The 106,096-nt window shown below is 47.8% G+C and carries 87 protein-coding genes, 5 tRNA genes and 1 pseudogene; 54 read left to right on the top strand and 39 right to left on the bottom strand.

From position 1 onward, the window contains the following. The 5 genes from rsxC to HHX48_RS05585 all read right to left on the bottom strand — a co-directional run. Positions 1 to 2,432 (bottom strand): electron transport complex subunit RsxC (gene rsxC, locus HHX48_RS05605; RefSeq protein ID WP_223858072.1); only part of this gene is annotated, 2,432 nt, incomplete at its 3' end. 2 nt (positions 2,433 to 2,434) lie between these two features. Continuing rightward, positions 2,435 to 3,004: an electron transport complex subunit RsxB gene (gene rsxB, locus HHX48_RS05600; RefSeq protein WP_191023035.1), complete on the bottom strand. Its 570-nt coding sequence runs from the start codon at positions 3,002 to 3,004 to the stop codon at positions 2,435 to 2,437. Further along, a complete protein-coding gene (gene rsxA / locus HHX48_RS05595) occupies positions 3,004 to 3,585 on the bottom strand; it encodes an electron transport complex subunit RsxA (protein WP_191023033.1) in 582 nt (193 codons plus the stop codon). Before rsxA ends, rsxB begins: the two co-directional genes overlap by 1 nt. A gap of 240 nt (positions 3,586 to 3,825) precedes the next feature. Beyond that, positions 3,826 to 3,902, bottom strand: a tRNA-Asn gene (locus tag HHX48_RS05590). Between the two features lie 26 nt (positions 3,903 to 3,928). Continuing rightward, a tRNA-Asn gene (locus HHX48_RS05585) sits at positions 3,929 to 4,005 on the bottom strand. Between the two features lie 1,090 nt (positions 4,006 to 5,095). On the opposite strand from HHX48_RS05585, the gene HHX48_RS05580 reads away from it, so the two are divergent. From HHX48_RS05580 to HHX48_RS05570, 3 genes are all read left to right on the top strand, one after another. Beyond that, entirely contained in the window at positions 5,096 to 6,403 is a 1,308-nt protein-coding gene (locus tag HHX48_RS05580) for an MATE family efflux transporter (RefSeq protein WP_191023673.1), read from the top strand. Beyond that, positions 6,400 to 8,415, top strand: a complete 2,016-nt coding sequence (gene uvrB / locus HHX48_RS05575) for an excinuclease ABC subunit UvrB (RefSeq protein ID WP_191023031.1) — start codon at positions 6,400 to 6,402, stop codon at positions 8,413 to 8,415. Before HHX48_RS05580 ends, uvrB begins: the two co-directional genes overlap by 4 nt. Positions 8,416 to 8,582: 167 nt before the next feature. Further along, positions 8,583 to 9,518 carry a LysR family transcriptional regulator gene (locus tag HHX48_RS05570; RefSeq protein WP_191023029.1) on the top strand — a complete coding sequence of 312 codons (936 nt, stop codon included), beginning with the start codon at positions 8,583 to 8,585 and terminating at the stop codon, positions 9,516 to 9,518. 55 nt (positions 9,519 to 9,573) lie between these two features. On the opposite strand, the gene queC is transcribed toward HHX48_RS05570, so the two are convergent. Further along, positions 9,574 to 10,239 (bottom strand): 7-cyano-7-deazaguanine synthase QueC, encoded by a 666-nt coding sequence (gene queC / locus HHX48_RS05565; protein ID WP_191023027.1) that lies wholly within the window; start codon positions 10,237 to 10,239, stop codon positions 9,574 to 9,576. Between the two features lie 118 nt (positions 10,240 to 10,357). Between queC and queE the strand changes: the two genes are divergently transcribed. From queE to HHX48_RS05550, 3 genes are all read left to right on the top strand, one after another. Further along, the gene (gene queE / locus HHX48_RS05560; RefSeq protein ID WP_191023024.1) at positions 10,358 to 11,005 is read left to right on the top strand and encodes a 7-carboxy-7-deazaguanine synthase QueE; all 648 of its coding nucleotides are present in this window, start codon (positions 10,358 to 10,360) and stop codon (positions 11,003 to 11,005) included. Positions 11,006 to 11,033: 28 nt separating this feature from the next. Continuing rightward, on the top strand, positions 11,034 to 11,927 hold the full coding sequence (locus HHX48_RS05555; RefSeq protein ID WP_397541063.1) for an amino acid ABC transporter substrate-binding protein: 894 nt from the start codon (positions 11,034 to 11,036) through the stop codon (positions 11,925 to 11,927). Between the two features lie 132 nt (positions 11,928 to 12,059). Then, positions 12,060 to 13,670, top strand: coding sequence for a GAF domain-containing hybrid sensor histidine kinase/response regulator (locus HHX48_RS05550; RefSeq protein WP_191023022.1), 1,611 nt, complete (start codon positions 12,060 to 12,062; stop codon positions 13,668 to 13,670). A 25-nt stretch (positions 13,671 to 13,695) separates the two neighbouring features. On the opposite strand, the gene HHX48_RS05545 is transcribed toward HHX48_RS05550, so the two are convergent. The 5 genes from HHX48_RS05545 to HHX48_RS05525 all read right to left on the bottom strand — a co-directional run bounded on the left by HHX48_RS05545 (position 13,696) and on the right by HHX48_RS05525 (position 21,678). Continuing rightward, a complete protein-coding gene (locus HHX48_RS05545) occupies positions 13,696 to 14,877 on the bottom strand; it encodes a M56 family metallopeptidase (protein WP_191023020.1) in 1,182 nt (393 codons plus the stop codon). Further along, the gene (locus HHX48_RS05540) at positions 14,870 to 15,259 is read right to left on the bottom strand and encodes a BlaI/MecI/CopY family transcriptional regulator (protein ID WP_191023018.1); all 390 of its coding nucleotides are present in this window, start codon (positions 15,257 to 15,259) and stop codon (positions 14,870 to 14,872) included. Before HHX48_RS05540 ends, HHX48_RS05545 begins: the two co-directional genes overlap by 8 nt. Before the next feature lie 183 nt (positions 15,260 to 15,442). Continuing rightward, positions 15,443 to 17,815 (bottom strand): hypothetical protein, encoded by a 2,373-nt coding sequence (locus HHX48_RS05535; protein ID WP_191023016.1) that lies wholly within the window; start codon positions 17,813 to 17,815, stop codon positions 15,443 to 15,445. 278 nt (positions 17,816 to 18,093) lie between these two features. Further along, a complete protein-coding gene (gene asnB / locus HHX48_RS05530) occupies positions 18,094 to 19,761 on the bottom strand; it encodes an asparagine synthase B (protein ID WP_191023014.1) in 1,668 nt (555 codons plus the stop codon). Positions 19,762 to 20,010: 249 nt separating this feature from the next. Then, positions 20,011 to 21,678, bottom strand: coding sequence for a M28 family metallopeptidase (locus tag HHX48_RS05525; protein ID WP_191023012.1), 1,668 nt, complete (start codon positions 21,676 to 21,678; stop codon positions 20,011 to 20,013). Between the two features lie 70 nt (positions 21,679 to 21,748). Here HHX48_RS05525 and HHX48_RS05520 point away from each other — a divergent pair, with 70 nt between their 5' ends. Further along, positions 21,749 to 22,612: a DUF3025 domain-containing protein gene (locus HHX48_RS05520; RefSeq protein ID WP_191023010.1), complete on the top strand. Its 864-nt coding sequence runs from the start codon at positions 21,749 to 21,751 to the stop codon at positions 22,610 to 22,612. Here the strand turns inward: HHX48_RS05520 and HHX48_RS05515 are convergent. Beyond that, a complete protein-coding gene (locus tag HHX48_RS05515; RefSeq protein WP_191023008.1) occupies positions 22,598 to 23,302 on the bottom strand; it encodes a Yip1 family protein in 705 nt (234 codons plus the stop codon). The two genes, HHX48_RS05520 and HHX48_RS05515, sit on opposite strands and share 15 nt — an antisense overlap. Before the next feature lie 165 nt (positions 23,303 to 23,467). On the opposite strand from HHX48_RS05515, the gene HHX48_RS05510 reads away from it, so the two are divergent. Next, positions 23,468 to 24,244, top strand: a complete 777-nt coding sequence (locus HHX48_RS05510; protein ID WP_191023006.1) for an ABC transporter ATP-binding protein — start codon at positions 23,468 to 23,470, stop codon at positions 24,242 to 24,244. 4 nt (positions 24,245 to 24,248) lie between these two features. After that, entirely contained in the window at positions 24,249 to 25,442 is a 1,194-nt protein-coding gene (locus tag HHX48_RS05505; RefSeq protein ID WP_191023004.1) for an ABC transporter permease, read from the top strand. Positions 25,443 to 25,478: 36 nt separating this feature from the next. Here the strand turns inward: HHX48_RS05505 and HHX48_RS05500 are convergent, their stop codons facing one another. The 15 genes and pseudogenes from HHX48_RS05500 to HHX48_RS05425 all read right to left on the bottom strand — a co-directional run bounded on the left by HHX48_RS05500 (position 25,479) and on the right by HHX48_RS05425 (position 43,287). Further along, positions 25,479 to 27,203 carry an SLC13 family permease gene (locus tag HHX48_RS05500; RefSeq protein ID WP_191023002.1) on the bottom strand — a complete coding sequence of 575 codons (1,725 nt, stop codon included), beginning with the start codon at positions 27,201 to 27,203 and terminating at the stop codon, positions 25,479 to 25,481. Between the two features lie 18 nt (positions 27,204 to 27,221). Next, complete coding sequence (gene cysN / locus HHX48_RS05495) at positions 27,222 to 28,637, bottom strand: sulfate adenylyltransferase subunit CysN (RefSeq protein WP_191023000.1); 1,416 nt, start codon at positions 28,635 to 28,637, stop codon at positions 27,222 to 27,224. A gap of 1 nt (position 28,638) precedes the next feature. Beyond that, positions 28,639 to 29,427 carry a 3'(2'),5'-bisphosphate nucleotidase CysQ gene (cysQ, locus tag HHX48_RS05490; protein ID WP_191022997.1) on the bottom strand — a complete coding sequence of 263 codons (789 nt, stop codon included), beginning with the start codon at positions 29,425 to 29,427 and terminating at the stop codon, positions 28,639 to 28,641. Positions 29,428 to 29,429: 2 nt separating this feature from the next. After that, positions 29,430 to 30,023 (bottom strand): adenylyl-sulfate kinase, encoded by a 594-nt coding sequence (cysC, locus tag HHX48_RS05485; protein WP_191022995.1) that lies wholly within the window; start codon positions 30,021 to 30,023, stop codon positions 29,430 to 29,432. 1 nt (position 30,024) lies between these two features. Beyond that, the gene (cysD, locus tag HHX48_RS05480) at positions 30,025 to 30,939 is read right to left on the bottom strand and encodes a sulfate adenylyltransferase subunit CysD (protein WP_191022993.1); all 915 of its coding nucleotides are present in this window, start codon (positions 30,937 to 30,939) and stop codon (positions 30,025 to 30,027) included. Between the two features lie 269 nt (positions 30,940 to 31,208). Further along, entirely contained in the window at positions 31,209 to 32,717 is a 1,509-nt protein-coding gene (putP, locus tag HHX48_RS05475) for a sodium/proline symporter PutP (RefSeq protein WP_191022991.1), read from the bottom strand. Between the two features lie 137 nt (positions 32,718 to 32,854). Further along, a pseudogene (locus tag HHX48_RS18680) lies at positions 32,855 to 33,562 on the bottom strand (DUF3379 family protein). Beyond that, the gene (locus HHX48_RS05460; RefSeq protein ID WP_263406916.1) at positions 33,555 to 34,067 is read right to left on the bottom strand and encodes a sigma-70 family RNA polymerase sigma factor; all 513 of its coding nucleotides are present in this window, start codon (positions 34,065 to 34,067) and stop codon (positions 33,555 to 33,557) included. Before HHX48_RS05460 ends, HHX48_RS18680 begins: the two are co-directional and overlap by 8 nt. A 219-nt stretch (positions 34,068 to 34,286) precedes the next feature. Continuing rightward, positions 34,287 to 36,149 (bottom strand): DUF885 domain-containing protein, encoded by a 1,863-nt coding sequence (locus HHX48_RS05455; RefSeq protein WP_191022983.1) that lies wholly within the window; start codon positions 36,147 to 36,149, stop codon positions 34,287 to 34,289. A 29-nt stretch (positions 36,150 to 36,178) separates the two neighbouring features. Continuing rightward, positions 36,179 to 37,903: a BatD family protein gene (locus HHX48_RS05450; RefSeq protein WP_191022981.1), complete on the bottom strand. Its 1,725-nt coding sequence runs from the start codon at positions 37,901 to 37,903 to the stop codon at positions 36,179 to 36,181. Continuing rightward, complete coding sequence (locus HHX48_RS05445) at positions 37,903 to 39,858, bottom strand: VWA domain-containing protein (protein WP_191022979.1); 1,956 nt, start codon at positions 39,856 to 39,858, stop codon at positions 37,903 to 37,905. The genes HHX48_RS05450 and HHX48_RS05445 overlap by 1 nt, the downstream gene beginning before the upstream one ends. Next, entirely contained in the window at positions 39,855 to 40,868 is a 1,014-nt protein-coding gene (locus HHX48_RS05440; protein WP_191022978.1) for a vWA domain-containing protein, read from the bottom strand. Before HHX48_RS05440 ends, HHX48_RS05445 begins: the two co-directional genes overlap by 4 nt. After that, a complete protein-coding gene (locus HHX48_RS05435) occupies positions 40,861 to 41,376 on the bottom strand; it encodes a DUF4381 domain-containing protein (RefSeq protein WP_191022976.1) in 516 nt (171 codons plus the stop codon). Before HHX48_RS05435 ends, HHX48_RS05440 begins: the two co-directional genes overlap by 8 nt. 6 nt (positions 41,377 to 41,382) lie before the next feature. Further along, entirely contained in the window at positions 41,383 to 42,324 is a 942-nt protein-coding gene (locus tag HHX48_RS05430; protein ID WP_191022974.1) for a DUF58 domain-containing protein, read from the bottom strand. Between the two features lie 6 nt (positions 42,325 to 42,330). Then, complete coding sequence (locus tag HHX48_RS05425; protein WP_191022972.1) at positions 42,331 to 43,287, bottom strand: AAA family ATPase; 957 nt, start codon at positions 43,285 to 43,287, stop codon at positions 42,331 to 42,333. 327 nt (positions 43,288 to 43,614) lie between these two features. Here HHX48_RS05425 and fadI point away from each other — a divergent pair, with 327 nt between their 5' ends. The 3 genes from fadI to HHX48_RS05410 all read left to right on the top strand — a co-directional run bounded on the left by fadI (position 43,615) and on the right by HHX48_RS05410 (position 47,513). Then, positions 43,615 to 44,925 (top strand): acetyl-CoA C-acyltransferase FadI, encoded by a 1,311-nt coding sequence (gene fadI, locus HHX48_RS05420; protein ID WP_191022970.1) that lies wholly within the window; start codon positions 43,615 to 43,617, stop codon positions 44,923 to 44,925. Beyond that, entirely contained in the window at positions 44,925 to 47,084 is a 2,160-nt protein-coding gene (fadJ, locus tag HHX48_RS05415; RefSeq protein ID WP_191022968.1) for a fatty acid oxidation complex subunit alpha FadJ, read from the top strand. The genes fadI and fadJ overlap by 1 nt, the downstream gene beginning before the upstream one ends. Before the next feature lie 213 nt (positions 47,085 to 47,297). Continuing rightward, a complete protein-coding gene (locus tag HHX48_RS05410) occupies positions 47,298 to 47,513 on the top strand; it encodes a hypothetical protein (protein ID WP_191022966.1) in 216 nt (71 codons plus the stop codon). Positions 47,514 to 47,558: 45 nt separating this feature from the next. Here the strand turns inward: HHX48_RS05410 and HHX48_RS05405 are convergent, their stop codons facing one another. From HHX48_RS05405 to HHX48_RS05395, 3 genes are all read right to left on the bottom strand, one after another. Beyond that, entirely contained in the window at positions 47,559 to 47,723 is a 165-nt protein-coding gene (locus HHX48_RS05405; protein ID WP_191022964.1) for a hypothetical protein, read from the bottom strand. A 247-nt stretch (positions 47,724 to 47,970) separates the two neighbouring features. Continuing rightward, positions 47,971 to 52,452, bottom strand: coding sequence for an EAL domain-containing protein (locus HHX48_RS05400; RefSeq protein WP_191022962.1), 4,482 nt, complete (start codon positions 52,450 to 52,452; stop codon positions 47,971 to 47,973). Positions 52,453 to 52,649: 197 nt separating this feature from the next. Beyond that, a complete protein-coding gene (locus HHX48_RS05395; RefSeq protein ID WP_223858070.1) occupies positions 52,650 to 55,391 on the bottom strand; it encodes an insulinase family protein in 2,742 nt (913 codons plus the stop codon). A gap of 180 nt (positions 55,392 to 55,571) precedes the next feature. Between HHX48_RS05395 and sixA the strand changes: the two genes are divergently transcribed. Next, positions 55,572 to 56,081 (top strand): phosphohistidine phosphatase SixA, encoded by a 510-nt coding sequence (gene sixA / locus HHX48_RS05390; protein ID WP_191022960.1) that lies wholly within the window; start codon positions 55,572 to 55,574, stop codon positions 56,079 to 56,081. Positions 56,082 to 56,247: 166 nt separating this feature from the next. Then, positions 56,248 to 56,427 carry a hypothetical protein gene (locus HHX48_RS05385; protein WP_191022958.1) on the top strand — a complete coding sequence of 60 codons (180 nt, stop codon included), beginning with the start codon at positions 56,248 to 56,250 and terminating at the stop codon, positions 56,425 to 56,427. Positions 56,428 to 56,439: 12 nt separating this feature from the next. Here HHX48_RS05385 and HHX48_RS05380 read toward each other — a convergent pair whose 3' ends face one another. Together HHX48_RS05380 and HHX48_RS05375 are read right to left on the bottom strand one after the other, a co-directional pair. Beyond that, a complete protein-coding gene (locus HHX48_RS05380) occupies positions 56,440 to 57,735 on the bottom strand; it encodes an HlyC/CorC family transporter (RefSeq protein ID WP_191022956.1) in 1,296 nt (431 codons plus the stop codon). A gap of 104 nt (positions 57,736 to 57,839) precedes the next feature. Continuing rightward, positions 57,840 to 58,634 (bottom strand): cytochrome C assembly family protein, encoded by a 795-nt coding sequence (locus HHX48_RS05375; RefSeq protein ID WP_191022953.1) that lies wholly within the window; start codon positions 58,632 to 58,634, stop codon positions 57,840 to 57,842. Between the two features lie 237 nt (positions 58,635 to 58,871). Between HHX48_RS05375 and ffh the strand changes: the two genes are divergently transcribed. The 5 genes from ffh (at position 58,872) to HHX48_RS05350 (ending at position 66,762) form a co-directional block, all read left to right on the top strand. Further along, positions 58,872 to 60,263, top strand: a complete 1,392-nt coding sequence (gene ffh / locus HHX48_RS05370) for a signal recognition particle protein (RefSeq protein WP_191022951.1) — start codon at positions 58,872 to 58,874, stop codon at positions 60,261 to 60,263. Positions 60,264 to 60,506: 243 nt separating this feature from the next. Then, the gene (locus tag HHX48_RS05365) at positions 60,507 to 64,193 is read left to right on the top strand and encodes an ATP-binding protein (RefSeq protein WP_191022949.1); all 3,687 of its coding nucleotides are present in this window, start codon (positions 60,507 to 60,509) and stop codon (positions 64,191 to 64,193) included. After that, positions 64,190 to 64,825: a condensin complex protein MksE gene (locus HHX48_RS05360; protein ID WP_191022947.1), complete on the top strand. Its 636-nt coding sequence runs from the start codon at positions 64,190 to 64,192 to the stop codon at positions 64,823 to 64,825. The genes HHX48_RS05365 and HHX48_RS05360 overlap by 4 nt, the downstream gene beginning before the upstream one ends. Then, complete coding sequence (locus HHX48_RS05355) at positions 64,822 to 66,042, top strand: phosphoenolpyruvate carboxylase (RefSeq protein ID WP_191022945.1); 1,221 nt, start codon at positions 64,822 to 64,824, stop codon at positions 66,040 to 66,042. Before HHX48_RS05360 ends, HHX48_RS05355 begins: the two co-directional genes overlap by 4 nt. Before the next feature lie 309 nt (positions 66,043 to 66,351). Next, positions 66,352 to 66,762: a TerB family tellurite resistance protein gene (locus HHX48_RS05350; protein ID WP_191022943.1), complete on the top strand. Its 411-nt coding sequence runs from the start codon at positions 66,352 to 66,354 to the stop codon at positions 66,760 to 66,762. A gap of 74 nt (positions 66,763 to 66,836) precedes the next feature. Here HHX48_RS05350 and HHX48_RS05345 read toward each other — a convergent pair whose 3' ends face one another. From HHX48_RS05345 to HHX48_RS05335, 3 genes are all read right to left on the bottom strand, one after another. Beyond that, on the bottom strand, positions 66,837 to 69,944 hold the full coding sequence (locus HHX48_RS05345) for an efflux RND transporter permease subunit (protein WP_191022941.1): 3,108 nt from the start codon (positions 69,942 to 69,944) through the stop codon (positions 66,837 to 66,839). Continuing rightward, positions 69,944 to 70,948 carry an efflux RND transporter periplasmic adaptor subunit gene (locus HHX48_RS05340; RefSeq protein ID WP_223858140.1) on the bottom strand — a complete coding sequence of 335 codons (1,005 nt, stop codon included), beginning with the start codon at positions 70,946 to 70,948 and terminating at the stop codon, positions 69,944 to 69,946. Before HHX48_RS05340 ends, HHX48_RS05345 begins: the two co-directional genes overlap by 1 nt. Positions 70,949 to 71,129: 181 nt before the next feature. Then, a complete protein-coding gene (locus HHX48_RS05335; RefSeq protein ID WP_191022937.1) occupies positions 71,130 to 72,881 on the bottom strand; it encodes an ABC transporter transmembrane domain-containing protein in 1,752 nt (583 codons plus the stop codon). Positions 72,882 to 73,131: 250 nt separating this feature from the next. Between HHX48_RS05335 and rpsP the strand changes: the two genes are divergently transcribed. The 12 genes from rpsP (at position 73,132) to HHX48_RS05275 (ending at position 82,912) form a co-directional block, all read left to right on the top strand. Continuing rightward, positions 73,132 to 73,383: a 30S ribosomal protein S16 gene (gene rpsP, locus HHX48_RS05330; RefSeq protein WP_191022935.1), complete on the top strand. Its 252-nt coding sequence runs from the start codon at positions 73,132 to 73,134 to the stop codon at positions 73,381 to 73,383. Between the two features lie 22 nt (positions 73,384 to 73,405). After that, a complete protein-coding gene (gene rimM, locus HHX48_RS05325; RefSeq protein ID WP_191022933.1) occupies positions 73,406 to 73,927 on the top strand; it encodes a ribosome maturation factor RimM in 522 nt (173 codons plus the stop codon). 45 nt (positions 73,928 to 73,972) lie between these two features. Then, entirely contained in the window at positions 73,973 to 74,689 is a 717-nt protein-coding gene (trmD, locus tag HHX48_RS05320; RefSeq protein ID WP_223858138.1) for a tRNA (guanosine(37)-N1)-methyltransferase TrmD, read from the top strand. An 18-nt stretch (positions 74,690 to 74,707) separates the two neighbouring features. Further along, the gene (gene rplS / locus HHX48_RS05315; protein ID WP_139757951.1) at positions 74,708 to 75,067 is read left to right on the top strand and encodes a 50S ribosomal protein L19; all 360 of its coding nucleotides are present in this window, start codon (positions 74,708 to 74,710) and stop codon (positions 75,065 to 75,067) included. Between the two features lie 78 nt (positions 75,068 to 75,145). Then, positions 75,146 to 75,655: a maltose acetyltransferase domain-containing protein gene (locus tag HHX48_RS05310; RefSeq protein ID WP_191022929.1), complete on the top strand. Its 510-nt coding sequence runs from the start codon at positions 75,146 to 75,148 to the stop codon at positions 75,653 to 75,655. A 182-nt stretch (positions 75,656 to 75,837) separates the two neighbouring features. After that, positions 75,838 to 76,929 carry a 3-deoxy-7-phosphoheptulonate synthase gene (locus HHX48_RS05305; RefSeq protein ID WP_191023667.1) on the top strand — a complete coding sequence of 364 codons (1,092 nt, stop codon included), beginning with the start codon at positions 75,838 to 75,840 and terminating at the stop codon, positions 76,927 to 76,929. 20 nt (positions 76,930 to 76,949) lie between these two features. Further along, a complete protein-coding gene (tyrA, locus tag HHX48_RS05300) occupies positions 76,950 to 78,083 on the top strand; it encodes a bifunctional chorismate mutase/prephenate dehydrogenase (RefSeq protein ID WP_191022927.1) in 1,134 nt (377 codons plus the stop codon). A 179-nt stretch (positions 78,084 to 78,262) separates the two neighbouring features. Beyond that, positions 78,263 to 79,573, top strand: a complete 1,311-nt coding sequence (locus tag HHX48_RS05295; RefSeq protein WP_191022924.1) for a pepsin-like aspartic protease — start codon at positions 78,263 to 78,265, stop codon at positions 79,571 to 79,573. Beyond that, a complete protein-coding gene (locus HHX48_RS05290; RefSeq protein WP_191022922.1) occupies positions 79,570 to 80,361 on the top strand; it encodes an SAM-dependent methyltransferase in 792 nt (263 codons plus the stop codon). The genes HHX48_RS05295 and HHX48_RS05290 overlap by 4 nt, the downstream gene beginning before the upstream one ends. After that, positions 80,361 to 80,873, top strand: coding sequence for a GNAT family N-acetyltransferase (locus tag HHX48_RS05285; RefSeq protein WP_191022920.1), 513 nt, complete (start codon positions 80,361 to 80,363; stop codon positions 80,871 to 80,873). The genes HHX48_RS05290 and HHX48_RS05285 overlap by 1 nt, the downstream gene beginning before the upstream one ends. An 84-nt stretch (positions 80,874 to 80,957) precedes the next feature. Continuing rightward, positions 80,958 to 81,158, top strand: a complete 201-nt coding sequence (locus tag HHX48_RS05280) for a hypothetical protein (protein WP_191022917.1) — start codon at positions 80,958 to 80,960, stop codon at positions 81,156 to 81,158. 2 nt (positions 81,159 to 81,160) lie between these two features. Continuing rightward, positions 81,161 to 82,912, top strand: coding sequence for a GGDEF domain-containing protein (locus HHX48_RS05275; protein ID WP_191022915.1), 1,752 nt, complete (start codon positions 81,161 to 81,163; stop codon positions 82,910 to 82,912). 11 nt (positions 82,913 to 82,923) lie between these two features. Here the strand turns inward: HHX48_RS05275 and pheA are convergent, their stop codons facing one another. The 3 genes from pheA to yciH form a co-directional block, all read right to left on the bottom strand. Beyond that, the gene (gene pheA, locus HHX48_RS05270; RefSeq protein ID WP_191022913.1) at positions 82,924 to 84,105 is read right to left on the bottom strand and encodes a prephenate dehydratase; all 1,182 of its coding nucleotides are present in this window, start codon (positions 84,103 to 84,105) and stop codon (positions 82,924 to 82,926) included. A gap of 248 nt (positions 84,106 to 84,353) precedes the next feature. After that, the gene (locus HHX48_RS05265; RefSeq protein ID WP_191023665.1) at positions 84,354 to 85,154 is read right to left on the bottom strand and encodes a response regulator; all 801 of its coding nucleotides are present in this window, start codon (positions 85,152 to 85,154) and stop codon (positions 84,354 to 84,356) included. A 59-nt stretch (positions 85,155 to 85,213) separates the two neighbouring features. Continuing rightward, entirely contained in the window at positions 85,214 to 85,540 is a 327-nt protein-coding gene (gene yciH / locus HHX48_RS05260; RefSeq protein ID WP_191022911.1) for a stress response translation initiation inhibitor YciH, read from the bottom strand. 144 nt (positions 85,541 to 85,684) lie between these two features. Between yciH and HHX48_RS05255 the strand changes: the two genes are divergently transcribed. The 8 genes from HHX48_RS05255 to HHX48_RS05220 all read left to right on the top strand — a co-directional run bounded on the left by HHX48_RS05255 (position 85,685) and on the right by HHX48_RS05220 (position 94,223). Continuing rightward, on the top strand, positions 85,685 to 85,990 hold the full coding sequence (locus HHX48_RS05255) for an STAS domain-containing protein (protein WP_191022910.1): 306 nt from the start codon (positions 85,685 to 85,687) through the stop codon (positions 85,988 to 85,990). A 6-nt stretch (positions 85,991 to 85,996) separates the two neighbouring features. Further along, on the top strand, positions 85,997 to 87,655 hold the full coding sequence (locus HHX48_RS05250) for a fused response regulator/phosphatase (RefSeq protein WP_191022908.1): 1,659 nt from the start codon (positions 85,997 to 85,999) through the stop codon (positions 87,653 to 87,655). A gap of 69 nt (positions 87,656 to 87,724) precedes the next feature. Next, a complete protein-coding gene (locus tag HHX48_RS05245) occupies positions 87,725 to 88,165 on the top strand; it encodes a tellurite resistance TerB family protein (protein ID WP_191022906.1) in 441 nt (146 codons plus the stop codon). Between the two features lie 56 nt (positions 88,166 to 88,221). Continuing rightward, complete coding sequence (locus HHX48_RS05240) at positions 88,222 to 90,315, top strand: putative bifunctional diguanylate cyclase/phosphodiesterase (RefSeq protein WP_191022904.1); 2,094 nt, start codon at positions 88,222 to 88,224, stop codon at positions 90,313 to 90,315. Between the two features lie 208 nt (positions 90,316 to 90,523). Next, positions 90,524 to 90,787 carry an EF-hand domain-containing protein gene (locus HHX48_RS05235; RefSeq protein WP_139756818.1) on the top strand — a complete coding sequence of 88 codons (264 nt, stop codon included), beginning with the start codon at positions 90,524 to 90,526 and terminating at the stop codon, positions 90,785 to 90,787. Positions 90,788 to 90,886: 99 nt separating this feature from the next. Further along, positions 90,887 to 92,284, top strand: a complete 1,398-nt coding sequence (locus HHX48_RS05230) for a sensor histidine kinase (RefSeq protein WP_191022902.1) — start codon at positions 90,887 to 90,889, stop codon at positions 92,282 to 92,284. Continuing rightward, the gene (locus tag HHX48_RS05225) at positions 92,284 to 92,874 is read left to right on the top strand and encodes a hypothetical protein (RefSeq protein ID WP_191022900.1); all 591 of its coding nucleotides are present in this window, start codon (positions 92,284 to 92,286) and stop codon (positions 92,872 to 92,874) included. The genes HHX48_RS05230 and HHX48_RS05225 overlap by 1 nt, the downstream gene beginning before the upstream one ends. Continuing rightward, the gene (locus HHX48_RS05220) at positions 92,871 to 94,223 is read left to right on the top strand and encodes a sigma 54-interacting transcriptional regulator (protein WP_191022898.1); all 1,353 of its coding nucleotides are present in this window, start codon (positions 92,871 to 92,873) and stop codon (positions 94,221 to 94,223) included. The genes HHX48_RS05225 and HHX48_RS05220 overlap by 4 nt, the downstream gene beginning before the upstream one ends. Here the strand turns inward: HHX48_RS05220 and HHX48_RS05215 are convergent. Then, positions 94,215 to 95,108, bottom strand: coding sequence for a DUF72 domain-containing protein (locus tag HHX48_RS05215; protein ID WP_191022896.1), 894 nt, complete (start codon positions 95,106 to 95,108; stop codon positions 94,215 to 94,217). The genes HHX48_RS05220 and HHX48_RS05215 overlap by 9 nt on opposite strands. A 166-nt stretch (positions 95,109 to 95,274) precedes the next feature. On the opposite strand from HHX48_RS05215, the gene aspS reads away from it, so the two are divergent. The 15 genes from aspS (at position 95,275) to HHX48_RS05140 (ending at position 105,731) form a co-directional block, all read left to right on the top strand. Beyond that, a complete protein-coding gene (aspS, locus tag HHX48_RS05210) occupies positions 95,275 to 97,038 on the top strand; it encodes an aspartate--tRNA ligase (RefSeq protein WP_191022894.1) in 1,764 nt (587 codons plus the stop codon). Next, positions 97,039 to 97,479 (top strand): dihydroneopterin triphosphate diphosphatase, encoded by a 441-nt coding sequence (gene nudB, locus HHX48_RS05205; protein ID WP_191022891.1) that lies wholly within the window; start codon positions 97,039 to 97,041, stop codon positions 97,477 to 97,479. Then, on the top strand, positions 97,479 to 97,997 hold the full coding sequence (gene ruvC / locus HHX48_RS05200) for a crossover junction endodeoxyribonuclease RuvC (protein ID WP_191022889.1): 519 nt from the start codon (positions 97,479 to 97,481) through the stop codon (positions 97,995 to 97,997). The genes nudB and ruvC overlap by 1 nt, the downstream gene beginning before the upstream one ends. Before the next feature lie 12 nt (positions 97,998 to 98,009). After that, positions 98,010 to 98,630 carry a Holliday junction branch migration protein RuvA gene (ruvA, locus tag HHX48_RS05195; protein ID WP_191022888.1) on the top strand — a complete coding sequence of 207 codons (621 nt, stop codon included), beginning with the start codon at positions 98,010 to 98,012 and terminating at the stop codon, positions 98,628 to 98,630. A gap of 13 nt (positions 98,631 to 98,643) precedes the next feature. Continuing rightward, positions 98,644 to 99,654, top strand: a complete 1,011-nt coding sequence (gene ruvB, locus HHX48_RS05190; RefSeq protein ID WP_191022886.1) for a Holliday junction branch migration DNA helicase RuvB — start codon at positions 98,644 to 98,646, stop codon at positions 99,652 to 99,654. Positions 99,655 to 100,032: 378 nt separating this feature from the next. Continuing rightward, positions 100,033 to 100,431, top strand: coding sequence for a tol-pal system-associated acyl-CoA thioesterase (gene ybgC / locus HHX48_RS05185; protein WP_191022884.1), 399 nt, complete (start codon positions 100,033 to 100,035; stop codon positions 100,429 to 100,431). Then, a complete protein-coding gene (gene tolQ, locus HHX48_RS05180; RefSeq protein WP_191022882.1) occupies positions 100,421 to 101,110 on the top strand; it encodes a protein TolQ in 690 nt (229 codons plus the stop codon). The genes ybgC and tolQ overlap by 11 nt, the downstream gene beginning before the upstream one ends. A 27-nt stretch (positions 101,111 to 101,137) precedes the next feature. Next, positions 101,138 to 101,560, top strand: coding sequence for a protein TolR (tolR, locus tag HHX48_RS05175; RefSeq protein WP_191022880.1), 423 nt, complete (start codon positions 101,138 to 101,140; stop codon positions 101,558 to 101,560). Between the two features lie 4 nt (positions 101,561 to 101,564). Further along, on the top strand, positions 101,565 to 102,392 hold the full coding sequence (tolA, locus tag HHX48_RS05170) for a cell envelope integrity protein TolA (RefSeq protein WP_191022878.1): 828 nt from the start codon (positions 101,565 to 101,567) through the stop codon (positions 102,390 to 102,392). Positions 102,393 to 102,406: 14 nt separating this feature from the next. Beyond that, positions 102,407 to 103,723, top strand: coding sequence for a Tol-Pal system beta propeller repeat protein TolB (gene tolB / locus HHX48_RS05165; protein WP_191023663.1), 1,317 nt, complete (start codon positions 102,407 to 102,409; stop codon positions 103,721 to 103,723). A 42-nt stretch (positions 103,724 to 103,765) separates the two neighbouring features. After that, positions 103,766 to 104,332 (top strand): peptidoglycan-associated lipoprotein Pal, encoded by a 567-nt coding sequence (gene pal, locus HHX48_RS05160; RefSeq protein ID WP_191022876.1) that lies wholly within the window; start codon positions 103,766 to 103,768, stop codon positions 104,330 to 104,332. Beyond that, positions 104,332 to 105,141 carry a tol-pal system protein YbgF gene (ybgF, locus tag HHX48_RS05155; protein WP_191022874.1) on the top strand — a complete coding sequence of 270 codons (810 nt, stop codon included), beginning with the start codon at positions 104,332 to 104,334 and terminating at the stop codon, positions 105,139 to 105,141. The genes pal and ybgF overlap by 1 nt, the downstream gene beginning before the upstream one ends. Positions 105,142 to 105,413: 272 nt before the next feature. Further along, positions 105,414 to 105,489, top strand: a tRNA-Lys gene (locus HHX48_RS05150). Positions 105,490 to 105,527: 38 nt separating this feature from the next. Then, a tRNA-Lys gene (locus HHX48_RS05145) sits at positions 105,528 to 105,603 on the top strand. 52 nt (positions 105,604 to 105,655) lie between these two features. Then, positions 105,656 to 105,731 (top strand) — tRNA-Lys (locus tag HHX48_RS05140). The last annotated feature ends 365 nt before the right edge of the window (positions 105,732 to 106,096 follow it).

The raw sequence follows: 106,096 nt of genomic DNA, 5'->3' as shown, positions 1-106,096 counted from the left end.
GTATCTACACTATCAGGCTCTGAGGGCTGCGAGTCCTGTGGCGGTGTGTCTGTAGATGTTGTATCGGTCTGGCTCTGGGCATCGGGATTGTCGCGCTGGGCTTTTTTTGCTTTGGCGCGCGCTACCGCAGCGGCAATGCGCTGTTGCTTTTCAGTCTTGGCATTCTCTGTACCCTCTGCAGTCTCAGTATTCACTGAGGTATCTACACTATCAGGCTCTGAGGGCTGCGAGTCCTGTGGCGGTGTGTCTGTAGATGTTGTATCGGTCTGGCTCTGAGCATCGGGATTGTCGCGCTGGGCTTTTTTTGCTTTGGCGCGCGCTACCGCAGCGGCAATGCGCTGTTGCTTCTCAGTCTTGGCATTCTCTGTACCCTCTGCAGTCTCAGTATTCACTGAACTATCTTCACTATCAGGCTCTGAGGGCTGGGAGTCCTGTGACGGTGTGTCTGTAGATGTTGCATCGGTCTGGCCTTGGGCATCAGAATTGTCGCGCCGGGCTTTCTTGGCTTTAGCGCGTGCTACCGCAGCGGCAATGCGTTTTTGTTTTTCGCTTTCAGCAGTTTCAGACTCAGATGGTTGTACATCCTGTGACGATGTTTCTGTCATCTGAGACTCAGAACTATGTGCCTCAGAATTACCACGCTGTGCTTTTTTGGCTTTAGCACGCGCGACAGCTGCGGCCACGCGTTTTTGCTTTTCTGTTTTCTCAGGCTCGCTAATCACGTCATCAGTTGCTGGCATTGACGCCTGTTGAATGTGTTCTGCATCAGTCTGTTGAGGGGCTTGCTCAGCTTTTTTAGCTTTTGCTCGGGCTATCGCAGCAGCAACCTTTGCTTGTTTGTCTGATTGCGGTGGAGCGTCATCAGGCGCTGTAGTAACGCTTTCAGCGCGTTTAGACTTGGCCCTTGCCAGTGCCGCAGCAACTTTGTCTTTAGGCGCACCAGCAGACGCGGTTTTTGCTCTGGCCTCTTTGGCGCGTTTGTGTTTTTCCTCGCGCTCTATCTTTTCACGTTCAAGGCGCGCTTTACGCGCCTCAAAACGTTCTTTGGCTTTCTCTGCCCGGGCTTTTTCATCTCGCTGTTGCCGGATAGCAGATTTAGCCTGTCGGTAGTAATGTACTAGCGGTATTTCACTGGGACATACGTAGGCACATGCTCCGCATTCGATACAATCAAAAAGATTGTACTCTTGTGCCTTCTCGTATTCCTGGGCCTTGGCATGCCAGAATAATTGCTGAGGTAACAATGTAGCAGGGCAGGCGTCAGCACAGGCGCTGCATCTTATACACGCTCGCTCATGGGTATCATCAACCAGCTCGCCGTTACCGGGTATCAGCAGACAGTTAGTAATCTTAACCACAGGCACATCAGCATCGTTGAGAGTGAACCCCATCATAGGCCCTCCCATTACCACTTGCGGATCTTTCTGTTTGCCACTGTTATAGTGCGCAACGCCTAACAGATGATTAACCGGCGTGCCGATTAACGCCCACACATTCCCCGGCTTTTCCACGGCCTCACCGGTCAGGGTAACAACCCGCTCGATAAGTGGTTTACCATGAAATATGGCATCGGCAATCGCATAGCAGGTACCCACGTTAAACATGAGCACGCCGATATCTGCCGGCAAGCCGTCCCGGGGGACCTCGCGGCCGGTGAGTACCTGTATAAGCTGTTTTTCACCTCCAGCAGGGTACTTAGTCGGCACAGAGACAACCTGGATAGCCGGGTTGTCCTTACAGGCGATTTTCATCGCCTCCAGCGCCTCTGGTTTATTGTCTTCTATCGCCACGATAATAAGCTGTGGCCTGACCAGGTGAGACAGCACATCAGCGCCTTGTCTGATCTGCCAGGCGTGCTCACGCATCAGACGGTCGTCGGCAGTAATATAAGGCTCGCATTCGACGCCATTGATGACGATAAACTCAATTTTCTTAGTACCGCTCGCCTTAATATGGGTTGGAAAGCCAGCTCCGCCCATACCTGAGATGCCAGCATCACACAGTGCTTCAATCACTGAGGCGGGTTCTCTGGACGCGTAGTCTGACAACGGCGAAAGTGTTGTCCAGGCTTCCTCTCCATCAGGTTGTATAACGATTGCTTGCTCGCGCAGGCCGCTGGGATGTGCCGTAATGTGCTGACCAATATCTGTCACCGTCCCTGAGGTTGGCGCATGTACCGGAATGGCAAAAGGATGGGAGCTGCTGGTCAGGGCCTGCCCCTTTTTCACGCTATCGCCTACACTGACGGCAAGGCGTCCCTCTGTACCAACATGTTGTCGGACAGGGATAATTAACTTTTCAGGCAGCGGTACGCGTCTGATTGCCTCTTGATTCGAAATGGATTTTTTATCCTGAGGATGCACGCCGCCCGGAAAATCATAAAGATCTCCCGCTGTTAACTTATTCACGATTTGTTCAAAACTGGTGCTCATCACTATGACACCACCTTCACCGGTATATCGCCTTTTGGCGTTTTATCAAAATCCCATGTCCATGAAGTGGTAGTGGGAGATACCGGGACCATATCAATACAATCGACAGGGCAGGGGTCGACACACAAATCACACCCGGTACATTCTTCGGTAATCACAGTGTGCATATGTTTTGCCGCGCCGAGAATTGCATCCACCGGACATGCCTGAATACATTTTGTGCAGCCGATACATTCATCTTCACGAATAAACGCAACTTTTTTCTCGTCTTCTTCACCGTGGGCAGCGTCCAGTGGTTTGGGCTCAACCCCCATAAGATCTGCCAGCTTTTTGATGGTTGATTCACCACCTGGAGGACATTTGTTAATTTCATCCCCATTCGCGATAGCCTCTGCATAAGGCCGACATCCGGGATAACCGCACTGACCACATTGCGTCTGAGGTAAAATCTCATCGATTTGGTCAACCAGAGGATCGCCTTCCACTTTAAATTTCACGCTGGCATAACCCAATACCAGCCCGAAAATTAACGCCAGCAATCCAATGGCTATGAGTGCAACCGTCATACTCATTACAATTTCACCAATCCGCTAAAGCCCATAAATGCCAGCGACATCAACCCTGCGGTGACCATCGCGATAGATGCACCCTTAAATGGTGTAGGTACATCCGCTGCTGCGAGTCGTTCCCGCATGGCGGCGAAGAGGATAAGCACCAGAGAGAAGCCTACCGCCGCGCCAAATCCGTAGACAAGGCTTTGCATAAAGTTATGCTGTTCTGTCAGATTGAGCAGCGCCACACCAAGTACAGCACAGTTAGTGGTAATTAAGGGAAGAAAAATACCCAGTAAACGGTAAAGGGTAGGGCTGGTTTTGTGCACCACCATTTCAGTGAATTGCACTACAACTGCGATCACGAGGATAAAAGCAAGAGTACGCAAATAGCCGATACCCAACGGCTGCAAAATATAGGTTTCTACCAGATAGCTTGATACAGACGCCAGCGTGAGCACAAACGTGGTCGCCATGGACATACCGATGGCGGTTTCAAGTTTACTTGAGACGCCCATAAACGGGCACAAACCAAGAAACTTCACCAATACGAAGTTATTGACCAGTACTGTTCCAACAAGTAGCAAAAGAAAATCGGTCATGTTGCTAACTGATGCTCCACGCAGTTCAAAGGGGGCGTTTGAATTCGCCAGACATCTGACAGAGGATTAGCCTCAAATTATGAGTGCCTATTATCGCTGTTTGTAGAGCGATTAACAACTTGATAAGACTAAGGTTATTTAATCTGTCAGCAGATAATAGAAAATTGTATGTAAATGAGACAGTAACGCTGAATTTGAAAAAGATTTTTTGCGGAAGAAGGCATTGAAATATAAAGAGACTGGCTCCCCCTCCCCGACTCGAACGGGGGACCTGCGGATTAACAGTCCGTCGCTCTAACCAACTGAGCTAAGGGGGAGCAGATACTCTTTATCATTGAAAAGTTGGCTCCCCCTCCCCGACTCGAACGGGGGACCTGCGGATTAACAGTCCGTCGCTCTAACCAACTGAGCTAAGGGGGACCTGCTTTTCAACGGGAGCGAATATTAAAGACCATCCGTGTCGCTGTCAACAAACTTAGTGCGATTTTTTTCTAACTGTTCAAAAAGTGTCTTTTTTGCCTGTTTTAGCTCGATTTTGCATCAAATAATCAAAAGTACCGTTTAAACTCTAATCAGACGCTATAACCTACTCGTAAAGCAGCTTTTTTTTATTTTACAGACAGGGACAGATTAAGGACAAGTTGGCTTATAACTAAAAAAGAGGAAACGTTAATAAAATACTATTAAATAAATCTTTTTAACTGTTAATACATACAGTGTGTCGCAAAACTGTAACCTAATTCTACTGTTTAAAAGGTTAGTCATCACTTACACGTTATTTCTCAGGGATGCCAAAAATCCGCGTGATTACTGGCTTTAGCTTAGTTATCCACTAAAACTGTGGATAACTATGTTGATAGTGCGCCTGAACTCTCCGATTACTGGTGATCCAGTTGACGGACCAAAAGCGTTCAGGTTGAGATCTTCTTAGAGAAATATCGAATAATCAGTAGGTTAAAATCTTACAATTGATCTTAATGTAGATCAGTTGAAGATCCATTAGACATCATAGTGCTTGTGTGTTATTTCAACGCCAGCGCTGGATAACTACCCACAATTACAGCGCTATAAGCCTTTGATTACACTTTTTTAACACGCGCGGTTCACAATTTAACGTATCGATGGAAATGAATTACCGCCAATGTTGCGATTTCAAAGCTACAAAAAAAGTGTTATCTAACTGAAACACTGCGTAAGTACGATAAATAGTGACATCATTACAAGGCGTTTTGTCCTTTATTGTCTGTTTTTATCGTGTTCATTCGCCATTGCGCTGTTACTTCATAAATTTAATTGTTCACATTCAGATACAGACTTTTTTCTTATCTGCTTTCAGCGGCAGTGAAAAATAGTCTCATTATCGAATAAGACTTTTAATACATTGATGACTGCTGTGTAATAGTCACCTTTGAGCTTACATAGGAAAGTCGTGAAGAAAATCACCAAAACACGAAACGAGAATCTTACCGAGGGAGAGGTCGGCAAAACACTGCGTCGAATGACGGTGCCTATGATTCTGGGTATGGTAATGATGATGAGTTTCGGGCTGGTGGATACCTTTTTCGTCAGTTTGCTTGGCACTGAGCAACTCGCGGCAATTAGTTTTACCTTTCCGGTTACGTTCACTGTTATCAGCCTTAATATAGGGCTGGGGATAGGGACATCGGCTATTATTGGCAAACTGTTAGGCGCAGGCGCGAAGAAAGAAGCCAAACTACATGCTACCGGTTCATTGATGCTATCTGTAATACTGGTAAGCGTCCTGGCCGCAATCGGTTATGTGCTGATCGATCCTATTTTCCAGCTGCTTAATGCCAGTGACAACTTATTGCCTTATATAAGGGATTATATGAGTGTGTGGTACTTGTCCAGCGTGTTTTTAAGTTTACCGATGGTGGGTAATAGTGTGCTGCGCGCCTGTGGCGATACAAGAACACCCAGTATTATCATGGCGTCGGGCGGTGCGCTCAACGCTGCCATGGATCCTATCTTTATATTTGGTTTTGGCCCGGTCCCGGCTATGGGAATCCAGGGCGCGGCAGTTGCGACTTTCGTTGCCTGGTTATTTGGTGCCGCCTGGATCATCTGGCTGTTAGCAGTGCGGCGCGAATTGATGGTGCCACGGCTGCTTACCCTCACTGAATTCATAAAAAGCGCCCGTGATGTACTGAAAATAGGTTTACCGGCAGCCGGTGCCAATATGCTCACTCCGATTGCCGGCGCGGTTATGACAGGCCTGGTTGCTACCTACGGGGCTGAAGCGGTGGCAGCATGGGGCGTCGGTAATCGCCTCGAATCAATAGCCAGTATTATCATTTTGTCCTTATCAATGACGCTGCCGCCCCTTATCAGTCAGAATGTGGGAGCCAATCTCCACGATCGTGTTGAGGCGGCTTACAAGATTACGCTTAAGTTCATATTAGTCTGGCAGCTTATTGTTTATATCTTACTGTGGTTATTGTCTGACTGGATAGCGGGAATATTCGCCAATGAAAAGGAGGTCGCACAATTAATTACGCTGTTCCTGGCTATCGTTCCGCTGGGATACGGCATGCAGGGCGTTGTAATACTGACGAGCTCTTCCTTTAATGCGATGCACATGCCAATGACTGCGCTGGTACTAAGTATCATCCGTCTGTTTGTGTTGTTCGTACCAGTGTCATACGCAGGTAGCCTGTTGTTCAACATTCCCGGATTATTTTGGGGGAATGTCGTGGCCAACATCTTAATGGCTGTTGTTTCATTTATTTCGTTTAAACGCGCACTGATAAGGCAGAAGGCCCGGTCAGTCGCCAGTGAGGAAGAAGTGACTTTATGAGCCGAGGGTTCGAACTGGTTTCTCAATATCAGCCAGCTGGGGATCAACCCAAAGCGATTGATGCATTAATCGACGGGTTGGAAAGTGGGCTCGCTGCTCAAACGCTGTTGGGAGTAACAGGGTCTGGTAAAACATTTACTATGGCCAACGTTATCAAGTCGGTACAGCGACCCACGCTGATTCTTGCACATAACAAGACGCTTGCCGCCCAATTATATGGTGAGATGAAAGAATTTTTCCCCAATAACGCCGTCGAATATTTTGTCTCTTACTATGATTATTATCAGCCGGAAGCGTACGTTCCCAGCACAGATACCTTTATCGAGAAAGATTCATCGATTAACGATCATATAGAGCAGATGCGGTTGTCCGCGACAAAGGCGCTGATGGAGCGACGGGATGTTGTGATTGTAGCCAGTGTTTCTGCTATTTATGGCCTTGGTGATCCGGAATCTTACATGAAGATGCTGCTGCATTTGCGACAGGGCGACACCATGGATCAACGCGATATCCTGCGGCGTTTAGCTGAGTTGCAGTACAGCCGAAACGATCTGGCGTTTGAGCGGGGTAATTTTCGTGTCAGAGGCGATGTAATTGATATATTCCCTGCTGACTCTGAAAAACAAGCTGTTAGAGTGGAATTGTTTGACGAGGAAATTGATAAGATCAGTCTCTTTGATCCTCTCACCGGTGCGGTAGAAAAAAGTGTGGTACGAGCCACTGTTTTTCCAAAAACGCATTACGTCACGCCCCGCGAAAAAATTCTGGATGCTATAGAGCGAATAAAAGAAGAGCTTAAAGAGCGCAAGGAGCAACTGAAGTCGGTCAGCAAACTGCTGGAAGAGCAACGGATATCTCAACGCACGCAATTCGACATAGAAATGATGCTCGAACTGGGTTATTGCTCCGGCATTGAAAACTACTCCCGTTACCTGTCAGGACGTGCTCCCGGCGAACCCCCTCCAACGTTGCTGGATTACTTTCCGGCTGACGGACTTATGTTTATCGATGAGTCACATGTAACCGTGTCGCAGGTGGGCGCCATGTATAAAGGCGATCGTTCGCGTAAGGAGACGCTGGTAGAATATGGTTTCCGCCTTCCATCGGCGCTGGATAACCGTCCGCTGAAATTTGATGAATTTGAGCAAATTTCGCCCCAAACCATTTATGTCTCGGCAACACCGGGTAAATACGAGCTTGAAAAATGTGACGGAGATATCGTTGAGCAGGTTGTCAGACCGACCGGCTTGCTGGATCCGGAGATAGAGGTTCGCCCGGTTGCCACCCAGGTCGACGATGTGCTGTCTGAGATTCATAAACGCGTGAAAGTGGATGAGCGCGTGCTTATCACGACACTCACCAAGCGCATGGCTGAAGATTTGAGTGAGTATCTCAACGAGCATGGCGTGAAAGTCAGATATCTGCACTCTGATATAGATACGGTCGAACGCATGGAAATAATCCGTGATTTGCGATTAGGAAAGTTTGACGTGCTGGTGGGCATTAACCTGCTGCGTGAAGGACTGGATATGCCGGAAGTGTCGCTGGTTGCCATTCTTGATGCAGATAAAGAAGGTTTCCTGCGCGCGGAGCGCTCGTTGATACAGACCATCGGCCGCGCGGCAAGGCACATCAATGGACGGGCAATATTGTACGCAGACACCGTGACTCAGTCGATGCAAAAGGCGATGGATGAAACCAATCGTCGTCGTGAAAAGCAAAAGGCTTACAATACCGAACATGGTCTCACACCACAGCGTCTGAATAAGCCGATCACCGACATTATGGATATTGGTGATAGCAGCGATGGCAAGTCGGGCAAGGTGAGATTGCGCAAAGTCAGCGAGAAGAAAAAAGGTGAGCATCCGGCGAATGCCACCGATCTGATGGCTAAAATTACAGAACTGGAAAAACAGATGTTTGAGCATGCCAGAGAACTGGAGTTCGAAAAAGCTGGCTCCCTACGTGATGAGATTGAGCAACTGCGCAAACAGGTGGTGTCCATTTCTTAAAAAGTGCGGGCAAGTGTATTGGTAAAAATACGCTTGCCTCAGTCACTCCAGCTTCTCTTTTAGCTACCAAGTTCAATAAACTTAAAAAATCCCGTTGTAATCCCTTTCACTGTTGCCTATTATGGGTTTTTGAGTATCTATAACTATACCTATAAAATGGTGACTCCATGTTAAACCGACTTCAAGAGTCAGACATCAAGCTTCTGCGGGTTTTTTATGCTGTGGCCAGCTGTAATGGCTTTACTGCTGCAGAGCCTGTACTTCGAATGCAACGTCCTAACATCAGCGCGGCCATCAAAAAACTGGAAGAGCGACTGGACCTGGTACTTTGTCATCGCGGGCGTGGTGGATTTCAAATGACCAAAGAAGGCGAAGTGGTATTTCAGGAAACCAAACGAATATTTAATGCGTTCGACAACTTTGTCTTTAACCTGAAGTCATTACACGATGACTATTCCGGGCATATCACACTGGTACTAATGGCCGGGTTACCGCTATCAATTCAGCTTGCTGTCAGTAAGGCTGTGAAAAGTACCATGAAAAAGTTTGATGACATTCACGTCAATATCCAGACGCGCCTGTACAATGAAGTGGAACACGTAGCATTGTCCGGCGAATGCCATCTGGTAATATCTACCTACGACATGGTTAAGCCTGAATCTGTGACTTTTCATCCTATCGGCGTGAAGTGTAAAGGGCGTCTTTACTGTTCACCGAGTCATCCTTTAGCAAAATACCGTGATACGCCCTTGCCGGACGATGTGAAAATAGAAGATTTTCCGGCTATAGGCCTGTCTGGCCTGTCTTCTGGTAATTACATTGAAGATGACCGTCGTCTGGCCATTCAGACATTCTCTGACTCTTATGATGCGGCTATGTCTGCAATCATGACCGGTGAATACATTGCGTTATTGCCGGACTTTATTGCTAAAGAGCAGGGAGCGAGTCTGGGACTGGTGCCTATTGCGCAAGGCTCGATGTTCAATTTCGAACACGAATTGTTCGTTATGAATGGTAAAAATACCCGGCTTAACCCGGTCTTACGACACTGTATTAAAGAACTAAGCTACTTTATTTCAGAAAGTCAGAAGCAGTACGCCTGACAAGTATAAAGCCCCGGGCAGCATTCTTGTTGACTGTCGCCCGGGATTAATTCAGTTAGCTGATATTTTCATAATGAAGCGGATCCGTTGCCCCGTTATCGGCAAATGCTTCAAGACGCTCCTGACACGCACCGCATTTTCCGCACGCCTTTTCTCGTCCGTTGTAGCATGTCCAGGTTTCGCTGTAATCAAGACCCATAAACAACCCGTCTGCCAATATTGCTGTTTTACTTTCAAGCAAATAGGGCGTGACAATCTCTACCGGCGTATAGTTGGCAATTTTGCTCACACTGTTCATCTTCTCAACAAATTCAGGACGGCAGTCGGGATAAATGGCGTGGTCACCGGAGTGGGCCCCATAATACACTTTAGTCGCTTCCAGAGAGACCGCATAGCCGATTGCCAGTGAGAGCAGGATCATATTGCGGTTTGGTACCACGGTAGTCTGCATTGAAGGCTCTTCGTAATGGCCTTCTGGCACTTCAATATCACTGGTAAGGGCAGAGCCACCCACCAAACTGTTAATACTGGATATATCGACAACTTTATGCGGGATACTCAGGCGGTTACACACCCGTGCAGCATAATCGAGCTCTTTTTTATGTCGCTGCCCGTAATTAAAAGAAAGTGCATGGGGAGTTTTTCCTTCCCGAATCGCCTTGTTGAGCACGGTGTACGAGTCCATGCCACCAGAATAAATAACCACAACATTTTCAGACATGATGGTTTACCAGTAATTATAAATAATGACCGCAACTTTTAACGAAACTTGGTAAAATTGCAAGAGAACTTGTAGTCAGGGGAATAGATTGGGCGCGCAGCAACTTAGTATTAACGAAATGTTTGAGACCATCCAGGGTGAAGGGGTTTATACCGGGGTGCCATCAATTTTTATCCGCCTACAGGGGTGCCCGGTCGGTTGTCCATGGTGTGACACCAAGCATACCTGGACGTTGGATGATGCTTTTCTGACAACCTCCGAAAACGTAATAACCAAAACCAAAGAAAGCGAAGCGTTTTTCAATACAGACGGACAGGCAATTCTGGCGTTGTTTAATGAGCAGGGGTATCAGGCAAAACACGTCGTTATTACCGGTGGTGAACCTTGTATGTATGATTTAGTTGAGGTGACACGGCTCCTTCACGATAATGGTTTCACAACTCAGATTGAAACCAGTGGCACATATGAGGTTCGCTGTGCTCCTGAGACATGGGTGACAGTGTCACCTAAAGTCGATATGAAGGGCGGGTTACCGGTTTTAAAAAGTGCGTTAAATCGCGCCAATGAAATAAAGCATCCGGTGGCAATGCAAAAGCATATTGATGAACTTGATGCGTTATTGGCTCAGCTAGATAATGCCTGCCCGCATATCTGTCTGCAGCCAATAAGTCAGCAGGAGCGCGCCACGGATCTTGCAATAAAAACGTGTATTTCGCGAAACTGGCGTTTGTCGTTGCAAACACATAAATACATCGGTATTGAATAAATGAAGCTAAGTTTGCCAGGAGTGGAAAATGCTTTTTGGACATCGATTTAAAGGGATGTACATCGGGCTGCTTGCCTGGGTGATGCTACACGCGGGGCCTGCTCAGGCAGCCCTCTGGTCTATAACGTACCCGCGTCCCCTGAGCGAAAATGATATGCGCGCAGAATACCCGGTGGCACTGTTGACACTGGCATTAGAAAAAACCGGCGTTAAGTACTCACTGTTACCTTCCGAGCGTATTTTATTACAGGGTAAGGCACTGCGTCGCTTAAAAGAAAACCGGGAAGTGAATGTGGTATGGAGCATGACCGATGTGCAGCGGGAAAGAGACTTGCTTCCTATCCGTATTCCCATTGCAAAAGGACTGATTGGCTGGCGGGTTTTTCTGACAACTAAAAATCAGCTGGCTCAGTTTAGCCAGATTAACTCCAAGTCTGGCCTGCGAGCAATGACGCCTGTACAGGGGGAGGAGTGGCCTGATACAAAAATCCTTCAGGCAAACGGGTTCAATGTCTTTACGGTGCCAGAGTACGAAGAGGCCATGGGGATATTACAAACACGCCAGGCCAGCTTTTTTCCTCGTTCGGTAATTGAAGTAATCAGCGAGCTTGAAAGTGGCACACTGCCTGCCGATATTGTGCTGGAAAAGCGCCTGGCATTGTACTATCCCACGGCAATGTACTTTTTCGTAAACCGGGGAAATCCGACTCTGGCACGTCTTATCGAGACAGGCTTACAACGCGCTATTGAAGATGGCTCGTTTGATGCGCTGTTCGAGTCTACTTATCAGGAAACATTCAAAAGGCTTGAGCTCGACAAACGGCAAATCTTTATGCTGGATAATCCGGCATTACCTGAAGAAACACCGCTTGAAGATAAAGCGTTGTGGCATCAGCCTCGCGGTACAAATGTAAACCGGTGACGGTGGTCTGCAGTCAGCTGACTGAGGCGCTTTAGTCAACAGTAAGTTATACCGATGACTGGCATCAGAGATTAACAGGTCTATAGTGTGAACACGAGCTTTCTATCAACTTCATTTTAAGTAGCCTGCTGTATGCGTATCGCCCCCGAACCGAAAAATGAAAGCGAACGTCTGGAAGCGTTATATCAGTACGACATTCTTGACACTGACGCTGAAGATGTTTTTGATGATTTTACGCGTATCGCGTCACAAATATGCGGTACACCTATATCGTTGATAAGCCTGGTGGATGCAAAACGTCAGTGGTTTAAATCCAAAGTCGGGCTTGATGCATCAGAAACCAGCCGAGATATCGCATTTTGCGCTCACGCTATTCTCGAAGACGACATCTTCGAGGTACCTGATACGCATAAGGATGATCGGTTTTGCGATAATCCGCTGGTGACATCCGATCCCAATATACGATTTTATGCCGGCGCGCCACTTATTTCCTCTGCAGGGCATGCGATAGGAACGCTTTGTACCATCAGCGATCAACCTCAGCAATTAAATGCCCACCAGCGAGAAGCGCTCGCTATTCTGGGACGAGCCGTGGTATCACAGCTTGAGCTACGTCTTAAAGTACGGCAGTTAGATAAGGCAAATGAACGTAAAACAGATTTTTTGTCTACCATAAGCCATGAATTCAGAACGCCGCTGAACGCGATTATTACGCTGAATCAACTGATGTTGGAGGAGGCCGAAGGGGTATCAGTTCCGGCTATGTTTAAAGAGTACATGACTCACATTAATTACAGCGGTAAGCGGCTGCTTGATCTGGTGAACTCTGTATTGGATTTAAATAAGATCGAAGCAGGAAAGATGGATATTTCTGCTCAGAATATTAATACCAGAGACTTTGTTGACTCACTACGTGGCATGATGAAACCCAGGGCGCAGCAGCGAGGCGTTGAGTTTACCATTGCGCTGGATAAGAACGTTCCCCCTGTATTATTTTATGATGAGTCGAAGCTCAGTCAGGTCATTTTGAATCTGCTCAGTAATGCTATTAAGTTTACACCCGCAGGTGGCAAGGTTTCGCTTACCGTTCACTGTAGTGAGCAGCGGCTGTTTCTCATTGTCTCGGATAATGGCGTTGGGATCGACCAGGAAGATGTTTCACTGCTTTTTGATAAATTCACCCAGGTGGGCAAATATAAAGAAACTGAGGGCAGTGGCCTTGGGTTAGCTATTACCAAAGCACTGGTTGCGCTAATGCAGGGAGATATACATCTTAAAAGCGAACTGGGTGTGGGCACGACAGTTGAAATTGACCTTCCTCTTACCTCAGGTACCAGCAAAGACGAGAGCAGGGCGGCAAGTCCCGGCATCTTTGATAAAGAAGCTGCGGTACTGGTAATTGAGGACAATCTCATTAATCAGGAGGTGGCAAAGGCTGTTTTTCACTCATTAGGCATTGCTATTGATTTAGCTGAAACTGGCGAAGAGGGAGTCTCAATGGCCCGGTCCAAATCTTATGATTTAATCTTTATGGATTTAAATCTTCCGGGAATCAACGGCTGGGAAGCAACCGCACAGATTCGCAAACTTGGGATATCAACCCCGGTGGTTGCATTATCGGCGGATGTATTCGAGGCTGATGACAGTCAAAATGATAAGCGTGGCATTCAAAGTTTTATTACCAAACCTATCGACAAAACCAGATTGATAGAGGTACTTACTGCTTTTGTGCCGCAAAAATAATGGAAGGAGGCTTAGCCTCCTTCCATTATTTTGCTGTGTTGTCATCTTCCGTCGGTTCAGGTGGGCCGAGCCTGAAATCCAGCTGAACCAACAGTCCGTTTTGACGTTGCGCGGCACCGCCCTGAATACGGGGCTTATATTTCCATTGTTTCAGTGCATTAACTGCGCTTTTGTCGAAGACACCTTCCGGTGATGATTGAACAACGGTAATATTGTCAGTAGCACCACTTTCTGTGATATCAAACTGTAGTACGACTTCACCTTCCATCTCATTGTTCATCGCCTGTTGCGGATAAACCGGGTTCACACGCTTTACTGGTGCAGCTTTATTAACCTCATCGTGTTCAATCGGTGGCGTTGAGAATTTTGCCAGCGCGGTATTGGTACATAACGCACCCGCTACAAGAACCGACGCAATGATTGTGGCCTTATTAATTGTTGTAGGGTTTTTAATCGCATGTAGACGTTTAAGCATTGTACTTTTATCTCTTAGTGTAGGGTAAAGAGTAATGTGTCGTGAGGAATGCTCAGCACACTGCACAAGTGCTTTTGCATACGTATATTTCTCATCAGGTGAACTGCGTTTTAGCACCGCAGCATCGCAGGCTATCTCCTGACTGGTTCTGAATGATTTCACTGCCAGCCATAGAAGCGGGTTAAACCAAAAGGTGATCAGCAAACATAAAGCAAGAAAATTCCAGATATGGTCGTAGTGACGCCAGTGCATATTTTCGTGCTTTAAAATCAGCGCTTGTTCCTGCAAATTAAATTGTGACGAGAACTGCGCAGGCACCAGAATTCTGGGGTTGAGCGTACCAAATAACATAGGCGAGCTAATTTTCGCAGAGGTATAAACCTGAGGGCGCTTATGATCGGTGGGTACCAGTGTCCGGAAAATACGAAAATGAAAATAAAGGATATAGGAGATCAGCGCCACCGCGCCACCGAACCAGATAGTCAGCAGCCAGCTGATGTCACTTTGTTTCAGTGTTGGCTCTGTGCCCACAACAAAATAGCTAATATTCTCTGCCGGTAGCGAGATGATGCCGGCCGGTATATTGTTCAGTATCAGAATAGCGGGAACAAGCAACCACAGCCGATACATGAAGTTGGCACTTAGCTTTTCAGCAAAGCGGCTTTCCAGAGAGACCAAGACAATAAGGCTGACGGATAATGGCGCTTGCTGGGTCAGGATCCATTCAATCATGTTTATTTTCCCAAGCTTCTATGAAAGCTTTAAGCTCATCAACATCCTGCTTTGAGAGGTTACTCTGGTTTGCAAACCCGGCGACAAGAGGAGCCACCTTTCCTTTAAACAATCGCTTTACAAAATGCTGCGTTTCCTTTTCAGCGTAAAGTTCCCGTGCAATAAGTGGGTGATACAAGTATTGCCGTTGGCGCTTCTCAAATCCCAGAACCTGTTTTTTGACTAAGCGTCCTAACAGCGTTTTTACCGTTTTATCATGCCAGGGCTTTCGCTCATTTAAGCGATTTACTACTTCGCTGGACGTTACCGGGTGGTCATCCCAGATGACATCAAGGACGTCAAACTCAGCACTGGATATTTCTGGTTTTAAGGAAGGAGCCATTCTTTCACCTCTTGATTACACTTGTAGTCTTTCTTTTAGATTACATCTGTAATCAATAATTGCAAGAATTATTTTGAGTGATTATTGAACGGCCAGGTGCTTAGTGAGGTGTGAGTGCGAAGGCGAAAAATTAAAAAAAAGCCCGGCAATGAATGCCGGGCTTTTGATGAAATTGCTACCGATTTATTTAAGTTTTAACCGGCGACGAATGGAAAGCAATGCCAAAGAGAGCAGGCCTGCTATTCCCAGTGAACCGCCACCGCCGCTATCGGAATCGCCCCCCGACGAATCACCGCCAGTACCGCCGCCAGAGCCGCCACCGGAGCCACCGCCTGAACCGCCACCGGAGCCACCGCCTGAACCACCGTCACCAGAGTCGCCGTCATCACCGCTATCAGTAGTCATTGATTCAATGAAGCCAACCTGCTTATATAACCGGCTGTCACCAAACGTCACTTTAACGATTGAATATTGCTCATCAGTATTGGCGAAAAGGTCAGCCGGAGCGTTGATGTCTACTGTCGTATTTCCGCCGTCCTGTGAAACATTGAACTCCGGTGTCCAGTCAGCTAAACCAGAGACAACACTGACCGAGATGTCACCGCTATCAATTGTGTCGGTAATTACAACCTGCGCCTGACCGCCGTCGCCGTTTACCTTACCTACCAGTGTTGGTGCCGTGGCACGAGGAATAGCTTCGTACATTCCACGCATATCAAGACTTAACGAATACGTTTCGTTCGTACCAGCAAGGTTTACTGACATGCGAAGTAATTGTGGCTGAATTTCACTGTTTGTCAGCGTTTCAATCCAATCCAGGGAATCCTCGTAGTTTTCACTGATTTCGAAGGTGAGTTCGCGATTGTTGCCTTCACCTGACGCAGAGACTGTCAAAAACTGTTTAATGATATCTGCATCGTCATAAGCAATGTCAGCAAATGCATCACCGGTCAGTTTTGAGAAATACACATCAATTTGGTCGTTTGATACATCCGCATCATCGACATAGACCGGAACGGTTGTGGTAGAGCCAGGCACAGTGGACACGTTCACGTTATCAACAAAAAACCCTGCATCACCACGATATTCCTGCATGACACGAATAATGGGCAGCGTATTGCCATCCAGCTCAATCCAGTTCACCACAATCAGGCACGAACTGGTAGATGCATCTATCGCAACCGACGACTGGGTTGCACCCAGCTGTATTTCAGTATTGCCTTCGCCCGTGGTATAAACGCCCAGGTCGGTGCGATACAGATTACAGGTGTAGCCTGAGCCAATCAGTGTTTGTTCAACAGCTTCAGGCATAGGTGTCCAGCTAAGCGTGACATCAGATTCATTTTTTGTCAGCGATGAAGAGCTTTTGAAGTTAGAGCTGTTAACCGACAATTTTGCAGTCTTACGCAAAAATTGCGCATTGTCAGCCGCTTCATTGCCCTCGGCGCCTATATTGATGCCGTCTACCACTTCATTTGGGTTAGAGAAGAACGCAACACGTTCAGCATCAGCATCGTTATTTGATGCCATGATAGTGGCAACGTCTGAAGGCGCCAGAAATGCGTATGGGATGGCGCCTGGGACGGTTTCATCTAAAGAACTGCGCTCGTGATTCAGCGCCAGGTTGTGACCGAAAGCATGGGCTAGTTTGTCACTGCTAAATGGTAAGTAACGTACATGCGACTCTTTCACAAATCGCAGGCTTTGCTCTGCATTCATAGGGTCATTGTTGACAACCACCCGGGTATTAGCGCGACTGTCAAAGTTTTGGTCAAAGTCGCTGATATGCATCGTGCTAATGAAGTCAACTTCGCCTGAACCAAACTCTGCCTTGGCCATGACATCATCATTGGCCCAAAAGGCACCTTCATCATCAGCAATGAGGTAATAGTTTTTTACATCAACAGAGACATCATCAACGCCGGCTTCTGACAGGGCGGTATTAAATACGGCAAGATCCTGCTCCAGAATAGATTGCGGAGAGATATCGTCACTGGTATCTGCTGCATCTGATTCAGCTTGAACAAAGGTGTCAGCAGAAATGAAAAACGCTGCACCGGCTGCTTCAGGCAGTTCCGAAAGTGTTTCGCTAACGGTACGTTTAGTGTCGTAGCTTGTTGGACGAAGCGTGTGCCAATAAGGCGCCGCTGAAGTTTGCTGCACGCCCGGTACACCCGGCTCATTACCGGTGACTTTTACGTGATAACGGGAAAGCGTGCCACCTGTGTTCGTCAGACTTAAACTTTTCTGCGTGCCGTTTTCAAATAATATTGCACTGAGAGAATTACTGCGCTCCCGAATGACCAGCTTATCCGCCGAATCCGATGCAGTGTACGTATATGTCTGGCCAAACTGATCCGATGTTTTGGAAGAAAACATATAAGCCGTATCATTGATGATGATATCCCGCTTATAGGTCAGAGCTTGTTTTACCTCGGCCAAATTTGTCGAGGTGACTGATTCACGCTTAACAGTGTAATCAGGTTGTGCTGAAGCAAATCCGTTTTGAGAAAACGCCAGAGCGACAGCAAGTGTGAGTGTTGCTTTCTTGAGCATAACAATTCCTTTCCTTATTGCTAATGACCACCCATTAACAACCCTTTTTTATTGGTATTGCCGTTTATATCAGTCATAAATCGGAAAAGATCACACTGTGACTCATGATTTTGTATGATGATGTGTCAGCACTTCCCAATGGCTCGAAAGCCGTTACCCTGGTTGCGTAAATGGGGCACAAAACTAGTGTAACGGAATTTTTGACATTACACCCGTACAAGCTGAGCTGTGAGGAAAAATTTAGGGTGACTGCAGAGCGCCGTCACCCGTGACCAGAATCAGGTACCGCTATGAACCCCTTTCATGGAGCGACCTGAGGGATCAGCATTTTGTTTAAAGCTTTCGTCCCATTCAAGTGCCTCGGCGGTGCTACAGGCGATGGATTTACCGCCGGGCACACAACGCGCAGCACTCTCCTGAGGGAAGTAGCTTTCAAAGATGGTCCGGTAATAATAGCCTTCTTTAGTATCAGGTGTATTTACCGGAAAACGGAAATTGGCTGTAGCAAGCTGCTGGTCAGTCACCTGTTCCTCAACAAAGGCTTTTACAGAATCAATCCAGGAATAGCCGACGCCGTCGCCAAACTGTTCTTTCTGACGCCAGAGCACTTCCTCTGGTAAGGTATTGCCATCATCGAACGCTTTGCGCAAAATCCATTTTTCCATTTTTCCTTCAAGACACATCTTATCTTTCGGATTAAGACGCATCGCAACATCAATAAAGTTTTTATCCAGAAAAGGAACACGCGCTTCTACGCCCCATGCGCTGGTAGCCTTATTGGCACGCGCGCAATCGAACATATGGAGTCGTTCCAGCTTACGCACGGTCTCTTCATGAAATGCTTTGGCATCGGGGGCTTTGTGAAAATACAGGTAGCCGCCAAATATTTCATCCGAGCCTTCACCGGACAGCACCATCTTAATGCCCATGGCCTTAATTTTTCGCGTCATGAGGTACATTGGTGTTGCCGCGCGAATCGTGGTGACATCATAAGTTTCAAGCTTATAGATGACATCACGGATGGCATCCAGACCTTCCTGAATCGTAAAGTGAACTTCATGATGTACAGTACCGATTTTATCGGCGACTTTTTTTGCCGCGATAAGATCAGGGGAGCCCTCCAGGCCTACCGCAAAACTGTGCAGACGTGGCCACCACGCGTCTGTTTTATCTTCATCTTCGACGCGCTTGGCAACATACTGCGCCGCGACGGCCGACACCAGCGACGAGTCCAGTCCACCTGAAAGCAGCACTGCATAAGGTACATCCGACATTAAATGGGATTTTACTGCCTTTTCAAAAGCGGCTTTCAGTGCTGGTAGATCCGTTTCATTATTCGCAACATTGTCATATTGCATCCAGTCACGCTGGTAATACCGGGTCAGTTGACCATCTTTGCTCCACAGGTAGTGTCCGGGAGGAAACTCACTGATGGTTTTACACATTGGGGCCAGCGCCTTCATCTCTGAGGCGACATAAAAATTGCCATGCTCATCATACCCGGTGTAAAGAGGAATAATTCCCATATGATCGCGGGCAATGAGATAGGCATCCTGCTCATCATCATAAAGAATGAAGGCAAACATACCCTCCAGCTCATCAATAAACGAAACACCCTTTTCTTTAAACAAAGGCAAAATGACTTCGCAGTCAGAGCGGGTTTTAAAAGGGTAGGGACTCGCCAGATTCTCAGCAAGCACCTTGTGATTATAGATCTCACCATTCACGGCGAGAACATGTTGATTATTCTGACTGATGAGCGGTTGCGCACCAGTGTCTACATCAACAATGGCCAACCGTTCATGACACAGAATGGTATTATTATTATTCCAAACCCCAGACCAGTCAGGGCCACGATGGCGCAATAACTTAGCAAGCTCAAGGGCTTGGGTTCTGAGTTCGGACACATCGGTTTTGATGTCCAGGATACCGAAAATACCACACATAAAACGGGCTCTCTCTATCACAAATTAAAAAAGTGGTTTTTTCTGTCGTGTGCTGTAAGACGTCGCGGTTTTATTGTTATTTTTGATGTACAGCCCTGTTTACGAATGTGCCATTGTGACATGAAAAAGCAAGCTAAAACTGCATATTCCTTTCATAGAAAGGCCAGAAAATAAAAAGCCACCGGTAGGGTGGCTTTTTTAAACGCTACATATTAGGGAGCGAACTGCTGTTGTCGCTACACAGAGAACTTAATCTGTCTTTCTCTGGAATTCGCTTTGCTCGCTCCATTGCGGCCATTCTTCTGCATTGGCCACATTGACACCCACATCAAACAGCATCTGTGTATCCTGAGCGATACCACTTAAATCCCAATCGTCGCGGAATTCATCGCACACCTGATGATAACAGCCCGTAACAATCACATTCATCCGCTTACGATACTTCGCCGTCGCCTCATCAGCGGGCTCACTGCCGCCCTCAGCGTAAAGTGCAGGCACTCCCTGCTTGGCAAAACTAAAGTGATCAGAGCGGTAGTAGTAACCTGCTTCAGGTTTATCTTCCTGAGTCAGTGTTCTGTTCTGACGTTTAGCTGCATCTGCAAGGTATGACTCAAGATCCGATTTTCCTTTGCCTACAACAGCAACATCTTTTGTTTTGCCCAGCACATTCATGGCATCCATATTGATGTTTGCCACGGTATTCTCCATCGGGATGACAGGGTTGGCAGCATAATATTTCGAGCCTAAAAGGCCTTGCTCTTCGGCTGTCACTACTAAAAAGCTGATAGAACGGTCCGGACGAGGGGAAAGCTTACTGAATGCTTCTGCCATGACCAGGCTGGCTGCTGTGCCGGTGGCATTATCATGGGCACCATTGTAAATCTGGTCGCCTTCCAGGGACGCATCCTTACCCAGGTGATCCCAGTGAGCGGTGTAGACAACGTGCTCGTCTGGTTTTTCAGCGCCTGGCAACGTTGCTATTACATTATTGCTTTCGGATTTTTCAAATTTGTTTTTCACCGTAACGGAAGCCTGAACATCCATCGGCTGATGGTAAGGCCCCTTCATGGCTTTCGCCTTTTGTGCAGAAAAGTCCATGCCAGCATCGGCAAAAACCTGTTTAGCAGCATCCAGTGTCAGCCAGCCTTCTACGGCAACCCGGCTGGCGCCGCCATCTTTACTGACCAAGCCATACTGAGGACCGCTCCAGCTATTGGCGACCACAGACCAAGGGTAAGACGCGGGCGCCGTCTCATGAACGATGATCGCTGCCGCAGCGCCCTGGCGACTTGCCTCCTCGTACTTGTAGCTCCAGCGACCATAATAGGTCATGGTTTTACCCTGAAATTTACCCCCTTCAGGATTTTCAAAGCCCGGATCGTTAATCAGCATAACAACCGTCTTGCCTTTCACATCAACGCCTTCGTAGTCATTCCAGTCATATTCTGGCGCATTAACACCATAACCAACGAATACCACATCTGAATCGGTTACCGAAATTTCATCCTGTTCGCGTTTTGAAGACGCGACCATGTCATTTTTATACGCGAATGTATTGTTACCGATGGTCATTTGCATCTGTGGGTCAGCAGTAATTTCCATTAACGCCACTTTTTGCAGATAGCTGTCGCCATTGCCGGGTTGAAATCCGGCTGCCTTAAACTGCTTCACCAGATAATCCAGTGTCTTCTTTTCGCCCGCCGTGGTGGGCAGGCGCCCCTCAAACTCATCTGAAGAAAGTGTTTTCAGTGGTGACTTGATCTTCTCTGCGGTAATGCTGTTGTATGCCTCATCAAAATTAGACGGAGCATTGGTGGTAGATGCTGCGTCAGTTTGTTGTGCATTATTCTGTGGTTCTGAACAGGCCGTTACCCCTAAAAGGGCTGGTACCAGAACAGGCAAAAAGATTTTTCTCATTGTTGGTCTCTGTTTGCTCTACAATAGGCCTCAGTATAGAGAAACTCACCAGGCGAACCAATACTGATTTATGAATTCGAACGGCACACCATGGTCTTCTGTCTTTTCTGATAGTGTTCAGTCCCCACTTGTTCCACAGTTGCTTCAGCGACTCAACCTTCATCGCTACGATACATTTCCTTCTGCTACCCAGCTGCAGCACACTGCTGTCACTGAAACGGGCAATAAGTGGCGTGGTCCCCGGTTCAAAGCACAATCGGCGTTTGATGAAAAAGACGAACGCTATTATGAACAAATCATTGCTCAGGATGCTGACGTGCCGACCCGGGAAAATGACTGGCATGATTTGTTTAATGCCTGCATATGGATGCAATTCCCAAAAACAAAATGGTATCTGAACCGTCTGCATACTGAAGATATATTACTGTATGGGCAACACCCCAGAACCAAGCGTCGTAACCACATCACACATTTTGATGAATGTGGTGTGGTGCTGGCTGTTCCGCAACAGCATGTGTCTGGGGCCAACACTGTATTGCGGCACCTGGCTCAGCATGAATGGTACTCTGCATTTGTTGATTGTCACTCTTTATGGGGAAGGGTTATACACCCACGCATCTTCGGTCACGCCAATTACGAAATGTTGTTACATCCGTTTATCGGACTGACTGGCAAATGGATGGCTGTAATTGTACACGATTCATTTGAAAGAGCCGATTTCAGCGAACAAAATAGATTATTGGATGAGGCAATAGAAGCCAGAATCAGGGCGTTTGACGGATTTGCACGCTGCGGGGCATTACCACCGCTACCCTTGTTAGGGGTTCCTGGCTGGCATCATTCACAAACTAGTGCTTTTTATGCCAACCAGGAATATTTCCGACCTTTGCGAGGGCAGGCCAGAGATGAACAATTACCGTTAAGACACCAATAAGACAATTGCCCAGATACCGTAAATCAGTATGTAAGGCGCTAACACAATGATCGCCGCTTTCTTGGTAGAAAAGCTTGTCCATTGCGTGATCCCTACTATTGCTAAATATACTGTCCACAATGTAATAATGCTGGCTGCCTGAGCCAGCGCTAACCACGAAGAGTGAATGTCGACGCTGAACAGATAAGCAAGTGACAGTGGTTGTAGGACGTTAGGCGATATCTGATGAGAATCGGCCATCGCCAGCAGAATAAGCGCAATGAGGGAAGAGAGAAGTACCGGCATCATAATCCACCAGGTGAATCCGTACCAATCAGTAAATCCCTGCACATTTTTTTCATCGGACTTCGTTGCCAGGTGCAGATACAACGCCACCAATGCATTAAACAATGTGATGCCGATTAATGGGCCTACGATAGAAGAAATCGTATACAGCTTAGGGCTTTGAGCATTTCGAAACTGTTCCATTTCAGCGGGTGAAACATCGCCCATGCCGGCAGCGGTCATATCTACGAACCACTGAAAGTCGACCGTGGAAAAATACAGGTAGCTGGGTAATATAGCTGCTACCATGACCACGAAAAACGGAATCCAGGACCAGTTGTTTTTGTGTGCCAGTGCCTGAAATACCCCGCGAGGCTTGAAAAAAATATTATTACAAGCCTGAAGCGGGTTGGTGACAGTTTGCATCCGATGCTCCTTTTAAATTTTAATACTGTCGTATGGATGCATAGCATACCCTGTTTTATGAGGGAAAAAACTGTACCAGAAACATCTTGAAGCAATTTTTTTTATAAGTTGTAATTTTCGCGCAGTAAAGTGGTCTGCGAGCATGCTAATTGTTAGGGAGTAACAATGATAACAATAAGTCACTTAGCGAAAAAATTCGCAGTGGACAACCCCAAAAAGCTGAGTGAGCAGGAGCAGCAGGATCCAAGGCTAAACGGCAAGTTTTTTCACTCCGTTCAGGATGTATCCCTGACATGTGAAAAAGGCGAGGTAGTGGGTTTGCTCGGTCCCAATGGTGCTGGCAAAACAACGACGTTGAGAATGCTTTCTACTGCGCTGAAACCTGACAGTGGCGATATTCAGATTGATGGCAACAGTGTTGTCACCAAACCGCTTCTGGCCCGGAAAGCTATCGGGTTCCTGTCAGGTGCAACCGGCCTGTATGGACGCCTTACCGGCCGTGAGAATATCGAATATTTCGGTCAGTTACATGGTATGTCAAAAAGGGCCATTGATACCAAAATTGACGAGCTAGCCGATGTACTGGAACTGCATACTTTTCTGGATCGAAAATGCGATAATTTTTCAACCGGTATGAAGCAGAAAACTGCCATTGCCCGGGCTGTCATCCATGATCCTTCCCTGGTTGTATTGGATGAGCCGACAACGGGCTTGGATATTATGGCCGCACAAACGGTACTTAATTTCATTAATGGTTTAAAAGAGAAACGCATACCCGTTATTTTTTCTACTCACCACCTCGGCGAGGTTGCTGAGCTGTGTGACAAGGTCACGGTAATTAATAATGGTCGTACTGTTTTTAATGATTCGCTGGCGAACTTTAAAGCTTTGGCACCAGACTCATTGCATCAGGCATTCTTAACTACATTGTCAGGGAAGTGAAACCATGTGGAAGGTATTTTTAAAAGAGCTGAAGGAAGTAGTCAGAGATAAAAAGACGATGTTCTTCATGATTTTGTTGCCGCTGCTGTTATTTCCGGTGATCATTGGCGGTGTGGCGTACTTCTCCAGCAAAGCGGCCGAAGATGCGCAAAATGAAGTGCTCAGATACACCCTGATAAACGCCCGGGCAGCCCCCGAACTGGCTGACACGATTCAGCAAGCAAAGGGGTTTGAACAGGTTGAGCTGGCTGACGGTGTTGAGATCAGACAGTGGGTAAAAGAGGACAATGTAGATTTTGTTCTTGAGTTTCCTCAGGGCTTTGTCACAGATCCCTTGCAATCAGGTGAGCACAGACTGCAGCTTTATTATAACGGTGCAGGGTTCAACGCAATAAAATCGAGGCTGGAGAAGCTGATTGATCCAATTGCAACCAGCGCACAGCGAAATGCTTTTGCATCCATCAATATTAGTGAAGAGCAGCAAAAGGTTTTGATAACACCTATTTCGCTGGAAGAAATCAATGTTGCTGACTCACGAGAGAATATTGGCGAAGTAATTGGTGGAATGGTTGCCTATGTTGTTTTCATTCTTTGCCTGCAGGGGGGCATGATACCGGCAGCAGATCTCGGCGCTGGTGAAAAAGAGCGGGGCACACTTGAAACGTTGCTTATCTCGCCGATTGATCGCAATAAGATAGTCTTTGGTAAGTTTCTGACAATTGCGGTAGCCGGGGTAACGACCGCGCTTATTACGGTATTGAGCATGGCAATATGGGGCGTAATAGCCGGCCAGGGGCTCGCCATTGAAGCGATAAGCAGCTTTCTGGACGCTATCGATGTACTGGATCTCATTCTGGTCTTTCTGATGCTGATCCCGGTCGTGGCCATTTTCTCAGCGCTACTGCTGAGTTTATCCATCTATGCAAAAACGTTTAAAGAAGCGCAGGGTTATATGGGGCCACTGGTAATTTTTGTGATCGTGCCAGTCATACTTGCCGCGATGCCGGGTATTGAGCTCGAGGGCGTCTGGGCGTGGGTACCACTAACCAATGTGGCGTTGGCAATGAAAGAATTAATAAAAGGTACGATGGATTATTATCAGCTTATTGGCATATTCGTATCCACCGCGATAATAGCCGGTCTGCTTTTGGGCTTCTGTGTTCATTGGTTCAATAAAGAAAAAGTGCTATTCAGATAATAAAAAGGGCGTTCAGTGTGAACGCCCTTTTTTGTTTTACAGGTAATACCAATTCAATGTTATCAACACAATGCTTGAATACATTATTGAGATAGGAAACCCAAATTTTGCGAAGTGGCCGAACTGATAATTAGTGGCATTATAAACCAGCAGGTTGGTTTGATATCCGTAAGGAGAGATAAAGCTGGCACTTGCCGCAAATGCCACACAAAGTGCAAAAGGCATTAAGGGCGCATTGATGATTCCCACCAGTCCGTAGGCGAAAGGAAACATCAGTGCCGCTGCAGCATTGTTTGTCACAAACTCAGTTAACAGCAGCGTTGCAAGATACACAACTACTAATGCAACAAACCAGTTCGTATCGGCCAGATAGGGCAACAAAAAGTCAGTGCTTAAGGCTATGACGCCCGAGCCTTCCAATGCAGTCGCCAGACTTAGTGCGCCGACGATTACCACAATCAAATTAAGCGGCAAATTACGTTTAACTTCCGCATTTGAGGTCACACTGGCACCTATCAGTACCGCGGCAAAAAACAGTAATCCGATGGCCAGCGAGAGTATTTCTGCAGCGGAAAGTGCTACTACCAGCAGGAAGCCACCGACCGTAATCCATTCCTGTAAATTGCTCAATGGCCGACTTATTTTTTGCTCAGAGAGAACAAAAAAATTGCGGGACAGGTTATGTCTTGAGTGAAAGTCAGGGCCTGCTGCTAATAGAAGAAAATCTCCCGCTTGCAGTTTGATTTCGCCCAACTTACCCGAAAGCTGTTCGCCGTCCCGACGAATCGCCACTACAGCCGCGTCGAACAATGCCCTGAAGCCCAGCGCTTTAAGCGTTTGACCGATAATTTGAGCACGGTTTGCCACAATCACTTCCGTCAGGTTCTCACGTAAGATCCCGTCGGCTTCAGCAAAGGTGGTTAGCCCTTTAATATGACTCAGATTATCGAGCTTTTGTACGTTACCTGAAAATATCAGTTTATCGTTCTCGTGAATCACAAATTCAGGGGTAATTGGTGATATAAGCTGTCCGTCACGAATAATTTCTACCAGAAAGAGCTCAGGGAGATTTCGAAGATGATTTTCCTCAACCGTCTTCCCAATCAATTCTGACCCCGGATCAACGTCAGCCTCAACAGTGTAAGCACGGTAATTTGCTTCTTTATTGGCGATACTTGGCAGAAAGCGTGTCATCAGAAACATCAGCACACCGCAGCTTAACCCTGCTACCAGACCAAAGAGTGTGAAGTCCCAGAACGCAAAGCCAGGATGTCCGTGTTCCTGTAAAAAACTATCTACAATGAGGTTTGTAGATGTACCAATAAGCGTCACTGTGCCTCCCAGTATGGCCGAATAGGACAGAGGGATAAGCAGCTTGGAAGCAGGGTGGTACTGATTTTGTTTTACCGGACCGATAAGGCTGGCGACTATTGCTGTGTTGTTCAACAATGCTGAAGAGAAAAAGGTCAGTCCGAACAGCCGCCAGTATGAGCTGGTAAAGTTAGCTGTCACAAGTTTCCGGCCTAATCGTTTTATAAGCGCAGTCTTGTCTATGGCTGCACTTACCATCAACAACAATACAAGCGTTACGAGACCTTTATTGGTGAGATTATCCAGAATGTCATCAAAGGATACCTGTTTGGTCACCAACAAGCCCAGCATCAGCAGCGCAAATATCGTTGAGGGGCGCTGATTCGTCATTATCAACGCAAAAATAGTGCTGAAGAAAGCCCCCAGCACTATAACTTGATTTACATCCATATTGTATTGGACCTGCGTTTACAGCTTGCTGATATCAAGTGCATTCCAATGTGGGAAATGCTTTCTTACCAACTCATTAAACTCAAGTTCAAACTCAGAAAATTGCTGAGATGCATGCTGGTCACTGCCAGACAACTCATCAATAATCATCCCGGCACCTACCGTTCCGTTGGTCATTCTGTCGATAACAACGAATGCGCCAGTACCCGGGTTTTTCTTGTAAGGGTCACAGGCAACCTGCTGGGTAAACTTAAGATCCACTTCGCCGATCTCATTCAGGTTAAGGTGCGCTGCGCCTTTCTGTTCCAATGTATTCACATCAATCTGATGATTTACCTGTGCTACAGAACCTGAAGTCGTTTTCGTCGCAAACTTAAAGTTGTATTGCTTATTCGGCATCATTGGCTCTTCGGCCATCCATACCAGATGCGCTTTAAACTGACTGTTGTGCAATGGCAAGTTGTCAGATTTTGCAATCATGTCGCCACGAGAGATATCAATCTCGTCTTCAAGCGTTAACGTGATAGCCTGAGGCGGATACGCACGATCCTGCTCACCTTCAAATGTCACGATTGATTTTACTTTCGATGTTTTCATCGAAGGCAAAGACGTGATTTCATCACCAGGTTTTATCTCACCAGAAACAACGGTACCGGCAAAGCCACGAAAATCCAGATTAGGACGATTAACATATTGCACCGGGAAGCGGAAATCGTCAGCGTTGACATATTTACCAACTTCGATGGTCTCAAGCAATTCCATTAATGGCATGCCATCGAACCAAGGCATATTTTCGCTTTTGTTCACCACGTTGTCGCCGTCAAGCGCTGAGATAGGAACAAAACGGATATCCGGGAAGTCCAGATTTTCCGAAAACTTCAGATATTCTTCCTGAATTTCCTTGTATTTATCTTCACTGAAGTCAATCAGGTCCATTTTGTTGATAGCAACAATGACATGCTTGATACCAAGCAGATTCGCCAGGAATGAGTGACGCTTAGTTTGCGTTTTGACGCCAGCACGAGCATCAACCATCAAAATCGCAAGATCACAGGTAGACGCGCCCGTAACCATGTTGCGGGTGTACTGTTCGTGTCCAGGGGTATCCGCGATAATAAACTTACGCTTGTCGGTAGAAAAGTAACGATAAGCAACGTCGATGGTAATACCTTGCTCACGCTCTGACTGTAGACCGTCAACAAGCAGGGCCAAATCGACTTTTTCGCCCGTTGTACCCATCTTTTTGCTGTCTTTAGTAACTGCAGCAAGCTGATCTTCATAAATCATTTTTGAGTCATGAAGCAGACGGCCGATAAGCGTACTTTTACCATCGTCAACACTACCGCATGTCAAAAAACGGAGGAGATCTTTCTTTTCATGTTGTTCCAGATAAGCCAGAACGTCTTCTTTTAATAAACTGTTTTCGCTATTCATACTATGCGCTCACAAGAAAATAAGGGTTCAACACTGACTCTTTCTGATTGTAAGAAAGGTCTTCTGCATTGGCATTTAGAGGGTCAGCCGGATCAAGCACGGTAACGGAAGCACCCGCCGCCGTTGCAACCGCATGGGCGGCACCGGTATCCCATTCTGAAGTGGGGCCAAGACGAGGATAAAGATGCGCCTCTCCGGTCGCTACTAGGCAAAGCTTCAGTGAACTACCCATGGCTACCAGCTCTGTTTCACCATCAAGCTGCTCAAGCAGATTTTTGATTTCCGGGCTTTGATGAGAACGACTGCCAACCACTTTCCAGGTTTCACCATCGCTATGTTGCTTGGCTGAAATAGGCGTGAAGTCACTGCCTTGTTGCTGCCAGGCACCTTTACCAACCAAGCCAACATAGGCCGTTTCCTTAGCCGGGGCATAAACTACACCCATGGTCGGTTTGCCATTGTCAATTAAGGCGATATTCACAGTGAACTCGCCATTTTTCTTGATGAATTCTTTTGTTCCATCAAGCGGGTCGACCAGCCAGTACTGCTGCCATGTTTTACGTTCATCCCAGGAAATATCTGCTGATTCTTCCGATAACACCGGCAAATCAGAAATAGATTCAAGTTCAGATACAATAACATTGTGAGCCGCCAGATCCGCTTCAGTCAGCGGGCTGGTATCCTGCTTCTCATAAATTGCGAAATCTTTTTCGTAAATCGCCATGATCTTATCGCCCGCAAGCTTGGCGATACGCAGAACCTGTTCTGCTAATGGATCAGGTAATGCCATTATTATATCAATCCTTTTTCATTCAACAGGTTAAATAAGCGCTCGGCAGTTGCCTCAGCAGATTCGTCCTGATATTCCAGATGTACTTCAGGGTTTACCGGTGCCTCATAGGTTGAGTCTATACCGGTGAAGTCTTTGATTTCGCCATTACGCGCCTTCTTATACAACCCTTTCGGATCGCGCTGTTCGCAGACAGCCAGCGGCACATCGACATAAACTTCCACGAATTCTTTTTCCTGCAACAATTTGCGGCAAAAGTCGCGGTCAGTTTGAAACGGTGAAATGAAGGCCGTAAGTACAATCGTGCCCGAATCAACGAACAGTTTTGCCACTTCACTGATCCGGCGGATATTTTCTACCCTGTCTTTGTCAGAAAAGCCCAGGTCGCCGCACAGTCCATGACGGATATTGTCGCCGTCAAGCAGGTAAGTCAGTTTACCTTCTTCAAAAAGTTTCTTTTCAAGCAGATTAGCCAAGGTCGATTTGCCTGAGCCACTCAAACCTGTCAGCCAGATTACGCGTGGTTTCTGGCCTAGCTTGTCTGAACGGGTTTGCTTGTTAACCTCGTGTTTGTGCCAGACGATATTGGTGGCCATATCAGAAGTATCCTTCCATTTTTTTCTTCTCCATGGAGCCAGCACTATCGTGGTCAATAACACGGCCCTGACGCTCTGATGTTTTGGTCAGTAGCATTTCCTGGATAACTTCAGGTAGGGTATCTGCTTCTGACTCAACGGCACCGGTCAATGGGTAGCAACCCAGAGTACGGAAACGTACAGAACGCATTTCAGGCGTTTCGCCTTCTTTAAGTGGCATTCTGTCATCATCGACCATGATCAACACGCCGTCGCGTTCAACGACCGGACGCGGCTTCGCCAGATAAAGAGAAGGGATATCGATGTTTTCAAGATAGATATATTGCCAGATATCCAGCTCAGTCCAGTTAGACATAGGGAAAACACGGATACTTTCGCCTTTGTTTACCTGAGAGTTGTAGATGTTCCACAGCTCAGGACGCTGATTTTTCGGATCCCAGCGGTGATTGCTGTCACGGAAAGAATAAACGCGCTCTTTTGCACGAGACTTCTCTTCGTCACGACGCGCACCACCAAATGCTGCATCAAACTGGTATTTATTTAACGCCTGTTTAAGCGACTGTGTTTTCATGATGTCGGTATGCTTAGCACTACCGTGACTAAATGGGCCAACACCTTGCTCAACACCTTCCTGGTTGATGTGTACCAGAAGATCAAAGCCATATTTCTTGGCCTGACGGTCACGAAACTCAATCATCTCCTGGAATTTCCACGTCGTGTCTACGTGAAGCAAAGGGAAAGGAATTTTACCAGGGGCAAACGCTTTACGCGCCAGGTGAAGCAATACCGAGGAATCCTTTCCTACAGAATATAGCATGACCGGGTTATCAAATTCGGCGGCTACTTCGCGAAAAATGTGGATGCTCTCGGCTTCGAGCTGTTTTAAATGGGTGATAGACGGTATTTCTGCTGTCATTTTTCGAGTCCGATTGTCGAGTGATATATGAAACGATTATATGTATAGAACTCTAACATATTTAGATCAAATTGTTGTATGCCATTTAGCTATACGAAATAGCACTTTTATACCTGTTACGAAAAACTAAATAAAAAGTTTTAGTTTAAAATAAAAACATGCTTATTTGTGCTGTTGCTCACTTACTTGTTATGCAAGCAATCAGCCATCTGTGAGCAGATACAAAAAAACCACCGCTATGCGGTGGTTTTTATTAGCTTCGTACCCGATTAGGCATGTTCTTTAAGCTGTTGCTGAAATTTATCGAAGGTATCCTCGACTCCCTCTCTGGGGCTGCCAGATTTTGACAAAATCATAATTGTCAGACTGGAAAGGATAAATCCGGGAACAATTTCGTACATCCACTCAGACAGACGCTGCCCCTGAATTTCTACCGGGAAGTAAATCCAGAACAATACGGTGACTGCGCCGACAACCATACCGCCTAGCGCTGCTCTGCGCGTCATGCTTCGCTTGAACAAACTGAACAATACCAGTGGGCCAAATGCAGCGCCAAAGCCTGCCCAGGCATTGCTGACCAGGGTCAGAATTGTACTGTCTCTGTCATAAGCCAGATAAATTGCTACAGCAGCCACCACCACAACCGAAATACGACCGGCAATAACCAGCTCTTTATCCGATGCATCACGACGTAAAAAAGCTTTATAGAAGTCTTCTGTCAGCGAGCTGGACGTTACAAGCAGCTGAGATGAAATAGTACTCATGATCGCTGCCAGAATGGCCGCGAGCAGGAAGCCTCCAATAAGCGGGTGGAACAAAATTTGTGACAGGTAAATGAATACCGTTTCAGGGTCGATAGTGTTGCCATTTCCCGTCACATAAGCCAGACCGAACAGCCCCGTCATGAGTGCGCCAATAATGGACACAATCATCCAGCTCATACCGATATTTCGTGCCGCGGGTACATCTTTAACAGAGCGGATTGCCATAAAACGAACAATAATGTGCGGTTGGCCAAAGTAACCAAGACCCCATGACGCCAGTGAAATAATGCCGATTATCGATATTGCTGTTCCGGACTCAGCATTCATGAAGGGATCAAAAAGCGCAGGGTCGATGCTTTTCAACGAGTCGACTGATGCGCCAAGCCCGCCCAGTTCCATAACAACGACAATAGGGACCATGACCAAAGAGATGAACATGATACACCCCTGAACAAAGTCGGTCATACTGACAGCCATAAAACCGCCTATCAGCGTGTACGTAACAACGACACCAGCCGTAACGTACAGCCCCATTTCATAGCTTAGGTTAAAAGAGCTTTCAAACAGTTTACCGCCGGCTACCACACCCGATGAGGTATAAAGAGTAAAGAAGATAACAATAACCACTGAGGCGATAATACGAAGTATGCGGGTATTATCTGCAAACCGGTTTTCAAAGTAGTCCGGTAGTGTAATGGAGTTCTGAGCGACCTCAGTAAATACCCGAAGCCGTGGCGCGACGAGCAGATAATTGGCAAACGCGCCGATCACCAGACCGATTGCAATCCAGCCGGCTGAAATACCCTGCAAATACATCGCGCCGGGTAGTCCCATCAGCATCCACCCACTCATATCGGATGCACCTGCCGACAGGGCAGTGACTGCCGGACCCAGTTGTCTGCCACCCAGCATGTAGCCTTCAACGTCGGTATTGGTCTGGCGATACGCGAAAAGCCCAATCCCCAACATTACAACGAAGTATAAACCTAAAGAAATTATTGTACCTGTTGCCATATTTTCTTCCTTTTTTCTGGCATGCTAACAGGAACTTACGTAACTCTCTACGAATCGGGACAAAAATCGTTGTAACTTTTCACCCACACAGAATTAACCATAAATAAAAGGTATTGTTGATATTCGCACTTCATACTCTAGGCTGAGAATACCATCGTGTTTTTCAGCTTTTCAGTGAGAGGGACAAGATTAACGTCTTTGTCACCGACAACCAGAATCCGTGCTTTCTGTAGGGAAAAGCTTGTCCCCCGATACTGTTGGTTTTCAAAATTTTGAGGAATTTGCTGCTCAGCATCTGGTGGCACAACAAACACCGACACCAGGCCGGCAGGGGTATCGAGAATTACATGTAAACTTCTGGTCAGCTGTAAATGGCAAAAGTTAGCCACCTTAATATCACCTACCGGATTTTTCATCATGCCACCAAAGCTCGCCAGCTTAGCGTTTACCTGATCCAGATCTACGGTGTAGCCGACCTGTGGAATTTCTTTGCTAAGATGTGTCACATGCGCCAGAGCATGATCCTGCAAGCGGTCAGACGGTTACATAAACCACATGGTGGCACTGATCCCCGTCACTAATGCTACCGAGGCGGCCAGCGCAACATACCAGCGCTGTTTTCTTTTTTGCTGTAAATACTGCCTGGTACTTTGTTGCCAGATAAGTTTGTGGGCCAGCTCATCCGGCACCGGTACTTTGGTAGCATCTTTAAGCTGCGCATTCAGCTGGCGGGTTTGTTGCAAAAATATGCGTTTTTCCGGATCGCGGGCTGCAGCATCAAGAATATCCTGATCAACGGTATCGGGATCTTCATAGACTCGGCGTCTGAATGTTAAGTCATCCATTATGTCTGCCTTTTTCACCATTTTGCTTGCTCAGTAATTCTTTTAGCTGGTTCCGCGCGCGGAAAAGCCGGCTCATGACCGTGTTTTTATTCAGGTTGAGCTGAGTGGCTATCTCATCACCGCTGTAACCAAATAATAACTGAAGTATCAAGGGCTCCCGATAAGGCTCTGAGAGCATTAGCAGTAGTCGCTGCATGTCGGCTTCCTGAAGTGACTGCTCTGTAAAAACGGTGTCGTCCACTACCGGATTGGTGTCGATATCTACAGTATCGAACTGCTTTTTTTCAAAGCGTCGCGCGTTTTCCCGGCGCACAATCGTAATCAACCAGGCTTTTGCTGCCTTTTCATCCTTTAATGCATCCAGCGAACGCCAGGCTCGCAGAAATGTCTCCTGAACCACGTCTTCGGCAATGCTTTTATCTTTTATAAGATAAAACGCATAGCGGTAGATGTCGGCATGAAATGCGTGTACCAGTGCTTCATAGCGTTGTTGTTTTTCGTTCATGCAAGATAAGACCTGGCTGTGCTCAGAAAAATTTCGGGGCATGATTTATTTTGTCAGATAATGGCATAGGAGAGATAGTAGATAGTAGGTTGAGGGCGTGCCGGCTAAGAGTGTAGCAGGAGGTGAAACAAACAGCACGGTTGTTCGCCAGGTATAAAAAAGCCGGATAGCCTGTTAGTTTGCTATCCGGCTTTACACTTTCAAAGATAACCAGTGCGTTTAGTTTGCTTTGGTTTCTTTAACCCATGTATTAATTTTTTCTTCTAGTACTGAAAGCGGCACCGGGCCATCTTTTAGCACTTCATCGTGGAAGCCGGCAAACGTGAACTTATCGCCCAGCTCCTGTTGCGCTTTGTCGCGCAGCTCCATAATTTTAAGTTTACCAATCATGTAGGCAGTAGCCTGACCGGGTAGGGCAATATAGCGCTCAATCGCTTTAACAGAGTCATTTTCAGGGTTTGGCGTATTCTTTTGCAGATACTCAATGGCTTCTTCGCGTGACCACTGCTTATCATGAATACCGGTATCAACTACCAAACGGCAGGCACGCCACAATTCCATTGCCAGACGGCCAAAGTCGGAGTAGGGGTCTTTATAAAAGCCCATATCTTTAGCCAGCTCTTCACTGTATAAGCCCCAGCCCTCAGTATACGCTGTTGCGCTCAGGAACTTCTGGAACATCGGTACGCCTTCCAGCTCCTGGGCAATTGCACGCTGCATATGGTGGCCCGGAATGCCTTCATGGTACGCCAGCGCTTCCATCTGATAGGTAGGCATATCTTTCATGTCGTAAAGGTTGGCGTAATAAGTGCCCGGGCGGCTGCCATCCTGCGATGGACTTTGATAAAACGCTTTACCTGCAGATTGCTCGCGGAATGCTTCAACACGCTTTACGATCATATCCGCTTTCGGCATCAGACCAAAATATTCTGGTAATGCATCACGCATTTCATCAATGTGCGCTTTGGCTTCTTTAAGGTAACGGTCACGGCCTTCCTGCGTATTTTCGTAATAAAATTGCTCATCATTACGCATGAAAGTAAAGAATTCCTGCAACGTACCGTCAAAGTCAACTTCTTCCATGATGTCTTTCATCTGATTATGAATACGCTTCACGTTATCCAAACCAATCTGATGAATTTCATCAGCACTTAACTCTGTGGTGGTGTAGTGAGAAAGGCGGTTGTCATACCATTTGTCGCCATCGGGTAAGCGCCATACGCCATCACCTTCCGGCGTCATTTTCTGCTGTTCTTCAAAGGCTGCTATCAGATCATTGTAAGCAGGTTTAACTGACGTTAGCAGCGCTGCTTTCGCTTCTTCGCGTAAGTTTTGCTTTTCTGACTCATCGATATCCAGTGCATCAACTTTTTTGTTAATGTCTTCCCAGATTGTTGAGGGCTCATCACTGTCATCAAATGGCGCACCGGTCGTGACATTTTTGGCCGCCTGAATCATTTGATCATATGACCAGTCAGGCGGGAACACGCCAGCCTCTTCCCGTAATTTCATCTGATCAATAACCTGACCGAACATATCATCCACCTTATCCAATCGACTGATATAGGCCTGTGCGTCTGATTTATCTGCCACACGGTGGATGTTGATGAGGAAGCTGGGAACCATGGTGTGCGGTCCACGGAATTGATTTACTACATACGTATGGTGGCGGAACTCATCGTTTTTCAGATTAAGTTCCAGCTGATAGCGATATAATTCAACACTCAGTTTTTCTTTGTCCGAAAGTGCTTCGGTATCAAAATTCTCAAGTTCTTCCAAACGGTTTTTAGCGATAGAGACCGCTTTATCATTGGCCTCTTCACTGAAATCATCCCACTCGCCATAGTCCCACTTGTAGCCAAGGTAGCTTTGATAAAGAGGCGATCGCTTCAGGTCTTCCTCAAAAGTGCGCTCGAAAAATGCATTGAGACGCTCTGATTCACTCTGGGTATTTTGTGAAGCCTGTTCGTTTTTCGATTCTTGTTTAGCGCTGGTTTGCTGGGTATTTTCTTCGGCCGGTGAGCACGCCATCATTGTGGTAACTGCAAGTGCAATAGCCCCCAGTTTAAACTGTGTCTTCATTAGTATCCCTCATATGTTGTTTATTTTATTTATTTGCTGGTTGCGGGGTTTGCCGTGTAAAGGTCAGGTAAACCACGCGTATTCTTATTGTGCTGCGATAACCATTTTTCTCTGACCTGCTCAAGCGTGGCCAGCATTGATTTATTGTCCCAGTCAGTATGCCCATTGCCGTATGCAGATTCCAGCATCTGATCGATGAATGGTTGTAATGGTGCAGTCAATGCATTATCGGCGGCGCGCGACGGCGGGTTTTTATCAAAAATCTGTTTCATCCACTGTCGTAATCCTGATTGGGTTGCAGCAACATCCTTTTGGGATATAGCTACCTTGACCTGGTTGAATGCCTCTTTCTCAGCACGTGAAGCGGGCAATTTATGCTGCGTCTGGCGTTGGGGAGCAGCACGAAGCTGGCGCCGATAATAGCTAATGACAGCGATCAGGGTAAGCAGCAGCAAAATGGAGAAGCCTCCGAAAAACCATGTCAGCGGGGTGAGACCCTGATAAGCATTGCGTGAGTCAGTGTCACTAATGGCATTGACTACCTGATTATCGGTGGTTGGTTGTTCCCGCGTTGTATCAGGCAGCGCAGACTGCTGTTCATTATTTGCTGCTTCCACGGTCACCGAGCGCGCCGGGATTGTGGCGTAGGCTACCTCTTTCGTTTTTACATTAAACCAGGGAACTGTCACCTCTGGCAGCACAATTTTGCCCGGCGACGTGGGAATGACCGCCATCGACTCCACACGTTGTGCGATCAGCTGATCGTCCCGGTCAACCGTTGCAGTGCGTGACTGGTCAGGGTAGGTTTTAAAGCCGGGCGGGTAGCGTACATCAAGCTCAGGAAGCTGCTCTTCCACCACACCGGTTGCAGTTAAAGTCAATGTCCGGGTGATGGGTTCACCCACTACAAACTCGCCGTCTTGTGGCCATTCTTCATACAGCTCAACGCGTTCACTGGGGAGCCAGTCATCAGATACAGCGTCAGGCTTTGCTTCTACATTCACCAGGATATCGGCACCCAGCCGGTTAATGGTCTGGGTTCTGTTAAAAAAGCCAAAGCGCTGGTTAGTATCGGGCGCCAGCACTTCACCGGTAAATACCGGGCCCCGAATTGTCAGTTCGCCTGACCGCTGTGGAATGATGGCGTATTTGCGCTCAATAATTTGGTAGCGTCGACCATTAACGAGATCCACAGACCGTTCATCCTCACCAATTTGACGGACGATACCTTTTTTCAGCTCCGGTGGTGTCAGGCTGCCGCGCTCGATGTCAGTGGAAAGATATAATTTCAGGGTATAAAGAATTTGCTGATTGACGTAGACCGATTCGTCATCGACTTCCGTGGTCAGATAGTAATCCCGGGCGGGCTGTGAACCATCAGAGGCATCCGGTACTGCAACGACTTCAATGGTCACCGGCTGTGTTTGCTGCCCTTCTATATCGAATGAAGGAATAGTAAATGTCCCTTCTTTTCTGGGAAACAAGGTGGTGGTCCAGGATGTTGACTGACTTCGCTTTCCGTTTATCAGACTGGTACGGTTACTGGTCGAGGTTCTTCCTACCACAAAATCGTTAAGCAGCGCAGAGCTGTCAAATGCGTCACGGCGTGGGTCACCATAGGCGGTAACCGTCAACCGAACCGCTTCATCTACCATTACCTGTGTTTTGTCTACTTCTGCCTCAACCCTGGAGGTCTCTGCATGTACTGCCGCGGACAAAAGCAAACAGACCATTGCAAAAAAATGTATTTTCATTACCAGTCACTCCGATCTCTGGGGGGGCGACGCTGTTGACGTTGTTGTGCTTCAAGCTGCATCTTTCGTTTTAACAGATAGGCAGGATCATCGGGGATGCGCCTTTTAAGGTTTTCAAGTCTTTCCATATTTTCTTTTTCCGCATCGGTCAGTTCAGCGGGCCCGGCAGCCTGTGTCTGTTGTTCGTCCTGTGGTTGTTGCTCACCCTGTGATTGAGACTGATTCTGCTTATCGTCCATGGACTGCTTTTGCTCATTGTCACTTTGTTGATCATCGGATGCGTCTTCGCGTTGCTTTTCAGTATTTTGCTGCTCATCAGATGGCGGCTGGCTTTGACTGTTTTCAGTCCCGGACTGTTCCTGAGGATTGTTCTGTTCAGACGACTGAGCCTCACCGTCCTGCTTGCTATTTTCGCCGGATTGATTCTGCTGTGATGGCTGCTGATCGGCGTTCTGAGAAGACTGGTTTTCATCGCTTTCGGCGTTATCATTTTGCTGTTGCTGTTGCTGTTGCTGTTGCTGTTGCTGTTGCTGTTGCTGTTGCTGTTGCTGTTGCTTTAGCATTTCTTCAACCAGCGCTTTATTTTCCTTCGCTTCAGTATAATCGGGGTTCAAAGACAGGGCTTCATCGTACGCCTCGATAGCAGACTCGTATTGCTGAAGGTGAGCCAGGGCATTGCCCCGGTTATAATGGCCTTCGGGGGTATTGACCTGACTAAACTGCTGGGCAGCCTGTTCGTAATTGCCCGCTTTGTACGCTGCGGCGCCCTTGAGCGCAGCAGACTCAAAAGTTTTCGCTGCTTTGGAAAACGCATCTTGCTGGTAAAGCAAATCGCCCTGTTGATCAGCATTATTGAATGCTTTTTGCCACCAGGATAACGTCGTATCCTGGGTCTCCTGTGCAAGCGCTTTATCCGGAGCTGTTACAGTCAGCATCAAAAATAAACAAAAAATCACGCCTCGCCGAAACAGCATTGCCAATACCGGAAGACAAAGGACGATTAAAAAGGGGCCCATTTCCCGCCATTTATCACCACTGGTACGCAGCTCACCTTCTTCAGCATCAGTATCGTTGGTCTGAACACTGAGTGTATTAGCCAGTGCATTGACGTCCTGATCGCCTGCAGTAATGGGCACATACTTACCACCGGCGGCGCCGGCAAGTCGGGCAAGACGATTTTCGTTTAGTTTGGGGATGACAATCTGCCCGGCGCTGTCTTTAAGCAACTCCCCTCCTGCCTGCGCAATGGGGGCGCCTTCTTCAGTACCGACACCAAGAATATGTACTGTGAAAGGGGAGTCACTGACAAAGGACTGAAGCTCCGCCATCTGATCATTTTCCACGCCGTCGGTGATCCAGAAAATACGACCTGTTTGGTAACCTGCATTTTCCAAAAGATCTGAAGCGGTGAGAAATCCCGAGAGCGGATCGCTGCCGGGAACCGGCATAATTTCCGGGCTCAGGCTGGGCAGTAAGCTGGCGAGGTTCCGGTAATCAGCGGTAAGCGGGCTGATGGTATAAGCATCCCCGGCATAGGCGACTAAACCGGTTTCTCCCTCATTAATCAGTTTGACCAAATCGATGGCTTTATATTTGGCCCGGGTAAGTCTGTCTGGTGAAATATCCGTTGCTCGCATCGACATCGACATATCGATAACAACCACCTGACCAGCTTTTAGTTGATAAACAGGCTGCGGCAAACGTTCCCAGGTCGGGCCGGCCAGCGCCAGCGTGGTAAGTAGCCAGAGCGTAGCCATGCTTTGAGGTAAAAAGTTGGAAATTTGTTTATCACGGCCGCTGACCATCTGTGAATAGAGATGGCCTGCAATGATCCCTTGCCACCCTGACTGTTGCTGACTCAATCTGCGATATAAATACACCAGTATCAGTAAAGGAATAAGCAATAACAGCCATTGAGGGCGGATAAAGTGAAAATCCTGCCAGGGAATAGTCATGATGGTTCCCCCCGGTACTGTTTGAAACGATTGGTCAGTGAAAACAGGACGCTCCCTAAAACCAGCAAAATACTTATCATTAAGGCTGCTGCCAGCGGATAAAAATACAGCGCAGACAGCGGACGCATTTTCTGTGTATCGCCTTTAACTGGCTCAAGCTCGTCAAGTCTTTGGTAAATTTGCTCCAGCTCGGCGGTATTTCGCGCCCGGAAATACTGGCCTCCGGTCGCCGAAGCGATATCGCCGAGCATTTCCTCATCTAATTCCTGCGAAGGGTTAACCTGTCGACTACCGAAAAAGTTTTCTATTACCATACTGTCGGCCCCAACGCCGATGGTATAGACCGTCACATCATTGGCAATAGCCAGTTCTTTGGCCTGTTGAGGCGAGATATTGCCTGCCGTATTCTGGCCATCAGTAAGCAGTATCAATACTTTATTTGTTTGCTCTTTTTCATCAAGGCGCTTAACTGCCAGGCCTATAGCGTCACCGATAGCCGTGCGTTCACCAATAAGCCCAATGACTGCCTCATCAAGAAGCTGTGCAACGGTTTGCCGATCAAAGGTAAGCGGTGCCTGCAAATACGCCGTATCAGCAAACAATATCAATCCAAGTCGATCAGAGACACGCCTGTCGATGAAGTCGCTCAATACGGATTTAATCATAGTGAGCCGGTTAACCTGCTGACCATTTATCTGCATATCACCAACTTTCATACTTCCGGACAGATCCACTGCCAGCATCATCTCTCTTCCTTCGTTAGGAATACTAACCGGCTCGCCCAGCCATTGCGGCCGCGCTGCAGCCAGTACACATAAAATCCAAATCAACCAGAACACACCATGCAGGGGGCGACGGTTTGTCACAGACGGACCCGACGATGAGACCGTTTTTAAGTGATGCGGGATTTTTAATGCGGCCTGCTGCTGCCTGGCTTTAGCTGGCAGAAGTCTAATCAGTAAGGGGAGCGGCAGAACAAATAGGGCATACCACCAGGCAAACTCAAACATGCGCGGCCTCTTGGAATGAGGCGCTAAATCCAGGGCGCTTGAACCGGGCTTTTTTAAGCCAATTCAGCGATGCTTGCTGGCACGTTTTAAATAATGCCGGATCAGGTTTTGCTGGTTGATACAGCATATCCTGTAGCTGGTTCAGTGCCATTGCCATCTCTGGTTGGTGACGTGTCTTTACTCTGCTGACCATAAACTGCGTCCATCGCTGACCATATAAACCGGACAACGAGTGAGCAGGGTAATAGGCCAGTGCAGCACGCTTGAGTACCTGATTCATCTGACTTGGCCAGGCGTTATCACTGTCGCTAATCTGTTTGATTTCAGTGATAGCCTGACGTTGTGCCAGTGAAAAGCGACGCTGTCTGATCCAGAAAAATATTGTCAGACTGAGCGCAACGATGACTATTGCACCGAGTACCCACCAGCCCCAGGCAAGAGGCCAGACGTCTGCCGACACTTTGTGTATATCGTTCAGCTGGGAAAGCAGTGATTCTTGTTCATTCATGCGTCATTAACCTGCATTGACTAATTGCTGATCCAGGGGAAGGCCGGCACTAATATGCTGAAGACTGACACCTGTCTGTGCCAGCCATGCACTGATGTGGTCAAAGTGCACCCGCTGATTATCCTGATACTGCCTGGTAAGCTGGCGGTTACCCAGTTGCCAGGTTTGCCGGCTGGTGCCATCGGTAACGACCACCTCTCGCTGACCATTAGTCTGCGGAAGTGTGGACTCAAGCGGGTCCGTAACCATCAGGGCTTTTACCTCACAATGCCGGGAAAGCTGTGCAATGTGCTGAGTGGCGGTGGTACTAAGCTGATTAAAATCTGAAATAATGTAAACAAGGCTACCCGGGCGCGCGAGGCGGCGCGCACGGGCACAGGCATCTTCGAAGGCGCTTTCCTGATGGGAAGAGGCGGTGAGTGCAGCGGATTGCATTTGAATGAGTTGATGACAAATCGCCAGCACCGCCTTACTGCGGGTCATTGGCTTACATTCATGATGGTGTGTACCACCAAAAATTAAGGCGCCAACTTTGTCACCGCGCTGAGCGGCCGCCCAACTGATGAGCGCTGTCAGATGCGCGGCCTGAATACTCTTTAGCAGCAGTTGTGTGCCAAATTGCATTGACTCAGATAAATCGCAGAGAACAAATACCGGCCGCTCGCGTTCCTCACGGTAAATTTTTGTATGGGTTTTGCCTGTGCGCGCCGTCACACGCCAGTCTATTGCCCTGATGTCGTCGCCTGGCTGGTAGTGTCTGGCTTCATCAAACTCCATGCCGCGACCCTTGTATTTACTCAGGTAGGCGCCCGACACGCCGGCCTGTTTTTTGGCCGTAGGTGCGAGATTAATCAGTTTATATAGCTGCCGGTATCGCAGCAATTCCTGCGAAGCAAGGTGAATACCGTCGGACTGAAGCGCCTTCAGCCAGCGTGTTGAATCATTCATCGCTATCTAAGGCACCGCTACAAGCTGGATGATGCGATCCAGCACCTGGTTTGTGGTGATGCCCTGCGCCTCGGCCTGATACGTCAGAATAATACGATGACGCAACACATTGTGTACCACGGCCTGAATATCATCCGGCCCAACGAATTCACGTCCGGCGAGCCAGGCATGCGCACGGGCGCAGCGGTCCAGAGCGATTGTGGCTCGGGGACTCACCCCGAACTCAATCCAGTTTGCCAGCTCATCGTCAAGGTTGGCAGGCTGGCGGGTCGCTATTATCAGCTGTACCAAATAGGTTTCAAGCTCCGGCGCCATATGCAATGCCAGTGCTTCATCACGGGCTTTAAAAATATCTTCCTGGGTGAGTTTACCGGGTAGGAGTGGGGCCTGCTTTAACGCTTCTCCCCGGGTAAGTTTCAGAATGTCGAGCTCCGTTTCGGCGCCGGGATAGTCTATTTCCACGTGCATCAGAAAACGGTCAAGCTGCGCCTCGGGCAACGGATACGTGCCCTCCTGCTCCAGCGGGTTCTGGGTCGCCATTACCAAGAACAGCGAGGGCAGGGGGTACGTCTTACTACCTACCGTAATTTGCCGTTCGGCCATCGCTTCAAGTAACGCCGACTGCACTTTTGCCGGTGCACGGTTGATCTCATCGGCAAGCATCAGGTTATGAAACAGCGGCCCTTGCTGAAAAACGAACTCACCGGTCTCGGGTCGGTAAATGTCTGTACCGGTTAAATCGGCCGGGAGCAGATCGGGAGTAAATTGTACGCGGTGGAAATCGGCCTCCATACCATTTGCCAGTGCATTAATAGCACGGGTCTTGGCAAGTCCCGGCGGGCCCTCTACCAAAAGGTGGCCATCTGCAAGAAGGGCGATTAGAAGACTGCGGGTAAGTTGGTGCTGGCCAATAATCTGAGAATTCAGATAGGCATGGAGTTGCTGAAACTGCGCTGCTGCCATAATGTAGTTAATCCGTCACTTGTGGCGTATAAATAAATAGTTAGCGAAAAATTACGCTGTGAAACACAGACAATGAATGTCATATATGGTTCAAGAAAGGTTCTTCAAGTCCTTACCAGCAAACTACCATAGAAATACTCATTGTTATTAATAATGATGCAGCGTTGATTGCTCTGCAGGCGAAATGAATTAAGCAATACGTGTCGTGCTTCTGAGCCGGCGCCTGCGACCTCTGGAAGGAGGAATTTGCTATTTCGATGATAGTCTGTAAAATCGAAATAATTACAGGTCAGACCACTTAAGTGTGGCTAACAAGTCAGGTAGATTATGGCGACTAAACAAAAAGTAACAACACGTTCAGGCGATCGCATCGCGATTGTTTCGGGACTTCGCACACCTTTTGCAAAAATGGCAACCTACTTTCACGGCGTTCCGGCCGTTGACCTAGGTAAAATGGTAGTCAATGAGCTGCTGATACGTAACGGCGTATCGCCTGAACTGGTTGATCAGGTGGTGTACGGTCAGGTTGTGCAGATGCCCGAAGCGCCTAATATCGCCCGAGAGATTGTACTAGGCACCGGCATGAATGTTCACACTGATGCATATAGCGTCTCACGTGCCTGTGCGACAAGTTTTCAGTCCACGGTAAATATAGCCGAGAGCATGATGGCGGGAAATATCCATGTCGGTATAGCTGGTGGGGCAGATTCAACCTCTGTGTCGCCGATTGGCGTATCAAAAAACCTTGCCAGGGCATTGGTCGATATGCAAAAAGCCAAGACTGTAGGTCAGAAGGCGAGTATCTTCAAACGGTTGTCGTTTAAAGACTTATTACCTGTGCCACCGGCGGTCGCCGAATACTCCACTGGCTTGTCAATGGGACAAACCGCAGAACAAATGGCTAAGAGTCATCATATCGCCAGAGAAGATCAGGATAAACTGGCGCACCGCTCACATACCCTGGCCGCGAAAAGCTGGGAAGAGGGCAAACTGGACGATGAAGTCATGACCGCGTATGCCGAACCGTATAAAGGTGCGCTAAGTCGTGATAATAACGTGCGCTTCGACTCCAGTCTGGAAGGTTATGCTAAGCCTAAGCCTGTGTTTGATAAAAAGCATGGTTCAGTGACCGCGGCCAACGCAACGCCGTTGACCGATGGTGCCTCCGCAGTATTGATGATGACAGAAAGTAAAGCTCGTGAACTTGGTTATACGCCGCTGGGGTATATCAAAAGCTACGCGTTTTCAGCAATAGATGTATGGGAAGATATGCTGATGGGGCCGTCCTATGCCACGCCTATCGCTTTGGATCGCGCAGGTATGACGCTTAACGATCTTACCCTGATAGAAATGCACGAAGCCTTTGCCGCTCAGACTCTGGCGAATATCAAAATGTTTGCCAGTGATAAGTTTGCCCGCGAAAAACTTGGCCGCGAAAAAGCAACCGGCGAAATCGATATGGATAAATTTAATGTGATGGGAAGTTCAATTGCCTATGGGCATCCATTTGCCGCCACTGGTACCCGAATGATTACCCAGATGCTGAATGAGCTCAAGCGCAGAGGAGGTGGCACGGGTCTGCTAACCGCCTGTGCAGCTGGCGGACTTGGCGCCGCAATGATTGTGGAGACAGAATAATGACCGAACAGACAACCACTATGGAAAATGAACAGCCATCATCTGCAAGCGCATTTACGCTTACCCGTCAGGACAACGGTGTTGCGATACTGACCATGGATGTGCCGGGGGAGTCGATGAACACCCTCAAAAGCGAATTTGGTGAACAAATCAACGCGATGCTGGATGAAATTGATGCTGATAAAAGTATCAAGGGCGTCGTGCTCGCCAGTGGCAAGAAAAAATCGTTTGTAGCCGGTGCTGATATATCAATGCTGGCAAAATGCGAAAGCGCAGCAGATGCACAAAAGCTAGCTGCCGATGGCCAGGATGTGTTCAATCGAATCGAGAAAATGCGGGCAACATTTGTCGCAGCTATTCACGGCCCTGCTCTGGGCGGCGGTCTGGAGCTGGCGTTGGCGTGTCATTACCGGATTTGTACTGATGATGATGCTACCCAGGTGGGGTTACCGGAAGTGCAGTTGGGGCTTTTGCCCGGCAGCGGCGGAACGCAACGTCTACCTCGTTTAATTGGTATCCAGCAAGCAATGAAAATGATGCTTACTGGTTCCTCTGCTCGCGCTAAGCAAGCGAAAAAATATGGCATCGTTGATGACGTGGTACCACAGAGCGTACTGCTGGATGTGGCGCAAAAATATGCGTTAAAACGTAAGCCGGATCGCGAGAAGCCTCAAAAAGGTATGCTGAATAAACTGTTGGAGCAAAACAGTTTTGGGCGCGGTGTGGTGTTCAAAAAAGCCAGAGAACAAACGCAGGGCAAAACGAAAGGTAATTACCCGGCGCCGATGAAAATTATTGATGTCATCGAAACCGGTATGAATGATGGTATGGCGGCAGGGCTGCGCGCAGAAGCCAAAGCCTTTGGTGAGCTGGTAATGACTCCAGAATCTTACCAGCTTCGCCAGATTTTCTTTGCCACGACTGAAATGAAAAAAGAAAACGGCGTTGAGGGCGTCGAACCACGTAAAGTGAAAAAGGCCGGAATCCTCGGTGGTGGTCTGATGGGTGGTGGTATCGCCTATGTAACGGCTACAAAGGCGAACGTGCCTGCACGTATCAAAGATATCAAGCCTGAGGGCATTGCCCATGCAATGAAATACAGCTATGACCTGCTAAATAAGAAAGTAAAAAAACGCTATATGCGTAATTCTGAGATGCAGAAGCAAATGGCGCTGTTGACAGGTACGCTTGATTATAAAGGTTACCAGGATGCTGATATCGTAATAGAGGCGGTATTTGAAGATGTATCTCTGAAGCAGAAAATGGTTGCTGACATTGAAGCACATTGCAATGAAAAAACAGTGTTTGCGTCAAACACCTCCTCTATTCCTATTGGTCAGATTGCTGAAAATGCTCAGCGACCAGAAAATGTCATTGGTCTGCATTATTTTTCACCAGTAGATAAAATGCCTTTGGCTGAGGTTATCGCGCATGACAAGACATCTGATGAAACTATCTCCACCACAGTAGCGTTTGCCAGAAAGCAAGGTAAAACTCCTGTGGTGGTGAAAGACGGTGCGGGATTCTACGTCAATCGCATACTTGCGCCTTACATGAATGAAGCAGCAAACTTGTTGCTTGAAGGCGAACCTATCGATCATATTGATAAATCGCTGGTCAAGTTCGGTTTCCCTGTGGGCCCTGTAAAGCTGCTGGATGAAGTAGGTATTGATGTTGGGACTAAGATCATTCCTATTTTGGTTGATGCGTTTGGTGATCGCTTCACTGCACCCGCTGCTTTCGACAAGGTGTTAGATGATGGCCGTAAGGGTAAGAAAAACGGCAAAGGCTTCTATCTTTACGAGGGTAAAAAGTCAGGTAAAGAAGTTGATGAAAGTATATACAGTCTTCTGAATATAGAGCCGTCTTCTTCGAAGAGCGAAAAGGAAATTGCCGAGCGATGCGTGCTGATGATGCTGAATGAAGCTGCCCGCTGCCTGGATGAAGGGGTCATCAGAAGTGCACGGGATGGAGACATCGGTGCGATTTTCGGTATTGGCTTCCCGCCATTCCTGGGTGGTCCATTCCATTATATGGATTCAATTGGAATTGATAAGGTGGTTGATAAACTTTCTGATTATGCACAGAAAGTCGACGAAAAATTTGCGCCCTGTGAATTGCTGACATCTATGAAAGCGGACGGTAAAACGTTTTATTAATGTTGATGCTGATGTGTTAAAAAAGCCGGCTTAAGCCGGCTTTTTTGTATATGAGTTAGCATGGGTCTAAACGCGCAGAAAAATTCACGAAGGCTGAACAGAAGACAAGTTTAGTATAAAAATCAGTCAGCCAAGGGTGGCTTTTTTGCGCAATTTCTGTACAATTCGTTTCCCGCTTAAATACGGGCCTTCAATGCACGGGAGTAAATAGTAGTGATATTAGCAATTTGGCCGGTATGGCTTTTCATCGTTTCAGTGATATCGGGTGGGTATTTTTACGTTGAAGCTACGAAAGCTGGAATGAAGCGAAAAAACTGGGCGCTGGGTGGTTTGATTTTGGGTCCGATGCTGTTTCCGTTGTTTAACATTCACCGGTTTATACTGGTTAAGCAAGCGATTGGCAGAGAAAACATTTGGCTGAATGCCTGAGAGAAGCAGAAGAGGCCGATGCCTCTTCTGGCTTGAATTTGTCTTTTATTTATCGACACCGCATACAAAACACTTACCAGGTTTAGGGCGGTATAACTCTGTTGAGCTTTCTGTTTGCTGCTTTTCCAGAGGACGGGCTGTTTCCTGCGTATCAGATGCTACTGGCGTGCTGCTGGATAGTACGAGTGCTACGGCGTATGCTTTCAACATTTTCTTTCTTCCTTAAATAATTTGAACAAACAAACCGCGTTTTTATTATGTTGCGGCTATGGAAGAAATATAGCGATTACTGTGCCAAAATTAAAAATTTTATATTTTTCAATAATCTATGATGGTGTGGTACTTTTTTGTCAAAAAAATGACGGTACCAAAATAGTATAGTCATTTAATCGACAGTTGACTTGGGAAGGCAGAACCTACTCAATAAACCAAGAGTCACTAAATTAACTAGTTGGCACTACACCTTAGGTTGGTTAATGAGCTCGTGTAGTTTTTGGTTTTCGTTGAGCAATTGCTCGAAACGATCAGCGGGCAGCGGCTTGCTGTATAGGTAGCCCTGAAGCATTTCACACTCATATTGACGCAGAATAGACAGCTGATTCTCATGCTCAACACCTTCTGCAACTACCTTGAGTCCCAGATTGTGGGCAATATTAATAATAGATGCAGCCATATGACGGTCAACATTGCTATTTGCAATATCGTCAATAAAGGCCTTATCTATTTTCAGGGTATTTAACGGAAAGCGTTTTAGATAAGCCAGCGATGAATAGCCTGTGCCAAAGTCATCCAATGCCAGATGGATACCCCGCTCACGTAAACGTTCCATCATCAAAAGACCCTGTTCTGGGTGCTCCATCAATGTGCCTTCGGTAAGTTCGCACTCAAGATGAAGTGGGGATAACCCGACATCGTTAAGCACTTTGATAATACGTTCATCCAAATCAGGCAACTCAAATTGTTTGGCGGAAATGTTGACGGCGACCCGGCCAGTGAATATACCCTGATTAACCCATCGTTTAGTATCACTCAGAGCTTTACGTAAAACCTGATCGCCAATCTCGATAATTTGCCCTGTCTGCTCGGCCAGCGGTATAAACTGGCCAGGGCTGACGATGCCCTTATGCGGATGTTCAAAGCGTACCAGGGCCTCCATACTCACCAGACGCCCGGTAAAGATATCAACCTTGGGCTGATAATATACAGTGAACAAATCGTCCTTTATGCCCTGACGAATAAGATTTTCAATTTGCAGCTGCCTGACAGCGTTCTGGTTCATTTCACCGCTGAAGAATTTGTAGCTGTTACCGCCATTATTTTTCGCAAAATACATGGCCGTATCTGCATTTTTCAGCATTTCCTGAGAGGTGGTGCCGTCTTCAGGGTAAAACGCGATACCGATACTGGCACCAAGGACAAACTCTTGCTTATTGATGATAAACGGCCTGGCAAGGCTATCCAAAAGGCCTTGAGCGAAGTGGGTGATAGTGTGAATGTCAGATTTATCTTCAAGCAGGATACTGAACTCATCACCACCCAGACGATAACAGGTTGCTGTTGTGCCAGTCATGCGCTGAATGCGTTTGGCAATTTGTTTAATCAGCACATCACCGGTTTGATGTCCCAATGAATCATTAATTTTCTTAAAATTATCCATGTCCAGGCAAAGCAGGGCATGCGCCTCAGCCCGCCGCACCAAATTCTGATGGCTTGCCTGAAAGAATGACCGGTTGGGCAAGTCAGTGAGCGGGTCTGCATTAGCCAGTTTCAACAGCTCTTTTTCAGTACTTTTTCGTGAAGTAATGTCTGAAAATACGCCAACAAAATGACTGATACGGCCATCTTCGTCATGGACGGCGTCTATATTGAGTTCAATTTCAAACTTTTCGCCGTTAACACGAACTGACTCCACTTCGCCGAACCAGTTACCTTTAGTTTTAAGCGTCTTTTTAATTTCCTCGGTAAATGCTTCGGGGTACTGATGGAAGTACATATATGAGGCCAGCGCCTGGTCGCGGGTTTCCCCCGTATAAGTACAATAAGCATTATTCACCGAAATAAATTTGAAGTTCGTGTTGGTTATAAATACGCCTTCAGAGATATTCTCGATGGAGCGCTTGAAAAGATTCAGTTGCTCTTCCGCTTCTTTGAGATGGTGAATGTTTTTCAGCGTTCCTGTCATTCGGACGGGCTGGTTGTTGTGGTCTCGGGTAACCACCTTGCCCCGGTCCAGAATCCATATCCACTGATTGCTAAACGTCTTCGCCCGGTAAGCCAGCTCGTAAAAGTCCGTTTTATCCTCAAGGTGACTTTTTAATGCTTCCTGAACCCGCATCAGGTCATTAGGATGAATATTGGCATCATAAGCAGTAGAGGTGCGGATGTTATCCTGCGGAAAATCCAGTGTCCCCCAGGTATTTGACCGATAGACCTGACCGCGATAGACATCCCAGTCCCAAAGTTCATCACCACTGCTCCACAGAGTAAGCTTCAACCGTTCTTCTGATTCGCGGATGGCTTGCTGATTTTGCTTTCGGACCTGGTACTGTCTTAATAAAAATGCACTTACCACAACAGCGTAAAAAACGAGCGCTACTGTATGCAACCAAGGAGGGCGGGCTATCTGAATTTTCTTAACAGCAGAATCAGACCACGCCTTACCTTTTTCTCTAGCTTGTACCTCAAATTGATATGTGCCGAAAGAGACATTGTTGAACTGTGCAGTACGGCTATTTTCTGCACCTATCCAGTTTTCATCAAAGCCAAGTAAACGATATCGGTAATCAACCAATGTAGGGTTTGTAGGGTTAACCAGCTCGAAATTTATAGTGAAACGAGATTCATCATAGGCAAGATCAACGACATTTTGACCGTTAAGACTTGCATAATCACCGTCAGGCAAATTATCACCAAAGGCCCGTACGAAAGTGACCTGAGGTGCTTTTGTTATGGTAGGAGCTTCAGATTTTTCACTAAGCTCCTCGGGTTTAATTATGTTAAACCCTTTTGTTCCACCAAAAATAAGTTCACCAGAGCTAGTCTGCAGTACAGAGTTCTCATTGAAATCATTGTAATTGAGCTCTTCCAAATATAGCGTGTTTTTCTTGTCTAATGTTAGTAAATCTAATTGATAAATAGTGTTATTTGTGGTGATCCAAACAGTGCTATCCACACCCTGAGCCGAAAGAACTGTACCCTCAGCCTGGCCCATCTGTGATTGTCGCTTGAGTTCAAAGCTTTTTTGGTTCAATTGAAAAATAGTATTATTAGTATTTAAGAGCCAAAATGAATTTCTCCACTCGTATACAAAGAAAACTCTGCCGCTGGTATTAGGTAAAGTAATCTGCTTAATTATTTTTTTCTTCTTCGGTTCGTAAATAATTATATTGTCGGTAGAGTTCAGCCATACTCTTCCTTTAGAGTCAATGTGTAGAAGCGAGCTTTGAGTAGTAGAAATGTCGACATAATATGTTTCCATTAAATCGGTCACATCAATATTGTCATTTCCATCTTTTAGCAACTTACTTTGGACGGCCATTAGTTGGACGTTTTTATTAGCAGTTGAAAACCAAACTTGACCGTCTTGATATAGAATCGTGTCAACTAATTGGTTCGGTAAGAAAGTTACAATTTCGGTCAAGTTGTCGTTGGCAAGCTTGTATACTGTAACTCCGTTGGAATTTGCAATCCAAAACAGTCCATTATCATCAATAACCAGGTCCCAAAAGGTTTTGCCTGTATTTTCCAGAAAATAACTTATGTCACCAGTTTCTTTATTAAACCTACCTAACCCTTCGCTTTGCGTTACAAACCAAACCTTACCCTGCGCATCTTCATCCAACGCCCAGATGGCATTGCCTTCTGTTTTTTCCTGAAATGCTTTCTCGTTAGAAAATAAGCGGCTATTATCTAGCTGTGGATTGTACGTAAACAGGCCGTGATAAGAACCCATCCATATTTTTCCTGTGGAGTCCTGCAGGCCGCTGAAAATATAACGTTGTGTTAGTCCGGTTAGTTCCGCATTCTGCGGTCCTATAGATACAAATTGTTCTTGAACGGGTGAGTAAATTGATAAGTTATTGTCGGTTCCCAGCCAAATATCTTCATCAACTTCCAGAATGTTAAAGATATTGTCCGAGCCCATAAGCGGATGAGTTGAAACAGTAAGTTGCTTTTTAGTTTTTCCCGAACCGGCAACTTGATATACACCATGATTAGTTGCTATCCAGTAGTCACCTTGGATAACAGCAATGTCTCTTATCCTTTGAGCACTTATATTAAAAGAATATGGATTAGCGTCAGTGGCTGAAAACAATTCTTTTTGTGTTTTGTCATATATAAATAGACCGTTGCTATACGTACCGATTAACAACTTAGAAGCTTCATCGTGAATTGTGACAACGCGCGAGTCAAATTGCAATTTGGAATCATAGGGTTTAATGATTCCGCTGTCATTATCATAGCGATAAATACGTGCACCGGCTGCAACCAATAAATCACCACCGCTGCTAGAACCAATAAATGAAATGTTATTCGATTTTAATGACGAGTTTGATTCATTGAAGACTTTGAAATCATCGCTCTCTGGCTGATACCGTGCTAACCCATCAAGCGTACCAACCCATAATGCACCTTCAGCAGAAACAAAGAGTGATCTTACAACGCCTGAAGGTAAGGATGCGGCATTTGAACTATTAGGCAAATACTGCTTAAACTCATAGCCTGAATAACGGTTTAAGCCGCCCAGGGTCGCGATCCAGATATAGCCATCCGGTCCTTCAGCAATATCCAGGATTGTCGTGTCAGAAAGACCATCCCGAAGCGTTAGTTCTTCGAAATAAATGTCTGTGACGGAGATGGCGTGTGCGAATGACGCGAAAAAAGGTCCGCAGCACACCAACAAAAATATTGTACATAAGCGAGCGATGGTTGAGCGCACCAATACACCTTTGAGTGGCTTTAAAAGCCTTATCATTATTAGTTTAATTGTTTTATCGGCAGTATTCGTTCAAACCGAATGACCAATATGCCCAAATCACTCTTTCTCTACAACTTTTTTTTGCCAGACAGGCGAGGGTAGGTGGAATTTTACACAAAAGAAAAGCCTTTGGCACAACTTACCAAAGGCTTACACTTTTATTGGTGCATCATTGACTTGAAGGTAGCGATGTCATCTTCTCTGACCCCGGTTGACGGGGGGGCTGTGTTAAAGTGGCCATTAGCAAATAGAACCAACTCACCATACAGTTGTCGGTTGGCCACGCGCTCGGCGTAGCTTCTGACAGTATCGAATGTCATATTTTTGACACAGGCCGCCAGTCTTGCATTACGGTTGAATTGATAATCGGCGGTGCCAAGGCTTATCCACAGGCGCTGTGACTTCATAGAAAGCGATAAATCGTGCTCATGAAGTTGCTTGAGCAGATTTTGCTGAATGGTATGCCAGTACGCACTGTAAAAATCAATTTCGTTTAACTGATTAAACAGAAACTGCGTGATTTCTTTTAAAATGTCTGCAGCGGGATACCGGGGACTTTGAACATACAAAGCCATTCCCGGATGCTGGTTATGAGGCACATACCCTGTACCTACAACATACCCTAGTTGTTTCTGTGTTCTGAGCACATTGAAAAACGGTCCGGACAGCATTTGTTCCAAAATCATGCAAAAAACGGTGTCCTCAATGGATGCGCTGGGGGCTTGTAAATAAAGAACGACCGCGGCGTCATCATGCTCACTGGGAACATGGTGCAATAGTGTTTTTCCGGCAGGCAGCCGGGACACCGAACGCGCAAGTGGCGCACCGGATGCGCCAGGTGTCAATTTTTTGACGTCTTTGCAAAATGATTTGGCTTCATCACCAGACCAGTTTCCGTGCATAAACGTCTCAAGATAATAGTGGCCCAACGCAGACTGTGCAGTATCCATCATGTGGTCATAACTACACTCACTAACCGCCGCCAGCAAATCTACCGGTGCCTGGGTATTTCGCTGAATCAATACACTAAGCCTGGAAAACAGACGGTTTGTGGGTTTGTTCATCAACGAGTTTTGCAGGTTCTGAATTTGCATCGATTTGCGAAGGGCAAACTGCTCGCGGTCAGGGACTGTCGTGTTGATAGCCGAAATGAGTTGTTTTGCCAATAAAACCTGCTGATTTGTAAAGCCTCTGGTGTGCAGGCTGAAGCCAGCCTGGTGGCCGTATAAGCGATAATGAAGACCGGCTATCTCCGCGCGATAATAACGGGACTGCAATGCGTCATTCAGGCACGCGAGCCATATCCGCTTTGCAGCAGTAGCATTCACATCTGCACAGAATGCTTCAGTATCAAAAGATAGATAAATATCACCTTTCGGGCTATGAAACTGATGGTCCTGACCAAACCAGCTTCGATACCCATGTTCCTGATGGAGTAACGCAGGTTTCACAAATGATGAGTCGGGTAAGCACAACGCATACTCTTTGCCTAAATACGGGTTTGGCGGAGGCAACGCCATTTGTGCAGATGCACTTTCCTCATTAAGGGACTGAATGAAAGCAGGCTCGAGTGACTTTATCGCGTATTTCGCATCATAGTAACGACACTGTTTATCCGTATCGATGCCCGGGGCGATCAACTTAACCCTGATGCGTCTGGCATCAAAATATCGTAGCGCCTCATCCAGACACTCTTTATCGTATGTCTCTATTGGCGTTCGAAAAAGTGGGATTTCGTCAAACGTATACAAAAACAGGTGTTGAGAATACTCACAGGCAACAGGCATCAGTTTGGGCGCGTCTTCATACTGATAGGCGAGTGCAAAAAGTTGCATCTTTTCTTCGTAACGCCACTGCTCACTGATTCCGCTTTTTATCAACGCCAGAAAACTGAATAACGCTTTGAGAATATCCTCACGCTTATCCAGTCCTTCCTGAGTTAGCTGAAAACTGACATTAAAATCTTTAAAGTCGTCCCCTTCAATCCCGCTGCCGGCAATGAGGTTGGTTACCCAGTTTTGCTGCTTGAGATAATTCAGTAAGGAGCCTTCGCCCTCATCACCCAGCAGGTGGCTGATGTAATCCAAAGGTTTGACCTGATAGTTGTTATGCAAACCCGGCAGGGGAAAAGTCACAATCATACGACGTGCCGCCTGAAGCGGCTCGATATTTATCTGAGTGCCCATTTGTTCGGGTAAATACAATTCAGGCCAGTCTGCCGGTGCCGGGCTCCCGCGAGAAACAATGCCGAACTGCTCTTCCAGCATATCTGTCAGCATATTTTCAGGCTGCGATGAAAAGATACACATCGCCATGTTGCTGGCACAGTAAAACCGCTGATGGTGAGAAATCAGGACATTCTGCAGTTGCTCAATACTTTCGCGACGAAAAATCTGCGCATTACCCACTGAAAACTTGCTGAAAGGGTGTTCCGGATTACAGGTTTCTTTATGAATCTGATAAAGACGACGTAAATCATCCTTACGTTTAAACTGAAACTCCGCCTCGATGGCTTCAACTTCTTTGCTTAGCGCGTCAGGTTCAAGCAGCGGGTGCGCTATCATGTCACAAAACGCGGGTAGCATTGCTGAAAGGGCATTTTCATGGCAGTGAAAATGATAATTAGCGTATTCGGTACCGGTCCAGGCGTTGATGGACCCACCACACAGTTCAGCCAGGTCATTAATTTCGTTTGCTTTGGGCAGGTGCTGGCTGCCAAGAAAAAGCGCATGCTCAAGCAAATGAGCCAGCCCCTGATATTTTTTGGGATCGTAGAAGTGACCTGCCTTTACAGACAGCGATACATACGCCGCTTCGCCTTCGGGAGGGCGACATAGCATGACGCGCATCCCATTTTTAAGCGTAATAAATTTTGATTGTGCTAAATTTAATGTTGTCAAAATGCTCTCTGGTCAAAGGATTAGTGACACGTTTAAACCCGTATTTCAGCCTAGTGAACAGCACAATCAGTTAAGGCAAAAATGTGTACGAACAACATCAGGTTTCTTTTTAAACGCTAGGCGTGTAAACGCAGTTCTGATATTGTTACGCAGCAGTAATCCATAGTATTAATAATTGTTATGCCACGTCAAAGCAGCGACTCTACCTTGCTATTTATCATGCGCCATGGCGAAGCCGAGCCCGCTCGTCGGGATGACCGTCAGCGGCAGCTGACTGACAATGGCCGGTTACAGTCATTGGCTACGTCTAAATGGCTGGAAAAGTACAGTCAAAGTCAAACAATTGATATGGCACTTGTTTCCCCCTATCGTCGCACGAAACAAACCTTTGAAGTGATGCAACAGCATCACCGGTTTCTGAATAACCAGATTTGCAATGATATCGTACCAGACGGGGATATCCATCTGACACATGATTACATTGATGCGCTGCTTCAACAATCCCGAACCAGACTTAAACCTCTGCGATCATTACTTGTGGTCAGTCATATGCCCTTTGTCAGCTATTTGCTAGATGAAATTTGTCAGATACAACGCATGCCATTGTTTGCTACTGCGTCCGTGGCCGTTATAAATTATTCCGGCATTGGTCATCGTGGCGAGTTGTTGGAGCATTATCAGGGGCGCTAAGTTCCCTTCACCACACAAACACGGGCCGAAGTGCTCACTTTTTGTCATTTTTTTGACGATTGATCTTAAGAACTCCCGATCCTGACCGATATAAGATCTAGTGAGTGACTGCAGCAAACAATGCGCTGTGGTTTACCGGTAGGTATTTGTAGAGGACGACATCACCATGACCACCAAATCGATCCCTGAGCTTCTCAGGCGTTCACTCGAAAGCCACCTGGCCGAGTCGGATCTGCGTGAAGATGAAGAGATGCGTGAGTTACTGGGCAAGCTTAATAACTTGTCATCGAAAGTCGCCGCTGCAAAAGCGCAGGTGTTAGCCAAGCGTACCCAAGTTAAAAAGTAACGCCTTGCTTAGCTAGTTATCTGTTTCCGGTTCAGCCTGCCGGGTGTAAAATTCAGGCATGATTCTTACCGTTTTAATCATGTTTTCGTTGATATCCACAATCTCAATCGGATAGCCAGCCAGCCGGACACTCACTTTATTTTCCGGAATTTCTTCAAGATACTCTAAAATCAGTCCATTAAGTGTTTTGGGGCCTTCTGTGGGTAGCGCCCAGTCCATTTCCTTATTCAAATCACGGATGTTCGCACTGCCATCAATCAATACGCTGCCGTCCTGTTGTACATTCACTTCTTTACTATGATCCGGCACCATGCTGGTCGTGAAGTCACCGATAATTTCTTCAAGAATATCTTCCAGTGTGACCAGTCCCATGATGTCGCCATATTCATCGACCACCAGGGCTATGCGCTCTTTTTCGGCCTGGAACTTATACATCAGAGTATGTAGTGGGGTAGATTCAGGCGTGAAGTAAATTTCTCTGACAGCCCGAAGCAAACTTGACTTGGTAAATTGATCTTTGGAAAGCAGACGCAACGCATCGCGAACATGAACAAAACCAACAGCATCATCAATGCTATCGCGATACAACAATACACGGGTATGCTGTGAGCTGGTCAGCTGCTTCTGAATTTTTTTCCAGTCGTCATTAATGTCGATGGCGAAAATTTCGGCGCGCGGCACCATGATGTCTTCTGCTGTCACACTTTCCAGGTCAAGAATACTAACCAGCATATCCTGGTGTTTCTTGGGAATCATAGCGCCAGCTTCATACACCACTGTGCGTAACTCTTCCCGGCTTAGCGAATCATCGCTGCCATTGGTTGGATTAATTCTCAGCAAATAGAGAATACCGTTTGTAATACTGTTAATCAGTGCAACAAACGGATACATCACAGTAAGCAAAGGCAGCAAAATCAAAGAACTGGGAAAGGCTATTTTTTCAGGATACAGCGCTGCCAGTGTCTTGGGCGTGACCTCAGCAAAAATCAGCAATATCAACGTCAGACCAAAGGTGGTGGCGAAAAAGCCCCAGTAATCACCGAAAAGCCGTACACAAATGATTGTTGCAATGGACGACGCCGCAATGTTGACCAGATTATTGCCTATGAGAATGAGGCCTATCAGTCGGTCAGGACGCTCAAGTAAACGCTGGACACGGTTAGCGGCACTATTTCCTTCTTTTTGCAGATGCTTCAGCCGATACCGGTTTATCGACATCATGCCTGTTTCTGAACTGGAGAAGTACGCTGAAAATAAAATTAGCACCGCAAGAATAATAAACAGAGTGCTGGTAGATATGTCGTCCAACTATTGGGTTCCTGTACCTAAAGTGATGTTCAATGTAGTAATTTGACGGGCAGGTTGCAAGGCTAAACCAGATTTAGTGATAGAAAGTAAGCCAGAGGTTACCCTTACAACAAAAACTCGCGGACAAAGCGGCTGCCAAAATACGCAACGCTCAGTAGCAACACACCAATCACATTTAAAATGATTGCCTGGCGGGCCCGCCAGCCTTTTAATTTCTGACCTGCTAATACGATAACATAAAGCACCAGTGCAAACATGGAAAGTACAGTTTTATGCGCGTATTGCTTACTGAACATATCTTCAAGAAATACGAATCCACTAATAAGTGAAATAACAAGCAGTACCGTGCCAATCTGAACCAGCTTGAACATGACGCCTTCTACCATCATCAGTGGTGGCAGCGAGGAATGGAGCAGGCTTGACCCTTTCTGCTTCAAACGATAGGTGATGTATGACATCTGAAGAGCGTATAAAAATGCAATAACCAGAGCGCCATAGGCGAACAATGACAAGGTGATGTGAATCACCAGTCCGGGTTGCAGCTCAATGTGCATGATGTGCTCGACGGGAATGAGCAACGAGGCTGCCACCGTCAGCGCTGAAAAACAAAACACCACAGGTAATAATATCTGATTTGGTAATACTCTGGTCGAGGCCAGCATTGTGCTGCTGATTAACCAGGACACCAGAGACAACACATTGGTAATACTCATATTCTGGCCGGGCGCGATCATTATCGCCTGCACCAGAAAAACAATGTGCGCCAGCGCGGCCAGTACTGCCACCGTTTGTGGCAGCGCAATATTTTCGGAATGCTGATGCTGAACGAAACGCCTGACAAGCAGTGCCGCACTGAAAAAGTAAAAAATGATGGCCGCAATGGCAAAAGGCGTGGTCATTAAAATTCCCGTAAAAGACAGTCCTGAAAGGCTATAATCCGATGCAGAGCAAGCCACAGCGATGTATTTGCCCGCCGCTATTGATACTGTAAGTGACCGATAAATTCAACCATTGCTATTGTTTTTCACCTAATCAGAGCCATCTAAACACAAAAGTGTAACAACAATGGTACGTTGTGCGGCCAATTTTCGTTATACTGTCTCCTGTTAATTATCATCAATAAAAGACTGCTTTGTATGTTTGAGAATTTATCCGACCGCCTTGGCCAGTCGCTGCGCAATATCAGCGGGCGGGGGCGGCTTACCGAAGACAATATCAAAGAGACACTTCGCGAAGTGCGCATGGCGCTGCTTGAAGCAGACGTTGCACTGCCTGTGGTCAAGGAGTTCGTCGCGCAGGTAAAAGCGCGGGCTGTGGGTGCCGAAGTCTCAAAAAGCCTCAAGCCTGGCCAGGTATTTATCAAAATTGTCCAGTCTGAGCTTGAAGCGGTTATGGGTGAAGCGAATGAAAAGCTGAACCTGGCAACCAAACCGCCAGCTGTTGTGTTGATGGCGGGTCTGCAGGGGGCGGGTAAAACCACCAGCGTGGGTAAGCTTGCCAAATACCTGACTGAGCGCGAAAAGAAAAAGGTCATGGTGGTGAGTGCGGATATCTACCGGCCCGCTGCGATCAAACAGCTTGAAACTCTGGCAAATGAAGTCAATGTTGGTTTCCATCCTTCTACCGTTTTACAAACGCCTGTCGATATTGTTGAAGGCGCGATAGACAGTGCGCGTAAGCAATTTTATGACGTGCTGTTAGTCGATACCGCCGGCCGTTTGCATGTCGATAGCGACATGATGGATGAAATCAAGGCGCTTCATGCCGCCGTAGAGCCGGTTGAGACGCTGTTTGTTGTTGATGCGATGACCGGTCAGGATGCGGCGAACACGGCAAAGGCATTCAATGATGCACTGCCATTAACCGGTGTGATTCTGACCAAAGCCGATGGTGACGCCCGTGGTGGTGCGGCGCTGTCTGTGCGTCAGATTACTGGTAAGCCAATCAAATTCATGGGTATGGGCGAGAAAGTCGATGCCCTTGAACCCTTCCACCCTGAACGTGTTGCATCACGCATCCTGGGGATGGGCGATGTACTGAGTCTTATCGAAGAAGTTGAGCGTAAGGTTGATAAAAACAAGGCTCAGCAACTGGCGAAAAAAGTTCAGAAAGGCAAAGGCTTTGATCTTCAGGACTTCAAAGAGCAGCTTGAGCAAATGAAGAACATGGGCGGCATGATGGGGCTGATGGACAAGTTGCCCGGCATGGGCAATATGTCGGCGAAAATCAAAGACAGTGCCAACGACAAGCAGTTTAATCAGATGGAAGCCATCATCAACTCGATGACGCCGGGTGAACGAGCTCGTCCTGACATCATAAAAGGCTCGCGCAAGCGTCGCATCGCGGCTGGCTCGGGCACGCAGATCCAGGATGTGAACCGGCTGCTGAAGCAATTCACGCAAATGCAGAAGATGATGAAAAAAATGTCCGGTGGCGGTATGAAAAAAATGATGCGCCAGATGAAAGGCATGATGCCACCCGGTGGTGGTGGCATGGGCGGCGGCGGTGGTATGTTCCCGCCGCGCTAAGCGCAGTTACATATGATAAGAAGGCCGCCCCTGAAAGGGCGGCCTTTTCTTTTGCCCTTGCGTAGCTGTATGCAGTATGAGCGGGCATACACATACAGGCTGGGAAAATTCTGCAATTCATAATACACTTTCGTGCGCTGTAAAAGTGGGCAAGGCAACCTCTTAACGATAACTATCGGCATTCTTTATTTGCCGTTTCACAAAAGTGCTGCGCCGTCGTCACCACGCAACAACAGGAATTCTATGGCTGGTTTAAAACGCATAATTTTAATTGATACTCATCTTCCCGGTGTTGTCGAGCTGAAGCTTGACGGGCACACCAATATCTGCGGAACCAATGCGTCGGGAAAAACAACATTACAACGATTGATTCCTGTCTTTTATGGTGAGTATCCCAGCCGCGTTGTACCAGCAACGCGCGACAGCTTTGAAAAATGGTACTTGCCTCGCACCTCCAGTTTCATTATTTACGAATATACCCGCCCGGAAGGGGATTTGTGTCAGGTGGTGCTAAGCTCCTCTGGCAGTGGCGTGAACTACCGGTTCATCGGTAAGCCGTTTGATATAACTGACTATTTGTATGAGCAAAAAAACAATAAGCATAGCAGTGTATCAAGTGTCGAATTAGCGCGTGCGATGAAGCGAAATAACGTATTGGTGACCAGCCAGCTGAACACCAAAGATTTCCGGGCGATTTTACAAAATGATCAGGGCGTACTGAATCAAAGCAGTAATGCCCGAGAGTTACTTGGCTATGCGCGTATCTTTAGTCTGTGCTCACAGCAATCGCATATTCGTCACATGGAAAAACTTGCCAAGGCAGTGCATTCGAAAGAAGGCAAAATGGAAACCATCAAGGCGATGATTGCCGCCATTTTGGAAGAAGATGGGGTTCAGCCGCCAACCTCCAGCCTCAGTCGTAATCGTGTGGACGACTGGCTGAAAGAGTGCCAGCTCATCAAGCAGTTTGACCGTATCCGCCCCGAGTTTACCAAGCTAGAGCAGGCTAATCTGGCCCTGACCACCGCAGAACAAACACTGGGCATGCTGAAAGGGCAATTTGAACAGGATAAGAGCCAGTTGTCGGCACGGGCGGAGCAGGCAAAAACATCCCTTGAAGATAATCATCATCAGCGAAAACAAAGCGATGCCCAGTGGTATGAACGCCGCGACCTACTCAATCAGACGGTCTCCGGTGCTCGTGCCGATGTCGAGAAATTCTCCGCCGAACTTGAAGCGGTGGAGCGTGAATATGAACAGTGGCAAGAGTTGGATATTGAGCAATTGCGAGAAGATGTCGCCAGTCTTGCGCAGTGGCAAAATGAACTGGAAACTGTGTCAGCCCGCTACAGCCTGTTAACTGAAAAACACCAGGATATTGAATCAGCTTACGCACGACGTCTGGCGGAGGCGGGTGAGAAGTTAAATGCGACACTGGAGCAACTTTCTGCTTCACGTCAGGAAGCGGCCGAAAAACACAGCGAGCAGCAGCAACAGGAAAGCGATGCGTTGCATGAAATTAAAGCGTCCTTTGCTCAGCGTCAGCAGTCGCTTAAAGAAGCCTTTCAGGCACAACTCAGCGAGCTTAAAGTTGCTGAGGCGAAGCTAAAAGGTAGCGTAAACAATGTTGGCTTCAATGAGTTCGAGCAGTCTCAGTTAGATCTGATGGATGCAACGATTAAAGAAGCCACCATTAATGAGGATGCGGCGCGCACTGAGTACCGTCAGGCGCAGTCGCAGCATCACAAGTTACAGCAATCGCGCCAGGAAGCATCTCAGGCGCTGGATAAGGCTCGCCAGTTATATCAAAAAGAAGAAAAAGCCGTTGCCGCGGTGAATCAGCTGCTCTATCCGGGGGAAGGTTCATTACTGGAATTTTTACGCAAAAATGTAGAAAGCTGGGAGCAAACCCTGGGCAAAGTTCTTCGCCCTGAACTGCTGGGTCGGACCGACTTAACCCCGCGCACAACGGAAAATAGTGCAGGGCTTTACGGTATCGATTTATCCACTGATATGCTGGATACCCCTGAATACGCCCAAAGCGAGCAGGCGCTGAAACAGCAGCTTAGTGATGCACAGCAGCGCCAGAAAGATGCATTGGTGCAACAAAACACATGTGAGCAGACACTGGCCAAAGCCAATGAAGATGTGCGAAATGCTGAGTTGGCGCTGACCCAAAAAGATAACCTTGTACGCAGCGCCGAGTCTGCCCGCAAGCGTGCTCAGCAAGATAAAGATGGTTTGTTAAGCGAGTACCAGCAGGCGTTATCACAAAGAAAGCAAAAAGCCCGTGGCAAACTTGATGCAAATACTCAGTCGCAGAAAAAAATCGTCGCGCAGTTTGAATCGGATAACGATGAGCTGAACGACCAGTTACGCGAAGCCCAGACAGAACATCGTTTCCACTGGCAGCAATTAATTGGCGATACCAAAGCACAAATTGCGCAGTGTGACGCTGATATTAAGAAAGCCAGAGAGCTGGCGGCCAGCGACCGCAAAGATATGGAAGCCTGGCTGGAAAGTGAGCTGAACAACCGCGGCGTGGATGTTGACGAAATTGGTCAGCTGAAAAAGCGTATCAAATCACTCAAAGACAGCATCACAAAAACCGAATCGCAGCGACATAAAGTGAGTGATTACGAGCGCTGGTATCAAACGGTGTTTACCGGTCACAAGGTTAAATGGCAAAGCGGCTTGAGCGAGGCGCGCAAAACCCTGTCCGATGCTGAGCGTAGCCTTGCGCAGGAGAACAGTACGTACCGCGAAACCCGGGAATCATTGCTTGAAGCACAGCAGAAGCTTGAGGTTACGCTAAAAACAGCTACAGAGCAGCTTGACCAGGTTACTTCACTGGGTAAGGCTTTGGCGCGCATATCACTGGCAAGCGGTGAACACCCCGATGAACAACGCTTTGATGATGTCAGCATAGGTCAGCGACTGTCGCAGGCCCAGGCGTTGTTACAGGAGCGCGAGGAGCTGCTGAGCGATGTTCGTAATTACGTCGAACGCTTTGATCAGCTTATCGCTGCGCAGGCTGGCACAGGTTTGTCCGATACCTGGGAGCGGGCTCGTCAGGAATGTGCAGTGATCAACGCACATGGTGTGAAGGGGATTGACCATCGCAGAATGGTGACGCATCTGTCACAGCTACTGAATGTGATTGTTCCGCAGAAACTGCAGGGGCTAAAAGAGCAGGGGCGGATATTCGGTGCCGACCTCACACAGTATTACTATGTTTTGGCAGACATTGATAAACGCATTGTCAGTCAGAGCCGCCGCATCACCAAAGAAGTCGACAGCGAACTGTTTTTAGATGGCGTGTCGGATTCTGCGGTAAAAATCCGCTCACGCATCAGTGAACTTGAATTCTGGCCGGAGCTGGAGCAGTTCAGAGGGCTTTATGATGAGTGGATGGCCTCTGGGGCTGCTGAATTACCCGACGAGGAGTACGGGCAAAGCATGCGCCGGGTGCTGGATATTTTGGGGCGCGCAGCCCTGACCGGCGGGATCAGCAAGCTACTGGATATTGAGCTGCATCTTCGCGAAGGCAACAGTGACCTGATTATTCGTACCGACCGTCAGCTAAACGAGTCATCCAGTCACGGCATGGCTTATCTGATTTTATGTAAATTCTTACTGGCATTTACCCGCCTGTTGCGCAGTGACGACAGCACGACAGTTCACTGGCCCATTGACGAACTGGGCACGCTGCATCAAAGCAATGTGAAAAAAATATTTGATGCCTGTCATAAAAACAATATCAGCGTTGTGGGTGCATTCCCCAACCCGGAGTCCGATGTACTCACCCTGTTTGAAAATCGCTATTTGATCGACAAGGTCAGTCGAAAACTGCAGGTGGTGCAACCTAAAGCCAGTGCCATAGCCGAGCGTATTCAGGCTCGCCGAACTCAGGAGGAAGCGTCAGCATGATGTCTGAAGCAGGTCGTATTCTCAGCCAGTTACTGGAAGGAAAATTCATTTGTCAGGTGACAGACGAAGAAGCATGGCGTTTTCTCAAGCGACGTGAGAACGCTGATACGCTTGAGCCTCACCTGAATATGCTCAACCGAACCCTGGCCAGTTCTGCAGAAGGTGAGGTGTTTTTTGCCGCCTACCTGACGCTGGGAGAAGCTGAACGTAAAACACTACTGAATCAGTTTCAGGAAACCACATCCTCACTAGTGCCACTGGTTGAATGGTTGATACTGGTGCAGCAAGCCGGCGAAGCAGATGTGCCGGTGACAATGGGCAGTGCTATCCGACTGAATGAACTGCAATCTGTGATTGAGGATACGCCGGCGTATGCAGAGCAACTTGAGAAGATATCCCGTTACCGGTTGTTCAATTCGACCAGCGTCAATCTGGATGGGCAGTTAAAGCAGGTATTTAAGCGTTTAACGGACCTGGGGTATTTGGTTAAGCCCAATACAGATAAACAGATCTATCTGGCTACAGGACGTATTGAGCATTTGTATGATGTCATTAAGTTTATTGATGAAACCGAATCGCTGTCGTTGTCTGAACAGGCCGAAGCTGCTATCAGCCAGGGCAGCCTGATATGAGTCAGGCGCTAATCCAGGCCGGCAGTAAGCTGCTCAACGCACTTGGCCGGCACAGCGATTTAATCATGCAGGCCTACGTGTCCGGCCATGTGAATGAGCAGGAGTACAGTAAAAAAGTACTCGAGCAGTTGGTTCAGCTTCAGGTGTTGTGGCGGCCCGAGCCGCAAAGCCCCTTGCGATTGAAAGCGGCGGTGCGAACCCTGTTGGAAGGTAGCCTTCAGGATGAAAGAAACCGCACCATCAATGCCAATATCGGCGCCTCGCTGGCCAGCCTGAAAACGTTGACCGAACACTATAAAGAAGCGCTGCACTACAACCGCTTCAATGAAGCGCATGCGCATATGTCGGATCTGACCGAGCATGTTTATCAGTTAACTGAATCTCTGGCCAACAGTGTCAGAGTCATGTTCAGCCGCATTAACAATGAGTTTGGCTATGTTTCGTCGGTAGAGGCCAAAATTCGCGAAAACGAACTTGCACAGAGTCAGGTGTCAGAACTGCTCACACAGCTTGAGTGTTTTCGTTTTGATGAGCTCAGTGAACTGGCAGGCAGTAATCGCGAACTGCGTCAGCTGTTGGTGGTCGCCCTGCAACAAAACTTTTCCAAAGCGGCGCAGGAGCTATCGGTGGCACAGGCCCGGCTGCTGGAGCTATTGGGACGGTTCAGGGAGTTTCAGGGGCGCACACGCCTGTTGAAAGGGTTTTTGTTGCATATGGAGCAGCAGCCTGACTTTACGCCGGGCAACTATGCCAATCTGAGCGATGTGCCTGTTCTGTTTAATCAGGCTGGCGGGATGCTGAATGAGGCGAGTGCCGATGTTAATAACGTCGAACACGAGCAGGACTTGCAGCAACTGGTCGGCGCGCTTACTGATATACATCGCCGTCAGCCGGATGCTGAAAAACACCAGCCGGCAAGTGAGATTGATGTTAGCGAACAGGATACGATCTCGCTGGAAAAGGCACCGGTTCAGCTTGCTGTAGAAGCGTATTTCTGTCAGGTGATTGATTCCGGTCAGCCGTGCTCAGCACTGACGTACTACGAGGCACAGCAACTGGATTTTGACCCAGAGGTTTGGCTATATCAGGTTATCGGCGGCTATCAGGCCCTTAACGACCAGGACAAGCAGTACTTTGCGCTGGATCCCACCGGAGAAGCACACGCGATATTCAACGGAAACTTCTACATTAATGATATAACACTCGGGCTGCGTTAAGGCAGCGTTACAGGCCGACCTTGTCTGAGGTCGGCCCTTAGTTTGGCTTTCCGCAATTCTCTTCTATACTGTTAGCAACTGCATCGAGGCAGCACTTAGCCGGATTTCGGCCGATAGTCGCTCAGGTTCTGAACACTTACACAGACTTCATTTAACGGGCTGAACTATCTTCAGAAAATACGCGTAATGCGTGTGTCACTTTATTCCGGGCAGCCGGAACACGGTGGAAATGTACCCTAATTAATCACAATAAAGTGGAAGCAGGACGCTTCGATAATTATTCACAGGAAAATCTGTGAAGGAGTTTGTATGCAGTTATCCAGTCAGCAATCTTTTAACCAGGCCCTTGTTCGTCTCGCCGTTCTACTCTATCAGATTGATAATAAAGTTACGCTTACAGAGCAGGATTACCTTGAACAGTTAGTTAATTCGCTTGAGTGGGAAAGCCCGATTTGCCCCGAGGCGTTCTTAAACGATGTTATCTATCAAACTCGCAAGGCTCTGGATACCGGTGCCGCGATGGACTACTTACGCGACTTTAAAGATGACTTGTCCTTTGATGCGCACAGAGCGATGGAAGTGGCGATGACGATCACCGGGGTAGACGGCAATCGCAGTGAAGAAGAAACCGAAATCCTGTCGCTGCTTACGCACAAAATGCTGGCCAAAGCGTTGGTGAACGGTTCCCGGACAGATCAGCAGCCCGCCGCTATGCCCTGAACGATCCGCATATGGGTAAAAAAAAGCCGCAATTTTCATTGCGGCTTTTTTGTTCGTAGTCCAGCATATTTACTTTACAGTGACTGCTGGCTGGCGTGATCCAGCTCATTTTCCAGTCGCTGACTTTCATCTGCCCGCGGCTTGGTAAATCTGGCAAGGCCGAGGTAAAGCACCGGTGTCAGATAAAGCGTGAAAACCACCGCGATACCTAATCCGCCAAAGACTACCCAGCCAATCGCGTTTCTTGCCTCAGCCCCTGCGCCGGTCGACAAGATAAGCGGCAAGCCACCCAGTATGGTTGATACGAGCGTCATCATGATGGGACGAAGTCGCACCTTACCAGCTTCAACAATGGCATCATAAATGTCGTAGCCCCGATCACGAAGCTGATCAGCAAACTCGATAAGCAGAATAGCGTTTTTCGCCAACAGACCAATCAGCATGACAAGACCAATTTGTGAGTATACGTTGATGGTCGTGTTAGTCAGGAACAACGCATAAATGGCTGCCGCTATCCCAAAGGGAACCGTCAGCATTACGACAACGGCGCTGTTTACACTTTCAAATTGTGCAGCCAATACCAGCAGGACAATGATGAACGCCAACACGTAGGTGATGGCCACCTGTTGTGATGTTTCCTCGTAGGTCTGCGCTTCACCTAAAAAGATAAGACCAATGCCATCAGGCAGGGTATTTTGTAATCCTCTGAGTTTCTCGACCGCTTCGTTTATCGCGACTTCTTCAGGTAAATCCATTTCAATCTGAATTGCACGACGCTGTGCCTGGCGCTCAAGTTCAGCGGCAACACCTTCTTCACTGATATAAGCGAGACTTGAAAGTGGTATCAGATTTCCAGACTCGGATTTAACGTAAAGGTTGGTTAGATCAGCCGGATCACTGGTGTTCCGGTTTCTGGATTGCAGCATGATAGGAATGGCCTGGTCGCCGACATTAAGATCAGCAATGTCATCACCGTTTACCGCAGCACGCAGTGTTGTGGCAATATCGTTTAACGGTACACCAAGTTCATCTGCACGGCGACGGTCAATATTGATGCGCATCTGGGGCTGCGTAGGTTCATAACTGATGCGGGGCGTGCCCAGCTCAGGAACGTTCTGCTCAATCTTAGCTGCATAATCCTGCGCAGCCTGGAAGATCCGCTCATAACTATCGCCCGTCAAAGCAATCTCAAGACCACCGCCCTGACCACGTAAGTTCAGACTGTTGCCACCAAATGCGTTGCCTGGAGCGCCAGGAATTGACTGAAGTGAAGGACGGATTTCCTCTATTACATCCTGTAACGACTCGTCTCTGTCTTCCCAATGCTTAAGAGGGGCGGTGATAAATACAATGTTGGGATCCCATGAGCCAACCACTGTATAAATGGAATCTACTGTCCCTTTTTCTACATACGGTAACAGCACTTCTTCCATGCGCTCCGCCTGGCGGTCCATGAAGTTAATGCCGGCGCCGTCCGGGCCGCGGGCAAAGATACGAATGGTGCCACGGTCTTCACTGGGCAGTAACTCGCTTTTGATATTTTGTGACAGGAACCAGGCACCGGTTGCCGCCACCAGACTTAACAGAACAATAACCCATCCATATCGGAGCGACCAGGTCAACGAGCGCTGATAGCCCGATAAACACCAGTAGCCGAACCGGCCGAAGGTTTTATCAAAGAATCCGCCTTTTTTATGATTTTTTAATGGTAGCCGCGCTGTCAGGGCAGGGACCAGCGACAAGGCGACAAATGAAGATATAATGACCGCGCCTGCTAACACCCCGCCGAATTCACGAAAAAGTCTGCCCGCGGTAGAGGGCAGAAATGCGATAGGAATGAACACCGATGCCAGTACAGCTGTGGTGGCGACAACGGCAAAAAAGACTTCCCGGGAGCCAACGACCGCAGCAGCACGCGCGCCCAGTCCCAGGCCGCGACGACGCTGGATATTCTCTGATACCACAATAGCGTCATCAACAATCATCCCGGTGGCTAAAACCAGTGCCAGCAAGGTCAGAATATTAACGGAAAAGCCCAGCACCCAGATAATGCCCAGCGCCCCGGCCAGTGATACAGGAATAGACAACGCAGGCACAATCGTCGCGCGCCATGAGCCAATGAAGACTAACAGCGTAAAGACAACCAGCAAAACTGTCAGGCTTAATGACTGAACCACTTCACTGACTGAGTCCCGGATGAATTCGGCATCGTCAGAGGTGACAACAATTTCCATGTCAGTAAAACGCTCATTAAGCTGACTGACCATGGCACGGACTTCATCGGATATTTCAATAGTGTTGGAACTTGCCTGGCGCACCACACCCAGTCCAATAACTGGCTTGCCATCCAGTCTTACCATGCTGGTGGTATCGGCAGGGCCAAAATAGACACTGGCAACATCACCAATACGCACATCGTTATTTAACACGATAGATGAAACATCTTCGGCGGTGACTGAGGTGGCATCAGCGCGCACAATCAGTGACTGGTCCTCGGACTGGATACTGCCGGCAGGCACATCAAAAGGGGCCAGACGCAGCGCATCCGCCACATCGGTCATCGACAACCCGTAACTGGTTAAACGTAACGGATCGACAGAAACGCGAAGTACCCGCTCACGATTTCCGCTTAGCTGAACATCAGCCACGCCGGGGATACTTAAAAACAGAGGCGCCAGGTCGGTGTCTACCCGCTCAGTGAGGGTCTCCATATCCAGTGTGCGTGAAGACACAGCAATACTGACTACAGCTTCAGCGTCACTGTCAGCTCGGATAATCGCCACCTGTTCAACATCTTCAGGGAGTTGACGCTGAACTCTGCTAACAGACTCGCGAGTCTCATTGGCCGCATCTTCCAAATCAATACCGGGGCGGAATTCTACCCGTATCCGGGCGCTGTTTTCTTCGCTTTGTGCGTAAATATTTTGTACGCCACTTACCCGTGCTACTGCACCCTCAAGGCGACTGGTTACTTCTGCATCGACTGTTTCCGGCGATCCACCGGGCAGCTGCGCGGTGACAGTAATGGTCGGTGTATCCACATCAGGCAGTTCACGAACCTCAAGGCCATTGAGTGCCGCAAAACCTGCAATAGCAACCAGCAGATTCAGGACAACGATTAAGACAGGGCGGCGGATGGCCGTGGAGGGAAGATCATTATTCTGGGAGGTCAGGTGACTCATTACTCTGCGCTCCGCGCCAGTTCTGTCGTCACATCCTGTCCGTTCCGCAAGCGTTGAACGCCCTCTGAAATGAGTAAATCGCCTTCTTCAAGGTTGCCGGAGACCAGAATTGTTCCGCGCAATCGCTGATGCACCTCCACATCCACACGTTTGGCTTTACCATTTTCCGAGATCCAGACATACGCACCGTTAGCCCCCCATAAAAGTGCTGCTTCGGGAATGGCGGCGAACCGGTTACCATCAACTGACAGGTTCACCCGAAAACTCATGCCGGGACGAAATCTGTCATTGCTGTTATCCAGCAATGCACGGGCGCGCATAGTACGGTCGTCTTCACTGATGCGCGAATCCACTTCCGCAATCTCTGCACTGATGTCTTTATTACGATTTGTCCATGGCTCAAGTGTGACTTTGGGATTGCTCATCAATACTGACAGGGCTGCTTCCGGCGCTCTGAAGTTTACGTACAGTTTGCTTCTGTCATCAATGGTCGTAATGGCTGTCTGTTCATTGATACGATCACCCACCTCAACATCGGTCAGGCCTACCACACCGCTAAACGGCGCCTCAATAATGCGGTCATCCAAATCTGCCTGCGCTTCTGCTAAGGCAACCTCTGCCAAATCACGGTCGGTTTGTGCAATATCTAACTCGCTTTGCGATATAGCACCGCGCTCGTGGCTTTCCTGCAGACGTTTAAACGTGCGCAAAGCGTCTTCCAGTTGTAAACGAGCGCGACGTACAGCAACCTGTTGGCGGCGGTCGTCCAGTTTGACCAGTACCTTGCCCTTTTCAACATACTGACCGGGCACAAAATTCACTTCGGTAACTTCATCAGAAACAGCTGCGTACAACGTAACGGAACGAATTGCCTCGGCAGTACCCACAGCCTCCACATTTTTGGTTTCGTTTTTAAATGCCACCTCTTCAAGCACAACCAGTTTGGCCTGATTGTCGCCGAAGTACTGGCTGTATGCTGGCAGACTTAATGCGCACAATGACATGCACAGGCCTGCTAACAAACCGTTATTTATCACAATTCTAAACATTATATTTCCATCGGCATGTTGATTTCGAACTCACTGGCTGTTGACTGTGTTATCAACGTTGAGTGGTTAAAAATAGTTCGAATGTTGCTTATCATTAACGTTTGTGCAACTCACTAGCTATAGCACCATAAGCCAACTAGCTTAGCAATTGCAGTTCAGCGTATTGTCGGTACAAAGTGTCGCTTTTCATCAACATCTCGTGAGTTCCCTGCGCCACGATACGGCCTTTATCCATCACAACAATGCGATCGGCGTGTTGAACGGTAGCCAGGCGGTGGGCGATAACAATTGTGGTTCTGCCCTGCATAAGCTGGTTTAAGGCATGCTGGACCATTTTCTCACTTTGCGCATCCAGCGCACTGGTGGCTTCATCCAGCAACAGTACCGGCCGGTCTGCCAGTATCGCCCTGGCGATGGCAACGCGCTGACGCTGACCACCGGAGAGTCTGACACCGCGCTCGCCCAGTTCCGTTGCATAACCATGCTCAAGTGCTTCGATAAACTCGTGAGCAAAAGCCGCCTTGGCTGCGCTGACTACCTCATCATCTGATGCATCCGGCCGACCGTACCGGATATTCTCCAGCACGGTTGTGGCAAAGATCACGGATTCCTGTGTAACAATCGCAATGTGCTCACGTAAAGACGTCAGCGTCAGTGTATTGATGGGGGCGTCGTCCAGCAGGATTTGTCCTTCCTGCACATCATAAAAACGCAGCAACAACTGAAACAGTGTACTTTTGCCTGCACCGCTTGCGCCCACCAGCGCCACTTTTTCGGCAGAAGCGATGGTCAGCGAGAACTGGTTAAATAAATTCGGCGAGTCGGGGTAGGCAAACCGTATAGCGTTAATCGCAATGGTGGGAGCGTGCTGGCAGGTATGAAGCGTAATATCGCCAGACCGAATATCATTTGGCGTGGCGAGTAATTCAAGTAAGCGCTCGCTTGCACCTACACCGCGTTGCACTTCGCCGATAACCTCACTGATCGTTGCAACACTGCCACCTGCCATCACGGCGTAAAACAGAAAGGCGGATAATTCGCCGGCAGAAATGTCCCCGCTGAAAACCTGGCGGGCACCCACCCATGCAATCAGCAATATAGCACTCAGACTCAGCACCATAATCAGGCCGATGAGCAGGGACCGATAATGAATTCGCTTTCTGGCGGTATTAAAGGAAGCCATAACTCGGTCGGAGAATTGTCGGCTTTCCATGGATTGGGCATTGAATGCCTGCACCGTGGTAATTTCATGCAGGCTCTGATCAATATGCGCCCCCAAGTCTGCGATTTTATCCTGACTGGCTCTGGCATAGCGGCGCACCTGAGGAGCCAGCACTCGGATAGGAATGAGTACAGCGGGTACAGCCAGTAACACGCACAACGTTAATAGCGGGCTGGTCATGGCCATCAGAATAAGCGCGCCGATAAAAGTAACGGCCGAACGCAGCGCCATCGAGAGGCTCATTCCAATAACTGTCTGCAACAACGTGGTATCGCTGGTAAAGCGTGAAATGACCTCACCGGTTCGAATTTTTGAAAAAAAGGCCGGGGGCAGGGTCATCAGATGATTGAATATTCGAATGCGGATATCCGCGCTAACCCGCTCGCCCAGCCAGGTCATAAGATAAAAGCGACAATAGGTAGCAGCGCTGGCGACAATACAGATACCTAATACGATAACCGCGGCAGTATTTAGTATGCCGGGGTGGTCGCTGACAAACCCCTCATCTATGGCAAATTTTACGCCCTGACCCAGCGCCAGCCAGGCACCGGAGGCCAGAAACAACGAAATAACCGCGCCGGTGACGTACCACCGATAAGGTGATAAATGGGATAACAGCCAGCGAAGTACCTGACCGGTAGTGACAGAATGCAGTGCTGAAGACACAAAATCTACTTTTTCACAGGGATCTTGTGAGCCAGATTATCCTATTCATGACAAAGCCAACAGCGGCGCAAGGTAAAAGGACGGGGAAATCAGCTAAATCTGCGCACCGACGAGAAGAGGCGAGCGGTAATTAGGCTTGCATTTTGACCTGATATACGTATAATTCCGCGGCCTTCCAAACCTGCATGCATGATTGCGGTAGGTGGGGAGGTAAAGTTGACAGTAACGCTACAACGAGTTTGAGGCACTTATGGTTACTATTCGTTTACAGCGTGGCGGCGCAAAAAAGCGTCCATTTTATCAAGTTGTCGTGGCTGAAAGCAGCCGCGCAAGAGACGGTCGTTTCATCGAAAACGTCGGTTTCTTCAACCCAACTGCACAGGGTCAGTCAGAGCGTCTTCGCCTTGATCTGGACCGTGTAGAATACTGGGTTGGTGTTGGCGCAAGCTTATCTGAGCGCGTTAACAGCCTGGTAAAAGAAGCAAAAAAATCTGCAGCGTAAGCTGCTTAACTGGTGGGTATAAATGAGTCAAGCGTCTGACAAAGTGGTTATTGGCAAAATCGGCGCGCCTCACGGCGTAAAAGGTTGGGTCAAAATCAACACTTATACTGATACACCAGAAGGTATTTTCGACTATCAACCCTGGTTATTGGGTGATGGTAAAGAATATCAAATAGATCAGTGGCGCCCCCATGGCAAAGTACTGGTCGCTAAAGTTGTAGGTATTGAGACACGTGATGACGCTGAGCGCATCAAAAATCTTGATATTTCGATTTCAGCTGATCAGTTGCCGGAACTCGATGACAATGAGTTTTACTGGCGGGAGCTAACCGGCATGCAGGTGGTAACTACGCAAGGTTACGATCTGGGTGTGGTTAAAGATGTATTTAATACCGGAGCGAATGACATTATTCAGGTCAGAGCTAACGCGAAAGATGCATTTGGTCTGAAAGAAAGATTATTGCCGTTTGTAATGGATGAAGTCATACAATCGGTGGATAAAGAAGGCAAAGTAATTACGGTCGACTGGGACCCGGGGTTTTAAGTGACCGCGGAAAAGTGGTTCGGCATTGTCAGTATTTTTCCTGAAATGTTTGGCCCGTTCACCCAACAGGGTGTGATAGGCAGAGCAGTTAAATCAGGGGTATTGTCAGTCGATACATTTAATCCCAGAGACTTTACGCACGATCGTCACCGCACAGTGGATGATCGCCCTTACGGCGGTGGTCCGGGTATGTTGATGATGGTTAAGCCTTTAACTGACGCAATATCGGCTGCCAAAGCGGCAGGCGGAGAAAATAGCAAGGTCATTTACTTATCCCCACAGGGTAAGAAACTGGATCAGGCTGGCGTGAAGCGCCTGGCTGAATCCGACCGTACAATTTTGTTGTGCGGGCGCTATGAAGGTATCGATGAGCGCGTTATTGAAGATCAGGTAGACGAAGAAGTCTCGATTGGCGATTACGTGCTAAGTGGTGGAGAGCTACCGGCAATGGTCCTGATGGACGCGGTAGCAAGGCTGGTTCCCGGTGTACTGGGACATCATGCTTCTGCCATTGAAGATTCCTTCACTGACGGGTTACTGGATTGTCCGCATTATACGCGGCCCGAAGTACTCGATGGTAAAGCGGTTCCTTCTGTGTTGTTAAGTGGTGATCATGAAAAAATCAGGCAGTGGCGACTTATGCAATCGCTGGGAAGAACCTGGCAGCGTCGCCCTGAATTGTTAAATCACCTAGCTCTGACTGAGGAGCAGCAGCAACTGCTTGAAGTTTTCAAGTTGCAGCTGCAGCAAGATGACAGTTAACTAGGACGAGAGGATATGATGAGCAAAGTCAGTCAAGATATCATCAAAAATATTGAACAAGCACAGATGAAAACTGATGTTCCTGCGTTCGGCCCAGGCGACACAGTCAGTGTAAAAGTTCGTGTTACCGAAGGTGACAAAGAGCGTCTTCAGGCTTACGAAGGCGTTGTTATCGCTAAACGTAACCGTGGTCTTCACTCGTCTTTTACCGTTCGTAAAGTTTCAAGCGGCGAAGGCGTTGAGCGTGTTTTCCAAACACACAGCCCCGCAGTTTCTTCTATTGAAGTGAAACGTCGCGGTGCGGTTCGTCGTGCTAAGCTTTACTATCTTCGTGAGCGTTCAGGTAAATCTGCACGTATCAAAGAGAAGCTTAACTAAGATTACTAATCCTTGCGTTATTGTTAACTTTTCAAAAGCCCGCAGATTGCGGGCTTTTTTCGTTTCAGGGGAATGAAAATGCACAACAGCATCACCACCACACCGTTATGGCAGGATATGGTCAAAGGTCGCTGGTATCAGACTAATGCCAAGCCTTTGCGCCGTGCCAGACAGTCAGCAAAAGCGATGTGTGTTGCATTTAATTCCTGTCCGGATAGCCAACAGCGCGCGGCGCTGTTACGCACCTTGTTGCCGAATGCTGACGCTATTATATCGCCATCATTTTTTTGCGACTACGGCATGAATATCTTTGCCGACGATACGGTCAGAATAGATAAAAACGTGGTCATACTGGATGCCGCACCGGTGACCATCGGCACGTCGGTTGTGATAGGGCAGGGTTGTGTCATAGCAACTCTGCAACATCACAATGACCCGACTCAACGTCTGCGCGGCATGCAGCAGGCATTTCCCATATGTATCGGAAATAATGCCAGGCTGGGACAAAACGTTACGCTATTGCCCGGAGCGATAGTGCCAGATAATGCCGTCGTGCCTGATTATCATGTGGTTTCATCAGCGCAATAACCGGCTACAGGACGTTTGAATTCGGCGTTTGTCGCATTACATGAAATCAACGCCAATGAATGGTTGCGCCTTTATTAATTAATTGATAAAAAGTCAACACGCAGAGCGCCAGCTTCTTTTTTGATTTGTAATTAAAAGTTTACAGCTGGCATGCTTCACCTGATTTTTGTATGAGTAATAATATGATTCAAGATACCGTTAATAACGTGCACATCAGCACTGAAGATGTGTTGGTCACGCCGGATGATTTAAGTCAGGCGCTGCCCGTTTCTGATAAAGCTTTAGGTGCCATATCTGATGCCCGCAATACCATTTCAGATATTATTCATGGTCGTGATCACCGCATGCTGGTCATTTGCGGTCCCTGTTCTATTCATGACATCGACGCTGCAAAAGATTACGCGCTGCGTCTAAAAGAGATGCATGAGTCCTGTAAGGACACGCTGTTTATTGTGATGCGCGTGTACTTTGAAAAGCCGCGCACCACAACTGGCTGGAAAGGACTTATCAATGACCCGCATATTGATGGTACATTTGATATTGAAACCGGCCTGCGCAAAGCTCGCGAACTGCTGATCTGGCTTGCTGAACTGGAGTTGCCAGTGGCAACAGAAGCGCTTGATCCTATCAGCCCGCAGTATCTGGCCGAACTTTTCAGCTGGAGCGCAATTGGTGCCCGTACTTCCGAATCGCAAACCCACCGTGAAATGGCCAGCGGTCTGTCGATGCCGGTAGGTTTCAAAAATGGTACCGATGGCAGTCTGGACATTGCTATCAATGCACTTAAATCGGCGGCATCACCGCACCGTTTTATGGGTATCAATAAGGAAGGTCAGGTCAGCATCATCGGGACCAAGGGCAATCCCGACGGCCATATAATTTTACGCGGCGGTAAGCAACCCAACTATGATTCGGTTTGCGTAACGGATTGCGAGGAAGAGTTATCGCAGGCCGGATTAACCGCCGGGTTAGTGGTAGACTGTAGTCATGCTAACTCAAGTAAAGATTATCGCCGTCAACCGGCAGTGGCAAAAAACGTGGTTAACCAGATTCTTGAAGGGAATCAGTCTATCATCGGCATTATGCTGGAAAGCCATATTTTTGCAGGTAATCAAAAAGCTGACGGCAAAAAGCCTGATGAGCTGGATTATGGTGTATCCATTACAGATGGCTGCATTGACTGGGCCACAACAGAGCAATTGTTAACGCAAATGCGTGACAGGCTCATTACTGTGCTCCCGATGCGTCAGGATAAACGTATTCAGGTGGCCTGAAACCCCAACCACGGACTTATATGACTGATACATCACAACGCCTTGATAAATTACGTCAGGGCATTGATGCGCTAGACTCGCAACTTGTAGACCTATTAGCCCAAAGGGCGGCGTTAACCACAGAAGTAGGCAAAATTAAAGCTGAATCGGGCGTGCCGGTTTATGTGCCTGAGCGGGAAAAAAGCCTGATTGCTTCACGCCGTGAGCAGGCTGAGCACGCCGGCGTTTCCCCTGATTTGATTGAGGATTTGTTGCGCCGGATTATGCGTGAATCCTATCACACGCAAAACAACCGCTATCGTTGCGTGAATCCCGATGTTGGCAATATTGTCGTTATCGGCGGCGGTGGCGCATTGGGCAGTGTGTTTGTTTCGCTGTTTTCTAAAAGCGGATACTCGGTTGCCTCGGTAGAAAAGACTGACTGGGATAATGGTCTGGCTCAAAAAAGGCTGTCTCAGGCTGATGTGGTCGTTGTGGCAGTACCGATTAATGTGACTGAGCAGGTGATCGCGACGCTGACCATGCTAAAGCCTGACTGTATCCTTGCTGATGTCACCAGTATTAAAAAGCGTCCTTTAGAGGCCATGCTGGCGACGCATGCCGGACCAGTTATCGGGTTGCATCCTATGTTCGGGCCTGATGCGCCGGGTATGATTAAACAGGTTGTTGTGGTTACTGAAGGTCGCGACACTGAAAAATGTCAGTGGCTGATGGATCAGATGACAACGTGGGGCGCGACATTACATAAAAGTGGTGCCACAGAGCATGATGAGGCAATGGCGTATATTCAGGTTATGCGCCATTTCAACACATTTGTTTATGGTGCTCATTTAAGCCGCGAAAACCCTGATTTGTCTGTGCTTAAAACCTTCAGTTCGCCCATATACCGGCTGGAACTGGCGATGGTAGGCCGCTTATTCGCTCAACCGCCTGAGCTCTACGGGGATATCATTTTCAATAATCCAGAAAATTTTGAATTGCTGGCGCGTTTTCATGAACGCTTTGGTGAAGCGCTGTCGCTTCTCAGAAAAAATGATAAGTCAGCGTTTATTAAGCAGTTTAATAGCATTGCACAGTGGTTTGGCCCCTATGCGCGCAAGTCCTTGAAGGACAGTAAAAAGCTTTTACTGAAAGCCGATGATGACAAAATGTGAGCTGGCATGGGCAAAGACCTAAAGAAACCAGGGTTGCTGCCGATAACGCATTAATAACGTAAGCGTATCTACAAAGCTCAAACCTATATGGCACTGTTTAATGCTGTGACCTCTCAATGCAGACGATTCGATAAGCGTCTGCATTTTTGCATCTGGCCTGATCAGACTGGGTGGCTGATGTGACATCCATCAGAGTACCGTTAACCAACGTGTACGCTAAAGGGGGGTACACTGCGCGCTTTTATGTTGGCGCCCAACATCACCCGGTAAACCTCATTTTAGATACTGGCAGTAGTGCGCTTGTCGTCCATGATGACAGTTATCAGCCTGGCCGGGACAGTCATTTAACGGGCACCACACTGGTCCAGGACGTGCAATATGGTAAAGGTGGCTGGTACGGGCCTGTAGTGCAGACCAGTATCCGTGCAGGTTTGCCTTACCATCACGTGGCGCTGGATGACGTATCCATCGCGCTGACATCGCAAACGCAGGTGGCCAGCTTTCTAGATGCTGATGGGATCCTCGGGCTGGCCTATACGTCGCTGGATAACGCCTACGACCTTACCGAATTTCTCACGACCGAAAACGTCAATCCGCGCGAAACCTATCCTTATGTAATGCAGCATACTGCACAGGATGTTTCGCACTATTCGCAGTTTTTGCATCGCTACCCGAAAACCCATGTTTCACCGTACTTTACCCGTCTTGAAGAAAGCGGGGCGATAGCCAATCAGTTCGCCCTACTGACCCATCGATCCAGTATTTATCATACGCAAACGCATCAGCCTGTTGAAAAGTTGCTGGCGCACCACCTGAATCATGGCCTGTTTGTACTGGGTGACCCGCTACTTCACCGTGATCTGTATACGCAGCCAGTTAAAACCCTGGCTGTGCTACACGATAAATACTACAACGTACATGTGCAGAGCATTCAAGTTGGTAACGGCGAGCTGATTCCCGGCCCGGTGCTTGATGATAAGCATGTCGAAAGCTACTGCACCAATGGCATTGTCGATAGCGGCGCATCGGCCATAGTACTGCCTCAGGCAATTTTCGAAGAAATGAAGAGGCAACTGATCGCCTGCAACGCGAACTTCGCACCGCTGTTAGCGCACTACGAAGCTTTCACTGGCGAGGAAGTCGGCATTGATGCCGCGTCACTTGATTTGAGCCAGTGGCCAGCTATTCATATCACCTGTCTGGGGAGTAACGACGAAGCGATCACGCTGACGCTAACGCCGGACACTTACTGGCAGGTACACGCACCTGCACCCGGCGAAGCAACCTTTAAGTTCTGCTATCTGCCAGGCTGGCCAAACCAAATCATTCTGGGATTACCCCTGTTAAATAACTACTACACCATTTTTGATCGCAGCGCAGGTGACACCGGTGAGATACACTTTGCCACCAAAGTTGATATTCCGGGTCATATGATTCAGGCCATTCATCACGCGTTGCAACCTGCCAGCAAAGGTAAAACAAATACATGACAACACAACAAGGCAGCATAGTCTGTGTCGGCGTAGGAATGACACTTGGCTCACACATTACGCCACTTTCCAGAAGTCACATTGAACAGGCAGATGTTGTTTTTTCCAGCGCTTCTGACAGTTATGTTGAGCTTTGGATAAAAGAAATGAACCAGGATGTGAGAAGCCTGCAACCGTTTTACGCTGAGGGCAAAGATCGTCGACAAACATATCGCGAGATGGTCGATGCAATGATGACCGAAGTGCGGGCCGGTAAAAAAGTGGTGGGCGCATTTTATGGCCATCCCGGTGTGTTTGCCCTCGCGCCGCATAAGGTTATTCAACAAGCCAGACAGGAAGGGTACCACGCGCACATGGAGCCGGGTGTTTCCGCCGAAGATTGCCTGTACGCGGATATGGGGTTGGATCCGGGTACGTCCGGCTGTATTCACTACGAAGCCACACAATTTATGGTAAATCGTAAGGTAGTGGATACCTCTGCGTTATTAATTTTATGGCAGGTGGGGATGGCCGGGGACCGCTCCCATAAAGCATTCACATCTGACAATCGCTACCGAGCCTTACTTCAGGAATGTTTGCAGACTTTCTATCCTGACTCACACCAGGTGGCGCTGTATGAAGCTGCCGTCTTGCCGATTGAAGATGTGCGTATCGAGTGGCTGGCGCTAAATGAATTGAGTAGTGCAAAAGTACATCAGCATACAACGTTGGTTATCCCGCCATCACAAACTAAAACAGAAGATGCTGAGATGGTCGCCCGACTGAATAAGCTGTCAGAGAATATGTGATGGAATTTAGTTCACGCAGGCTGGATTTTCGTTTATTGAATGAATCTGATCGCGCAATGTTTATCGCACTATATCAGGACCCCAAAGTAATGCGCAAAATTGGCCCTGCATTAAGTGCTGAAAAAGCCGAGGTATTATTTGAGTCAGCGATTCGAAATAATCAGAAAGCTTATTTTAAACAATACATATGGAGGGTTACTAACAAGCACTCAAAATCAGATTGCGGATTGATAATGCTTAAATTCTTGAATCACGATGAGTGTGAGATAGGGATTATGCTTATTCAAAGTCAAAATGGAAAAGGTTACTCGTCAGAGGCCCTGAGCAGAGTGTGTCAATTTGCATTTAAAGATTTGAATCAGACAGAGGTAATTGCAAGGTTCGCAAAGAGTCACCTCGTCATTAAAAAATTACTGACTAGTTTAGGCTTCAGGTTCGAAGAAGTAGTCCAAAACTCATATTATGATGTAATTGTGGCGCGCGTTGACGAACTCAAACTGGAAGTGATTTGACAAAAAATTAACAGTGTTGCGTTTATAGTGATAACCTAAATAACGCAGTATATTGATAAAAATTTATAATAAGTGAGAGAAGTTATGTCTGCAATTCAGTTGTTAGCGCAGTTAGGCGCAGATGCACAAAAACGCAGTGAAGCGAAAACGATTTTTTCTGAAAAAATTGATAATGAACTCCCTGAAAACAGGAAACAGTGGTGTTTGATGGTTCCTGAAAAAGATGATGAGGAAGAAACCGATACACCAGCACCTTCTGATTCAGATAAGGTAATAATGCACTAATCATGAAAAGCGCTTTACTTTTCTTCTTACTAAGTCTCTGGGCGTTCTGTGCGTTCGCATCTGAAAAAGATGTCGAGGGCATGTTTGCTCAAGCCTGGAAGTTGAAAAGTAAAGCACCTGTGGAATTTGCTGCTCTGTTAGATAACTTAGCGACACACAACCATTCTTTCAGTATCGAGCAAAAACTGGAATTTGAGTATTTGGATGGGTACCGGGAAGCTTTTTCAGGCCAGCCGCTGGCGGCGATTGAAAAATATGAGCGTGTAATCGCAAATACGGCTGATTCTGAGCTTCGGCTGCATGCTTCCACCGCACTTCTGAATATCTTCGCAATTACACGTAATTATAGCGAAGGTTTTGAAGCGGTCACGCAATTACTATCTCAGCTTGTGGCGCCTGGCTCTGAAGCTGCTGCACAAGCATACCTGGGACTGGCAATATTTTATAACCAGGTGGACGAGTATGACAATGCATATAGTAGCGCATCTAAAGCGCTTTCGCTGACTTCAGATCTGCGCTCTGTCTGTTTCGGTAAAAATTTAATTTTTGAGTCTCAGATAAATCGGCAACATATTGTTTCCAAAGATAACTTCAAAGAAGGTCTTGAAGCATGCAAACTCGCAGAAGAGGACGTAGTGATAGCCTCTACTATTATTCTTGAGGCAAAAAACTATCTCAATAATGCGGATCACGGAGCAGCGCAGGAGCTGCTGATAGAAAACAGGGCAATATTTGATTCTATCAGCTACCCCCGAATCAAAGCCGAATATCACTCTTTGATGTCAACGCTACTTTTTGAATCGAATAGTATCAGTGAGGCCGAAGTACAGGCTTTAACTGCTTTGAATATAGCGTCTGAAATGGGGGCAACAAAACCCAACGTCGATGCATTATATGTGCTGTATCTAATCGAAGAGTACAGAAACAACAGTAGCAAGGCCTTAACATTTTACAAACAATACGCTGAGCTTCAAAAAGCGTTCGTGGACGAAGTTTCTGCAAAGCAGATAGCAATAGCCAAAGCCAAAAACGAAGCAATTGAAAAAGCCAACCAGATTAAATTGCTGGATAAAGAAAATGCGCTATTAAAAACCGAAGCCAGGCTTCATAAAAAAGAGTTGCAGAATAGCTACCTTGTTATTCTTTCTCTTCTGTTACTGGCTGCAGTGATTATCACCTGGTTGATTGTCACACGCCGTATTCATCGCAAATTTAAGCTTCAGGCCCGAACCGATAAGCTTACCGGGGTGGCAAACCGGCACTATTTTACGGAGTTGGCGCAGTCTAATTTGCGTTATCACACGCGCACGGAGCAAGACCTCGCGTTTGTTATCTTTGACCTGGACTTGTTCAAACGCATTAATGACTCTTACGGACATGTGGTTGGTGACTGGGTATTACGTGAGGTGGTAAAAACCATTCAGCGTGTATGCCGGGGGCAGGATATTCTTGGGCGAATGGGCGGCGAGGAGTTTGCGTTACTGTTACCCGGCTGCACCGTTCAAAAAGCCATGGTGATTACAGAGAATTACCGCAGTGCAATTGCTGCAATAGATACTACACCTACCGGACATGACTTTTCAGTTACCGCCAGCTTCGGCGTGGCAGACTCTGCCCAGTGCGGCTATGACTTTAATAGTCTGTATGCCAGCGCTGATGAAGCACTTTACCGAAGCAAAGAAACCGGACGCAATAAGATTTGCGGGTTTGAGCCTGAAATCGTCTCAGGCTCACTTACAGAGCAACCCGTTTAACGCTTGCTTTTTTATTCAGATAACGCACTTGCCGCAGCGACCTTTGTTGGGCTGATTTCCTCTGAAGGATAACAGCCTAACACTTTAAGATACCGCGTAATCTTTTTCAGCTCATCAATGGCCTGCTGCAATGGGCCGTCTGCGGTATTGCCCTCAACATCAATGTAAAACATTTCTTCCCACGGGTTGCCCGGCATAGGGCGTGACTCCAGTTTCGTCATGTTTATTTCATTATTTTTGAGCACCATCAACGCTTCCACCAGTGAACCGGGCTTTTGAATGGTAGACATTACCAGGGTGGTTTTAGCCGGCACCTGCAAAGGCACATTCACTGCCTGACGCGCGACCACAATAAAACGGCTGTGATTTTCTTTTTGATTGGCAAGGTTTGACTTAATGGCTGACAGCCCATAGAGATTACCGCCGGCTTCGCTGCCGATAGCGGCAACATCATCACGTTGCAATTCACTGACTTTCAGCATGGCCGACGAGGTACTGTCGATAGTTTTTACCTCAACGTTCCCCAGTTCAGCTAAAAAGTGGCTGCACTGTGTGAATACCTGCGGGTGCGCATACAAGGTTTTTATCTTGTCCAGCGAGGTGGACGTGGCAACCAGTAAGGCGTGACGAATGGGGTGTGTCAGTTCGCCGATAATGCTGAGCTCTGTATGTTGCAGCTGGTCATACACTTCATTAATACTGCCGGAGGTGGTGTTTTCGATGGGCAGAACCGCGTAGTCAGCCTCCGCGTGTTCAACCTTTTGCACGATTTCACTGAAACTCTGGCAGCCGATTTCCAGTAACTCCCCGGGACGGCGGGAAAAGTACTTTTGCGTAGCAAGATAAGAGTAGGAGCCCCGGTCACCTAAAAACGCCACACGATTTAACGGTAAGGCGCTGCCAGGATTGGCACGCTCGGCTAACATTGCCTGCTGATTTAACACTGAGTCTTCAATGATGACGTGAAAAACCTGCGTGACGTAATGTGCATCCAGCCCTTTCTCCTGACCATGTTTAATCAGTCGAATCAGTAATTGCTCCTCACGCTTAATATCCCGTACCGGAATTTGATGTGAGATTTTTGTTTCTGCCACCTCATTGGTCAAAGCACGACGCTCAGCGAGTAAAGTCAGCAACTCACTATCCAGGTCAGTTATCCGTGTGCGTAATTCATCAAGTGCAGGTACAGTCATGGGGTACTCTCCGGTGTAGCCAAAAAAAAACCTCCCGGCGGGAGGTTTTTACGCGCGGCATCGCCTCCCTCAGGTGAAGGTGATAAAAGCAAAAAACGATGCGCGAGCGTGATGTATTAGGTTCATAGCCTGACTCTATGAGGGTAAACCGTTTCTGTCAACTCATTTTTACAGGGTGTGCAGACAAAAAAGCCGCTGTTCATAGCGGCTTTGATATTTATGTGGTAACAGGATCTGAGTGCTGTCTGTTATTCACCCAGTAGGGCTGCCAGCATCGCCCTTACTTCTGTCGGCTCAAACGGTTTATCGCATAACGCGTTAACCCCGGTTTGTTGAATGTTTGCCATGTGCGCGCTATCCGCAGATTCAGATGTCACCATGATAATCGGGATATGTGCAGTATCAGGATTGAAGCGGATAAACTCCGATAACTCTCTGCCGTCCATTTCAGGCATATTGTAATCGGTCACCACCAAATCAAATGACTCATCCTTTATCAGTGTTAGCGCCATCGCGCCGTTTTCTGCTTCTTTGATTTTTTCCAGGCCCATGCCTTCTAATACCCGGCGGATGTGATTTCTGGCCAGGCGGCTATCATCGACCAAGAGCACGCGAACTTCGCGAACATCAAAGAAATCCAAATCGAGCTCGTCATGGTTAATCAAATCAAGGCTGGCGTTCAGTGCACGAGACAGGTGCAATGGTTCAAATGGCTTGGGAAGGATCGCAGCCACACCCGCCTGTTTAAGCTCCTCAAGTTTACTGAGGCGGTTTTCACTGGATATCAACATGAACGGGATAGCCGCGTGCTCGGCATGTTCTTTAATGAACGTCAGGAGCTCTATGGCTGTACCGTCCTCAAAATACATGGCACTGACAATCAGGTCTGCACCGTGGGCTTTAATCGCCGCCTTCGCTTCGGCCAGCGTACTGACAGCATCTATTTCCTTTACTTTTTCTTTCAGGAGTAGGGTGGTGATAATCTTGCGCTGGGTATCTGAGGGTTCGACCAGCACGATGTGAAGATCCTGAATAGACAGCTTTTCCATCGACATATCTCACTTTTGATTTTTGTTATTTTGCACCTGCGGTGCAGCAAAGGGCAGAGTTAGCCGCCAGCAAGTTTAACGGTATAATTTTTGGCTTGCAGCAGACTTTTGAGCTTTTCACGATCATCGGTCTGAACTTCAATGGTACCGTCTTTAACTGCGCCGCCACACCCGCACTTTTTCTTAAGTTCGGTACACAGTGTTTTTAGCGCTTTGGCATCCATATCTAACCCGGAAACGATAGAGACGCCTTTGCCTTTTCGACCTTTTGTTTCACGGCTGATTCTCACTATGCCATCTTTTGACACTGATCGCGGCGCCTGCGTATTGTCGGATTGCTTTATCCGGCCCGAGTCTGTGCTGTAAACCAGATTAGAGTCACTCATAGAATTTTCCGGCTAATTAAAAATTGCTCTACATTATGGTAGAAAAAGCATGAAAAATTAATAGCGCTGTGCGCATCTGCTGACTATATTTATCTGCATCGCGCCGAATACCATGAATGGTTACGGCCTAGCAGGAGAACAGGTATGTCGTTAGTTACCGAAACCGTTGATAAAAACGAACGTCTCATCATTGCCATGGATGAAAAATTTGATTTTGCAAAAGTGCAGGATTTCAAGCTAGCCTATCAAACGATACCCGAGCAGGTGAATATTGTAGAGGTAAATCTGGCTAAAACTGAGTATATGGATAGTTCAGCATTAGGCATGTTATTGAATATGCAGAAAAGCCTGAGTCACCGGAATATCGAATTCAAAATCACCCACTGTCGCCCGCAGGTAGCCCGCATTTTACAAATTTCCCGGTTTGATAAAAAGTTTACGATCAGCTGAACCATTATGTCGTCCAGCATCAAAATTCTCATCGTAGATGACGACGCCCTGAACCGGTTTTTGCTCAGGCACATGCTGGAGCAAGAGGGTTATCATAATTGCATTGAAGCCGTTGACGGGACCTCTGCTATTGCCGCCTGTCAGTCTGAAAAACCCGATCTGGTTCTGCTCGATGTCATCATGCCGGACATCAGCGGCTATGATGTGGCCCCACAGATAAAAGCACTATCACCTGAACAGTATTTACCCATTATCTTTATTACATCGCTGGAAGATAAGGCCGCCCTGGTACGCTGTCTGAATGTGGGGGGCGATGATTTTGTCTCAAAACCCTTTGATAAGCTGGTTCTGGCGGCCAAGATAAGCGCCCATACCCGGATCCGCCACCTCGGTCAGCATATTGAAAAGCAAAATCAACGGCTTCGTCAGCATCAGCTGACGATAGATCGTGAACATACAATAGTGGAGCACATTTTTAACAATGTGGTGCGGCGCAGTCAGCAGCTTGAACAGCATTTCGATGTCAGCGCATCGCCCGCTGCGCAATTTTGCGGTGATGTCTGTTTGCATACCATGAGTCCCGATGGCGGCGCCTATTATCTGATAGGCGATTTCACCGGCCACGGTCTGGCATCGGCCATAGGTGTATTGCCTGTCTCCCGCACGTTCAACACATTGACCCAGCAGGGGCTGGCCGTAGAGCAAATAGCAAAAACGCTCAATCGAATTTTACTGGATTTGCTACCAGCAGATATGTTTTTTGCTGCCATTATCGGCCACGTTGATGCCGCCGGAACCTGTCATCGTTTATGGCAAGGGGGCATGCCGGCCGTGTTGGTAAAATCTGCGACCTCAGCCAGGATGACATATTACGACTCTGCGCATATGGCGCTGGGGGTGCTTGACGACGATGAGTTTGAGAGCAAATGCATTACCGTACAATGCGCTTTAGGCGATGAACTGCTGATGTTTACTGACGGGCTGGTGGAAGTGACGGGCGAAGATGGTCAGATGCTGGGCGAACAGGGTGTTGAATCCTTTTTTGCCAAAGCGAATGTGGGGGCAACCGACATTTACCATGCAGCATTACAGTATCGTCATTCCGATACACAGGCCGACGATATGACGGTAATGTACTTTCGCTGTCAGGCGTTAAGTCATCACGCGGTATCGCCCATTACCACTATTCCCTTCAGGCTTTCTACACGATTGCAACCTGCTCAGTTGAAAAGACCGGAACTGGTATCGGAACTTACGGATTTACTATGCGCTCAGGAAAGTTTGAAGCGCGTAAAGAGTAAACTGTTCACCGTACTCTCCGAGCTTCTTAATAATGCACTTGAACATGGGCTTTTAAATCTGGATTCATCACTTAAAAGTACGGCGTCGGGGTTTTCCCGTTACTACCAGTTGCGCGCCAGCCGACTGGCCGTTCTGAATGCCGGCGAAATCACGGTCGATGCACAGGTTTCTGACACGGGGGAGTCGCTGATAATTACCGTCAGTGACTCAGGCGCGGGTTTTCATACAGATTCACTGTCACAGTCAGCAGGGCCGGACATGGCACATGGCAGGGGACTGTCCCTGATTCATCATTTATGTGAGCACGTAGCGCTTTTTGATAATGGCACCACAATTAAGGCTACCCTTGCACTGAATGAATAAGGTGGCTGAACAAACCTTTATGGCCAGGTGTCGTAAAAAGGTAGCATAGCCAAAGATAGGAATCAGTGAATGTTAAAATCTGTAGTTGAACTTTTTAAACGCTCCAGTGACGATGAACAGGATCAGAGCTTTTCAGTAGAGCTAGCGACTGCTGCGTTGCTTAGTGAGGTTATCCGCGCTGACAATAATACCGATGAAAGAGAAAAGCAGGCTTACCGCGATATTCTGCAACGCCAGTTTTCTCTGGATAAACCAACACTGGAAAGTCTGTTGGATGAAGGTGAGCAAACGGCCGAGGAAGCCGTTGACTTGGTGCAGTTCACGCAAGTGATCAACGAAAGGTGTGATAATGATAAGAAAAAGGTTATCTTAACCAGTCTGTGGGAGATTGCGTACGCGGATAAGTCTCTGGCACCTATGGAAGAACATACTATCCGCCGGATTGCAGATTTACTTTATATCCCCCATAGTCAGTTTATTAAAACGAAGCTCTCAGTCACTGATTCTTAACCCTCGCCATTGGCAGGGCAGGTCAAAGAGCATGTGGGAACAAGGCAGTTGTAACAGTGCTAAGAACTATAAAAACGCCCATTGCCATTTTACTGGTCAGCGCGGTGCTGATCACCTCGGCGCTGGTAATGTGGCTGACGGTTATCGAACATGAAAAACTTTATACAGCGTCAGTTAAAAAGGATCTTAACGCGCTGACCGCGAATCTGGCCATAGATCTCACCCCAGAGTTACTTAAACGCCGCCCCGATAAAGATCGTATTAAAAAGGAACTGACTAATCTGGCGTCCTACCAGCATATTCTGGGGGCGAGAGTCTATGACAATGCACGCGGACTGATCTATTCGCAGCCAGCACTTTCCTCATCAATATTCAATTTGGCGAAAGAACGTCAGTTTGACAGGCTGCTGACACAACCCTCTGGCAGCTACCGGGTGGGCGATGAACTGATTGCGATTAATCGCATTTCTGACAATGGTGTGCCGCTGGGCTATGTGGTCATTATCAATGATGTGGAAACCCCTGTCAGTGACAGCTGGCAGACGCTGCTTCTGCATGTCTTACCATTTGTCATCGTAGCCACGTTACTGACGATAGCTATCACACTCTTTTTACTAAACCGGTGGTTGTCACCATTAAGTCGTCTGTCGGCATTTACGCACCAGCTGAGTTTTACCAAAGATTATACGCAGCGTTTCGATACAAGCTCTGCAAATGAAGTCGGGCAGCTGGCTTTTCATGTCAATACGCTGCTGGATGCGATTGAAGCCGAGCTGACTATAAACCAGGAGCAAAATCAGACGTTAGTGGAACAGCAACAGACCATGACGCGGCTGGCAAATTTTGACAGCCTGACAGGTTTACCAAACCGCCAGTTTGTGATGGATAACCTGCGGCTTGAACTGGCTCGCTCCCGCCGTCTGGAAAAAGATATCGCACTGCTGTTTTTTGATTTGGATGGCTTTAAAGGGATTAATGATTCGCTGGGCCATGAAATCGGCGATCTGATTCTGATTGATGTGGCTGACCGAGTCACGACCATGCTGCGTGACGGAGACCTGGTTGCGCGACTGGGGGGCGATGAGTTTATTATCGTACCGGATCGTGATGTTACGGAGCTTAGTCTAAAAAATCTGGCAACCCGGGTCATTGACGCCTTTGCTGAACCCTTTCATTTTCGTGGTCTTGCGCTAACCGTTGGCGTGAGTATTGGCATCGCAAAAGCGTCAGATGCTAATTTTGAGCTCAGTCAGCTGATGAGCAATGCAGACTTAGCGATGTATCGTTCAAAAGCAAAAGGGCGGGGGATCTATACTATCTTCACGCACGAAATGGTTGAGTCGCACAAGCGTAAACTGTCTATTGCAAACAGTATCGATCAGGGTATTTCTCAGGATGAGTTTGTCCTTTACTATCAGCCAAAAGTGGCACGTGACGGCAAACTTGTGGGCTTTGAGGCGCTGATACGCTGGCAGCACCCGGAATTTGGAATGATCAATCCGGCAGAGTTCATTCCTATCGCCGAGCAAAGCGGTAAAATATCGGCAATCACCCGCTGGGTAATTGAGCGGGTCAGTATAGAGCTGCCACTGTTGCAGTCTGTTTTTGAAGACAAATTCCGCGTGGCAGTGAATTTGTCAGGCCATGACCTACGCCATTCAGGACTGTTCGATCTTATCTACAGTATCTTTACGCAGCAGCAGGTTAACCCTGAATATATCGAGTTTGAAGTAACTGAGTCCGCATACCTGGAGAACTTTGCGTTTGCCAATAAGTTTTTCCGTCGGTTGAGTAATATGGGCTGCGCGATCGCGCTTGATGACTTTGGTACCGGCTATTCCTCTTTAAGTTATCTTACCCAGATTTCTATCGATACGTTGAAAATTGACCGGCAGTTTGTGCGTGAATTAGGCACTTCCGATCGAAGTCGTCTGGTTACCAACTCCATTATTGATTTGGCTAAGCGTTTGTCCCTGACCATTTGTGCTGAAGGTATTGAGCATGTCAGTCAGTGGGAATATCTGCTTGAACATGGCTGTGACCATGTACAGGGGTATCTGTTTAGTAAGCCCATCCCCCTGGAGGAGGTGGCTAATCTGCCTGCGCGATTCTCGTTCACTGATTCAGCCTCCCGCCACGTTTCAAACTAGCGGCGAAGGTGTTCGCTATTTGCAACACCAATGCCGGTAATATCTGGTTAATACAAAGTAAAATTATGATAAATAGCCTGTTTTTTTAACTGGCATAGTTACTGCTGAAAGTCTTTTGAAAAAAGTTACCCGATACACTCTGATTATCGAGTTAGCAACTTTAGCAATATGCCGACGCCAGCCGGGCACTGCTAAATCAGGAGGACACATGAAACGTGTAGAAAAGCTTTTACTAATACTTTTGACTGCAATTGCGGTACAATCCATCGCAATAGCCAATGCACACGCGCAAAACGAAACCATCGCCCGCTTAGATGTTGATAAGGACGGTCAGGTATCATTGAAAGAAGCGGTAAGCGACACAGCGCTTTTACGCCGGTTTGGTGCAATGGATAATAACCGCGACGGTAAGTTAAGCGAAGAAGAATTAGCTGAAGGCGAGTATGTTGCGAAAGTGACTACACAGTCTTAATTTTCAAAGGATTATGAAGCAACGAAGTATTCGTCTGACTTGCTCGCAATTCTGGGGTGTGCCATTCTCAATGGCCGATTTACTATCAGAGAGTAAGCAGTGCGACTCGGTTCTTTACGACAATTAACACTGGCCAGCTTTGTACTGGCACTGGTCCCTCTCATTGCGTTACTTTGGCAAAGTCAGAACGATTTGGCCAAGGTCGGGCAAATGACGAGTGTGGAGACCCGTTATGTAGTTAATGTTGTCGGCCTGATGCAGCAACTTGATGAAGCGTCTATTGATTTAGAACGCGCGCTTCGCCAGTACGCCATCATACAAAACGAAACGGTGGCTGAGCTCAGCGACAATGCGATCGTGCAGTTTATAGATGCATTAAAAGCTATCTGTGAAGCACTACCGCAAAGCAGCACCTGCACCACCCTTAAAAAAGACATCACCCAGCTTAAAACCTTCCGGAACATCGATGATACGATGCTGCTCAGTGCGTATCTCAATTCATTGAGTAATAACGTGTCAGCAATGCGTCAGGATGTGGACACGGCAATCCAACAGCGCCTTGCCATCCAGCAAGAAGATCTGAATGCCATGCAGGCAAAACAGGCCTGGTCTACCGCCATGTTGGTCAGCGTTTCGCTATTACTTATTTTGCTGGGCAGTCAGCTGATTGTTAATCCGGTCAAAAAGCTTAAATTGATTATCCGCATGCTGGCCCGTCAGCAGGGTGAACTGCCGCCGCTCTCCACCCATGCACCCTCTGAGCTTATCGGCGTGGAAAAAGATCTGCACTGGTTATCTGACCGTCTTCAGCAACTGGAACACATACGTACCGCATTGCTAAGACATGCCGCGCACGAGTTGAAGACGCCCCTTGCCAGTATCAAAGAGGGCTGCAGCTTATTGTCAGAAAATGTCGTGGGAGAACTGAATACCCAGCAGGTAGAGGTGCTTTCTCTCCTGACATCCAGTACTCAACGATTAAATACACTGGTTGAGAAACTTTTAGATTATAATCTTTTGCTGCAACAGGCGCAGCCAACCTTCACCGACGTCGATCCCAATCAAATGGTAAAAGACTGTCTTGAAGACTACGCCCTTGCGTTACAGGATCGTGAAGTAACGGTGGATATTCGCACCAGTAGCATCGTGGTGGATGAAGAGTTATATCGCCGGATTCTGGATAACCTGATTTCTAATGCCGTGGCCCATGGCGCGGTAGGACGTCCAATAAACTTGTCTATTTATCAAAGGGATGGCAATACCGTATTGGACGTGGCAAATAGGGGGAAACGGATTGCACCGGATGCGGTCAAACGCTTGTTTGAGCCCTTTACCCGAGGCGATGATCCGCGTAATGACAATGTCATTGGAACAGGATTGGGATTATCCATTGTTTCAGATTGTGCAAAACTAATGCATGGCGACGTGTCTGTTGTGGATGTTGAAGATGCTGATGTGTGTTTTAGAGTGACTATCCCGCGTGAGGTAAAACAATAATGAAAAAATTGATTTTACTGCCTTTCATAGCAGTACTGAGTGGGTGTGCGGGATTAGAACAATCCGAGCCGGCTCCTCCTGAACAAAATAAGCCGCAGCCTGTCGTTGTTATTGATGATAGTGATGACTTTTGTTTGGTGTCGCCAGATCAGGAAGAGTTTGCGCATCAGTGTGATTTTTTACACTGGGCCGGAATATGGCTCAGCGCCGATAAAACAAGCTGGCCTGACCGCAAGCAGGCCATCGCGAATTTAGGGGATAGCACCTCTGATTTGCTCAAGAAGATCCTGCTGTCGTTACCGGTAGATACGCCTTATCAGGACAGACTCCGTGCGCAGCATTGGTTGAATATTTTAAAACCAAAACTGCAAAGCAATATTGCCCCGCTGGTAGAAACCATGGTGATTGCGCCGAACAATGAAATGCTGGAGTTAGAATCAGCCCTGGTTGTGCTGAATAAAGTAAATGCAGAGCAGGCGCAGTCCAGCGAAGCGCTTAAAGAAGAGCTAGAGGCTCAGCGCAAAAAACTTGAAGAATTATTAGAAGTAGAAGCGACATTGATGGATAAAAACAGAGGTAACCAGCAGTGAGTGAATCCGTAAAAGCAAATCCGCAGTTGTTGTTGGTGGATGATGATAAGAGTTTATTGCGCCTGCTGACAATCCGTCTTGAAGGAGAAGGATTTCGCGTAACGGCCGTTGAAGACGGACAGGCAGCATTAAAAAAGATTCGCAGTGAAGAGTACGATGTTGTACTTAGCGACTTAAGAATGCCGGGGCTGGACGGATTAAGCCTGTTTGAGGAAATTATGGGGATACGTAAAGATATCCCTGTGATTTTGATGACCGCTCACGGCACTATCTCTGATGCTGTTGCAGCAACGCAGCGTGGCGTTTTTGGATTCCTGCCAAAGCCTGTTGATCATGATGAATTGCGCAATTTGCTTAATAAGGCGTTAAGCCAGTCTCAGGCGGCGCAGCCGGGCGAGTGGTGTCAGGATATTGTTACCCGTGCACCGGAAATGACCAATGTACTTGATCAGGCATACCGGATTGCACAGCGCGAGGTTAGCGTACTGATAAGCGGTGCCAGTGGTACCGGTAAAGAGCTGCTGGCAAATGCCATTCATCGTGCCAGCAATCGTTCTGATATGCCTTTTGTGGCTATTAACTGTGGTGCATTACCTGAGAATCTGCTTGAATCAGAATTGTTCGGTCATGCCAAAGGCGCTTTCACCGGTGCAGTACAGGCTGCGCCGGGTCTGTTCAGGGAAGCCAATGGTGGCACACTGTTTCTGGACGAAATTGGTGATATGCCGATGACCTTGCAGGTTAAATTACTGCGTGCGTTACAGGAGCGTCAGATTCGTCCGGTTGGTAGCAGCAAACACGTGGATATCGACGTGCGCATTATCTCAGCAACGCATAAAGATTTGCATAAAGAGATGGAAGAGGGCACGTTCCGCGAAGATTTGTACTACCGACTGAATGTGGTCAATCTGAAGCTGCCGTCTTTGAAAGAGCGCAGCGAAGATATTCCGCTGCTGGCCAGAACCTTATTACAGCAAAGTGGTCAGCGCCACGGCGTTAATGTTACGCAGTTTTCAGACGACGCCATGCAGCACCTGGTCAAATCAGACTGGCCCGGCAACGTCAGACAGTTAGTTAACGTGGTAGAGCAGTGTGTGGCACTGACTCAAACGCCGGTGATTCCATTGCATTTGGTGGAGCAGGCGCTGTCAGCTACAAAACAAAGCTGGCCAACCCTAACTGAAGCCAGGGATGCCTTTGAGCAGCAATATTTGTACAAGCTGCTGAAAATGACTGACGGTAACGTAACACGAGCAGCTGAACTGGCCGGCAGAAACCGCACTGATATGCACAAGTTGATGAAAAAACACGAGCTTGATGCTGGTGATTTCAGAAACGCTTCAGAATAATGCCTGCTGATCAGGTTGTTCGGATAACCGGATGGCCGGTAATGCCTGTTCAGGATATTGCTTGTTATACAAATCAGTAAACAGATGCGCCAACCATGGCGCATCTTTGTTATCCGCCCTATGTAAAAATAAAAACGGTGATATTCCCGCCATTCGCCACGCATGACATTTGTCCACCCAGGGCAATAAACACTGTTTGTTTATCTCATTATCGTCATGGCCAACAAACCGGATGACCGGCTGGTGGCCACTTGCCCAGACATGCAGGGGGAGGCGCGGTTTCTTTTCCCGTGCATCTAACATAGCCTCGGACGATACTTGTCCCCTGAACAGGGCACGGGTATCCATCATCACCCGATTCACTTCGTGTTCTTTTAACAGGTTATTTAACGATTTCTCGGCGTGTCCTTTTTCAAAAAATGCCGGGTGACGGACTTCTACCGCCAGACAATAATCTTTTGGCCATTTTGCGATGAATTGCACCAGCTCAGGAAGGCGTTCAGGAGAAAAACGGGCAGGCAACTGCAGCATCAGTGGCCCCAGTTTTTCTTTTAAATGCGCTAACGACGAAAGCTGAGCGCCGAGAATGTCTGCATTAAGCAGAATATTGTCAGCATGACTGACCTGTTGATTAAGCTTAAACGTGAACCTGAACGTTGCCGGCACGCTTTCATACCAGCGCTGGCAGGTCATACTGTCTGGCAGGGCATAAAAGGTGCTGTTGCCCTCCACACTGCTAAAGTGCCCCGCATACGCGTTCAGTGCATTGGTTCGCGCCTGCGTCGGGGGCAACCACAGACCTGGCCAGCTTGGGTGCTGCCATATCGGTAAGCCCAGATAAAGCGGCGCCGGCAAATCGCGGTCAGGGAAATGTTGATTTCTCATTGGGCTTTAAATCGCATTTGTTTATACTATGCGGCCTTATTTTGACATACAGCAACTGATTGCCCGATAGCTTTTTTAACAAATTGCCGTTTTTAGCAGGTAATACCGGGGTAAATTAGCAAATTCTCGTGGCACAGCTTAGTAAAACAACCAGGGGTCAGCGACCATGCGCACAGATTACTGTGGGAATATCGATTCATCTTATGTAGGACAAGAAGTCACTCTTTGCGGGTGGGTGAATAAGCGCCGCGATTTAGGCGGCCTGATTTTTATCGATCTGCGCGATCGTGAAGGTATTGTTCAGGTAGTCTTTGACCCGGATTTACCTGAAGTACTTGAAGAAGCTAACAAGCTGCGCAGCGAATTTTGCGTAAAACTGACCGGTAAGGTTCGTGCTCGTCCCGAAGGACAGGTCAACGATGGAATGCGCACTGGCGCTATCGAGATTCTGGGTACCGGTCTGGAAATATTCAGTAAATCGTCTGTATTGCCGCTGGACTGGAATCAGGAAAACTCTGAAGAACAGCGTCTGCGTTATCGCTATCTGGATTTGCGTCGCCCGCTGATGAGCCAGCGTCTGAAGTTCCGGGCGCAGGTAACAGCTGCCGTGCGCCGTTATCTTGAAGATGATGGGTTTTTGGATATTGAAACACCGATTCTTACCAAAGCCACACCGGAAGGTGCACGTGACTATCTGGTGCCTAGCCGTACGCATAAAGGTGAGTTTTTTGCGCTGCCTCAGTCTCCTCAGCTGTTCAAGCAATTGCTGATGATGTCAGGCATGGACCGCTATTATCAAATCGTTAAATGTTTTCGTGATGAAGACTTACGAGCAGACCGTCAGCCAGAATTTACCCAAATCGATTTGGAAACCACCTTTCTGGACGCCGACGGCGTGATGCAAATCACAGAAGGCATGATCCGCGATTTGTTTATGAAAATGTTAGATGTTGATTTGGGTGACTTCCCGCGTATGACTTACGCAGAAGCGATGCAGCGTTACGGCAGTGATAAGCCGGACCTGCGTAACCCGCTTGAGCTGGTGGATGTGGCAGATTTGCTTAAAACCGTCGAGTTTAAGGTCTTCAGCGGCCCGGCCAACGATGATAAAGGGCGCGTGGCTGTTATCCGTGTGCCTGGCGGCGCCAGCATGTCACGTAAACAGATTGACGAGTACACCAAGTTTGCCGGTATTTATGGTGCTAAAGGTCTGGCGTGGATAAAAATCAATGAAATGGCACAGGGTCAGGAAGGGTTGCAATCGCCAATCCTGAAGTTCCTGAGCGAAGATATCACCGATGCGATCATCGCGCGTACCGGCGCAGCGCAGGGCGATATTTTGTTATTTGGTGCTGACAGCACAACCGTTGTAACCGAAGCGATGGGCGCGTTGCGTCTTAAGCTGGGCGAAGATTTCGATCTGCTGGAAGGCGACTGGAAGCCATTGTGGGTGGTTGACTTCCCCATGTTTGAAGAAGCCGACGGTCAGATGCATGCATTGCATCACCCGTTCACCGCGCCACGTGGCGTAGATGCGCAGGGACTGATTGATAATCCCTCTGATGCACTGTCAGATGCCTATGATATGGTGCTTAATGGCGTTGAGTTAGGCGGTGGCTCGGTGCGTATTCACGATCAGCAGATGCAACAGGCGGTCTTTACGGTATTAGGTATAGACGAAGAAGAAGCGAAAAATAAATTTGGCTTCCTGTTAGAAGCGCTGCAATTTGGCGCGCCACCTCATGCCGGTCTGGCCTTTGGTCTTGATCGTCTGGTTATGCTGATGACCGGCGCTACATCAATTCGTGATGTAATGGCTTTCCCGAAAACCACGACCGCGGCCTGCCCGTTAACGGATGCGCCAAGTCCGGCTAACCCACAGCAACTGGCCGACCTTGCCATTGATGTAGTGAAAAAAAGCACTGATTAAATGTCGTTGAAGCGACCTGAGTCAGTATTGGTGGTGCTGTACGATTTGCAGCACCGCGTGCTTGTTATGCAACGTAACGATGATGCTGAATTCTGGCAATCGGTCACCGGCACTATCGAGGCCGGTGAGACGCCGCTACAAACCGCATATCGAGAGGTGGCTGAGGAAACCGGGTTACAATTACACCCTGACAATCAGGCTATCGTGGATCAGCAAACCACCAATATATTTAAGATTCGTGAAAAGTGGCTGCACCGCTATCCGCCAGGCACACGCTACAACCGGGAGCATGTGTTTACTGCTCAGGTAGACAGCGATACGACATTAATTCTCACTGAACATTCAGCGTACGAATGGCTTTCAAAAGCAGAAGCTTTGTCGCGACTGTGGTCGCAAACAAATGTTGAAGCTGTTGAGACATTTGTACCGGAAGCAAAATAATGATAATACTGGGTATAGATCCAGGTTCCCGTATTACTGGTTATGGGTTGATTGCCCGCAAGCAGGGTAAGCTAGTCTATGTTGGCAGTGGTTGCATCAGGCTTAAGGCCGAACAGTTGCCTGAGCGTCTGGCGCAAATCTATACCAGCGTCAGCGAGATTATCCGCCAGTACCAACCACAGCAATTTGCCATTGAGCAAGTGTTCATGGCGCGAAATCCGGATTCGGCATTAAAGCTGGGTCAGGCCCGGGGGGCTGCGATTGTGGCAGCAACCCAGGCAAGCTTGCCGGTGGCAGAGTACTCAGCGCGCCAGATCAAGCAGGCTGTGGTGGGCAAGGGAAGCGCTGAAAAGACGCAAGTACAACATATGGTCAGACATTTGCTGGATTTGCCCGGTACACCGCAGGCAGATGCAGCTGATGCGCTGGCAGTGGCATTATGCCATGCACATTCAGAACAGAGTTTAGTCAAGCTGGCGGGGCAGGCCCGTAAAACGGTCCGCGGCCGGCTCCGGTAAGAGGTAAGCAGTATGATAGGTCAGATCCGCGGTAAGTTACTCGAAAAACAACCTCCTGAAATTGTGGTCGATGTAGCGGGCATGGGTTACGAAATACAGATGCCGATGACCAGCTTTTATCAGCTTCCCGCCGCCGGCGAGCAAGTCACTGTCTATACCCATTTTGTGGTCAGAGAGGATGCTCAGTTGTTGTTTGGTTTTGCGGATAAAATGGAGCGCGGATTGTTCCGTGAGCTTATCAAAGCTAATGGCGTGGGCCCAAAACTGGGGCTGACAATTTTATCAGGCATGTCAGCCAGTCAATTTTTAAGTGCAGTACAACATGAAGATGTCAGCGCGCTGGTGGCAATGCCGGGTATCGGAAAAAAGACGGCAGAGCGCTTAGTGGTAGAACTTAAAGATCGTCTGGCAAAATTTGGCAAAGCGCAGGATATGTCGTTGCCCACCTTACCCATGGATGAATCGCCCGGACAGGCAAGGGTACCGGTAAATGATGTCAGGGAAGAAGCGGCCAGCGCGCTGGTCTCGCTGGGATATAAACCGGCACAGGCAAGCAAGATGGTTGCAGGGGTTTACCAGGACGATATGGACAGCGAAACGGTCATTCGTGAAGCCTTAAAAGCGGCATTGTAAACAGGATTATCTAATGATTGAAGCTGATCGCTTAATAGACGCCACAGCCAGTGCTGATGAAGATGTCATCGACCGCGCCATCCGGCCAAAACTGCTGAATGATTACACCGGCCAGCCCCACGTTCGCGAGCAGATGGAAATTTTCATCCAGGCGGCGAGAAACCGTGACGATGCGCTCGACCACTTATTAATTTTTGGTCCTCCCGGATTAGGTAAAACGACGTTGGCTAACATTGTGGCCAACGAGATGGATGTGAGCATAAAGACCACTTCCGGACCGGTACTGGAAAAGGCCGGTGATTTGGCGGCGCTGCTGACTAACCTGGAACGCAACGATGTGTTGTTCATTGATGAGATTCATCGCTTAAGTCCAGTAGTCGAAGAGATTTTGTATCCGGCGATGGAAGACTATCAGTTGGATATTATGATTGGTGAAGGCCCTGCAGCGCGTTCAATTAAACTTGATCTTCCCCCCTTTACACTTATTGGCGCAACCACGCGCGCCGGATCGCTGACATCCCCCCTGCGCGACAGGTTCGGCATTGTGCAGCGGCTGGAATTTTATTCGGTGAAGGATTTGACCACTATCATCAGTCGCAGCGCGCATTATCTTAATCTGGAGATGGATGAAGGCGGTGCATTGGAAGTCGCGCGTCGCTCCCGGGGTACGCCGCGCATTGCAAATCGCTTATTGCGTCGGGTACGAGACTTTGCGCAAATCAAGGCTGATGGAAGCGTGACTGCCGATATCGCGGCTGCAGCACTTGATATGTTAGATGTGGACAAAGAAGGCTTTGACTACATGGATAGAAAGCTACTGCTTGCCATCATTGAAAAATTCGATGGCGGGCCGGTGGGGCTGGATAACCTGGCTGCGGCTATTGGCGAAGAAAAAGAAACCATTGAGGATGTCATTGAGCCTTTTTTGATTCAGCAAGGTTTTTTGCAACGCACACCGCGAGGCAGAATTGTTCAGCAGCGGGCGTTTTTGCACTTTGGTTTTCCCATAGAAGCGCCACGATAGGCGCTTTTTGTAATTTATTTCAGGCATAAAAAAAGCCCGCTCAAATGAACGGGCCAAAACAACAAGTGTTGAAGGAAATAATTCCAGGGAACTCATGTCTAACAGGAGAAAAACTCAACCATCAGGCTGTTTGCCGTGATGTCTGTGTGACAGATGACGCGCATTATAAGCGAGATTTGAATTCCCTCAACTGAGGAAAATTATTTTTTCAGATTAGAATTTTTAATCTGTTAACTGTCTGTTATAAATTCTTGTTATTCTCATTAAATGTCTACAGAATGTTGGGCTCCGGGCTTGTTGGTCTGGCTGTTTTTAAGGCGCTTTATCGCTTTTTTGTAACTGCTAGCTATTAATTTTATTTGGTTGGAAAGAATAACTATGCACATTTGGTCAGTGAGGGTGTATTACGAAGATACGGATGCAGGTGGAATCGTCTATTATGCGAATTATCTGAAGTTTTTCGAGCGCGCTCGCACTGAGTGGTTGCGTGAGCTGGGCTATGACCAGGACGTGTTACTGGAACAATCCGTGGCTTTTGTCGTCAAAAAGGTCGAAATGAATAACTATGCGCCTGCCCGTTTTAATCAGTTGTTGAGTATTAATACGCAGATTGTAGAATTGAAAGGCGCTAGTCTGGTGTTTCACCAGAAAATAAAAAATGAAAGCGGTGACCTGCTGGTTGACGCTGATATTAGGGTAGCGTGCGTGGATCAGGTCAAAATGAGAGCCAGAAAAATACCACGCACATTATTAGGGGATTTATCGCGTGGAATCTGATTTAACCTTTATTGGTTTATTTTTACAAGCCAGCTTTGTTGTTCAGCTGGTTATGTTGTTACTTATGGGCGTTTCGGTGGCTTCCTGGACATTTATATTCCAGCGGACAAAAGCTCTCAAAGCAGCGCAGAGCGAAATGCGCCAGTTTGAGGATAAGTTTTGGTCTGGTGCGGATTTAAACCGACTTTATCAGGAGCTTTCAGCCCGTTCGAATCTGACGGGGATGTCTGCAATATTTTGTGCCGGCTTTAAAGAGTTTGTTCGTCTTCGCAAAGGCAATACTGCGGTTAACGGAATTGTTGATGGGACGTACCGGGCCATGCGGGTAAGAATGTCCCGCGAAGTTGAAGGCCTTGAAAACCATCTTCCTTTTCTTGCAACAGCCGGTTCCATTAGCCCCTATATTGGTCTGTTTGGCACCGTCTGGGGGATCATGAATGCCTTTATTGCACTGGGTGAAGTTCAGCAGGCAACATTGGCAATGGTCGCGCCGGGTATTGCAGAGGCGCTGATTGCAACGGCGATTGGTCTGTTCGCCGCGATTCCGGCGGTTATTGCCTATAACCGGTTCAGCAACAAGGTTGAAAAAATGGAGAATAATTACGGCAACTTTATGGAAGAGTTTTCGGCCATTCTGCATCGCCAGGCGGTTGCGGCTCAGCATCAGCAAGCCAGCTGATAACCATTATTCATCCAGGAGTTAAGCATGTATATACGCAAACGCCGCCGGCCGGTGTCTGAAATCAATGTGGTGCCTTACATTGATGTCATGCTGGTTTTGCTAATCATCTTCATGGTGACCGCACCATTGATATCGCAGGGTGTAAAAGTTGATTTACCGAAAGCGAGCGCCCAGCCCATCGAGCAGGAAGATGTGCCACCATTGATTGCGTCAGTGGATGTCGAAGGTAAGTTTTATCTTAATGTCGGCGATGCGCAGGAAAGTCCCATCGCGGGTGATGAATTGGCAGCAATTGTGCAGGAACAATTGAAACAAACACCTAACACCCCGGTGGTTGTTAAAGGTGATGGTAAAGTTGCTTACGATAAAGTGATAGAACTGATGGTGTTGCTGCAAAACGCGGGTGTGCCTTCGGTGGGTCTAATGACTGATCCGGTTGAGTCCTGACAGCATGCCAAAAAAAAGACCTTCATTTTTCAACAAGGCGCGCTGGCCTGACGATAAAACAGCGCTGTATAAGTCACTTGGGATCCACGCTGCGATTGCTGCAGTGTTGCTTATCAGCGTCAGTTTTTCGCCAGAGCCATTGCCTTCACCTGCGCCCAGTCAACCTGTGATTAAAGCGACCTTTATTGATGCGCAGGCTATTGCTGACAAGCAAAAAGCCGAAGCAGAGGCCCAGGCCCAGGCAGAGGCGGAAGCACAGCGCAAGCGGGATGCTGCAGAGGCCGCGCGGCGAGCAGAAGCTGAGCGCCAGCGACGCATCAACGCTGAGCGCGCTGCCAAGGCTGCAGAGCAAAAAAAAGCGGAAGAAGCCAAACGACAGAAAGAGTTGGAACGTTTAGCGGTCCAAAAAGCCAAAGAGAGAAAGGAAAGGGAAGCGCGTGAGCGCGCTGAAGCCGAGCGCAAACGTAAGCAAGCGCAGGAAAAGGCAGAGCAGGAAAGGCTGGAGCGTGAGCAACGTGAAGCAGAACAGGCTGCACAGCGTCAACGCCGTCGCCAGCAGGTGCTTTCTGAAACGGATCGGTACAAGGTGATGATTCAGCAGACCATTGTAAGGAATCTGTACAATGACTCAGCCTATGAAGGAAAGCAGTGCAGGCTGAATATTCGTCTGGCAACGACGGGCTTTGTTACTCAGGTTCAGACATTAAGTGGTGATCCTGCTTTGTGTCGGGCGGCGGAAGCTGCGGTGAGACGGCCTGACAAATTACCCATGTCTGATGAACCAGATGTGTATCAGGAACTTAAAGATATAAATTTAACGGTGGAACTGTAGTGATTAAAAAGACAATGCGATTATGGTTGGCTGCGGCACTGGTGCTTGTCACCACGGGTGCCAATGCCTCACTGGAAATTGTAATTACCGAAGGTGTGGATAACGCCCGTCCCATCGGCGTAGTACCCTTTAGCTGGAAAGGCAACGGTGAGCTTCCTGGGGAACTGGCATCAGTGGTTCGTGCCGATTTAATGCGAAGCGGTAAGTTTAACCCCATGGCGCCTGATGAAATGCCTCAGTATCCTTCCACCGCCAGTGACGTGAGTTATTCCGGCTGGGCAGGAAAAGGCATTGATACATTGCTTGTGGGTAGCATCGAGCAGCAGGGCGGTAACCGTTATAAAGTTAGCTATGAACTCATTGATGTACTCAGAGGTCAGGCGACAGGCGGCAAGCGCGGTAACGATCACGTCATTGTTAAACGCGAAGCTGTTATTAATGCATCGGACTTTCGTCAGTATGCGCATCGCATTTCCGATGTGGTGTATGAAGAACTGACCGGCCAGCGTGGTGCATTTCTTACGCGCATTGCTTATGTGGTAGTTAAAGATCGTAAAACGAACAAGCTGCCTTACCAGTTAGTTATCTCAGATTATGACGGCGAGAATGAAACCCGTCTGTTGTCTTCACCCGAGCCACTGATGTCGCCGTCGTGGTCACCAGATGGTGAAAAGCTGACTTATGTAAGTTTTGAAAATAAGCGTCCGCAAATTTTCATTCAGGATATCTACACCATGAAGCGTGAGCGCATGACGGATTTTCCTGGTATCAATGGCGCACCGGTATTCTCTCCCGATGGTAAAAAACTGGCGATGGTTTTATCAAAAGATGGTAATCCGGAAGTTTATGTCATGGATATTGCTTCCAAAGAGCTGCGCCGAATTACCCGCAACCGTGCGATTGATACTGAACCTTCCTGGACACCCGATGGAAAGAGCTTAATATTTAGCTCTGAACGGGGTGGTAAACCTCAGATTTATCGCGTAAATTTAGGTACAGGTAAAGTTAGACGTCAGACATTTGATGGAGAACAGAACTTAGGGGCGACAATTACGCCTGATGGTAAAGAGATGGTTTTGGTCAATCAGACCAAAGGGGACTATCGCATTGCACGTCAGGGGCTAGAGGACGGCTCTATCCAAGTGCTTACAAGAACGTATCTGGACGAATCGCCCAGTATCGCGCCTAACGGAAGCATGATAATTTATAGCACCTTGCACAATGGTACGCAGGTATTATCCTTAGTGTCGTTGGACGGTCGCTTTAAGGCAAGGTTACCAGCCTCAGACGGCCAGGTTAAGTCGCCGAGTTGGTCACCATTTTTGTTTTAACGAAATAGATTAATTATAAAAAAACGATAAGGAATTAAGAGGATGCAACTTAATAAAGTAATGAGAAGCTTCGTTATCGCCTTACCAGTGGTGACTATGATGGCTTGTTCATCCGGACCGAGCGAAGAAGAGCTTGCCGCAGAGCGTAACCGTGTAGCCCAGGAACAAGCTGAAGCTGAACGTCAGGCACGTGAAGCTGAAGAGCAACGTGTACAGGCCGAAGCTGCGCAACGTATGCAGCGCCAGGAAGAAATGGTTCAGGAACAACTTGAAGCACTGAAAGAAGAACAAACGGTTTACTTCGACTTTGACCGTGCCACGATCAAGTCTGAATTCCGTGAAATTCTGGACAAGCACGCTGAGTTTTTGGTTCAGAATCCTGACCAGGAAGTGGTTATTGAAGGTCATACAGACAGCCGCGGTACGCCAGAGTACAACATTGCGCTGGGCGAGCGCCGTGCACAAGCCGTTGAAACGTACCTGATGAACGCAGGTGTAAGCAGTGATCAGTTATCGACTGTATCTTACGGTGAAGAAAAGCCGGCTGTGATGGGCTCAACTGAGTACGCGATGGCACAAAACCGTCGTGGCGTGGTCGTTTATCAGTAATGCGCCTTTCCTTGCTTAGTAAAGCGCTTTTAAGCGGTGTCTGTGGCACCGCTTTCGTTGTTTCTGCAACAGCGATGGCTCAGGCACCTGTTTATGATGTTAATAATTCAGGCACGGCAGAGCTGGAAAAGCGAATCACTGTTCTTGAGAGAATGGTGGATAGCCGCACCGAGATGCAGCATCGATTACAGCAGCAAATCGATACCATGCAGGGTGAGATAGATCAGCTTCGTGGATCCGTTGAGGTTCACACGAATCAGCTTGAGAAAGTTCTTGAACGCCAGCGTGAACTGTATCTGGAAATTGATAAGCGTGTTGAAGCGCTGAAACAGTCTACCGGCCAGCAAGGTAGTAATGGCAACAGCAGCACCTCGTCGTCTTCCGGCTCGTCAAACAGCTCTTCGTCCTCATCTGACAATGCTTCTCAGCCATCGATGAGTGAAGATGAAGCGTACGACAATGCCGTGAATCTGATCCTGAAATCCAGAGAGTACGACAAAGCCATTCCTGCTTTTCGTTCTTTCATTGACGATTATCCCAATAGCCAGTATTCAGCAAACGCCCACTATTGGTTAGGGCAGTTACTGTTTAACAAGCGTGAATGGGCTCAGGCAGAAGAGCAGTTCAGCCAGGTTGTAGAGCGATATACCAAATCCAGCAAGCGTGCCGAGGCAATGGTGAAGCTGGGGGTTATTGCGCAGCGTCAGGGTGATGACGGAACCGCCAGAGATTACTTTAATCGTGTTATTTCTGACTATCCTAACTCTTCTGCGAAACGTTTGGCTGAGTCGAAGTTAGATAGTTTATAAGATTAAGAAAGTCTCATTTACCAGAGACTTTCTTAATTTTAATGTGCAATGACGCGCTTAAATTTTTTAATTTCGTTTAATATTAGCAGGCCTTGATAATCAGTAGTTATGAGGCTTTGCGGCTAATTATTGATAGTATTGATGTAGTTTTGACCACTTGATGTTATTTTTGCTAAAAAAAGCAAATAAAACGACATTTAGGGTTGCACCCCATCAGGAAATAAGTATTATATGCCGCCGTTGCCACAGACAGGCAACAACCAGAAAGTGACGGGTCGTTAGCTCAGTTGGTAGAGCAGTTGACTTTTAATCAATTGGTCGCTGGTTCGAATCCAGCACGACCCACCATCTTTTAGATGGTGGCGAAACTTTCTAAACAATGCGAAGGGTCGTTAGCTCAGTTGGTAGAGCAGTTGACTTTTAATCAATTGGTCGCTGGTTCGAATCCAGCACGACCCACCACTCGCAGCGTTACCATGGTTATCACCGCAGTGTGACATATCCATATTGAAATGGGTCGTTAGCTCAGTTGGTAGAGCAGTTGACTTTTAATCAATTGGTCGCTGGTTCGAATCCAGCACGACCCACCATTTCAATCAATCTTCTCTGTTCCAAATTATCTCAAAAAGATTTTCTTAGCTCGCACAGGATTAGAATCAGCGAAGCGGTTCGACATCCCGAGCACCGCGAGGGTGAACGTGCTTCAGCACGGCCCGCAGGGTGAGCCTGTGAAACAGGCGAATCATCCAGCACGACCCACCATTTCAATCAATCTTCTCTGTTCCAAATTATCTCAAAAAGATTTTCTTAGCTCGCGCAGGATTAGAAGTAAGCGAAGCGGTTCGACATCCCGAGCAACGCGAGGGTGAACGTGCTTTAGCACGGCCCGCAGGGTGAGCCTGTGAAACAGGCGAATCATCCAGCACGACCCACCATTTCAATCAATCTTCTCTGT

It is taken from the genome of Salinimonas profundi, from assembly GCF_014750655.1.
GTDB lineage: Bacteria > Pseudomonadota > Gammaproteobacteria > Enterobacterales > Alteromonadaceae > Alteromonas > Alteromonas profundi_A.
The sequence above is the reverse complement of the archived record's forward strand: the minus strand, read 5'-3'. Positions and strand labels throughout refer to the sequence as shown.

Coding starts and splice junctions, on each gene's coding strand:
- HHX48_RS05545 (WP_191023020.1), bottom strand. CDS start 14,877: ATGATTGAATGGATCCTGACCCAGCAAGCGCCATTATCCGTCAGCCTT.
- HHX48_RS05450 (WP_191022981.1), bottom strand. CDS start 37,903: ATGAAAATACATTTTTTTGCAATGGTCTGTTTGCTTTTGTCCGCGGCA.
- HHX48_RS05555 (WP_397541063.1), top strand. CDS start 11,034: ATGCTTTTTGGACATCGATTTAAAGGGATGTACATCGGGCTGCTTGCC.
- rimM (WP_191022933.1), top strand. CDS start 73,406: ATGAGTCAAGCGTCTGACAAAGTGGTTATTGGCAAAATCGGCGCGCCT.
- HHX48_RS05540 (WP_191023018.1), bottom strand. CDS start 15,259: ATGGCTCCTTCCTTAAAACCAGAAATATCCAGTGCTGAGTTTGACGTC.
- HHX48_RS05310 (WP_191022929.1), top strand. CDS start 75,146: ATGCACAACAGCATCACCACCACACCGTTATGGCAGGATATGGTCAAA.
- queE (WP_191023024.1), top strand. CDS start 10,358: ATGTTTGAGACCATCCAGGGTGAAGGGGTTTATACCGGGGTGCCATCA.
- ruvC (WP_191022889.1), top strand. CDS start 97,479: ATGATAATACTGGGTATAGATCCAGGTTCCCGTATTACTGGTTATGGG.
- HHX48_RS05340 (WP_223858140.1), bottom strand. CDS start 70,948: ATGTCATTGTGCGCATTAAGTCTGCCAGCATACAGCCAGTACTTCGGC.
- ybgF (WP_191022874.1), top strand. CDS start 104,332: ATGCGCCTTTCCTTGCTTAGTAAAGCGCTTTTAAGCGGTGTCTGTGGC.
- HHX48_RS05355 (WP_191022945.1), top strand. CDS start 64,822: ATGAGTCAGGCGCTAATCCAGGCCGGCAGTAAGCTGCTCAACGCACTT.
- trmD (WP_223858138.1), top strand. CDS start 73,973: ATGTTTGGCCCGTTCACCCAACAGGGTGTGATAGGCAGAGCAGTTAAA.
- HHX48_RS05375 (WP_191022953.1), bottom strand. CDS start 58,634: ATGACCACGCCTTTTGCCATTGCGGCCATCATTTTTTACTTTTTCAGT.
- cysD (WP_191022993.1), bottom strand. CDS start 30,939: ATGACAGCAGAAATACCGTCTATCACCCATTTAAAACAGCTCGAAGCC.
- ffh (WP_191022951.1), top strand. CDS start 58,872: ATGTTTGAGAATTTATCCGACCGCCTTGGCCAGTCGCTGCGCAATATC.
- pal (WP_191022876.1), top strand. CDS start 103,766: ATGCAACTTAATAAAGTAATGAGAAGCTTCGTTATCGCCTTACCAGTG.
- tolR (WP_191022880.1), top strand. CDS start 101,138: ATGTATATACGCAAACGCCGCCGGCCGGTGTCTGAAATCAATGTGGTG.
- HHX48_RS05520 (WP_191023010.1), top strand. CDS start 21,749: ATGAATTCGAACGGCACACCATGGTCTTCTGTCTTTTCTGATAGTGTT.
- HHX48_RS05425 (WP_191022972.1), bottom strand. CDS start 43,287: ATGGCAGCAGCGCAGTTTCAGCAACTCCATGCCTATCTGAATTCTCAG.
- HHX48_RS05225 (WP_191022900.1), top strand. CDS start 92,284: ATGAAAAAATTGATTTTACTGCCTTTCATAGCAGTACTGAGTGGGTGT.
- HHX48_RS05265 (WP_191023665.1), bottom strand. CDS start 85,154: ATGGAAAAGCTGTCTATTCAGGATCTTCACATCGTGCTGGTCGAACCC.
- HHX48_RS05570 (WP_191023029.1), top strand. CDS start 8,583: ATGTTAAACCGACTTCAAGAGTCAGACATCAAGCTTCTGCGGGTTTTT.
- cysQ (WP_191022997.1), bottom strand. CDS start 29,427: ATGGCATTACCTGATCCATTAGCAGAACAGGTTCTGCGTATCGCCAAG.
- ybgC (WP_191022884.1), top strand. CDS start 100,033: ATGCACATTTGGTCAGTGAGGGTGTATTACGAAGATACGGATGCAGGT.
- HHX48_RS05430 (WP_191022974.1), bottom strand. CDS start 42,324: ATGAATGATTCAACACGCTGGCTGAAGGCGCTTCAGTCCGACGGTATT.
- aspS (WP_191022894.1), top strand. CDS start 95,275: ATGCGCACAGATTACTGTGGGAATATCGATTCATCTTATGTAGGACAA.
- HHX48_RS05215 (WP_191022896.1), bottom strand. CDS start 95,108: ATGAGAAATCAACATTTCCCTGACCGCGATTTGCCGGCGCCGCTTTAT.
- pheA (WP_191022913.1), bottom strand. CDS start 84,105: ATGACTGTACCTGCACTTGATGAATTACGCACACGGATAACTGACCTG.
- HHX48_RS05525 (WP_191023012.1), bottom strand. CDS start 21,678: ATGAGAAAAATCTTTTTGCCTGTTCTGGTACCAGCCCTTTTAGGGGTA.
- HHX48_RS05505 (WP_191023004.1), top strand. CDS start 24,249: ATGTGGAAGGTATTTTTAAAAGAGCTGAAGGAAGTAGTCAGAGATAAA.
- HHX48_RS05345 (WP_191022941.1), bottom strand. CDS start 69,944: ATGAGTCACCTGACCTCCCAGAATAATGATCTTCCCTCCACGGCCATC.
- rplS (WP_139757951.1), top strand. CDS start 74,708: ATGAGCAAAGTCAGTCAAGATATCATCAAAAATATTGAACAAGCACAG.
- ruvA (WP_191022888.1), top strand. CDS start 98,010: ATGATAGGTCAGATCCGCGGTAAGTTACTCGAAAAACAACCTCCTGAA.
- HHX48_RS05245 (WP_191022906.1), top strand. CDS start 87,725: ATGTTAAAATCTGTAGTTGAACTTTTTAAACGCTCCAGTGACGATGAA.
- HHX48_RS05550 (WP_191023022.1), top strand. CDS start 12,060: ATGCGTATCGCCCCCGAACCGAAAAATGAAAGCGAACGTCTGGAAGCG.
- HHX48_RS05500 (WP_191023002.1), bottom strand. CDS start 27,203: ATGGATGTAAATCAAGTTATAGTGCTGGGGGCTTTCTTCAGCACTATT.
- yciH (WP_191022911.1), bottom strand. CDS start 85,540: ATGAGTGACTCTAATCTGGTTTACAGCACAGACTCGGGCCGGATAAAG.
- HHX48_RS05535 (WP_191023016.1), bottom strand. CDS start 17,815: ATGCTCAAGAAAGCAACACTCACACTTGCTGTCGCTCTGGCGTTTTCT.
- HHX48_RS05445 (WP_191022979.1), bottom strand. CDS start 39,858: ATGACTATTCCCTGGCAGGATTTTCACTTTATCCGCCCTCAATGGCTG.
- fadJ (WP_191022968.1), top strand. CDS start 44,925: ATGACCGAACAGACAACCACTATGGAAAATGAACAGCCATCATCTGCA.
- tolB (WP_191023663.1), top strand. CDS start 102,407: ATGCGATTATGGTTGGCTGCGGCACTGGTGCTTGTCACCACGGGTGCC.
- HHX48_RS05460 (WP_263406916.1), bottom strand. CDS start 34,067: ATGAACGAAAAACAACAACGCTATGAAGCACTGGTACACGCATTTCAT.
- HHX48_RS05235 (WP_139756818.1), top strand. CDS start 90,524: ATGAAACGTGTAGAAAAGCTTTTACTAATACTTTTGACTGCAATTGCG.
- HHX48_RS05455 (WP_191022983.1), bottom strand. CDS start 36,149: ATGAAGACACAGTTTAAACTGGGGGCTATTGCACTTGCAGTTACCACA.
- HHX48_RS05580 (WP_191023673.1), top strand. CDS start 5,096: ATGATTCTGGGTATGGTAATGATGATGAGTTTCGGGCTGGTGGATACC.
- rsxA (WP_191023033.1), bottom strand. CDS start 3,585: ATGACCGATTTTCTTTTGCTACTTGTTGGAACAGTACTGGTCAATAAC.
- HHX48_RS05435 (WP_191022976.1), bottom strand. CDS start 41,376: ATGAATGAACAAGAATCACTGCTTTCCCAGCTGAACGATATACACAAA.
- cysC (WP_191022995.1), bottom strand. CDS start 30,023: ATGGCCACCAATATCGTCTGGCACAAACACGAGGTTAACAAGCAAACC.
- ruvB (WP_191022886.1), top strand. CDS start 98,644: ATGATTGAAGCTGATCGCTTAATAGACGCCACAGCCAGTGCTGATGAA.
- HHX48_RS05385 (WP_191022958.1), top strand. CDS start 56,248: ATGACCACCAAATCGATCCCTGAGCTTCTCAGGCGTTCACTCGAAAGC.
- HHX48_RS05440 (WP_191022978.1), bottom strand. CDS start 40,868: ATGTTTGAGTTTGCCTGGTGGTATGCCCTATTTGTTCTGCCGCTCCCC.
- cysN (WP_191023000.1), bottom strand. CDS start 28,637: ATGAATAGCGAAAACAGTTTATTAAAAGAAGACGTTCTGGCTTATCTG.
- HHX48_RS05290 (WP_191022922.1), top strand. CDS start 79,570: ATGACAACACAACAAGGCAGCATAGTCTGTGTCGGCGTAGGAATGACA.
- rpsP (WP_191022935.1), top strand. CDS start 73,132: ATGGTTACTATTCGTTTACAGCGTGGCGGCGCAAAAAAGCGTCCATTT.
- asnB (WP_191023014.1), bottom strand. CDS start 19,761: ATGTGTGGTATTTTCGGTATCCTGGACATCAAAACCGATGTGTCCGAA.
- HHX48_RS05280 (WP_191022917.1), top strand. CDS start 80,958: ATGTCTGCAATTCAGTTGTTAGCGCAGTTAGGCGCAGATGCACAAAAA.
- queC (WP_191023027.1), bottom strand. CDS start 10,239: ATGTCTGAAAATGTTGTGGTTATTTATTCTGGTGGCATGGACTCGTAC.
- HHX48_RS05285 (WP_191022920.1), top strand. CDS start 80,361: ATGGAATTTAGTTCACGCAGGCTGGATTTTCGTTTATTGAATGAATCT.
- HHX48_RS05275 (WP_191022915.1), top strand. CDS start 81,161: ATGAAAAGCGCTTTACTTTTCTTCTTACTAAGTCTCTGGGCGTTCTGT.
- nudB (WP_191022891.1), top strand. CDS start 97,039: ATGTCGTTGAAGCGACCTGAGTCAGTATTGGTGGTGCTGTACGATTTG.
- HHX48_RS05255 (WP_191022910.1), top strand. CDS start 85,685: ATGTCGTTAGTTACCGAAACCGTTGATAAAAACGAACGTCTCATCATT.
- HHX48_RS05305 (WP_191023667.1), top strand. CDS start 75,838: ATGATTCAAGATACCGTTAATAACGTGCACATCAGCACTGAAGATGTG.
- HHX48_RS05360 (WP_191022947.1), top strand. CDS start 64,190: ATGATGTCTGAAGCAGGTCGTATTCTCAGCCAGTTACTGGAAGGAAAA.
- rsxB (WP_191023035.1), bottom strand. CDS start 3,004: ATGAGTATGACGGTTGCACTCATAGCCATTGGATTGCTGGCGTTAATT.
- tyrA (WP_191022927.1), top strand. CDS start 76,950: ATGACTGATACATCACAACGCCTTGATAAATTACGTCAGGGCATTGAT.
- HHX48_RS05510 (WP_191023006.1), top strand. CDS start 23,468: ATGATAACAATAAGTCACTTAGCGAAAAAATTCGCAGTGGACAACCCC.
- fadI (WP_191022970.1), top strand. CDS start 43,615: ATGGCGACTAAACAAAAAGTAACAACACGTTCAGGCGATCGCATCGCG.
- HHX48_RS05405 (WP_191022964.1), bottom strand. CDS start 47,723: ATGTTGAAAGCATACGCCGTAGCACTCGTACTATCCAGCAGCACGCCA.
- putP (WP_191022991.1), bottom strand. CDS start 32,717: ATGGCAACAGGTACAATAATTTCTTTAGGTTTATACTTCGTTGTAATG.
- HHX48_RS05365 (WP_191022949.1), top strand. CDS start 60,507: ATGGCTGGTTTAAAACGCATAATTTTAATTGATACTCATCTTCCCGGT.
- uvrB (WP_191023031.1), top strand. CDS start 6,400: ATGAGCCGAGGGTTCGAACTGGTTTCTCAATATCAGCCAGCTGGGGAT.
- HHX48_RS05350 (WP_191022943.1), top strand. CDS start 66,352: ATGCAGTTATCCAGTCAGCAATCTTTTAACCAGGCCCTTGTTCGTCTC.
- sixA (WP_191022960.1), top strand. CDS start 55,572: ATGCCACGTCAAAGCAGCGACTCTACCTTGCTATTTATCATGCGCCAT.
- HHX48_RS05515 (WP_191023008.1), bottom strand. CDS start 23,302: ATGCAAACTGTCACCAACCCGCTTCAGGCTTGTAATAATATTTTTTTC.
- tolA (WP_191022878.1), top strand. CDS start 101,565: ATGCCAAAAAAAAGACCTTCATTTTTCAACAAGGCGCGCTGGCCTGAC.
- HHX48_RS05250 (WP_191022908.1), top strand. CDS start 85,997: ATGTCGTCCAGCATCAAAATTCTCATCGTAGATGACGACGCCCTGAAC.